Origin of the sequence: Acinetobacter sp. ANC5681 (assembly GCF_023488045.1) — a bacterium.
Taxonomy (GTDB): Bacteria; Pseudomonadota; Gammaproteobacteria; order Pseudomonadales; family Moraxellaceae; genus Acinetobacter.
Genome location: NZ_JAMFKZ010000003.1, coordinates 57,672 through 172,555, shown reverse-complemented (window position 1 = coordinate 172,555; position 114,884 = coordinate 57,672). Strand labels below are relative to the sequence as shown.

Here is a 114,884-nt window from a genome sequence, read left to right as displayed (position 1 = left end):
AATCGAAAGTTCTCTCTTGGTTTCTTGCGTACCATGCATAGACCCCATCATGAATCTGCTGTTTCAAGTAAGGCGTTTGGCGAATATGATCCCAAATTTCATGACCTAATCCCACAGTTTGAGGTAGGTCTTGGACTTCAAAATAATTTCGCAATACTGAAATCGGCATCAGTTTGATTTTATGCCAAAGATTTGCTTGGAAGTGATAGAGCTTGTCATCATTAAAATGTTGATTCAAAACTTTTTCGCTCATTTGGCTAATTTTTAAAATATTCTTTTGCAAATAATGACCAATTGTTTCATTCAGGTTGGAATCCGTAACGGTTTCTAAAACGGATTTTCCCATTTTCATGAAATGTCCTACGCCAGGAACGCGTTTAGACATGACCGAATTATCTAAGTAATCTTGGATGGAGTGTTGTATAAGCTGCGTAATCAAGGCTGAAAAGGCTGGATTATTGACGATAGTTTGAATTAAACGTTGCCGATGTCCAGCTTTTCCTGCGACGTATTGTGCAATTGAGTCGATGGTTAATACAGGCATAACCTCTTCAATTGTGGTGCTATCGTTCAGCGGATGAATCAATGCAAAACGAATATGCTCAGCAATTTGCTCAATGAGAAATGGACTTGCGGGCGTTGCAAGAATTTGCTTTTCGATCAGTTTAAAAATCTGTTCAAATGACCAAATATGTTGTAGCTGTTGCAACCGTAACCAATGATAGAATTGCTTAAACTCATATTGAATGGTTTCTGATTGTGAAAACTCTTGATCTAAAAAATCAAGTTGTGCATCAATTAGCTGTTCTATCATTGGATGTTTAGACATAAAACCTCAAATTCTTACTAAACTTATGGAGATGGTGCAGTTGCAGGCTTTTGTGTCTGGATTTTGCTCAAGAAAGGTAGATATTGTTGAACCACCAATTGATCTGCTTCCAAAATTGGCATATGTCCCACATTATCTAAAATCACAGGTGCTTGCGCATTTTTCAATAATGATTTTAACTCAGGTGCCACTTCGACATTAATAATTTTATCTTGCTTGCCCCATAAAATCAGGGTGGGCGCATCAATTGATTTTGCAAGCAGAGCAAAAGAATCAGGAGTAAACAGTTTATTGAGTGCGATCAATTGATCCACCATTTTTTGAGTTTGCTCAACTTGACCAATCATCATTTTTTCCTGTGCTTGAGCAATTTCTTTTGGAATAAATGGCGGAGCATACATCGCCTGTTGCATCAAGAAATTAAAGTCACCTTTTTTACTGACGATCATGTTTTTCAAATGTTTCGGATCTTTTAGGTAAGGCGTTGTTGCTGCTTTGTACACACCAGCAGCATCGACCAAGAACAGGCTTTTCGTTTCAAAAGGATATTGACCTGCATAAAGCATTGCAATCGATCCACCAAGTGAGTGACCTGCAATATGTGCTGGACCTGTCAAATTTGCGGCTTCGATAAAACGACGTAATTTTTCAGTCACATTCGGAACTGAATAATCAAAGTCTTTAGGAACTTGTGTTTCGCCACTCGCTGGTAAGTCAGGGATAATAACATGGTAATTTGCGGTTAATGCATGTGCGACACGATTCCAGTTATCACGACTACCTGCTAAACCATGAATTAAAATAACAATAGGTTTTCCTGCTTGACCACCTTCACTATATGACCAACTAATATCTCCTACTTTTAAAGGCTTGGTCTGTAAGCCAGCCCAAGCACGTTCTTGTTGTAATACATTTTGGAAACTCATTTCTATTTCAGCAGCTTGAGTAGAACTTACAGCAATTGTTGCTAAGCTGAATGAGAGCAAAGTGGCAGTGATCGTTTTTCGGAATGGTGTTGAAAACAGTGTTTTGGTCATGATTGTTCTATCCTTGATTCATTTTTAAACCAATTGATTATTGTAGAAGTTTGGAATGCAGTCATTTGCATAATCTACAGATGTATGGAAATTCTTGCCAATGAAATGATTATTTTTCCATTATTTTTCTTGATATCAGGACACTCAATTATCTAAGAGTTTTTATTTTTGTCAGTGACAATCTAGCATACCCACATTAAACTAGTTTTTCATGTCAATCATAGATGGATGTACGCATGCTCACCGCTCAAGAAGCCTTAGAACGTTTAAAATCTGGTAATGCTCGTTTTGTTAAAGGGGAAACGACCCAGCAAAAATTGCTCACTCACCAAGAGCGTGCTGAAATGGCAAGTGAACAAAATCCTTTTGCTATCGTCTTAGGATGTTCTGATTCTCGAGTGCCTGCGGAAATGGTATTTGATCAGGGGTTAGGTGACTTGTTTGTTATCCGAGTTGCTGGAAATATTGTTGCACCCTCTCAGGTTGGTAGTGTTGAATTTGCTGCTGAACGTTATGATTGTGCTGTGGTTGTTGTATTAGGACATAGTCATTGCGGTGCGATTCAAGCAACGATTGATACACTCAAACATCCGGATCAAGCACCATCTTCAAACTTGATGTCAATCGTAAATCGTGTACGCCCATCTGTTGAAATCTTAATGCAAACTGAGTTAAAGGATGATTTGAAAAAATTGTCTGCGCATGCAGTACGTTCAAATGTATTTGCTTCAGTGAATCAGCTACGTCATGGCTCAGCTGTATTAGAAGGTTTAATTGAAAAAGGCAAAATGATTGTTGTTGGCGCAGAATATTCGCTTGAGACAGGTGAAGTGACATTCTTTGATTTTTAATTAAAATCTCAAACTCTAAAAAATAAGAGGTGCCTAAAGGGCACCTTTTATGTATGGATAAGCTAAATTTAATAGAATAGGTTGGGCTTTAGCATTTGGGTGAATTTGATCGTTTTGAATTAAATTTTTATGTCCAGCGATCCCTTCTAAAAAGAAAGGCAATAACTTGACTTTATATTGCTGGCTTACAACTTTATAATTTTTTTCAAAAACGCTGCTATACGCCGTCCCATAATTGGGTGGTATTTTCATGCCAAATAGTAAAACAGAGGCTTTCTGCTTTTGGCTGAGTTGTACCAATTGTGCTAAATTTTTTTGAATCATTTGAGGGGGTTGACCTCGTAAGCCATCATTTCCACCTAACTCAATTACAACAATTTCAGGCTGATAAGTTTGTAATAATTTAGGCAATCTTGCCAAAGCACCACTTGTAGTTTCACCACTGACGCTTGCATTGACCACTTTATGCTGTTTCGGATACTGTTGGTCTAAACGCTGTTGTAATAGGTTTACCCAGCCTTGTTTGGCATCTATGCCATAACCTGCACTGAGACTGTCACCCAAAATTAAAATAGTCTTTGCTGATGCGAAAGCGGGTAATGAGCAAATCGTGATGATTCCAAATGTTTTGGATAGCGAAAATAAAACTTTAGATATTTGCATTGCACTTTAAATTTGTCCTAAAGGATACGTGACATGATGCCACAGCCGATTATTTCTGCCCAAAAAGTTACACAAAATATCCACATTAATCAGCAAACATTAACCATCTTAAAAAATATCGATTTAGATATTTATCAGGGGGAACAGATTGCGATTACAGGTCGTTCAGGTTCTGGAAAATCCACTCTATTAGGTATTCTAGCAACACTTGATCGACCAAGTATGGGGGAATTGTGGGTCTGTGGACAAGCGGTGCATACTTTAACTGAAGAGCAGCGTGCTCAGGTCCGTTTAGAAAATATCGGTTTCGTGTTTCAATCTTTTCAGCTTTTACCACAGCTCAGCGCACTCGAAAATGTGATGTTACCCTTACGTCTTCAGCCTGATTTTAATTTTAGGCAAGCTGAAAATAAGGCATTGCAATGGCTAGAGCGTGTTGGATTAGTTCGCCAAGCACAGCAAACGCCTAAAGTTTTATCGGGTGGTGAGCAACAACGTGTTGCGATTGCTCGAGCCTTAATTGCTGAGCCTAAGATTATTTTTGCAGATGAACCGACAGGTAATCTGGATGGGCAAACTGCAGCAGAAATTGAGCAACTGTTATTTGATTTAAACAAAGAACTCGGAACAACTTTAATCCTTGTAACGCATGATCAAAATTTGGCAGCCTTGTGTCAACGGCATGTCAAATTGCTTGATGGTCAAATCCAAGAAATTGTAAAAGTGCAGGAGGGTGTATGAGTTCAGTTTTCAAACCACTACTTTTGCAAAGTTTCCGCACAGGAGGGTTATATTTACTGATTATTGCCCTGTCTTTAGCTATAAGTGCCACCACCGCATTAAAATTTAGTAATACTCAAGTTCAAAATGCCGTTTCATTGCAAGCTGCCGAAATGCTGGGTGCAGATTTAGTTTTGTCTGATAATGACCCTATCCAATCAAAGTGGGTACAAAACGCCCAACAACTTCATCTAAAACAGACACCTGTCACTTTGTTTGGATCAATGGCACATACCCAAGACCAATTTGTGATGGTCAATGTCAAAGCTGTCGATGAACATTTTCCACTGCGTGGTAAATTAGAGATTCAACCGAGAGCGAAATCCATTCAACAAGGTGAAGTTTGGTTAAGTCCAAGAGCAATTGATCTGTTAAAAGTAAAAGTGGGGGATCAGGTTGCCATTGCTGATGGAAAATTTAAAGTAACAGGCATTATTGAGCATGACTCTAATCAGGAGTTGGGCTTTTCAGGTTTTTCACCAACCGTGATTATTCATCAAGCAGATATTGCGAAAACGAATGCTATTCAGGTTGGGAGTCGGATTGATTATCGATTATTAATGGCAGGTGAGCCAAAACAAGTTGAAACATTTAAGACCGTCTTTAAACAAGAAACTAAGCTTGAAGCTGATCCTCATAATCAACAAGCAGAGAATAGTGAACAAAGCACACTGAAACTACGTGATGCGAGTCAGTCCAATACCCGTTTGATGAAACCTATTGAAAATCTGGATACCTTTCTACAGCTTGCCAACCTCTTAACCATTCTACTGTGTGGGATTGCGATTGCTTTAACCAGCCAACGTTATGTGCAACAAAATCAGGATCATATTGCTTTGATGCGTTGTCTCGGTGCGAGTAAACGACAGATATTAGTCGCTTATATGATATTGCTTGCGATTGTCAGTGCCTTATCAATTGTGATTGGAAGCTTAATCGGAATCGCGTTGGGATACGGTTTGTTGCAATTGATGTTGCAACTGATTCCACAATTGCAACTCAGCTTTGCCATTGCTGATTTGCTTATGGCATTACCCATCGCAATTTTTACCAGTGTCATGGTGCTGATTGGTTTCATTTTGCCAAGTATTTGGGAATTATTGAATACGCCACCGATTCGTGTCATTCGTCAGCAAGAGCGTTCACGTAAGTCCTACATGATGATGTTTAGTGTCGGTATTGTGAGTTTGGTCATCTTTAGTTTGGTGCTGAGTGATAATTTAAAATTAAGTTTATTGGTCTTATCTGCCATATTAGTACTTTGTGTGACTCTATTTGCTGTGATTTGGTCATTACTGAGAGTAATTAAGCAGTTGAAACATCCCTTATCTGCTTATGTTCGAATCCCACATCAGACGGCTTTGCAAATCACAGCACTTGCTTTAGGTCTCAGCTTAATAACAGTTCTAAGTGTTTTAAGAACGGATTTATTAGAGCGTTGGCAGCAGCAATTGCCTGAAGGTACACCGAATCAGTTTGTCTACGGTCTGCCACCATTTGATATGCCACAGTTCAAACAACAGCTTGAGCAGAATAAGTGGCAATCAACACCTCTATATCCCAATATTCGGGGACGCTTGATTGCTAAAAATGGTCAGGCTTTCAGTACTGAACTGATTCAACAAAATAATTCCTTACGCCGTGAACTGAATCTGACTCAAGCGGAGCTTTATCCAAAAGATAATCTGATTACTCAAGGGAACCCAAAGTTCACCCAAGTTGGGCAAGTGTCGGTAGAAGAAAAATTGGCTACTGAATTAGGGATTAAAGTGGGGGATCAACTGAGTTTTAGTTTGCCTGAAGGATCATTGGATGCCAAAGTGATTAACCTACGTTCAGTTGAGTGGGAGAGTTTTAGCCCTAATTTTTTCTTTATTTTTTCGCCCAAAACCATGGATGAAAATGCAGGAAGTTATTTAGGCAGTTTTTATGTCCCTACTGCGGATCAGCCAAAAATGGTGCGATTGATTGAACAATTTACCAATACTGTATTTATTGATGTTGGGCGTGTTTTAGATGAAGTGAAACGTTTAATGAATATATTGGTTCAGGTAGTGACAGTACTGGCAATATTGGTTGGTTTGTCAGGTATCTTGGTTTTAATTGCATGTTTGAATGTTTTAATGGATGAGCGCCGTAAAGAAGTGGCTTTATTACGATCTTTTGGTGTCGCAAAAAATAAATTAAAACAGATGCTCAGTTTAGAAATTGGTTTTATTGGCTTGGTGGCAGGAATTGTAGCATGTCTTTTTGCTGAAGTGATTAGTGCGATTGCCAGTTACAAGATGCAAATGGCAATCCAATTTCATCCTGAAATTTGGTTAATTTTACCGCTCAGTATGATGCTGGTATGTATGTTGATTGGTCGATATCGACTCAGTTATTTATGTGATATTCCACCGTTACAAAGTCTGAGAGAGATCAATCAATCTTAAAAGCTTAACTGGTTTTGGCGCAGGATTTCATTCCATAGAGAATTAAGTCCTGTGCTTAACTCATTACAGTAAACATAAAATCCGAGCGTTAATAAACTAGCTAAAACCAGTGCAATGATTTGTAAGATAACTGGATGTTGAGTTTTATGACTGAAATACCAAGAGCCTGCAAGTAAAGCACCCATGATCATTCCACCGATATGTGCTGCATTATTAATACCTGAGACAGTAAAACCAAAGGCAAGGTTGATGCCCATAATTAATAATAATGACTTTTTATCCAACCAAAAACGTTGTTGGGGCAAAGGTGGAAATAAAGAAACAGTTGTGAGCGCAGCACCTAAACCCATCACTGCGCCAGATGCACCAGCACTGATATGTGGCAGTAATTTGGGATCAAAATGTTGTAATAATTCATAGCCGTCACGAATACTGAGATAACTGGAAAGAACGCTACCCATTAAACCCGCGAGAAAATACAGCAAAATATAATAACGACGACCAAAAAGCGGTTCAGCAACACTTCCAAAAATATACAGTGCCCACATATTCAGCATTAAATGGATCAGACCGAAATGGAAAAACATACTGCTAAACAGACGTTCGGGCTGTCCAGAGAAGGTGAGTGGTGTAAAATCTGCTCCCCAAGTAATTGCATCCATAGGGGAAGGGTCGGTAATATTCACACCTGAAAGAATTTGCCAGCCAAATAAACCAACATTGATGGCAATGAATAATGCTGTAAACCACCATATCTGTATTTGCAACTTTTGAGTAATTTGTGGTGGAGTGGTTTCAGTCATATGTTTATGCAAGTTATTACGATATAAAAATAGCTTAGCATGAATTTGTTGCCCAAGGAGAGATGCGCTTTAATGAAAGCCTTTTTAGCACGTGCAGTGATGTTGATTATCGGTATCATTCTTCTCATTCAGCTTTGGATTTTTAGTAGCTTGGTATGGTGGAGAACGCAGCCCGTTGAAACAACGATGTTTATGCGTTGGGATTACCTGACTGACTTTAAGCCAATTCAACAAGACTGGCGTGATTATGATGACATTAGTGATAACTTTAAGCATGCAATTTTAGCTGCTGAAGATGCTAAATTTATTCATCATCATGGTTTCGATTGGGCTGGGATTCAGTTTGCATTAGAGCGTAATAATGAAAAAGGAGAAGTCGTTGCAGGCGGTTCCACGATTTCTCAACAGCTAGCAAAAAACTTATTCCTTTATAATCAGCGTTCATTTATTCGTAAGGGGCAGGAAGCTGTTGCTACATGGATGATGGAACGTATGTGGTCAAAACGTCGAATTTTAGAGGTTTATATGAATTCGGTCGAGTTTGGTCAAAACATCTATGGTGTTGAAGCTGCCGCACAATTTTATTATGGTAAGAGCTCGAAAAGTTTAACGCGTGAACAAGCTGCTTTTTTAGCTGCTTTACTACCAAATCCTAAGTATTATCAAGATCATCGCAATGATCATAAGTTACAGTTTCGTAAGCGTGTGATTTTAAGGTATATGAATAGTACACAAATTCCACAATAATTCAGATAAATTAAAAAAAGCTCAATATTTTTGGGCTTTTTTACCAAATTGACATAATTTTGCAGCATACTTAAACCGTGTTTTGATGAATGATAAAGCGACAAGGTTCAGTATGAATACTGCAGTGACGACAACAACGCCAACAGAATATACTTATAATGATCGATATATAAATCGTGAACTTTCTATTCTCGATTTTCATTTACGCGTACTTGAGCAAGCAGTTGATCCTCTCCACCCATTGTTAGAAAGAATGAATTTCCTGCTTATTTTTTCAAGAAATTTAGATGAATTTTTTGAAATTCGTGTTGCAGGAATGATGGAGCAATTAACTTTAGGCAATGAAAGTCGTACACCAGATGGTTTGACCCCTAAGCAAGTGCTCGATCAAATTTCTAAAACAGCACATGCTGCGATTGAACGACAATATCGTATTTTAAATGAACAAATTTTACCAAAATTGCGTGAGGAAGATATTTGCTTCTTACGCCGTGGCGAATTGACCCCAGCACAATCTGCATGGATTAAAAAATACTTCCAAGAACAAGTTGCGCCCGTTTTAACACCGATTAGTCTTGATCCAGCACATCCATTTCCACGTTTAGTCAATAAAAGTTTGAACTTTATTGTCACGCTGGAAGGTAAAGATGCTTTTGGTCGTCAGATTGATCTTGCTGTAGTGCCCGCGCCTCGCTCTTTACCTCGTGTGGTTCGTTTACCCGATGAGCTTACGGATGGTAAAGAACATCATGTCATGTTATCTGCGATTATCCATGAACATGTTTCAGATCTATTCCCAGGTATGACGGCAACAGGTTGTTATCAATTCCGTGTGACGCGTAATGCAGATTTAGCCTTAAATGAAGATGTTGAAGATTTAGCAAAAGCTTTAAAAGGTGAGTTAAGTTCACGTCGTTTTGGACGTGCCGTTCGTTTAGAAGTTACGCATAATTGTCCAAAGCATATTTATGAATATTTATTGGATGAATTTGATTTAGAAGAAGAACAGCTTTATCGCGTAGACGGTCCTGTAAATTTGGCTCGATTACTTTCTAATTTTAAACGTCCACATTTACGCTATGACTCGCATACGCCAGTGGTTCCAAAAGTATTCAAGAAGACTGAAAGTATTTTTGCCGCGATGCAAAAGCAAGACATTTTATTGCATCATCCATTTGAATCATTTGCGCCTGTAATTCAATTATTGCGTGAAGCAGCACGTGATCCGCAAGTTTTGGCAATTAAACAAACACTTTATCGTAGTGGTGCAGACTCAGAAATTGTTCAAGTTCTTGCCGAAGCGGCGCGCAATGGTAAAGAAGTCACTGCTGTGATTGAGTTACGTGCTCGTTTTGATGAAGAATCAAATATTGAAGTTGCAAATGTATTGCAAGAAGCGGGTGCCGTAGTTGTTTATGGGATCGTTGGTTATAAAACACATGCCAAAATGATTTTAGTGGTACGCCGTGAGAATAATAAATTAGTACGTTATGTACATTTGGGTACAGGGAACTACCATGCCACGAATGCACGTATTTACACCGATTATGGTCTAATGACTACAGATAAAGATTTGTGTGAAGATGTACATCGGATTTTCCAAGAGCTTACGGGCATGGGGAAAATGGCAAAACCGAAAAAGTTATTGCATGCACCATTTACATTACATGCTCAACTAATCAACTATATTGATGAAGAAATTGCGAATGCCAAAGAGGGTAAATCGGCACAGATTATTGTAAAAGTGAATGCGTTAACCGAAGTCCAACTGATCAATAAGTTATATGAAGCATCGCAAGCAGGCGTACAAATTGACTTAATTATTCGTTCAATTTGTTGCTTACGTCCGGGTCTCCCGAACTTGTCAGAGAATATTCGTGTTCGCTCAATCGTGGGAAGATTCTTGGAACATACACGAGTTTATTATTTTAGTAATAATGGTAATCCTCGTATTTATTGTTCAAGTGCAGATTGGATGGATCGTAATTTATTTAATCGTGTAGAAGCATGTTTCCCGATTGAAGATCCTGCATTGAAAAAGCGTATTTATCAATTAGGTTTAATGAATTACTTAAAAGACAATCAGCAAGCTTGGTTATTACAAGGTGATGGTGTCTGGGATCGCGCTAAACCCGCTCAGGGTGAGGAACCGCACAACGCGCAACACAAATTACTTGATGCGATTAAATAAATCTAAAAAACCGACCTTAGGGTCGGTTTTTTGTAGATATGGATTAGTTGGTTTTAATTTCTAAGACCAACTGATTGACTAAATCGGCAGCTTCCAACTCTCTAATTTGTGCCACATTGCTCCCTGCCCAAAATGCACTATAACTAAAATCTCGGTGGGTATTTGCAATACTCATGAGTTGTTTAGCTAGATCATAAGTATAAGGATATGCTGGCGTTTGAGGTCGATTTGGTGAGTCAATCAGTGTGTGCCAAGTCCCCACTAAACCACGTGCTGGACGACCTGATAAGCTTGAACTGATCTGTGTAATAGATTGACTGAATAAAGCTTTTCGATAGGCTGCATTCGCATTCGAACTTTTACATTGCACAAATGCCGTACCCAATTGAACAGCAGCAGCACCTAATTTCAACATCGATTTTGCTTGATCACCATTCATAATACCGCCAGCAGCTACGACAGGTAATTTACAATGTGTTGAGATCAGTTGCACAAGATCACTGGTTTTAATGGCTGCATCAAAAGTTTGATTAAAAATACCTCGGTGTCCTCCAGCTTCAATGCCTTGAGCAATAATAATATCAATACCTGCCGCTTCGATTGCCTGAGCCTCAATGAGATTGGTTGCAGAAACCATGGTGATAATTCCAGCTTGTTTTAAGGCTTCAATTTGATGAGGATGTGGAATTCCAAAATGAAAACTCACAGCTTTGGGGCGAGTTTCAAGTACAACGTTCAGGAAATCATCATTATCTAAAAAGCTTGGGTAGATACAATCCAATTCAGTCGGAGGTTCTGCTCCGAATTTTTCAAATTCAGGACGAATATAATTAATCCACTGTTGAGCAACTTCTGGATCGAGTTGTTCTGATTGATGGCAGAAAAAATTAACTTGAAAAGGGTGGTCAGTCAGTTCTTGAGTTTTAATAATTTGTTGTTTTGCTGTCTCTGCTGAATTTGCCCCGAGTCCCAAAGAACCTAAAGCACCTTGATTAGAAACTTCAGCAGCAAGCTCTGGTGTTGATACACCAGCCATTGGAGCAATGAAAATAGGATGTTTTATTTCTAATAATTCTAAAATTGACATGATTTATATACTCTTTAGCTTTTCTATCACCATAACGTAAAAACAAAAAGCCCTGCAAATAATAATCAGTATTTAATTATTGAATACTAATCTTTTAAAATACCGAGTCACACAGAAATTAAATGCCAGTCACATGGAACAATGAGCCGACCCAACTCGAAAATGCCATGGCTAAAATGCCCCATAAGGTAATACGTAGACTACCTTTTAGCATTGATGTTCGAGCAAAATAACTGGATAACGCTCCCAATAATGCGAGTGAAACGATACCTGTAATTAAAACTGAGCGAGCGACCCATGAACTTGGGCTGAGTAAAATGGCAAGCATAGGAAGTACGGCACCACATGAAAAGGAAGCAGCAGAAGAGAGCGCTGCTTGAATCGGATTCGCAGCAGTATTTTCATGTATGCCAATTTCATCACGGGCATGTGCCCCAAGTGCATCATGTTCTGTGAGTTGTGTGGCAACTTCATGTGCCAATTCAGGTTTTAGACCTCTCGAAATATAAATTTCAGTCAGTTCTTTCAATTCTGCATGCGGATTTTTTTCAAGTTCAGTTGCTTCAAATTTTAAGTCTGATTTTTCAATATCTTCTTGAGATTTTACCGAAATATATTCTCCAGCCGCCATCGAGGTTGCACCTGAGATCAGTCCAGCAATACAGGTGACCAAGAGTGTTTGCGAACTCGCACCACTGGCTGCCATCCCCATAATTAAACTTGTGACAGAAATAATGCCATCATTTGCGCCAAGCACGGCAGCACGCAGCCATCCTGAGCGTTGTATGACATGAAGTTCTTGATGGTATGACAAAGACATAATGGCTCTCTTTTTATATATGTAAACGTAATTATAGGGGCAAATAGATGAATCATTTTTATTTTAACGAATTCTTTTCTGATTAACTTAACACCATATTAATCTGGTTTTTGATTGTTTTATGTTGTTGGTTTGATGAACTGTTTATTTGTGCGATTAAAAAATGATTACTCAGCAAATTTATAGCCTTGGTGAAGGCTATAAATATGATTTGAAAGCTTCGATCGCGCGTGCTCGGCTAGTTTTAAGATCAACAATTGGTTTCGGATAATTGAGATTTTTTGATACATCTTTTGCATAAGGTTCATGTATGATTTGTGCATCCAAATGCGCGAGTTCTGGTACCCAACGTCGAATATAAACGCCATTTTCATCGAACTTTTGTGATTGGCTAATTGGATTAAAAATTCGGAAATAGGGAGCTGCATCAGTTCCTGTGGATGCACACCATTGCCAACCACCATTATTTGCAGCTAGATCGCCATCAATCAGGTTTTGCATGAACCATTGTTCACCTTTGCGCCAATCAATTAATAGATTTTTAGTTAGGAACATGGCGCAAATCATGCGAACTCGGTTGTGCATCCAACCCGTGGAAAGAAGTTGACGCATACCCGCATCAACAATTGGAATACCTGTTTGTCCTCGTTTCCATTTTTCAAAACCATCGCTATCATCACGCCATTGAACATTCTGTGTTGCAGCTTTAAAAGGCAAGTGCTTAGAAACTTGTGGAAAATCAAATAATATATGTTGATAAAATTCACGCCATAATAATTCATTCAACCATGTTTGTTGTCCTTCGGACTGGATAACAAAATCACCTTGTTGATGTCTAAATGCTGCTTGAATGCACTGACGAATTGAAATAATTCCAATATTTAAATAAGCAGAAAGTTGACTAGTTCCTTTAACCGAAGGGTAGTCCCGTAAAGCGTTATATTGAATAATTCGTTTTTCAACAAACTGATTGAGTAGGTTTCTCGCATGTTTTTCACCCACTCGCCATTCACTCGTATTTTTGTCTTTAATTTTGTCAGCATAGTGGTTTTGGATGTGCTGTAAATCTGTTTGGTGTAGTTGACAAAAATCAAACTCTAAGGTTGCTTGGGTTTCTGGGATTGGATAACACTGAGGTAAACCGAGCTCTAAGCGCTGATAGCAACTTTTTTTGAAAGCACCAAAAACTTGATAGGGTAGATTCGATTGAGTTCGAATACTTGCAACTGGAAACAGCGTTCGATCTTGAAACAGTATAAGTTCTTTTTTTTGACGATTTAAACTTTGTTGTACTTCATTATCGCGTTTGAGTTCATTGAAGCCAAATTCAATATTGGCATACACATTTTCAAATGGTAATTTTTCTGCGAGATCAACAAAAAACTCCGCAATGTCATCCCAAAGAGACACAGTAAATATGAGTAAAGGGATCTGTAGTTTGGAAAGTTCTGTTTTTAGCTCTAAAAGTTGGCGCAAATAAAAATCAATTTTAATATCCGCATCATCATGACGTTGCCATTGTTCAGGTGACAGAATACAAATCGCTATACATGGACCATTCTGACGGGCATGCCATAAAGCAGCCTGATCACGGACGCGGAGGTCTTGGCGGAACCAGATTAATTGATAAGTATTTGACATAGCAATTCTATAAAGTTCTTTAAAAATTATTATTTATATTTTATAGGTGCTTATGTGAAGAAAAAGCAAAGCCGAAGCTTTGCTTTTTTATCTAATTCAAAAATGAATTAGTGGTGGTGACCACCTGCACCGTGAACATGACCGTGATCTAATTCTTCTTGACTAGCATCACGGATTTCTACGATTTCAACTTCGAAAGTTAAGTCTTGACCAGCAAGAGGGAAGTTTGCATCAACAATAACGTTGTCGCCTTCAACTGCTTTAACAGTTACGATTTGAACGCCATCATCAGTTTGAGCTTGGAATTGCATACCCGCTTGGATATTGTCTACACCTTGGAACATTTGAGCTGGAACTTCTTGTACGAGGTCTGGGTTATATTCGCCATAACCTTCAGCAGCTGGAACAGTTACAGTAAATTTTTCGCCTACTGTTTTACCAAGAAGTGCATTTTCTAAACCTGGAATGATGTTGCCCGCGCCGTGCAAATATGCAAGTGGTTCACCTTGAGATTGATCAAGTGTTTCACCCTCAGCGTTTGTTAAAGTGTAGTGGAATGAAACCACGTGGTTATTTGCAATAGCAGTCATGTTGTTTGATCCATTCAATCAATTTAGGTGTACATCATAAAGTGAAAAATAGATTTTGTTGACTATTTTCCACTTTTTGAAACTATTTCGTTATAAATGGGAACGAAATAGAAAATTTCAACTCAATAAAGTTTAATTTTTGGACGTACACGACGTGTCAGAAAATCTTTCATGGTGAGCATTCCTGCTTGGGTATAACCATGAATATTGGCTTGATGTAATCGATACAAAGACACATACATTGTTTTGGCAATAAAACCTTGTACGCTTACATCACCGAGTAATTCTCCAACAGCCTGATTACGGCTTAATGAAACCAAAGAGCCTTTATCACTGAAATTAAACATAGGTTGAGGTGAACCAGATAAACGAGCGGCCATGGCATCTACCAAGAATGTCGCTTGTTGGCTTGCGACCTGTGCACGTGGTCCTAATGGAGGTTGACGTGCATCAAGCTGACAATTTGCACAATCTCCAAAGGCAAATACATTTGGATCTGAATACGTTTGTAATGTCGCATAGACCATTAAACGATTAATTTTATCGCGTTTAAAATCTGTAAATGATTCTAAAACTTTAGGTGCTTTGACACCTGCCGCCCATACGGTAATGTCCGAATGCAAAACATGACCGTTGCTAAAATAGACATTTGATTCATCGACGTTTTGCACTTTATGTTGCGTCAGAATGTCGATGCCCATTTTTTGTAATTGTTTCGCGCTATGTGTAGCTGTTTTTTCATTGAGCGCAGGCAAGATACGATCTGAGGCTTCGATCAAAGTAATTTTAACTTGCTTTGGATTAATTTTCTTTAACCCATAACGATAAAAATTCTTCGTAGTTTCAATCAGTTCAGCCGCTAATTCAACACCTGTTGCACCCGCACCCACGATACCAATATTCAAGGCACGTTCAGTTGCTTGGTTTTGCGCTTCAATATAAAGATGGAATAAGTCCTGTTGGAAAATATCGGCTTGTTTGCGACTATCTAAGAAATGACAATTTTCACGTACACCTTCAGTTCCGAAGTCATTTGAAACTGAACCAACAGCTAATATCAACGTATCGTAGCTGAGACTTTGAATAACAGGAGTATGTTCTTTAGAAAGTTGAGGAGGTGAAATCGTAATTTGCTTTTGATCTTTCTTTACGTTGATTAAGGTTCCGAGGATGAACTCAAAATCATGTTTTTCTGCGTGAGCAAAATAATTGGTTTGTTCTTCGTGAGGATTTAGCGAGCCAGCGGCAATTTCGTGTAGGAGAGGCTTCCATATATGCGTGAGATTTTGGTCGATTAGGGTAATTTTGGCTTTCTTTTTCCTGCCAAAACGTTCACCTAATTGTGTTGCAAGCTCTAAACCACCTGCGCCACCACCCACAATCACGATATGATGTAAGGTTTTGCTCATGATTAACCTAATTATTTTTGTGAAAGGATGGTTGGATTATGCCATCCTTTTTTCAACATTGTATGGTTAATCTTGATAAAAATAGTAGGTTTTTTATCCTTGATTTAAAGGATAAAGTTTGGCAGCTTTGACATCATTTGTTGAAAAAAACGAGAATAAGTTTGCGAACCAAATCATAATTTTTTGAAAAATATTCGCTTCTTCAATTTCCACGTTATTTTCAATTTGTAGGCTACGAATTAACTGATTATTTTGATAAACCGTCACTGTGGCCAAATTCATGACTTGCGTCAATGGCGCTGTTAAATGCTGTTCATTGAGTTTGATATTGACGTGTGTTTTTGTCGTTTCAAGTGGTTCAATGGTTTTGATTTGCTGGTTTGTATCAAGCAAATGTATACGCTGTGTGAGTAAATCAAAACTATTTAAATCAATTGGTGTCGCTTGATCGTATAAAGATGTTGTTACGATAGTGGGTTGTTGAGTTTCAACTTTGAAAATTTTTAAAGTTGATTTGATTACAGGAAGTTCAGCAATTAGCTTTTGCTTTGGAATCACTTCTTCATCGCGTGTGTATGTATAAGCTAAATTCATTAATTTATGCGCGACTTCAGCACGTTTTACCGCACTTGGTGTTCCAAGTACCACTACAATCAAACGACGCTTATCAACATGTGGATTTAGAGTCGGGCGCTCAGCGGTTAAAGCCAAGTTGTAACCTGCCGCCTTGGTATAACCTGTTTTTAAACCATCTGCTGTTGGATCCATTTTTAATGCAAGATTCGTTGCACGGTGAAAGCGTTGGTTATAGCTAAAGCTTGGCATTTTTGAATAATGTAAATATTCAGGTGTTTCTTTTACGATAGCTTTTGCTAATAAACTCAAATCTGCTGAAGTTGAGTAATGATCTGTCATGGTGATACCAGCAGGATTACTGAAATGGGTATCTTTCATCCCTAAGGCTTGGGCTTCTTTATTCATTCGCGCAACGAACTGTGGAACACCACCTGAAATTTTTTCAGCAAGCGTAACTGCTGCATCATTCGCAGACATGACAATCAGTCCTGCTAAAAGTTGATCAACAGAAATTTGTTCACCAGCTTTTAAATACATTTGGGATTCATCCCACATGACCGTGCTCACCACAGGTGTTGCGGTTAATACCTCTTCCTTACGTAATTTACCTGCTTCGATTTCTTTCAAAGCAATATAAGCCACCATCATTTTGGTGAGTGATGCAGGCGAACGTTGAACATGACTATTATGTTCAGCAATGATTTGACCTGATTGAGCATCTACGATCGACCAAGCTTGCGCTTCAACCGTTTCAGGAGCGATATTGAGTAAATTAGCATGTACTAAATTGGCACATAACAGACTAAACAACGTAAAGAGCGAGAGGAGAAATTTCACGAGAACACCTAGTGCAGCCGATCCAATGGCATGGAAAGCGAAAAAAGCATGCTATGACTTTTTTGTTGCAGAATCCAGCAACTTTTGCCAACAATTAAGACATCTACGCATGACTTTGTAAAAAAATGCTAAGCTGTGTGAAACCGTTCCTATTTTTATGATCTAAAACTATGTTGCACTATCAAATTGAGTTTGACGATTATCGCCAACATCTTATTCATGTCACACTTCGTTTCCTTGCTAATCCGAACCAAGAACTTTGGTTACCGACATGGATTCCTGGCAGTTATTTGATTCGAGAGTTTTCAAAACATATTGAATCAGTAAAAGCATCTGATGAAGCAGGGCGGTTACTTAGTATTAAGAAAACGGAAAAGAACCGTTGGCGATTATTCAATACAGATCATGAATTGATTACGGTTGAATACGATGTGTATGCTTATGATTTATCGGTACGAGGTGCTTATGTTGATCAAACTCGTCTATATGTAAACCCTGCTTGTGTTTGTTTAGGCTTAATCGATCAAGAACAATCACCATGTGAAGTTGAAATTTTCTTACCGCATGAATTAAAACATTTTCAAATTGCAACAGGTTTAACTGCTAAGAGTTTGGTGAAAGGACGCTATACTTTAAAGGCAGATAACTACGATCAGTTGATTGATAGTCCATTTGAACTGGCAGAGCAAACCCGTTTTAGCTTCGAAGCAAACGGTATTCCGCATGAGTTTGTGATTTCAGGTAAACACAATACCAATCTAGAACGGTTACAAACTGATATTCAGCAAATCTGTCAGACTGAAATTAAGATGTTCGGTTCTGCACCGTTTCAAAACTATACCTTTATGACCATGGCAACGGGCAATAGTTATGGTGGTTTAGAGCATTGTAATAGCACCAGTTTGATCACACCACGTGATGATTTGCCGAAAGTAGATGAAGCTGAAGAACCGTCTAAAGATTATCAGCGTTTCTTAGGCTTATGTAGCCATGAATATTTTCATTCATGGTTAGTTAAATTTATCCGCCCTGAAAATTTTACGAATTATGATCTACACAAAGAAGGCTATACGAGCTTATTGTGGATTTTTGAAGGCTTTACTTCTTATTATGATGATTTAATTTTATTACGCAGCGGCGTTATTTCTCAAAAATCCTATCTGGATTTACTTAAAGCACAGATTGAGCGTTATTTGCAAAATCCAGGGCGCTTTATTCAGTCTGTGTCAGAATCGAGTTTTGATGCATGGATTAAATTCTATCGTCAGGATGAAAACTCAAATAATGCAGGAACAAGTTATTACAACAAAGGTAGCTTAGTTGCGCTTTGCTTAGACTTGGGCTTGCGTTTACGTGGTTCAAACTTAGATGCCTTGATGCGCCGTTTGTATGAAAATACCCAAAAAGGCATTCAGGTCAATGAACGCACGATTTTTGAATTGTGTAATGAATTGACTGGGGATAACTGGATTGAACAAATTAATCATTTGATCAATACCACTGATGAATTGCCATTGGATCAACTATTCCCAGAGTTTGGTTTGAGCTATATCGTTAAAAATAACAAAGCATTACCTTTTGGCTTAAAAGTGCTAGATAAAGCTGACGGTGTTATCGTGCAAAATGTTCGCCGTGATAGTGCTGCTGCGCAAGCAGGTTTGTCTGCTAACGATGTCATTATTGCGATTGATGGTATCAAAGCATCAGAAAAGTTGTTGGCGAAGTATGCAAAACAAAAAGGCTCATTTATAGTTTATGCATTCCGTCGCGATGAGCTCCTACAGTTTGAACTTCATGCTGGAGAGAATCCTCTGAATTCGGTTGAGTTAAAAGTTGAAGATCAAACCAAATTAGAGGTTTGGTTGAAAGGTTGATGCAATTGATAGCGTTGTACGCACCGTTAGCATAAATTATTGTGTGAATGAGGGAACAGATTCAGTTTCCCTCATTTGTATATCAAAATTTTAATTAAGATTTTTGAAAATAATTAGTTACCACGATAAGTTGAGTATCTATAAGGATTTATCAAAAGTGGAATATGATAATGTTCAAGATTGCCATCCACAGAGAAAATTACAGCAACTTCTGGGAAAAATGAGCTTTGCTTATTCTTTTGGAAGCATTCATCTGTTTTAAAAGTGTAAATGAAACTTGAGTCGAATATTCGTACGGACTTAAACAATTTATTATGGTTAAGCATTTTATAAAATATTTGGCAGAAATGAATCTGCAAATAAAATTTTAAAAAATGTAGGTTTAATCGTACGGAAGTACTCAAGCATTGGTATTTCGTAGCGAAATGTCAATATCACGATATATTACATTGACTGAGAAGTAATCAACGCTGATACTCTCATGTTTTATTTAAGCTAACCGGTTCCTTGGTCACAAAGCGTAAGCTTTATACCATTATTTCGTAGCGAAATGTCAATATCACAAGATATTGCGTTGACTGAGATACGTTGAGGACTGATACTCTCAGACCTTAATCAAGCAAACCGGTTTTAATGGACTGGGCCAAAAGCTCGTTCATGAAAAACTCAACCAAACACAAGGGGCTATATATGGCTGGTGGAAAGTCAAAAATCATTTATACACTGACTGATGAGGCGCCATTGTTGGCGACCTATTCGCTACTGCCGATCATTGAGACCTTTACTAAGCCAGCTGGCATAGAAATTGTCAAGAGTGACATTTCTGTTGCAGCACGTGTGCTTGCGGAATTTTCGGAATACTTAAGCGATGAGCAGAAGGTAAGCAATAACCTTGCTGAGCTTGGTCGCCTTACTCAAGATCCAGACACAAATATCATTAAACTGCCAAATATCAGTGCTTCAGTTGCTCAGTTAACAGCATGTATCAAAGAATTGCAGTCTAAAGGATATGCAATTCCTGATTATCCAGAAAATCCAACAACGGATGAAGAGAAAGAACTTAAGACACGTTACGGTAAATGTCTTGGTTCTGCTGTAAACCCTGTATTACGTGAAGGTAACTCAGATCGTCGTGCGCCTGCTGCTGTAAAAAATTATGCGAAAAAGCATCCTCATTCAATGAGTGAGTGGAAACAGTGGTCACAAACGCACGTTTCTCATATGGAAGAAGGTGACTTCTACCATGGCGAGAAATCAATGACACTTGATCGTGCACGTAATGTGAAGATGGAGTTAATCACGAAGAGCGGTGAGACAATCGTTCTCAAGTCTAAAGTTGAGCTTCAAGATGGTGAAGTGATTGACTCAATGTTCATGAGCAAAAAAGCATTGTGTGACTTCTATGAGAAGCAACTTGATGACTGCCGTGAAGCTGGTATTTTATTTTCATTACACGTAAAAGCGACCATGATGAAAGTTTCACACCCGATCGTTTTCGGTCACTGTGTGAAAATTTACTATAAGGATGCTTTTGAAAAACACAGTAAGTTATTTGATCAGTTAGGTATTAATGTCAACAATGGTATGGCAGGTCTTTATGAAAAGATCGCAACTTTACCAACTTCACTCCGTGAAGAAATCATTGAAGATTTACATGCTTGCCAAGAACATCGCCCAGCATTAGCCATGGTTGATTCAGCGAAAGGGATTGATAACTTCCATTCTCCAAACGACGTGATTGTAGATGCATCTATGCCAGCAATGATTCGTGGTGGTGGTAAAATGTGGGGTGCCGATGGTAAACCTTACGATTGTAAAGCTGTTATGCCTGAATCAACTTTTGCACGTATCTACCAAGAAATGATCAATTTCTGTAAGTGGAATGGTAATTTTGACCCACGTACGATGGGTACAGTACCGAACGTTGGTTTGATGGCGCAAAAAGCTGAAGAATACGGTTCACACGACAAAACTTTTGAAATTCCTGAAGCGGGTATTGCGAACATTACCGATTTAGACACTGGTGAAGTGTTGATGTCTCAGAATGTAGAAGAAGGCGATATCTGGCGTATGTGTCAGGTGAAAGATGCACCAATTCGTGACTGGGTAAAACTTGCGGTAAGTCGTGCTCGTAACTCTGGTATGCCTGCGATTTTCTGGCTTGACCCATATCGTCCACACGAAAATGAGTTGATCAAGAAAGTTGAAAAGTATCTAGAAGAACATGATACAGAGGGGCTTGATATCCAAATCATGTCACAAGTGCGTGCAATGCGTTACACGCTTGAACGTGTAGCACGTGGTTTAGACACAATCTCTGTGACTGGTAACATCTTACGTGATTATTTAACTGACTTGTTCCCGATCATGGAATTGGGTACTTCAGCGAAAATGTTATCAATCGTTCCGTTAATGGCGGGCGGTGGTATGTATGAAACAGGTGCAGGTGGTTCAGCGCCGAAGCATGTTCAGCAGTTAGTTGAAGAAAACCACTTACGTTGGGATTCGCTTGGTGAGTTTCTTGCGCTTGCAGTTTCTTTAGAGGAGCTTGGTCTTAAAGAAGATAATGCACGTGCGAAGTTACTTGCAGAAACTCTTGATCAAGCAACGGGTAAATTGCTAGATAACGATAAGTCTCCATCTCGTCGTACGGGTGAGCTAGATAACCGCGGTAGCCACTTCTATTTAGCAATGTATTGGGCTGAAGCGCTTGCTGCTCAAAACGAAGATGCTGAATTGAAAGCGAAGTTTGCTCCTCTTGCAAAAGCCTTAGTTGAAAATGAACAAAAAATTCTTGCTGAATTAAGTGAAGTACAGGGTAAAGCAGCTGATATTGGTGGTTACTACGCTGTCGATCCAGTGAAAGTAAATGCAGTGATGCGTCCTAGTCCAACGCTTAATGCTACGCTTGAAACTATTTAAGTTTTAATGCAGAACTAACAAACCTGTTGGTAATGTAAAATACCGATGTGAAAGCATCGGTTTTTTTGTATTAAATATAAAATTAATGTAAAGATACTGGATATAGATTGAAATTAGAAAGAGTATATGAAAGTTTATAAATATAGGTATGGCTCGAAACGTGATTTAGAATCATTAAAACAAGATTATTTTTATGCCCCGCATCCATCTAAATTGAATGATCCATGTGAAAATTTATTTGATGCAGCAAATGTCGAAAATACTTTAGTTCAGTTATCAAATATGAGTAGTATTTCTACAAAAATCCTTTCTGAAAGTTTGTCCGCTTTATTAGTAGGAATACAAAACAATGTAGGGATTTACTCTCTAAGTAAGACTGTTTTAGATGAACTTCTTTGGGCATATTATGCAAATTCTCATACAGGTTTTTGTATAGAGTATGATTTAGAAAAATTAGGTGAGTTAACGAAAATTGCAGGTTCATTTGAAGTTTCGTATGAGAATAATATTCCTCAAATTAGCTTAGAAGAGTTGGTCAGCACTAAGAATAATGTCACTAAAATCTTAAAACTCACTTCTGGAACTAAATCAAAAAAATGGCAGCATGAAGATGAAATAAGAATAATCATGGATTATTTTGGTAAAGTTGAGTATGACTTTCGGGCAGTAAAATCTATTTATTTCGGTCTTAGAATGCCAAAAACGAAACAAGATTTAGATAAAAATAATGAAAACTTACCCGATTATTTATCTCAAGTATGTCAAGAGCAAATCATGCAGATTTTAAGGGGGAGAGGTATTAAATATTATCAAATGATGTTAAAGCCAATGTCTTATGAGTTCGAATTTATAGAAGTTAATGATTTGTATAAAGATGCTGATAAATATAAGGAAATAGTAAAACCTTTAGATAGGTCATTTATTAATTACAATGGTTATGGTTGGGAAATAGACACAACTTATTTTGATAAGGTTGCTGAAATTACTTGTAGAGAGCCTTATTTCTATAAATTAAACTCAATTAATGTTTCTAAAGAAAAATCTATTGAAAGAAATGAACCAATTATCTTTTCCGGATTTTTTAAAGCTGAGGATGATTGGGTGCAGATTAAAAGATATTTTTCACTTGATGAGATAGATAAGATTTATAATGATTTGGGTATATAAAAGCCCATCTTCATGGGCTTTTATAAGTATCTAAACTTTAACGACCATTACGGCTACGCCCACGTGGTGCTTTAGTATTTGGACGAGTTGTACCATTGGTCTTGCGACGTGGTTTCTCACTTTCATCCATTTGCCAAATACGCTTTGTACCTGACTTTTTCTTGTTCGGATCTTTTTTATCACCTTCTTTCTTCTTCTGGTGCATGGGTTTACCGCCCGTGCCGCCTGGTTTTTTCACATATGAGCGAGAACGATACGGTTGATCTTCAGGTAAATCTTTAAAATCAGGATAAAGCAAAGGCTCGATTTCAGTTTGCTCACCTGGTTGTAAACCTAAACGAACCAAATCAATTGCACCAATTTTAGTACGAATTAAGCGTAAAGTTGGAAAGCCAACCGCCGCTGTCATACGACGCACTTGGCGATTACGACCTTCACAAATTTGTAGCTCAATCCAACTTGTTGGGATGTTAGCGCGATAACGTACAGGTGGATCTCGATCCCATAACCATTCTGGTGCATGTACTTTAATTGCGTTAGCAGGTAACGTCATGCCATCAGCGAGTTCAACGCCTTTACGCAATTGTTCTAAAGCCTCCTCAGTTACATCACCATCGACTTGAGCAAGGTAGGTTTTAAATTTTTTATTTGCAGGATTCGTAATGTATTGATTCAGACCACCATGATCGGTAAGGAACATAAGTCCTTCTGAATCAAGATCAAGTCTGCCTGCCAGACGTAAATCTGGATCATGAATAAAGTGAGAAAGTGTAAGGTGAGCTTCATCCTCACGGAACTGTGACAAAACGTCGAAAGGTTTGTTGAATACAACTATTTTCATATGAGTATACTGCTTTGGCTATGGGCGGCATCATAACAATAAAGGTTTCTATTTAATGGGAAAATGTTGTTATTTCCCGTATAAATCTCAAAAAAACCTGTTTTGGACTAAACTGTTTCATGCAATAAAAACGAAAGTATGCCATAGAAGGCATAGTGATAATCGCTAAATACATGAGGGAGAACCTGCAAAATGGGTTATCAGAAGATCGTGGTTCCTGCTGATGGTGACAAAATCACAGTAAACGCAGACCTGTCACTGAATGTTCCAAATCATCCAATCATCCCTTTTATTGAAGGTGATGGTATTGGTGTGGATATTACACCAGCTATGAAAGCAGTAGTAGATGCTGCGGTGTTAAAAGCTTACGGTGGCAAACGTTCGATCGAATGGATGGAAGTCTATTGCGGTGAAAAAGCAGATAAAATTTATGGCACTTATATGCCTGAAGAAACCTTCGAAGCTTTACGAGAATTTATTGTTTCGATTAAAGGCCCTTTAACCACACCTGTGGGTGGTGGTATTCGTTCACTGAACGTTGCTTTGCGTCAAGAGCTTGATTTATATGTTTGCGTGCGGCCAGTCCGTTGGTTTGAGGGGGTTCCTTCACCTGTTCAACATCCTGAACTTACGGATATGGTGATTTTCCGCGAAAACTCTGAAGATATTTATGCAGGGATTGAGTGGAAAGCAGATTCAGAAGAAGCTAAAAAAGTTATTAAATTTCTAAAAGAAGAAATGGGCGTAACAAAAATCCGTTTTGATGAAGGCTGTGGAATTGGGATCAAACCTGTTTCTAAAGAAGGGACACAACGTTTAGTACGTAAAGCCATTCAGTTTGCGATAGATAATGATAAACCTTCTGTGACGTTGGTCCACAAAGGTAATATTATGAAATACACCGAAGGTGCATTCAAAGAGTGGGGCTATGAACTTGCAATAGAGCGCTTTGGTGGTCAACTACTTGATGGTGGGCCGTGGGTTAAAATCAAGAATCCTAAAAATGGTAAAGACATCATTATTAAAGATGTGATTGCCGATGCATTCTTACAGCAAATTTTAATGCGTCCAGCGGACTATTCTGTTATTGCGACGCTTAATTTGAATGGTGACTATATTTCTGATGCGCTGGCAGCAGAAGTTGGGGGAATTGGCATTGCACCGGGCGCCAATATTGGCGGTGCGATAGCAGTTTACGAGGCAACACATGGAACAGCACCAAAGTATGCGGGGCAGGATAAGGTTAATCCTGGTTCAATTATTCTTTCTGCTGAAATGATGTTACGTGACATGGGGTGGGGCGAAGCTGCTGATTTGATTATCAAAGGTGTTTCTGGTGCAATTGAAGCGAAGACAGTAACGTATGACTTTGAACGATTAATGCCAAATGCAACCCTATTACGCTGTTCTGAATTTGGTCAAGCCATTATTCAACACATGGAAGATTAGAGAAAAGTCATCATAGGAAAAGGGCAGTCAAGTACTGCTCTTTTTTGTTGATAGAATCAATGTTTTCGCTACAATACATAAGTCAAGTAATGACAACCAATCATCAAGTCAAGCAAACAATATTATGTACAAGTATGTGTACATATTTTTGGTTATTTGTCTTAAATACTGGATTATGTACAAATGCCAATTACAGAAACATGGCTCAAAGCTAACCATGGTAAGCCTAGAGAAAAAGTAGAAGAAAAATCTGATAGAGATTCTTTAAGTGCAAGAGTTTCGGCAAAAGGGAAAATAACCTTTCAAATCCGATTTAGATTTGATGGCAAAGGCGCTCGTATTGATTTGGGTAGCTATCCTTTAATCTCATTAAAAGAAGCTAGAGAAAAAGCTTTAGAAGTTAGATCGCTCATTGAAAAAGGCATAGACCCAAGAATAGAGCGTAAATTAGAAAAAATTAACCAGGATAGTGAAAGCATTACTTTTAAAAATATATTTGATGAGTGGCACGAAAAATACCTTTTTAAAAACAAGAAAAGTGCGAATGACATTTATCGCTCATTTGAATTGTATGTGTTCAAAGAGTTTGGGGATTTACCAGCCAGTAGGATTTCAGTAAGAAATTGGCTTAATCTACTTGAACCATTAGCTGAACAAAAACCATCAATCACAGAGCGCATTCTCTCTAATACAAAGCAGATGTATAACTGGGCCATAAAACGAGAGTTATGTGTTTTAAATCCGCTTGCAAACATTGATGCTAAAGAAGATCTTCACATTGAATACATTCCAAAAGATAGAACGCTAAGCGACCAAGAAATTGCATATATATGGCAAGGCTTGATGCGCAGTCGAATGTACATAAGAAATAGAATATTTGTGCAATTATGCTTTATTTATGGATGCCGTTCAGGTGAATTAAGAACTGCTAAAAAGGAGCACATAGACAGGGATTTAATGACATGGATTATTCCACCTGAAAATCACAAAAATGGTGAAAAAACTAGAAAGCCATTGATTAGGCCGTTAATACCTGAAACTTTGCAGCTATTTGATTTGGCAGCAACTCTTAATGATTCTGAGTATTTATTTGTCACAACAAAAAACAAGTATCAGCCAGTGAGTAGGGGTGCTCTATTGAGCCTTCCTTATGACTTAACAGAATATCTTTTTAGAGAAGAACAGGTCACTTTGGACCATTGGTCACTTCACGATTTACGAAGAACTTTTAGAACAAATATGTCCACAATTACTGAGCCACATATAGCAGAAATCATGCTTGGTCATGTGCTCCCTGTAATTTGGAGAACGTACGATAAGCATGATTATCTTGATGAGCAGAAAGAAGCGCTAACAAAGTGGGTAGAAAGGCTACGGCACATTGTCATGCCGTACCCTCTGATATAGCTTGAGATTCTTCCCATTTTTCTAGGTCTGAGATTTTCCAAAGATTTGAACCACCTCGATAGCTAATAGCGGGCTTCGGGAAGTTTCTGGTCTCTTGCCAGCGGTGAATAGTGCGAGCACTAACACCGCCATAGCGTTGACCTACTTCTGAAGTTTTTAAGTAAGGTCCTTGCATCATCACCCCTCCGTATCCGCTTTTGCTTCTAATTCTGCAATTCTAGCTTTCAGTTCGAAAAATTCATCACGGCACCAAGCTACTGCACCAGTCCAAGCAATCCAGCCCGCATTAAACTCGTTTGATTTTGTTGTGCACCGAAAGCCGTTTTTCTTAGCATTAAGATCAATAAAGCCGTATTCTTCAGCAAGATTACAATAGTGCTCATACTGACGTTCAACATCGCCCATAAAGTCAATCATTTCCCACCACCAAATACTTGACGCAAAGCTGCCACAACTTGCTTGATTTCTTCTTCTGTGCGCCACTTCCCAATACTGCTATTTATTCCAGTGCCTTCCTGAGTGCAGCCATACCCTGATGATATGTAGTCAGCAATAAACCAGTATTCTTCACCAACTTTCGGCTCAAAAGGTGCAGGAACTTCAATACCGTTTAATGATATTGTTTTAGGTTTTATGCGAAACTCAAAGCGCGGCTTATTCTCTAAAAAATAACTTAATCTATACTCATTAAGCGCCTTAATTGGTGTCCATCTTTTCTGAATGCTTGGATCAGTCTCACACCAATATTCAACCTCATCACCATTCGCCAGCGCAATTAACGCTTCTTTACCACTGATTAGATTAGTCATTGGCTTGCTCCTGTGCTTCGATCATGGCTTTGTAGGCAAAATAAAGAGATCGACCACCCGTCTGACCGCCTTCATTGAAGTGACCAAGAAATACTTGATGTCCGTGATTTACTAAATCCGCACTAGGCTCTTTCGGCACCAAAACAAAACCATCAGGCACCGCTTGGGCTTTGGCTGCTTGCCATGATTGCCAAGCAAAATTCATTGTCTCTGGAGCAGATTCTGGGCAAAAATCCTCGTTTGGATAATATGTATTGGTATCTTCGGAGTATCTAACCCAATCCTGATCTAAAGCAAGCTTAGCAAGCGGCAAAGCCTCAAAAGCCTCTCTCTCAATATCTTTAGTCATTTACGCCACCTTCAAACTTTCTAAAAATTCTTTGCCATTGTTTAGATACTGCTTTAAAAATGCTTCGTATCGTTGCTTCATTGGCTTGTTCATTCGACCTGTATAGTCCATTTCTAAGCGTTGCTTTGCATTGAAATACTGGACTGATGTTTGCGTTCGTTTACCTTTGAATCCGCCTTTAATCAGCCAAATTTCAAAGCATGCGAGGATGTTTTGATTCACCATGTCGCCACCACTCCCAATCCAAATAAAATCAAAAACATTAATCCAAGTTTGAGTTCGATCATGACAAACCTCACGCATTTCCCTGAGTGCCGACAAGCGACTGTTTTCTGCTTCCGCAAGCGCAGATAATTTCAGCTTCACAATCAGTGCCTTTGAACTGCGAATAAATGATTCCAAGTTCTGCTACATCATTTGTAGAATTGATCCGTTGAATTGCCTCATCAAACGCAGCTTGTAATGCTTCCTCCTGGCTGCGACCATCGTTAAGCCAAGCTAAGAGCTTTTCACCAGTTTCGCGGCTTATGTACTCACCATTGGGATTGAAAAGTTTTGTTCGATCTTTTGTTGGAACAGCGATGTGATTCTCATGAATCATTTCGAGCGAAACGGTCAACTCATACTCATACCCATCACGTTGTTCACATTTCATTCCTAATTTAATGACTTTGCCTTTTTCACCCTGAGTAGTTTCTGTTTTGGCGCGCGTTGTTGTGATGATGTGCATATCTGTTTGCAGCATTGCATCAATAAATTTGCGGTGACGCGGTGTAGTTTCAGACCAAGCTGACCAAGTATTTCCTTTGAAACGCTTAGCAGCTTCGTCATTCATCTCAAGACAACCACCTGAACCGATCCATTCATGTGAAGCACTGTCGATAATCAAAACCTCATAACCCATCTGGTATGCTGTTGTGATAGCTGCCGCAAAACGTTCAGGCGTGTAGGGTGGTCGCATAGGCAAGGTGTCAAAAGCGAACTCATTTGCATACAGAGAAGCTGATTCATTTTCTGTATCAATCAATGCAACCTTTTTACCTAATCCAGTTGAAATCAATAATGCTGAATAAGTCTTTCCGCTACCTGATGGGCCATTTAGATTTAATTTAAGCTTTGCTTTTTTTCTTTCTGCTTTAGTGAAAGAGAACTGTTCTTTAGTTTGTGCATTCATGATTAATCGCCTTTATATTTAGCATCTGTATAAATAGGGGAGTCTTTCAAAACTCGCTCTACCACTAGAATTTGTTTAGGTGCTATTGGACCGCACTTATAGTTCGGCTCACTCTCGCCAATTGGTGTGCAGTGCTGAATCGTTAAAGGCCATTTGCGCCAAGCCTTGCCTAATTCATACCAATAAAAAATCTGATTTTTTGAAACTTTTAACGTCCAATCAGAACCGCCAAATGTGCTGTAATGTGTTGCTTCTTCTTTCTCGCCAATTGAGTATCCAAATTGCTCAAAGAAGCTTTGCGGTAAAATAGAACCCATAAACACCTCACGCTACGGAACAGGTCCATATGTTTTGAGACCAACCACATGAACAGATCCACGAGTAGCCTTTGTTATTCTGAAAGGGCAATTTACGTTGAACTGATCGACCGCAACTTTTGCATGTGGTGTAATCCACGCTATAAATCGGTTGTTTTGAACTAATCATGGTGACCACCCACACGCGCTGTCATTTCAATGACTTCGCCTTTTTCGAGTTGCTGAATGAGTGCTTCAGTTTCGAGTTGTTGTTTTGATTTGTGAAAGCTAGCGAAATGAAGAGCCAAGCCAATGAATGAAATGCAAAAGGCTAAGACTGCAATTAAAGCTATCACCCACAACACAACCGATTTAAATGAGGTGAAACGCTTATTGTTTTGGCGGTTGATGCATTTAGCTATGAACTGACGTTCTGCTAAAATCCCAACAGGTTTGACCAAATTGTTTTTTATGTTCATGATCACGCCTCCACTTCGATAAATTCGCCATTTTCATCAAGCCGATACCAAGTGTTAGCTTTGATACCGTTCTCACCAACCTAGACCGCATGCAACAGAATGCTTTCCTGTTGCCGAAGCTGCACCTTGATAGCCAGTAGCCGAAGCTGCACCGCGATTGCCAGTAGCCGAAGCTGCACCGTATTCGCCAGTAGCCGAAGCTGCACCTTGATAGCCAGTAGCCGAAGCTGCACCTTGATAGCCAGTAGCCGAAGCTGGTGATTCAGGATCAATAGGAGTGCATTTGCTAAATGTGTAATCGATAGCAAACTTAACTAGATCGGCAATACCAATTTCAAATTTGATAGAAATTTCACGGCTAGCAACTTTGGTGTCACCGCCATCTTCACGGCTTAAATCACCTGATTGTTCAACAACCGCATAGCGACTTTGTGAAGGAGGGTAGTAACCCAATACATCTAAAGGGTGTTCACATGCATGAAAACCTGAACCGCAAGCTTTAACTTCGCCATCGTGCTTATAAGTCTTTCCAATTTCGTATTGGAAGCCACGACATTTAAGGTCTTTATCAAACCCCTTGTACGTGGTGATTGTTTCTTGATTTTGTGTCATACTCATCTCACTCTTTGAGTAAAAGTCCCGCGTCGCCAAACTGTCGGGGCTTTTTTGTTGTCTTGATGAGATTATTAAACCAAAGGTATAAAATTAAATCAAGTAAAATTTAAACCATAGGTGAAAATAATTTATACCTAGGTTTAATGTTTTCTGATAGACAAAAGAAAACCCACAGTAGGTGGGTTGGTAATTAGATTGTAAGGTTTATTTTTTCTTATCTAATTTTTTCATTTGACGATTTGCTCCTTTAAGACGCTTTTTTACATCTGAAACATCATCTTCAATCGCTAAGTCTTCAGGCAGAACACCACTATTTTTATACATCATAGTTCTAACCTCACTTCCAACTTGATGTGCTGTATTCATAGCGGCTTGAATACCATGACTAGTAGACGATCTTAAACGTTCTGTTGTTTGAGTAACTCTAAATAAATTACCAGCAAGTTCAGTCAAACCCATAAAATCATAAGCAGTTGCGTTTGGATCAATATTTTTATACTTCCTCAATTGTTCAAGAGACATATCATACATCCCTCTAAATCCAGCATCTTGAAATAGACCGTATTGATGGCTTTGCACACCACTAGCTTTAGCTGTGCCGCTTAAAATCTTGTTAGCGGCTGTAAGGTCCTTTCTTGCCTCTAGTCGAGCAATATCATTATTCCCGATCTGCGAATCAATTAATTGAGCAGCAATAGCTGAAAGAACAACCTTGGCATGTTGAACTTCAGGCTTCTTGTCATCAGCTTGCATAGTTATTAGGAAGCAAGCAAAACGGCTTAATCTGTAGGTTTTGAAAGGTCGACCTGATGCATCAGTTATATTTTCAGGTATGAAACACTCATCCGAGTCAACACCAAGACTTGAACAAGACGCCATTGCTTTGCTAATTACACTTTTAAATGTTAGCCAGTTCTCATAACCCAATTTAACCATGAATTCATGAGCGAACCAGTACCGTATACCATTTTGATATGAGTCTTTTTCAAAGTCATCAATGTTAATCGGATTCATAAAATTTCCCTTAATTAGCCCTTTTATTTTTGCATAAAAAGAGCATTTTTCCCATAAAAAATACTATCAAAAATATTTATATTTAACTATCCAGCACGCCAAAATTGACGCCCCATTACTTTAAAGTTCAAACCGTTTTGTTCTGTAACTTCACGATCACGATATTTGGGATTTAGGCTATGTAAAATCAGCTTTCCACCTTCTTCCTTGAATATCTGCTTAATCATGCCTTCACCTTCAAAGTACACAGCATAGATTTCACCATCAATGATTTCGGTTTGAGATATGTCAATCCCAACAAGATCTTGGTCATGAATAAAATCAGACATACTATCGCCCTTAGCTTTGATAATTCTCATGCATTTTGGGTCAACATGCTTTCTTTGAAAAAAAGAAGGTGGGAAGGGAAACTTTCCATTAATAACATCAAAATGAAACTCGATTGATTCACCAGCGCCACAAGAAAAATTAGCTTCCACCACGTCAATCCAAATAAATCCGTTTTCAGTTTCGTAATCAACAACAGTAGGCTCATGAATATCATCTACATCAAAAGAAGAATCGTCTTTCTTTGTTAAGCCATGCTTATCCATGAACTGCTGCATGTTGAAGTTAGTTAAATTCTCACTTTTCTTGCCATTTAAAAGCCATCCAGCATCAACTTCCAGCAATTCAGCCAACTTATCTAGAGTCTCTTTGCTAATTTGTCCCTTTTTCCATTTAGAGGGAGCTTGAGGCGACAAACCTATCATTGTGGCAGCTTTTGCCCAAGATAATTTCTTAGCGTTCAGAGATTCTTGAATGCGCTCAACCATTGTGCTCATAACTGTCATCACTTGAAACCTTTGGTTAAATTTTCGTATAAAAAGAATAAAAATGAAAGCAACCATAGGTTGAAATAAATTTTAACTCATGGTTTAATAAAAATATCGAAGTGGTATAAATAAGGTTTAAATATGAATCCTATTCAACTAGCTATTGATGCTGTTGGTGGGCGAACCTCAGCAGCAGCATTGCTCGGGATTTCCTATGTAGCTGTGCGGAAAATGGCAGAGAAAGGTGTTTTACCAAGAACTGACTACACAGGCGAAACGAATTACGCACAGATTTTTGCAGAGCATAGCAATGGAAAATTAACCAAAGAGTGGTTGCTTGATAAAGCGAATCCAAAACATTTAGCAGCTTAAGGACAAATGTATGAGTCTCGAAAAAAAATCTACGCATGTGCGTTTGTCTCCTGAAAACCATGAGCGAGCAAAAGTTCTCGCTGAAATCAAAGGTAAAGACCTTGCTCAATACCTTGCATATTTACTTGAGAAGGAAATAGCAGGTGAGTGGCATGTACTTAATTTACAAGCAAAATCATTTGAGCGCTTGGGATTAGGAGCTTTGATGCGGGATCTCTCTACAGAAGTAATTTTCGGTGAGGGATTGGAAGGGATTAACGGGAATCAAGGGCAATAAAAAACCGCTTTCCTGCTGTAACAGGTTTAGCGGTCGCGTTCAATTGGAGATAAATCTTATGAACTATCAAATATTAGCAGACATTGAACTAAATCGAAAGATTAGTTTGTTTCAGAAAGCGGTTGAGGCTTACACGCTTGATCGGACACTCGAAAATTCAGTTGCTTTGGCAAAAGCTAAGGCTGAGCTGGCTAGTTATGCGTGGGGTGGCTGATGAGTGCGTTAAAACAAGCTGAGATCATCCCAATCTCAAAAGGTAAGAGCAATATGACAGATAAGTTTGAGGAAGGTCATGTCCGCTCAAGTTGGCAGTACAGACGTGATGTATATCCATTCTTATCTGATGCAGCTCGACATGTCTATTTCATGCTTGAGGGCTATATCAATGGGTTTAATAAAGAATCTGACTATGTTAGCTACTCACAGCTTCAAGAAGAAAAGCGTCATAAAGATAATCCAAAAGCAAGAAAATCAAGCTCAAAAACAGTTGGCAAAGGGCTTGAGGAATTAATTTCATTAGGTGTTATCAGTGTTATTTCTACACATCCGAAATTAGGAAATCAGTACAAAATTAATGAAGTTTCACTAGCTGACCACTTTACTAAGGAAAGTACTTCACCTAGTACAGCACTTTACCTAGTAAAGCACGACCACTTTACTAAGGAAAGTACTAGCACTTTACCTAGTAAAGACACAATAGATAATACTTATAGAAATATTTATAGAGAGAGTGACGCTCAACAAAATCCAGTCGATGAAGTTTTAAAAATTTGGCAACCAGATTTGCATCAACTCAATTCTTGGATGCAAAGATCGGGCTTACCGAAAATCAATCAAGCTCAAGTTGAAGAATTACTACTTGAAATCAATCCTCACTACGAGAGCAAAATTCACACTGGTGCAGTAACTACCACTCAGATGTATTCAAACTTCGTGAAGTGGGTAAAACGTGATTTCAAACTTGTTGAAAAACTTTTCAAACAAGCAGAACAAAACAACACTCAAGCAATCAATCCTGAAAATCTCAAAACAGAAATGGGGGATTGGTAATGAGTCATATCCACAATATTCCGATGGAACAAGCTGTTTTGACAGCATTGATGACTGTTGCTAACTCGTTTGACGTGGTGAGCAATGATCTTGATGAGGACTGCTTCTTTCCTGAAAGACATAAGCAAATCTTCACAGCTATTGCAGAACTGGCAAATGACAACAAGCCTTATGATTTCGTAATGGTTGAGCAGCAACTCAAACAGAAAAACGTAATCCATTTGATGGGTGGTTCTGAGTACCTACTGCAAATGAGCAGTGAAGCGCCTTCGAGTTTTTATAATCTTGAGTCATACACTGCTGAACTAAACAAATTCAAAGCTCATCGTGAAGTTGAAAAGATGGGTGAAAGTATTGCTCAACTCTCACAGGACCTAACCATTCCTGATATTCACATTGCTGCTGAAGCTGTGCTTGATGGAAAGAAAACTGGAATTGATGCAGAAAAATCTAGCTTTACTTTTGAGGAAGCGATCAAGCGTTCTGTAGATCGGTTGATTCAAAAAGCAGAAGCTAAAGCGAATAAGCAATACACGGGCGTTAAATTTAATCTAACCCACTTGGATAACTTGGTTGGATTAATTCAGAAAGGTCATTTTTGTGTGATTGGTGGTAGACCAGGTTCAGGTAAATCAACACTGGCTCAAATGGTCGCTATTCAAACCGCTGTCCAGTTTCGTGAAGCTGTCTTGGTTGTATCGGCTGAAATGGATGTTGAGACGTTCACTAACCGTTGTATATCAGCTTTAACACATATTCCTTACGACAATATCCACAATGCTGAATTGTATGACGGCATGTTGGGACAGTTTGCAGAAGCTCAAAGCCGATTCAATAAATTACCAATTCACATCGAAGATAAGCAAAAACCAACGATTGCGGAAATCCACTCATACGCTCGTAAAGCGAAGCGCAAATATAAGCAGCTTGGTTGCATCATCATTGATTACTTGCAGCTTGTGCGAGATCCAAGCAAGAAAGACCGCTACCAAGAAGTCAGTTCAATCAGCCGTGATTTAAAGGCATTGGCTAAAGAGTTTAATTGCCCAGTGATTGCATTGGCTCAGTTAAACCGTGAATCAGAGAAAGGTAAGCGTCCTAAAGCCTCTGATCTCAAAGAATCAGGTCAGATTGAACAAGATGCAGATCAAATCATTTTAGCTCATCCAGTTCTTAACTCGGAAGATGAGTTACCAAGTGGCATTACAGAAATCATCGTCGCTAAAAATCGACACGGGAAACGAGGCGTAGTTCGAGTTATGGACCGTTTAGATATTTGTCGCTTTGTGGGTATTAGCGAAGAAGTGGGAGGTGCAGCGTGAGAGCTTTAACAGAGTATTCAGATTCAAGTCATTGTTCAGTTATTCCAGGACCATTAACTGATCATAAGTTTTTGGGTTTGTCCAAGTTTGAAAACGAAGATTTTAAAATTTGGTTGGCTTTAATTTGTGTAGATGAAATTGAGGTTTCACAAGATCGGCAATTAGAAATTTCATTAATCCAATCATTTAAAGAGCAACTTTCCCCAAGCAAGACAACAACACCTGCTCAAAGAGCAAAAGCTATGAGTTTCTGGGTTTATCAAGCGGATGCAGACAAGGCTTGGGCGGGTCTGGCGTATGGCTGCGAGTTTTGGCAATTAGTGCAGCATGTACCAACTTTGGATGAATTTAACAGTGCATATCCTGAGCTTGTTTTGGATTTTGATCCACCAATGCAGCCAATTATTAAAACTAAATCAACAAAATCAAAAGTAATTCAAGTCCAAGATGCATACACGATTGATCTATTCGGAGAAATCGCATGAGTACACGTACCGAAATATTCGACAACATGATCTATGTATTGAGTCAGTTTGCTCAAAGCGATAAAGCTCTTAATACGGAAGAGATTGCATACCAGTTGAGCATGAGTAAAAGAACAGCGCAACGGATTACCAAGTCTTTAACTGAGTCAGGTTGGTTGGGATTTAAAAAAGTTGGTTGCAGCAAATTGTATTTTGCAAATGACAAAACCAAGAAATTGTTTGGAGGTGCTAAATGACTCCGACAACAAATCAAATCAAAGAAGCATTGCGCATTTTAGCTCAAAGAAAAGGTCGTCCTGATTATGAGCTTTGCACAGCTAAGCAAGTGAAGTACGCAATGGATAACGGGTTAGAGCATCACTTAATCGCTGAATTGCCTTTTTTTGAGATCAAGAAGCCAGAAGTAAAGGAAGAACCGTTAAGGGATGTTGTTCCAAGAAGATACCCAACGGAGGCTCAGGCTTTTGAAATAGTGACTTGGCTTAAGAACTTCAACGGCTTGTACAAAGACTTAGCAAAGATGGTTGGTTGCAATAGTTCAATGTTAATTCATCTTAAAACCCGTAGAAGTAGATGCACTTTGGATATGTACAACAGAATCATGAAAGCAAGAAAAAAATTAGAGGGAGTGGCGGCGTGAGCTTCAAACTAATGATGACTTTGAGAAGCAAATACAATCAAGGTCTCAGAACTAAAGAAACACTCGAAGCAAATCGTATGTACTTGAAATTGCGATTAAACGGTTTGTTAAAAGAAGCAAAGGCAAACATTACAAATCGTGACAAGGAGCAAAGCCAATGAATGCGATCCAATTCATAAAAGAACACGGTGTTGAGAAAGCGAGGAAAGTTATTGAGGGTGCGCTGGAAGAGCACAACAAGTTTGATATTGATCAGAACAAGACAGTAGATGTGTACAAAACCAAAGCCAATCTTGTTGATCTTAGACACATCAAGCGCATCGTTGAGAGCGTGGATTTAGTCAAGAGATATGGCGGTATAGCTGAAGCAAAGACAATACACAATGATGAGTTTTGGTGTGAAATAGCATTCGAGCGACTAGAACAAGCCATCGCAGACTACGAATTGATTTATGGAGGTGAGCATGTTTAAGGTCGGTGAAGCTGTAGTTTTAAAGAACAGTAGTCAAAACAAGGTTATGAAGATTCAAGCCCACAACGATGAGTTTATTAGGGCTTATTACAGTGATCAGGATTACTCGTTTGCGCATGAGTCAAACTTTAGACACGCAACATCCGAAGAAATTACAACAGGGTTCCGAAATGATAAGCCACCGCTAATGCAACACTTGGGCAAATGTGAATTAGAAACCCTACGCGACTGTGACACCAGTCCTAATTGCAAGAAGTTTAATGAGAGGGTGAAGTGATGAGAAGTTTTGATGAATGGTTCGATGAAAATTGCGATGGTAGCGATCTAGCAAAAGATGCTTGCCGTAAATTGTGGGATGAATTTTCAGATCAGATCAATATTATCTGTAGAAAATCATATGAAAAACAACAATCCAAAGTAGATGAATTAAAGCTTCAAGTCGCTGAAATGAAGTCGAGACTGAATGATGCGTACACCGCTGGGCAAAGCGCAATGTATGCAGCTAGACAATCCAAAGTGGATGAGATTACACAACTTTATGCTAAGGAGCTGTTCAATAAAAAGGTTGTTGCTAAGAAAGCGTCAGAGAAGTTGGCAGGATTACAACTTCAAAATGATGAGCTGCAAAAGCGGGTGGATCAACAGGGGTTAATCATAGCAAAGGTTATGTCTATTGCATCAGAACTTCAAAAGAGTTGGGCAATGTTTGAGATTGGTAAGAAGTTAGAGCAAGCACTCAAGGGTGGTGAAGGATGAGATTAAACAGGTTGTCACTGGCAATGTTAATTGCAAAACCTTTACCACCAATCAAAGGGTTTTATCTACCTGATGCGAGGTTGAACCAATGACCACATTCAAAGAGGCTCAAAGAAGTAGATCAAAACCTGTGGCTAGGTCAAAACGCGCTCACAAGGTGCCAACAGAAGATCAAGAGCAAATCGCCCTAATGTCATGGGCGCATCGTGTGAAGTTTGGGAATGGTCGTCTTTCTGATTATTTGATTCATATCCCGAATGGTGGTTCAAGAAACATCATTGAAGCTGCCAAGTTTAAAAAGATGGGAGTTAAGGCTGGTGTGCCTGATCTGCAATTGTTAGTACCGAATGGTCTGATTCACGGCTTATGGATTGAACTTAAATCAAAGGCAGGTAAGTTGCAGCCAAGCCAAAGATTGATGATTCAGCGTTTAGAAGAACAGGGCTATTTGTGCAAAGTCTGTTTTGGTGCAGATGAAGCGATAAACGAAATTAAAAAGTATTTGTGTATTTAAGGTGACGGTATGAATGCAGTAGCAACTAAGTTTGAACAGTTTGAATGGTTGGCTCATGGCTTAACAGCGAGTTCACCAAGTTTAGAGCCATGTGTTCGTAGCACAGGAGAGAAACCATTGGATTATCAAGATCGCTTGGGTGCTATTGCTTCAATGGATACTCAGTTAGCAAAGTCAGTAACAGCTTTGATTGTGTTTGAGGGTAAATCTCAAAGTGATTATGAGTTTGTTCGCCAACATTTGGCAAATATCTTAATTAAGAATGCGGTAAATGATAAGAAGCGAGAGCCTGAGGGCATTGCAATGTATCACCTCGGTTGGTTGGTAGCCAAGATGGTATTGGATTTCGCATTAGACCCTGATTTAGAGGATAACTACACCGCTAAAGGGCGTTTGGCTTATGCTGGCATTAGATCAAATCAAATGAGTGTGGACTGCTATAGAAAGACATGGAAGGGCTATGAAAACCTTATGACAATGTCAATTGAATCCGCAATTGATGAAGCAGCTAAAGCTGTGGAAAAGTACAGAAAAAATACTTACAAAGATATGAAAGTATAGGGATTCCATTATTTCGGAAACTAGAGTATAGTTTTTCTATACTGGTCGTATTACGGTTATCCGAGACCAAAGCATTTAGCTCATCGAAAGGTGGGCTTTTTTGTTGTCTGGAGAAAAGCCATGAAAGAACGTTAGTCAAATTTCGGCAACTTGGATTTGTGACGCTTTCCCAAAATGGGTGAGCTAGAAGCGCAAACGGTGGGATGCAGAAACCAGCCGTATAAATCGGTTTGAATCCAATGTGATTTCGTCACACATTGAGTTAGCCTCAGAGCCCTAAGTTGTGGGTGACACCCCGACCAATGAATTTGAAAGACACAGAACAAATCAGTAGCTAACTTTGAAATGTTTGTAGTGTTGAGTAGCGGTAGATCAGTTGCCGAGCTGATCAATGTCGTAATCTAAGGCAAGGGTGTGGCAGTTTGCCACTCCCTTTTTAATTCATGCGCCATTCGTCTAATTGGATAAGACATCATAATTCTAGTGTGATTGATACAGGTTCGAATCCTGTATGGCGTGCCAATTAATTTAGAGAAGTGTGCAACGGTGATTTGACCTCTTGGCACAGGAGTGCACTCAAAGTTGATGAGATGCTCACTTCATCTAAGTTAATAATAATAAAGGTTCGGCTATGGACGAAGAAGAACTTAAGCAAATTGAAGAAGATTGTCAGCGGTTTAGAAACACGGTTAGCACAGTGCTGTATTTAGTGCCGATATTCTTCATGGCGTATGTGATTTGGTGTAATTGGTAAATATTGGAGTTTAATTATGCGTATGAGTCGAGTAATGATGGCGATTGCTACTGGAATGATGACATCAAGTTTTGGATCTGCGATTGAAGCTGCACCATCATTAGGTGGAACAGTTTCGCCATTTGCTTTTAAATCAAAACCAGTGGGCAATAAGCCGAATAAAATTAGTCAAAAGAAGAAACGTTTAAATGCACGTCGATTGAATAAGTACAAGTGAGTTGCCTATGGACACAATCGAAGCAAAGAAGAATCTTGAAGCATTGCATCAAGACAAAGAAAAACTGAAAAGTCTCAATCATCTCAATTCAACGTTTCAGTTCAAACAAGCATGTCAGCAGCGCATTCACGATATAGATAAGAATATCAACAATATTCAACACAGTATTAAGCGATATGCGAGACTATAAAGGAAATCAAAATGGATAATGAAGAGTTATTGGAGGCACTTGAGTCAGTTGCCAACTTTATGCGTGGTATGCAGTTTGATCAACGTATTCCAAGTGATGCAAGAGAAGCGTTGCGTGAACGTGCAATGGATTTAGATGACTTGGTTGAAAAGTATCAGGATGCGTGATGCAAAGCGACTAGCAGCGATTAGAAAGCTGCCGTGTGTGAAGTGTGGTGGTGGTCCAAGTCAGGCGGCACACAGTAATTTTGGCGAACATGGCAAAGGTAAGGGAATCAAAGCAGATGATAAATACACTATTCCTTTATGCCATGCTTGCCATGTGGTTTTCGATCAGTATCGAGATATGGGACGTGAAGAGTCGCGGGTATGGTTCGCAAAGATGCTAGAAAAGACGGAGCGGATGTTGAATCTTAAAGATGATGAGGTGTTTTAAAGGGGTATACATTTCATGTACACCCCTTTGAACTATTCGGAATTTCCTAATAACTGAGGTGTTTAATTTATGCTTATCAAAATGAATACAGGTCACTTGCGAATGACCGTGCTAAAGCAGATCGTTGATAATGCAGGCAAGGCAATGGCGATTGATAAGAAAAGAAACATAATCGATTGGTTATTTCCATTTACACCAAAAAACTTACAGCTTAAACGAATGCGAAAACGTGGTGATAAGTTGCAACAATTTGAAGTGGCATTAAGTAAAAATAAGGATGAGTTTTCTCATATTGATTTTCATGATGTGGATTTTATATATAAAGGTCTACATTGGTAAGAACTGAGGTGAGCATGAAGACAGCAGTGTTCACAATCAAAGATCACTCGGACATCGGTAAAACGATTAACTATCTGCATAACAACTACACTCAAGCTAATTTTGAGAATAAGCCGCTTGTAGTTGAGATTAAGCCATTTGAGAAAGATCGATCTAAGGCTCAGAATCGGCTTTATTGGAAGTTCTTAACTCAATGGGCAAAGCATCAGGGCACAGATAAAGATGCAGAGCACCTTTTCTTTAAGAAAAAGTTTCTGTCTGTCATCTACTATCGTGATGATGTTGGTCAGTATAGAAATACATTCGATGCAGTAAAGGTGTTAAAGAAACAGAATCATCCGATGTATCAATATGTCGCTGATGGACTTAACGAGCTAATTAGCACAACGGATGCAAGCGTTGCTCAATTCACTGAATACTTAAATGACATACATGCATTTTGTTTGAAACAAGGGTGTTATTTGGAGACGCCTGATGATTTGAAGTGGGTAATGGCTTGATATATATTTGAGTTTAATATGCACAAGGAACTATCATGTCAATTGAATTTAAAACTGAGTATTCTGACTTCTATATTAATCCGCAAAAAATCCAATATCTAAATGTAATTAAGGAAGAGAAAGCGATTTTCGTTCACTTTACACAGAATGATTATTTGCGATTGTCATTTGAAGATGATGTGAAGTTTAATGAAATGCTGCATGAGCTAAAATCGAAAATTTAAATAAGACCCTCTTCGGAGGGTTTTTTAATGGGTGAAGATATGACTTATATCATTGTCGCAATATTAATGTTTTTTGTTGGTTATGCAGTGTGTTTTCGATTCTTCCAGAAAGATATTGAATCAGGCAAGCCTATCGCGTTTAAAAGCGGTATCTATGTTGCGGTAAAGCGAAGCTTGAAGTGAGGTGAGTATGGCCTGCAAATCATGTGAAGAACGTCGTGAATGGATGAGAGTTCAATATGAGCGAGCAAAAGAAAGAACAACCAAAGCAATCAACCGCATTAGAGGAATTGCTGACAAAGATAGTGGAACAGAACACAACACTGATTCAGCAGATAGCAAACAAGGATCAGATAATTCTGGCAGCACTGGAACAGAACAACGAACTCCTGTTGCAACTAAGCGAGCAGGAAGAGGAAAGACCAAGGTCGAGAACGCTGGATTAAGTAATGAAACTTCAAACACTCAAGCCGAGACTACAGGCACAGAGAGCGACACAAAAGATTGATAGCTCATGGCGTTATGTGAGATAGGGTGAAATTATGAATACTCCTACATGGCGAAGTGACAAAAGAACATCGAGTGAACGTGGATACAATTCAAAGTGGCGAAAGGCCAGAGAAACATATCTGCGGTCAAATCCACTTTGTGTAATGTGCAAAGAGCAGGGCAAGGTTGAAGTTGCAAATGTGGTCAATCACATTGTTCCGCACAAAGGTGATCAAGCATTATTTTGGGATAGAAGCAATTGGCAAGCAGTTTGTAAGTTCCATCATGATTCAACGATTCAAAGACAGGAAAAATTAGAAGTTGTTATAGGTTGTGATGAGCGTGGCATTCCACTCGATCCAAATCACCATTGGAATAAAAAATAAACAAATCAATGAGGTAGGGGGGAGGGAAAAATTTAAAAATTATTTTATTTTGAGACCGCCCACGAAATCACATTTTAATTCTATTGGGATTTTAAGGGCTAAAACACATGGCAGGAAGAAAACGATCTGACAGCACTCACGTCAAAACACAATTAGTTGATGATCTTGATATTGCTCCACCAGAGCATGTGCAATTGAGAGATATTGATATGCCATTTTGGTATGCTCTCGTGCGCGCGCGCGTAAAGGAAAGTTGGAATACGGTAGACCTGCAACATGCAGCAAACTTAGCTCGTTGTCAGGCAGACATTGAGCGAATTCAGCAAGAGATTTTGATTGAAGGTGACACGCTGACGAATGATCGAGGAACGGTTGTCCTCAATCCTAAGCATTCACTACTGGAAACACTCAGCAGAAGATCAATTGCACTGTCAAAACATATCCAGGTGCATGCTGTGGCAACGGTTGGGGATTCAGATAAACAAAGAGGTAAAAATTCAGCCGCTGCAAAAGGAAGACATACAGCAGAAAAGACAAAGGGATCAGATGATTTATTAGCCAGACCAAGCTAAATTTGGTATAATAATCAAGCAAAAAGCCTAGTTGCTGGAAACAACTAAGCTTTTCTAATCAATCTGTTAATTCGAGTAACATGATGACTGAATTTAATTTTAAAGACATAGCTGACGCTATGCAAATAAAAAAGAAATCTACCAAGAGATTGACTACAGGATCCTTTAAGGAAAGAGCCAGAACTATTCATGGCGACCGTTATGATTACTCATTGGTAAACTATAAAAACCTTAAAACACCTGTGATAATTCAATGCAAAGTACATGGCTGTTTTGAGATGTCACCATTGGTTCATTTATTTCAAGAAAGCAACTGTCAAAAATGTTCAATTGAAAAAAGAACAAATGAGCGGAAGCTCACTTTAGAAGAATTTAAAGTCAAAGCTTTTGAAATACATGGTACTAAATACAATTACTCATCTGTTGACTTGGTTAATGTAGATACCAAGGTGAGTATTACATGTTCTAAACATGGTGTGTTTGAGCAAACACCATACTGCCATTTGAATAGAAAACAAGGTTGCCCATTGTGTGCTGATAAAGGATTAGCTCATAAGGGTAGCTTGGAGAAGTTTATTTTAAAGGCAGCACAAACTCATAAAAACGAATACTCATATGATAATGCTGTCTATATTAATTCAAAAACAAAACTCGCTATTTCTTGTAAATTACATGGCGAATTCTGGCAAGCTCCTGCTGACCACATAAATTCTATGCAGGGATGCCCAACATGTGGTGCAGAAAATACCAGAGGCTGGTCAAGAGGTGATTACATTGAATTCTTGGAAACAAAGGGTGTATGCCAAGCAAGTTTGTATGTAATCAAGTGCTCAAAAGCATCTGAGATTTTTTATAAAGTTGGGATAACACATCAAAGTTTAAAAAATCGTTTTAAGAACAAAACATTGATGCCTTATTTTTTTGAGGAACTATCACTCATCAGTGGTGAAGCAGGTTATATATGGGACCTAGAGAAAAGAATTCACCAGTTGTTAGTCAGGTATCCTTATCAACCTAAGATAGGATTTGGTGGGCAAACAGAATGTTTCACTGAAATACCAAAAGAAGTTTACAAGTTGCTAGAAGAAATAAATCAATCTGACCAGATTCAACTAATTGCATAAGCACCTTCGGGTGCTTTTTTATTACCTATCGTCTTATAGGTGAGTTATGACACGTGGTGAGCGAGTAATCGCATTTATTGAAAGATATTGCAAGGCTCCAGAAGGAGCACATGTTGGGCAGCCAATTATTCTTGAGGACTTCCAGAAAAAGTTCATCTTAGATGTTTATGACAATCCGCATGGAACACATACAGCAATTCTGAGTATCGCACGAAAGAATGGAAAGACCGCTTTAATCGCGGGCATCCTTTTAGCTCACTTGATTGGCCCAGAAGCAAAGCAAAACAGCCAGATTGTTAGTGGTGCATTATCAAGGGATCAGGCTGCCATTGTATTTAAACTGGCTGTAAAGATGATCAACTTGAATGAGGAACTTCAAGACCTAGTTCATATCATCCCATCGACAAAAACTCTAATAGGATTAGCGAAAAACGTTGAGTTTAGAGCCTTATCTGCTGAGGGAAAGACGACCCATGGTTTATCACCTATTCTGGCGATACTTGATGAGACAGGTCAGGTAAAAGGGCCGCAAGATGAGTTTGTGGACGCAGTGGTAACAGCACAGGGTGCACACGAAGCGCCACTCTTGATGGTGATTAGTACGCAGGCTGCTACTGATGCAGACCTATTAAGCATCTGGATTGATGACGCTTTAAAAGGCGAAGACCCAAAAACAGTGTGTCACCTATACACCACACCAATGGATAGCGATATTTTAGATAAGAACTCATGGAAGCTATCCAATCCAGCATTGGGCAAGTTTAGATCGGAGCCTGATATGCAGAAGTTAGCAGAAAAGGCTAGTCGGATGCCGAGTGCTGAAAACACTTTCAGGAACCTAAACTTGAATCAGCGTGTTTCTACTGTTTCACCGTTTATTGCAAAACAGACTTGGGATACTTGCCTTGGTGAATTGCCGCCAATTTATGAGTGTGATGAAGTATGGGCAGGACTGGATTTATCAGCTCGAACAGACTTAACAGCATGCGTATTTTTAGGGAAAAAAGACAACAAGCTTCATGTTTATCCGTATATTTGGACACCAAGTATTGGACTTGATGACCGATCTAAGCGCGACAGAGTGCCATACGACTTATTTGTTAAACAAGGTCACATGTTCACAACTCCTGGTGCAACAGTGGATTATGGTTTTGTTGCTCAAATGATTGGCGAAATTGCATCTGATTTAAAAATACTTCATGCAATTGCTTTTGATAGATGGCGTATCGATGTATTCAAAAAGGAATGCGACTTGATTGGCTTGGAATTACCACTAGTTCCTTTTGGGCAAGGTTTTAAAGATATGTCCCCAGCTTTGGATACATTAGAGGCTGAGCTTCTCAATGCACGAATTATCCATAGCGATAACCCAGTTCTGGAACTTGCAGCAGCAAATGCGGTAGTGGTTAAGGACCCTGCTGGGGGTAGGAAGCTAGATAAATCCAAAGCAACAAACCGCATTGATCCAATCGTAGCATTGGCTATGGCTTGTGGTGTGTCTAATTTCGAGGAAATTAGGCAAGCAGAATACAACGTCTTTTTCGTTTAATTAAATTCAACTAATGACCGCCTTAATTGGCGGTTTTTGCATTTTGGAGGGGCTATGACTGCTCTGCACAAATCATTCGGCTCGTTCGAAATCAAAGCCGTTGATGAAGAAAAGCGAACATTTACAGGGGTGGCTAGTACACCTAATCAAGATCGTTCAAAAGACATCATGATTCCGAAAGGCGCGAAGTTTCAACTGCCAATGCCGTTGTTATTTCATCATGACATGCGTCAGCCAATTGGTCATGTAACCGAAGCAAAGGTCACAGAAAAGGGAATTGAGGTAACGCTACATATTCCAGAGATCAAAGAAGATGGTCGCTTAAAAGAGCGAGTCAATGAAGCTTATCAGTCTCTTAAGTACGACCTAGTAAAAGGTTTGTCAGTTGGTTTTATTCCGAATTGGGATCAAGCAGAAATGATTAAGGGTGGCGGCATTCAGTTTGCCGAGTGGGAATGGTACGAACTCTCCCTTGTAACAATCCCTGATAACCGTGACAGCGGAACAGATTTCAAAAAAGCATTTGAGGAACACAAAGCCGCGTTGGGCAAAAAACCTCAGAACGTTCCAGGTGGCGATTCATCTGAGAAAAAACACGTAATCGTAAAACTTAATAGCCCAACAAAGGGTGGAGTATCTCTATGAATAAATATTTAAAACAGCTTCTTGATGCACTTGCAGCGAAAAACAAAGAATTAGAAGGTCATATGACTAAATCTTTGGATGCTGGTCAAACACCTGATGAAGAGACTGAAAAGGCAATTCAAGCTGTAGAAGCCGATATTGCTGCAATCGAAAAGAACATTGAGCGTGTTAAAAAGCAAATTGCCGCTGCTGCTGAGGCAGCTAAAACTGCAACTCCTGTTGCTGGTGAAGACCCTAAACAAGCTAAGAAGTCTGCTGAAGGTAACCCTAATCCAGAAGACAAGCAGTCAAAAATTGAAGTGGTAAAACTAGCTAAAGGTATTGGTTTTGCACAGTACGCACGTGCAAAGCTATGCTCACAATTGGCTGCTAAAAATGGCAACTTCATTTCACCAGTAGACATGGCTAAACAAATGGGCTTTGGTGATGAGGTTCAGGACTTAGTTACAAAAGCCACACTAGGAACCACAACTGACGTTGGTTTTGCATCTGCATTAGTGCAAGAAAACCGCTTGGTCGGTGAATTCGTTGAAATGCTTCGTGCAGCAACGGTATTTGAACAATTGAATGGATTCCGTGCGGTACCGTTTAACTCAAAAATCCCAAGCCAATTAACAGGTGGCACTGCTGCTTGGGTGGGTGAAGGTGCAGCCAAACCATTAACCAATCCGACCTATGGCGAAGTGGAAATTAAAGAACACAAGCTCGCAGCGATTACTGTTTATACGCAGGAATTAATGCGACGTTCTGATCCAGCGGTAGACGTTTTGGTGCGTGATGATCTTATCGAAGCATCAAAAACGCTTATTGATAATACTTTCCTTGATGCGGCGGCTGCATCAACTACACGCCCAGCAGGTGTTTTAAATGTGGTGACAGCAACCCCGAGCACAGGTACAACCGCAGCAGCGTACGAAACCGATCTACTTACTTTGATCAATACGTTTGTTGCAGCAAATTTATCGCTTGATGGTGCCTACTTCTTAATGTCCGAAACACGCGCTGCACAAATTAGCTTGCTACGCGATGCGCTAGGCAATAGTTATTTCGCTGGCATGGCACTTCGCGGCACCCGTACATTAATGGGTATCCCAGTCATCACATCGCAGGCAGTAGGCAACAAGATCATCCTTGTGAAAACAAGCGAAATTCTGCTTGCTCAAGATGGTGGTGTGGATGTTTCTTACAGTGATCAAGCGACTCTTGTTGATGGCGCAACCACTCACCACTTATGGCAAGAAAACAAATTTGCTGTACGTGTTGAGAAATTCATCACTTGGGCAAAACGTCGTCCTATTGCTGCTAGTTTTATCCAATACACCTAATTTAATTTAGGTCAAAAACAGCTCCTTAATTGGAGCTGTTTTCATATCTGAACAATGAAAACTCACTGTTGAGCTATGGGAACAGCTATGAAAATTGAATATTTAAAGGTTATGCACAATGCCAATGTTGGTGATGTGCTTGAAGTAACCAATTTTGAAGCAAATATCTTGATTAAAACGGGTGTTGCGAAGCCTTATGAAGAACCGAAAAAGGCCGCAACTAAACCTAAAAAAGATGTAAAAACCAACGAATAAGGCGGTAGAAATGGGCATTTTTGACTGGTTTAGAGGTAAAAAGAGCTTTCAAAGTGTCCATAATGCTGGGCAGACTTGGAATAGCCTATTTGTGCAAGAGCCATACTCAGGTGCTTGGCAGAAAAACGATGAATTAACTAGGGATGACCTTGTAGCTTCTTATGCTGTGTTTGCTTGTGTAAGCCTTATCTCTAAAGACATTGGTAAACTACCAATTCTATTGAAGCGCAAAGAAAAAGGGGTGTTAGTTAATGTAGATACCCCCGATAAATTGCGAGTTTTAAAGAAACCGAACAATTATCAAACTTGGCAACAGTTCCAAGAGCAGTGGACTTCAGGCCTGTTGCTGCGTGGCAACACTTACGTGTGGAAACTTCGAGATGTCTTTGGTGAGGTCTACCGAATGGTAGTGCTTAACCCTGATCTGGTTACGCCACTTGTTGCTGAGAACGGCAATGTGTTTTATCAGCTTAATACTGACCGCTTAACACAAACTGAATCTGTGATTGTTCCTGCGTCTGAAATCATCCATGACCGCATTAATGCTTTTTACCATCCTTTAGTTGGTTTATCACCAATCATGGCGTGTGGTGTTGCTGCTGGAATGGGTGTAAAGATCATTAAAAACGCAGCCAACTTCTTTGGAAATGGAAGTCGACCAGGTGGAATCTTGGTTGCTCCTGGGTCAATAACTAAAGAGAAGGCAGAAGAAATTCAAGCACGCTGGAATACAAACTATTCAGGTGCAAACTTTGGTAAGACAGCAGTTATTGGCGATGGTATGACTTATACCGCATTAGGTATGAGCGCTGCTGATTCACAAATGCTTGAGCTTCTTGAAATGTCTGGCCGTGTTGTATGTAGCGTATTCAATGTACCGCCTTTCAAGATTGGAATTGGCACCATCCCAAACGATTCAGAGCAAGCGAACGGAATTTATTACTCTGATTGCTTACAAGCCATGATTGAAGCGCGAGAGAATTTAATTGATGAAGGGTTAGACCTGCCAACTTATAAAGTTGAATGCTACTTAGACATCGACATGCTTATCCGTATGGATTCAGAACGTTTCCACACCATGGTGCGTGAAGATGTTAAGGGTTCATTGCTTACACCGAATGAAGGACGGGCCAAAGTTGGTAAATTGCCTCTGAATGGTGGCGATACCGTCTACATGCAGCAGCAAAACTACTCGCTTGAGGCTCTAGCCAAACGTGATTCTAAAGAAGATCCATTTGGTAAGTCTGAATCTACTTCAAGTCAGGCTGATAACTCTCTTAAATCGCTCTATAAGGGTGTATTTAAGGATGATGTTAAGTATGAGAAAGGTCAGTTCATCACTAAAAATGGCTCATTGTGGCATGTTGAAAACGATCATTTGGGCGAGTTTGATCATAAGAACTTTAAGTTATGTGCGAAGGAGTGGGCAGAATGAGCATAGTTACTCTTGAAGAAGTCAAAGAGCACCTTCGTTATGACGATGATTCCAATGACACTAGCTTGGAAATCTATAGAAAAGCGGCTGAATCAGCCGTTTTACGCTATACAGACGAAGCGCATCATGAATTGCCATATCCTGAAGAATTTCGCTTAGCAGTGCTTGTTTATGTCGGATATTACGACAAGCACCGTAACGCTGAATCTGACGCACCTGTGAATGGTAATTTCATGCCGCAACCTGTTCAAGCACTTCTATTCCCTTATCGAACTCCAACCGCTGTGTGAGGTATTTATGGTTGATTTGAAAGTTAGAGCAAGTAAAAGAAAGCCAAAAGGAGCTACGCATTTTCATTACATTGACAAGTTTATCTACTATGCAATTAAAGGTGACCAAGTTTGGCAATATGGTGAAGATGGTATATGGCGCATTCGCACAGTAATAATTAAATCTCCAATGATGGAACTATATTGAGGTAGTTGTCATGGGACAGAACGCAGGTGAATTACGACACCGCATCACCATCCAGCATTATGTCGCTGGTGGTCGAGATGAAGATGGTTTTGAAGTCGAAGGCTCTTGGCAGGAATACAAACAACTTTGGGCCAAAATATCTCCATTGTCAGCAAAGGATTTAATTTCGGCACAAACTGATCAATCCCAAGTGGTTGCTCGTATGAAAATCCGCTATCGAGAAGACATCAACACGACGATGCAAGTCATTTGGAAGGGTCGTATGTTCTCAATCCAAAGCCAAGCCCTTGATGATAATGAAACAGGCAATATTTATTGCACTTTCTTACTTGGGCAAGGTCTTGAAAAACCAAAGTAGAGGTATTTATGGCAGGAGTAGAAGTTGAGATTACAGGTCTTGATGATGTTGTAAACCGACTTCAAAGACTTGCCGATCCACGCAAGACAAAAAGTATTGCTCGAAAAGCCGCACGACAAGCAATGAATATTGTGCGTGATGCCGCTCGTAACAATGCAAAAGCTATTGATGACCCTGAAACAAGCGAGAAGATCTTCAAAAACATTAAAGTTTCAGCTGGCAAAACACGCAATCCGAATGAAATAAAAATGCGTGTTGGTGTAGACGGTGGAGCATCTTTTTCAAATCCCAATCCAAAGCCAACAAGCGGTGGTGATACTCGCCATTGGAGATGGGTCGAGTACGGAAGATCAGGCGTTCCCGCTGTTCCATTCATGCGTCCTGCACTGGAAAGCAACATTCAGCAAGTCACAAACAAGTTCTCAGAAGTATTTAATGCTGAACTAGATAAGGAATTGGTGAACCTATGATGTTTCTACCTATATTCAAAACATTAAATGCTGATGCAGCAGTCAAAGCCATCTTTGGTGACAACCTTCGCATCTATGAAGACATTGCGCCTATAGGAACATCAACACCATATGCAGTATGGCAAGAGGTCGGCGGCAATGCTGAAAATAGCCTTGATTGCCCTGCAAAGACCGATCACATCATGTACCAAGTTATGGTCTATGACACTAATCAAAAACGTGCTTATGAAGGTCGTGAAGCAATCCGAAAAGCTCTAGAAAACCAAAGCTATATATTAAATCCACGAATCAGCGGATATGAAACCGAAACAAAGCTATTTAGCCGTGGATTTGATGCTAATTGGTTTTTGACTCGATAAAACACACAACCAACCTGTTCCACTTTTAACCGAACCTGTCAGCAATGGCAGGTTTTTTTATGCCTGTAAAAAGGCAACCACTGGCTAGGCTGATCCCCGAAAGGAAGATGGTCGTTTCGACTATTCATTGCATCTTCTTGCCAGTGTTTCTTTTTTTAATGAGTAGTCGGAGCAGATCAATGAATGCAATTATAAAAATTGAAAACCAAACTCCATTCGTCGAAGTTGAATTAAATGGAAAAGTCCAGTTGGGTGTAAATGCCCGTGACCTGCACAAAATGCTAGAGAGCAAGCAGGACTTTTCAACATGGATTAAGCGCAGAATCTCCCAGTGTGGATTTGAAGAGGGTTTTGATTACGTTCGCCTCCACCAAAAAATGGAAGCCAATAACGCTACCCTAATTGAATACATTATTTCTGTAGATATGACTAAGCATCTAGGAATGATGGAGCGCAATGGGAGAGGTCATGAGATACGAAAATACTATATTGAGCAAGAGGAATTAGCTCGTCAGATGCAAAGCGGCTTGCAAGTACAAATTGCCAAGCTTTGGCTTGAAATAGAACAAATGACAAATGCCTTATCAGCATGTGGTCGCTTTTTAAGTGTTAATGGCAAACAAACAAAACCAGCAATGATTCGAGAATTGGATGGCTTAGTCAAACAAGCGCAGCACAAATTAGATTTTAAAGACGATTAATTCAATTAAATCACAACCAACGCACCCAATCGGGTGCTTTTTTTATGCCAAAAATAAGAGGAGTAGCTACTCATGGCAGAAGTCCGCGTACAAGGTACGAATGTTTACGCATTCGACGGAACAACCATTACACAACTTGCATGTCTAACTGCAATTGACCTAGGAGGTGATTCAACCACTCGAATTGAAAAGACATGCTTAGACGAAACACAAAGCAAATCTTATCTCACTGGCTTGGCTGATCCAGCTCAAGGTTCTTTAGGTTTCAATTTAGACACCGAAAATGAATCACATCTGCAAATGATTGATTGGGCAGAAACTAAAAAAGATGGCTTAGAGTTCTATCTAGGTTCATCTGAGGGTACAGCAGCACCAACAGCAACAGGTGGAGTAGTTACATTGCCTGCTACACGTTCATGGTGGTCTTTTAAAGGCGGTATCTCTACACCAGTTCCATCTTTTGAAGCAGATGCTTTAGTGGGTTACACAGTAACTTTAGAGCGTGAAACAACAGTTGCATTCACCCCTAAAACCTAATATCTAGCCCCGAAAGGGGCTTTTACTTTTGAGAATTAAAATGGCTAAAGTAGATTTTAAGAAGGCGAAAAATATTACTAAGGCTGGTGCGCCAGTTGAGCGTGATGTTAAGTGGTCTGTAGAAGTTACCCAAGAAAATATAGAACAGTTAAAAGCTGTCTCTGAAAACCCAAAATTGACTATTGGTGATGTTGTAGAGCTTGAAGGTCAAGTCTTTGTAAAACGTATGAGCTTTAAAGCAAGTCGTGAAGCATCAAAAGCGATTGAATGGGATTTTGATGTTCAGGACATTGAAAAATCAAAAGTAAAATCAGTTGATTCTGACCATCTGCAAGCATCACAGATTTTAGGAACGATTTGCGAAGATAGTAAGGGAACCCCTTTCTTTTCTTCAATTCAAGACGTTTATGATTCAGATCCAAGCTTCATTAATGCTCTCTACAAAATTGCTGATGATGTGAACAACTTCATGGGAAAGTTAGTGAAGAAGAACTCGGAAGAAACGAACTCCTCTGTGAACTCGTCCTCAACGGAATCGGTGGCAACACCATCGAAGAAGCAGAGCAAAAAATAAGTGTTTCTGAAATGTCTATTTGGGCTGCCTATAGATCTAAATACGGCTCTCTAAATATTGGGCGCAGAGTAGAACAGGCTGTGGGCAATATTTTATCTTTCTACGCGAACTCAAACAAAGGCAAAGGTGCTAAAGCATTCTCACCTTTTGACTTCATGCCACATGAGCAAAAGCCTAAACCTGTACAGATTGGTGTTGAAGATTATCTGATGAGTATGGTTGGGAGGTAGTACGATGGAATATTCGGCTATCTCTGAAGCTTTACGACTATTGAGTTGGCTATACCGACGACAATTAGTGGCGTGTAATGCGCATACAAATGCTAAAACTTACACACATAAGACTACAAAGTATTGACACGATCATCAAACTCGGCTATTGACGTGATGCTTAGACCGACGTATATTACCGAAGTAATAACCCTGTTATCCATGATAAGAGGGTATTTTTGTGTCATAAAATATTCGTGGGGTAGAATATGAGCCAAAAAGTAAGAGAAATACTCTCTCTATCTGATGATCAAGTTAAACAACAGTTTGCAGCGCATTGTGAAAAGATGGGCGAACAAGGGTTGGTTGATATTAAATTTTGTATTAAAGGCTATGATTCTGTTGAAGAGATTCAACGTCAATTTTTAGCAATCGAACAAATGCAATTAGAAGGTTTGACTAGTCAGGTGTCAGACTTTGAATTATTCAATATTGAATATTCTGCTTAATGTAAAGGAATCATATTTTAGACATGGATTCTATTTTTTGGGCAAGAAAGCTAACGCTAGAAAGAACAAATCAATTTGTACAAGATAATAAAGTTAGAAAATCGTGGATGGCTAACGATTTTCTAACTCAGGTTAATAAATGGGGAATAAACTACCCAGCTGAAATTGTTCCATTTAACTTAGCAAGTGTTACTAATCAAGCCATAAACCATATGATTATGTCCTATGTTAAGATTGGTCAAAATGGTAAAACACAAATCCTTGTAAATGATATTAATAATTTTTGCTGGAAAAGGTTCTATATTCTTAAAGAAATAGTTCATGTAGTTTCTTCTAATATAGAAAACACAACCATTGGGACGGATAGAATAGCTGAAGTTCTTACCAATCTGCATGACAAAAATTTTGATTTTTTAGCTCAGGATAAAGCTTTGCTTTCAGAAGTTGAGGCTGGTTGGGGAGCTATCGAACTTTTGTTAACTAAAGAGATTGTAGAGAAAGAGGAAGCAGCTGTTGGCGGGTACAAAAACTTAACAGATAAACATATTACAGATATTGCCCATAAATATAGAGTTCCAAAAGTTGTTGTAAGAGCAAGATTTACTAATGAAGCCTGTAGATCTATTTATGACACAGCTTATAAAAGTACCTTGTATCAAAATGCGCAGTTTATGCCAATTTATAAACGATAATATTGATCAAATCCATACTATAAATACCCTCACCCGAGGGTATTTATTATCAACAGTATAAAAAGCCAAACACATGAAAAAAATATTATTAATTTGCCTTGCAACGATGATTGTCGGTTGCCAAAAGCAACCTGAAAAAGTAAATGAATCTGTTGAAAAATCTTTTGAGGTATCTGACAAAAAGATCGGAAAGTTCTTAGATATTCTTGATGATCCACATGCTGATAAAGAATTACAACGCAAAGTCCTTTGCACTGACTATCCGAAATTGTACAAGCATGAGTATTTGCCAGCGCTACAAAAGCTTTCTCAGGCTGAGCCTAAGGATAAGTTGATGAATGACTTTAAAATTTCTAAAGACTACTACAGTGAAAAGTTAGGAATAACCTGTGATTAAAGACTTCACCCAACCTGAATATTCAAACCCAGTTATGGATATGTGGGAGTTCTTTAACGAAAACCCACAATTCAAGCTAATTGAGTATGAACCTGTGAAAGGTGGAGTTAGGGTGTTTTATCATGTGGTGAGTTGATTATCAGTCGTTATCCACACTGATATCATCTACATCATCTAAACGCTTAATTTTCCTTTTTTCTTCTAATTTTTTGGCTTTCTCCCAATCTACTGTGTTAGAAAATTTGCTGTAATCTTCTTCAAATTTATCAACATCAATATTTGAAAAAATTTTCTCAATGCGATTGAGCTTTTCTGCAAGCTCCTCATCAGAAAATCGCAATGGCGAGTATTCCGATTCATTATCAAAGCTTTGCTCTAATCTCGCAACCATATCGGCATTCATTGATCTATTGTAAGCCTTGGCTGATATAGCAATCTTTTGCTTCAACTCAGGACTTACTCGTAACTTAACTGTAATAACGTGGCTGTTGTTTTCTGAGTCCATCATAGAAAAATCGAGAAAATAGTTAACTGAATTATCACCCCCATATTGGGGGTTGACAATAACCCCACACTAGGGGCATGATAACCCCACACCCCCACAATGGGTGATTTAGGAGGCGTAATGAAAACAACTCGATCAAAAACAATAGATGTACGAGTACGTGTAAAACCCAATTTGCATGAGAAGTTAAAAGCTTATGCGGATAAAGAAGAGCGTTCAATGAATTATTTAATTAATAAGGCTGTTGAATTTTATTTAAACAAAAGTGAGAGTGCGAAAGCATGAAATCAATAGACAACAAAAAAGCCCCTGAGTCTTGGCGGAATCGGAGCTTGATTGAAGTCATAACAGTGAGATATGAACAAGATGAATATACCATTTACGATTGAATCTGACAAGATTCTAGACCTTGAAGACCTACTACCTAGGATTCCAAGTGATTTTATTTTAAAAAGCATAAATAAAAAGGAGCTGGAAGATGCTGAAGTTGATCTAGTTTCTAAGATTAATAATGCAGTCGATAACGCAATAACCCCTCTACCATTAGGTATTAGTGCAATTGGAGAGCTTCTCGCGCATAGTTCAGACCAAGTTGATTCAGACACTATTCAAAATATTGGGTGGTTGATAGAGGCTCTTGGGCGCCAAATGTTTGCTTTATCTAATCTTCAAGAAGTTAGCAAAAGTATTTTAACTTCTAACAAAGGGTTAAAGGGTGACAATGGAGGGTTGATGTCATGAATGCACTTGTAAACACTAGTATTCAGTCTATGACCAGTTTAGAAATCTCTGAACTTGTAGAAAAGCGTCATGACAATGTAAAACGTACTATCGAAAGCCTTGTAAATACTGGAGTAATTGTCCAACCTCAAATTGAGGATGAACAATCTAAAGATGCTATGGGCAGAACTCGTACAACCCAAGTTTATATATTCACAGGTGAGCAAGGAAAACGAGACAGCATTATTGTAGTCGCTCAACTTTGTCCTGAATTCACAGCTCGTTTAGTTGATCGTTGGCAGGAGTTGGAAAGTCAAGTATCAAAGAAACTGGTTGCTTTACCAGAGAATTACTTGGATGCACTAAAGGCATTAGTTCAAAGTGAAGAACAAAAGGAACTAATTGCTAAAGAACGTGACTTTGCCATTGAAACCAAAGCCCACATCAGTGACAAGAAAACTGCAACAGCTATGGCGACTGCTTCAGTTAAGTCTAAAGAAGCAGAAAAGTTAAAAGAACAGTTGGGTGAATCCAAAAACTATGCTTCGGTTAAAGCTGTTGAAAGCAAGGTTGGTGGTAAATATAACTGGCGTGAATTAAAAAAATGGTGTGTCGCTAATGGCAAGAAGATTAAAGACATTGCAGACGCTAATTACGGAACAGTAAAGATTTATCATAAAGATGCATGGAATGCGGTTTATGGAATAAAGCTAACGGATTTATTTAGCTCTTAACGATAACTAGCATTTCCCTCTAAAACAAAATATCCTCGTAGTAAATAACGGGGATTTTTTATGAAAAAAATATTAATCGGAACATTTTTAACTTTTTCTTTAACTAGTACTTTTGCTAATGAGCCTTTAAAAGAAGTTTCAGAGGTTGTTGAATTTCCAAACATGGCTCAAAAACAAATCTATGATGCATCAAAAATTTGGATGGCTAAGGTATTTAAATCCTCAAATGCAGTTATTCAATATGAAGATACTGGTACTGGAACAATTATTGGCAAGGGTAATATGCAATACCCATGTTCAGGAACATGGAACTGCTTGGCGCATAAAGATTATTTAGTACTTTTCACGGTAAAAGTAGATACTAAAGATAATAAGGCAAGAGTTACATTTAATGATTTGTTACTGAAAACACAAACAACAATAAATGCAGGAATTGTATCTAAAGGTTTTGAGGTTGGTATTTATGTACCTAAAGATAAGGAATTGGTAGAGGCTGGTCTTAAACAGGTAATAGCTACATATAAGCAAGACCTACAAAATCAAAAGAATGATAATTGGTAGAATTATGAAAAATATTATTTTAATGAGCTTAATGTTTGTATTGGTAGGATGCTCAAAAAATCAGAATCCTGTTGATCAGGCTTCTGGGAAAAAATATTGTGAGTCTCTTGATTCACTCTCAACGTCCGCAATGACAGCTAGACAAAAGGGTGTTGCATTAATTGAAGTTCTAAAGATGGCAGATACTGTTGAGGGAGCAGAGGATCAAAAGAAATATGTACAGATTATTATAAAGCAGGCATTTGCAGAAACGAGATACTCATCACCTGAATATCAAGCAAAAGCTATAACAGATTTTAGAAACAAAATTTATTTAGACTGTATCAATAAATACGTCTAGAACCCAATAAATCATCAACCTCGCACTTGCGAGGTTTTTTTACACTCGGAGAAAGCTATGTCGGTGAAACTTGGTACATTAACACTAGATTTAGTCACGAAGATTGGAAATTTTGTTGGTCCGATTAATGAGGCTGAAAGCAAACTAACCAAAAGCTTCTCTAAAATGCGTGACTCTGTAAATAATTATGGGCTTATTGCTGTTTCATCAGGGGCAGCGGCAGGGGCCGCAATTATTGCTATGGCAGATAACATGGCAAAACATAATGCCGAACTTGAGCGTTTTGCTTATCTAGCACAAACATCTGTAGCTGAATTTCAGAAAATGTCTGTTGGCGCAAAAATGATGGGTATTGAGGCAGATAAGTTAAGCGACATTATGAAAGATTGGAATGAGCGTTTTGGCGATTTCTTGACTGCTGGTTCAGGACCACTTGTTGATTTTATGGAGCAAGTTGCAGTTAAGACAGAGAAAGGTGCTAATGGAGCAATGAAACTTGCAAAAGAGTTATCAAAGCTTTCAGGACCTGAATCTATGGGATTATTTGTCAAGAAAATGGAAGATGCAAATCTATCACAAGATCAAATGTCCTTTTTGATGGAAAGTATGGCATCTGACTCAACACTTCTATTACCACTCCTTAAGAACAATGCAGAAGGAATGCGCTTGTGGGGTGAGGCTGCTGAACGTGCTGGCATTATAATGGATGAAAAGACGCTTAAAGCCTCCAGAGAGCTACAAGTTCAAACCCAAATGTTAGATATGCAATATGAAGGGCTTAAGAAACAATTATTAAGTGCTGTTATTCCTGCATTAGTTGATGTATCGGAGGCTTTATCTAGTGGCAATAAAGAAGCACATGGAATGGCCGATGCGGGAGAGATTCTAGCTAATTCTTTACGTGGGGTGGCTGCAGTAGGAATTGGTGTTTATGCAACTTTGAACTTAATTGCTAATGCCATGGCAGGAATATCAAAAAGTGCTTTAGATTCTTATCAGCTTACACAGAAAGCTGCTGAAAGCGGATCGTGGTATGACAAATTGCCTGGAATAAAATTACTAAAAGGGGGGCTAACCTTTGGGGTCACAGCAAGTGCTGAAAACTCTGGTATTGGTATGGCGCTTGCAGACAATGCGAAGGTTTTAGAAGAATCGGCAAATCGTATAAACGGGCTGGTTGATACAACTGTATCAAACGCCACTTCTAAACTCGGCTCGCTAATGGAACAGGCTAATAAAACAAATACGGCTGCAACCAAAGGTGCCCAGGATTGGCTTGATAAACAAAATAAGGTATCTGATGCAACTAAAGCAGCGACTAAAGCACAGAGCGAATTAAATCAAAAACTAGCAGAACAAGCTAGAATTCGAGAAGCATTAATTTATGAGTTTTCTGACAAACCAAACCAGATGCGTTTAGAGTTAGAAAAGAAATTAAGTGAAATCTCTAAAGCTGGGTTTGATGCAAAAGACACATCTGACTTCACAACCATGGCGAAGGAGCGCTTTAATGCAGAAAGGGCGCTATATTTGGCTGAACAGGAATTCGAAATTAATCAGCACAAATATAGCGAACAAAAGAAACTTGAAGAGGAATTTAAGTTAAATAACCTTAGACTTAATGCAAATACTCAAATGTTAGATAAGCAGTATCAAGCAAATTTAAAAGGTTTAAAGGATAAATATATTCAGGAGAAGGCATGGCTAGACCTCGAAAAACGCCAACGCATAAGTGATGCTTCAGAAGCATTTCGTACTGATATGGATAACATCGAAGCTCGTTATGCATTTCAGCGAGAGCAGATTCTTCTTAATAAAAGTATTGAAGATGATGAGCGTAAGGCTCTTCTAAATGCTTCTGTTTATTCGCAAAACAAAGATGAGTCACAGATCAGAGATAATGCGATAAGTAATTATCGTGATGTAATGGGGTTTGATGAGTCACCACTTGTCAGGCAATTTGAAGCTCTACAAAAAATGCGTGATCTGGATTTACTTAGCGAGGAAGCTTATCAGAAATCTAAGCTTGATTTGACCTTAAAATATGGAGCTTCTTATGTGCAGTCTATGCTTGGTGGTTTCGCCTCTTTAGTAGATGAAAATTCAAAAACCTATGCGGTTTTGTTTGCAGCACAGAAAGCATTTGCAGTAGCACAGGCAATGCTAAACATTCCTCAAGCATATTCAAAAGCATACGATGCTGTAGTGGGAACCCCGTTTATTGGACCATATATCGCTCCAGCAATTGGTGCAGCCGCTGCAGCTCTTCAAGTTGCACAAGCCGCTCAGATTAAGGGAGTGCAAATGCAAGGCTTCGCAAACGGTGGTTACACAGGCGCTGGCGGTAAATATGATCCAGCAGGCATCGTCCACAAAGGAGAGGTAGTTTTCTCCCAAGCAGATGTAGCACGTTTGGGCGGTGTAGGTAATGTTGAAGCTATGCGAACTGGTAAAGGCTTTGCGGATGGTGGGGTTGTAGATACTAAAGTTTTGGATATGTCAGGAAATCAGGCTTTGAGCAACTATCTATCTGATCGTCAGGCAGCGAACGAACGCAGTTCTAGCCAAACTGTTGTGGACAACAATACTAAAGTTTTAATTTTCGATGATAGACAAGCTATGGAACAAGAGATGCTAGGCGCAGCGGGTGAGAAAGCATTCTTGTATCACTGGAAGAGAAATCAAAGCAAATTAAGAAATTAGTTTAAGTATTGAATAAACCGACCTTAATGGGTCGGTTTTTTTATGTGAGCAATTTATGAAAGTGACTATAAATGAGCGTGATTATATCTTGCTCACAAAATGCCCATTGCTTGAAACAACTGAACGTTATGAGTTTAAGACTGACGTTCATCAAAGTTTTGACGCAACGGGAGAGGAAAGGATTCCTTTGCTAGATGCTGCAAGACAATCCTTTAACTGGTCAATAATCGCATTCAGAAATGAAGTGCCTGAAATGTTCAATGATTTGTATTCTTGGATGCGGAAAGAATATTTAGTGCCTCAGCCTTTAGAGTCTCAATTGGTTGGAAATCTTAGCGATGATTTTATTGAAGCTGATACAAGCAAACTTGGAATTAATGTTGGTACCTTGATCCTTGTACAGGCTGTTGGGGTATTAACAGTCTTTGAAGTCACTGAAATTGGGCGCTATGAGGTGGTTGAAGATGTGCCTGTATATATCGATGGTTATCGACTAAATGAGGCTGTAACAGCTTCTGATGCGAAGATAATCCCATTACGAAAAGTCATTATTTCTGGAAATCTCACGACTCAAGCAAATGGCTTAATGTTCAAGCCGACACTTAATTTAAGAGTGTTAGATAGTGTCGAATATCCAATTGCAGCAGATCCTCAGCAGTATAAAGGTGATGACATTTACTTCACTCCATTGCTACTTGATGGTGACTTTCTTGATCTGAATTTTGAACAACATCAGTCGATAGCGGATGGTGAAATAGGGCAATTTTGGCAGTTCACGCACTGGCTGAATCCGCTGATCAACAAGAACTTTCGTGTAATCATGAAGTCAAGACAAGACTATATTGATTATAAAAAGTGGTTTTATCGTAGACGTGGGCGATTAAATCAATTTTGGATGCCAAGCTATCAAAATAATTTCAATGTTGTCAGTGCAATTGGTGAAAGCTTAGTCGTAAAAAATGAAGGCTATTTATTTAGCAAAAAAAACATAGCAATCAAATCAAATGGTATTTGGACAGCTCATTCAGTTATTTCAGCAAACGTAAGCGATCAGAACATTGTGATGAGCCTAATACCAAACCCGCCAATCAATATCGAACGAGTTTCTTATCTTGGTCTGTATCGCTTGAATAGTGATGCAGTAGAGTTTTATTTCAAAGGTGCGGACATTGTAGAAGCAACAGTCCCAATTGTTGAGTTATCGCCATGATGAATTTATTTAAGTCTAAAAAAGACCTGTTTGAGTTCAAGTATGGAGACATTACTTGGCTTTTTACCAGTGCATCAAAGCCTGTCACTCATAAAGATAAAACGTATTTACCATTTGTTGTAAGTCGCGGGAATATTGAAGTTGAAGATATAGACAAGTGTGAAACCGACGTCGTATTTCCATATCCGCAAGTGATAGCGAATGAAAATGGCGATGATATTCAAAAGTTATTCTCAAACAAAATCTACTTCGGTGGCGTAACAGTCACAATATTTGAGCTTTATAATGATGAAAGCTTAGTAATTTATAAGGGGCGAGTCACACAGCCAAAATTCGATGACGATGCAAATACAATGACATTAGTCTGCTCAACATCTGAGACTTATCAAAACCGCAATATTCTTACTCGTAAGTTTCAAAAGTCATGTGCTAATAAAATTTATGATCGTTTTTGTGGTTTAAATTTTGATGACTGGGCTGTTGAAGTTACTTTGACATCAGTTAATGCTTTAAGCATTTCGTTCACGGTTAATCCGACTCCAGTACTTGATGAAAATGGAGATCCTGTTTTAGATGAAAATGGCGATCCAGTCACAGAAGTTAAAACGTATGAAAGCGGATATTTTAATCGAGGATTGATTTTTAAGAATGGTGTGTATACATCAATTCTAAGTTCAACTTCAATTAGTGCTTCGCTCTATAGACAGCACTTTGGTTTACAAGTAGGTGATGTTGTAAAAATTGCTCCAGCGTGCGACCAAACAAGACAGGTCTGTCACGACAAGTTTGATAACCATCTTCGGTTTATGGGTTTTCCGAATGTTCCTGCTGTAAATCCTACGAATGATCAGATTATAAAGTGAGTATTGTATGTTAGCGCTTATTATCATTGTTATTTGCTTTATTCCATCTTTATGTTCTGCTAGTAATGTGGATGTGCCAAAAGGAATTGAAGCTGAAAAAGCAATAGCATGGCTTCCTATTGTGGCTATAATTATTGGTCTTTTTAGCGCTGTATATTCGTATTCCACAATGCGTAAGATGCAGAAGAAAAACCGCCCTGAACCATCTCAGTTAGATGGGTCACTTGCTGATGAGGGTGTTTCATTTTCAGATATTGCGGGAACACCAGATTTGCATGGAAATATTGTTTGGAAAGGAAATGAAAGTGCAGAAGCGATAGAAGCAAAAGGTGGGAAAAAATGAAAATCTATATGCATCATATTCGTCAAGCAAAAATGTGTGCAAAGGGGACTCGTGCTTTTTTTGATAAACAAGGATGGGATTTCCAAGAATTTCTTAAAAATGGCTTAGATGCTGAATTATTTCTTAAAACTGGTGACGCTATGGCGCTACAAGTAGTCGAGGTTGCAAAAAATGGGCGGAAGTAGCAAGCAAGTTGTCGGTTACAAATATTTTACTGGTCTAATGGTTGTAATTGGGAATACGATTGAGCAAGTGATCAATGTTAATCCAGATAATCGAGGGTGGATTTTTACAGACCCAGCAGATATAAAGCTTTTAAAAAATGGCGATGTAACGATGAATGTCGATAAGCCAAACTTATTTGGAGGAGATAAACAAGAGGGCGGATGGGTTGGTAAGATGGATATTTATACTGGAAAATCACCAAATCCGCAGCAAAATCAGTATTTAGCAAAACACGATAGCGAACTAGTTTCTGCTTTTCCAAATTTATCATATTTAGTATATCGAGACGTAACTAATGATAAAGGATTTCATATCGTTTCAATGTCAGGAATGATGAAAGAAGTTCTTTATCGTGTAAAGCGCACAAGAATTAAAAATGATGGTTCTGAGCAGTGGTATGCATTCAGAGACGATGGCGCTGTTGTATGTGAAATTGGAGCATACGAAGATAAAACAGAAAGAGATGGCCCTGATCTGTTTCCACTTCAAACTTTTATCAATGCATTTGGTTACATCAACACACGAGTAATATCGCAAATGGGTGATGGAAATGGCTCTTATGTTGATCTTCCCGCTACCCCGTTTTCTGATTTAACTTTTGATAACACAGGATTGACTAATGAAAGCGTACTTAAAGTGGAAACATTTGTTGAATTTACTAATTTCGGATTTATCACGTTAATTCAAGAGGTTGAATCTTATGGAGAAAATTTAGATTTTAAAGAAAAATTTATAGGTAACTATAAGGTATTAAGTAAGGAAGTAACCAAGATTCCTTATGAACCAGACATAAATTATGGTAAAACTGAAAAGTTCAAAATAACAAGAAGAATGGTAGTTTATGCTGGAGCTAGAATTGAAACCACAGCAAAAGCAATAGGGGCTGTTACAAGCGACAATCTAGAAGCTGGTTACAAAACCCTTAGATGCTATCTTGGCACAACAGTCACTAATTCGATCGGCAAAGTACCAGGATATATAACAGACCTTTTAGACATTAATCCAATTCATAAAATACGTGAAATCTTGACTGATGACACTGCAATGAATAAGCCAGAATCAGATGTTAATGATGAAAATTTTAAGTTTGCAGCAAGCCGAATTTGGGATGAAGGTCTTGGGGTAAGTTGGGCAATTCAAGAGAAGTCATGCAAAGAAGCGATAGACGAGTTGCTTTATCACATTGAAGCTGGAATACGAGTTAATCGTCAAACAGGTCAATATGAGATTGTTTTATTTCGAGATGATTTAATCGAACGTGATTATGCAATGCATTTTAATGAAAGCAACATTAAAAACTTTAGTCGAGAAGTTGCGAATCAAGATGATTTAATTAATGTTCTCAACGTCAAATATTATGATAGAGATAATATTAAAGAATCATCATTCAATGTGTACGAAAATGGAAATTTAATGAGCAACGGTAATCAAGAAATTACTCAAGCTGTAAATTTTCCGTATTTCATGAATAGACGAAATGCTGAATTAGTCGCAAATTGGAAGCTTAAACAGTTATCTACACCAGCTTGGAAAGGTAGTTTTACAACAGGCAAGTATGAAGCACGTGAGCTGAATAAATACGATGTAATCAAACTGTCTTGGATTAATGCTGGATTTGTTGAAATGCCAGTTCGTATCATGAAAATCGGTATTGGTGATGGTCGTGATAATACGGTATCAATTGATTGGGTTGAAGTTATTCCTTATTCAGCATTAGATTATCAGCCAATCAATGTTGATTCGCCAACATCTGTTGTTTTTCCTGCTCAGCTAAATACAAGTAAAGTATTTGAAATGCCGTATTTTGAAGCTGTTCAAAACTTCGGGCAGAGGCAAGTTGATGAAGAATTAGCAAATAATCCTGATCTTGGCTATTTAATGATTGCGAGTAAAAAGCCGCAAAATAACTCATTGAATGCGTTGTTGTATGCAGCTTCTAGTGCAAATTATGCTCAAAAAAATATAATTAACTACTGCCCAACTCTAACTTTAGATCAAAACATTGACTATCTTGACACTTCATTTGCTGTAAAAAATGTTGATTCAATTAGCAATGCAGAAATTGGCAGTTGTTTAATTGTTGATGATGAAATTATGGTTTATCAATCATTTAATGCTACAACAAAAGTCATTACTGTTAAACGTGGCGCATTAGATACGATTCCAGCGAAGCATAATTTAAATGCAAATGCTTTCTTTTATGACAAGTATCCGTCTTATGACACAACACAGTATGTTTATGGTGAATTTGTTAGTGCCAAGTCATTGACTACAACACCGAGCAGCGCATTAACTATAGATGATGTACCACCATTATCACTTGAAATTAATGCCCGTGCGATACGCCCGTATCCGCCTGCAAACATCAAGATTAACAATAGTTATTATCTTGCTGAATCTCCGATTGCGAATGATTTGGTTGTTTCATGGGTGCATAGAAATCGTTTGCAACAAACTGGTGGCTCAATTTTGGGTTGGACAGATGCAACCGTAACGAAAGAAACGGGGGTTACTTATTCAATTCAGCTTTTAGAGAGTGGCGTTATTTTATTAAGTCAAACAGGAATTACTGCAAATACTTACACGATCAGCAAGTCAGTTTTATTGCCGAACAAAACTCATAAATTGAAGATTTGGGCTGTGCGTGATGGATATGATTCATTTCAAATTTTTGAGCATGACATATTCATTAAAGCACCAGTTATTACACTTTCAGCAACAGCTTACAAAGATAAAGTCACTGGTTCTACAGTTCCAGCGGCAACAGTTACAGCAGTTGTAGATGAGACATTATCAGCAAATATGCGATTTGATGGAACGAGTATTAGCGGTAAAGCACCAGCAGGCGCAATAATCACAATCGAGGTAATCGAATAATGGCAATATATACAGGTACAGCAGATGCAAGCGGTAATTTTGATATTAGCTTCGGTGGCAATAACTATACAGCAGCGCAAAAAGTCACTGTAACATCTACAAAAGACGGCGGTTCAAAAACGGTTGAGCTATATGCGCCAAGCGGCGTAACGGGTGGAGGTATTATCACTTGGACAGGAACAACGGTTAATTTTCCTCGAAACATAGGTGTAGTGACAATCGGTAGCGATGTAAACAATGCAATCGCTCCTTATGCTTTCTATGTTTATTCAGATTCAAATCCATCTTTTGGTTATCATGCAACTGGGCTTGTGATTAGCGCAGCAAAAACTATCGGTACTGCTGCCTTTTATCAATGGTCAAACTGTAGAACACTTTCATTACCAAGCGGTCTTAAAAGTATAGGTAGTTTAGCTTTTGCATATTTTTATGAATTAAATACTCAGCTTACCATTCCAGATGGTGTGACAACAATTGGTGCTGCCGCATTCTCTAGTGCCAATAAGTGCCCGAAAGTTGTGCTACCGTCAACTTTAACGAGCATCGGAGATCAGGCGTTTTTGGGGTTAGGTGCATGCACTGAAATATCAATAACAGCAAGCACACCCCCAACAATTGATGCAAATACATTCTTGTCTTTAAATGCTTCATGCGTAATTAAAGTTCCATCTGCATCTTTAACAGCATATCAAACAGCAACATACTGGTCTGATCATGCTAGTAAAATGGTTGGTGTATAAAAAACTTAAATTTTATAAACAATTATGACCGCCTTTTTGGCGGTTTTTTATTATCTGGAGAAAAGTGAATGCATGATCAAGCAGCAAGCAGTGTCGCTGAAGTAGCAGCTTCAGTGGCTACAAAAGCAACATATGCAGGAAGTACAGCAACAGTTTTTGGGGCATTGGCAAGTATAGATTGGGTGGCAGTTACAGGTTTATTAATTGCAATTTTGGGTTTTGCATTGAATGCATATTTTCAGATCAGAAAGAACAAGAGAGAAGAACTTGAGTCAATGATTCGGATTCAGCGTGAGCAAGATAAGCATGAAATTGAAATGCAAAAATTAAAGGGTGGTGAACAATGAGTAAATCAATAAGTAAAACGGGAATCGATCTGATCTCTAGTTTTGAGGGTATTCGATTAAATGCTTATGACGATGGGGTGGGTGTTTGGACCATTGGCATTGGCACCACAATTTACCCGAATGGCGTGAAAGTAAAGAAAGGCGATAAGTGTACTTTAGAACAAGCCAAGTCTTATTTTGCTCACGATTTAAAGCGATTTGAGGCTTCAGTGAATAATCTGGTGAAGGCGCCACTTTCTCAAAACCAGTTTGATGCTCTTGTTAGTCTGACTTATAACATTGGTTCAGGCAATTTTGCATCGTCAACTCTTTTGAAGAAACTGAATGCCAAAGACTATCAAGGTGCCGCAGATCAGTTTCCGCGATGGAATAAAGCCAAGGGCAAGGTTTTGAATGGCTTAACGCGAAGACGTGCTGCTGAACGAGCGCTATTTCTAAAGAAGTAACTGTGACTTGCAAGCGCTCACTTTCATCTAAGATCGTGAGCGTCATTAGTTATTTACTGTCTTGCATCTCTTTAATAGCCTTTAATATTTGCTGTAATGCTTCATCATTTGTTTTTAGATTATTACTTTGTTTAAAGCTTTCAATAATCTTAAACTCATCTTCTGAAAGCCAAAACGACTTTCGTCTCAATCCCATTTCAGCTTTTCGTTGCGTTTCTGCTGCTTTGCGTTCTGCTGCTGTACTTGCCATTTTGAAATCTCACTGATATATTAATCAGACTTAGCTTGCTAAGTAATGTTTACTGCCGAATAGGCAGCTTAAAAAACCCCACTCTAGTCAGTGGGGTTTTTCTATCAATTCATTTTTTCGCCATACTGTTCTAAGTAATACATATTGTTTTCAATGATTTTATCTTCTGATTCTAAGATGTGCAGAAACTCAGCAGCAGTAAATTCAGATTCAATGTAAAGCTGAAATTCCTTATCTTCCTCAGACCAAATCATGTCTTGAGGCCATTCTGCACGAGCTTCATTTTCATCGCCAGACAAACAAAGAAGAACAACACCTGAGTCGCCACATTTAACAGCCACATTCGCAGAGTAGCCGTATTCAAATTGCCAAAATTGGATTGCTTCGATTTCAGTAGTAAAGCCATCGTATGCATTAATGTTTAAAGTTTTCATAATTTTATCTCACTAAGTAATGTTTAAGTTATCAAGACTTTCGATCTAGCCATCTCGTCTTGATGAGTTCATTATTGCATTGTGAGTTCTCACAGTCAAGCATTATTTATAATTATTTTTATTCTGCCGATGAACGGTAATTATCTGTTTGGGGGTGGGGTTATTTCTAGCTATAACTAGCTATAACTAGCTAAGTTAGCTCTTTCTTTATGTAGAAGTGGTGCATTTTTATTCTTGTTCAGTGCTAAGATAATTTTTATAATGTACCCAGTTTAAATAGATGTAAATAATGTTGGTTTTTAATGACTTGTACATCAGTGTGTACATAAAAATATATTAGAATAGAATTATTTTTATTAAATTGTTGAAATATATAAATTAAATTTAAAATTTAGTCATTCAACACATGGAAGATTAAACAAAGCTAAGCTAAAGAGAAGGGTGTTTAAGTAACGCCCTTCTTTGTCGGCCTTTTTCTAGTTCGATTGTATTGTTTGTTAATATCGTTCATTCATTGTGTGTTTCACATGATTTTTAACCATATAAATATGCACTGTATCGTTAATTTAGAAAAATCTGTATCTACCATTGATAGACCAAAAGTCCAAAATGGCTGAAAAATGTTTAGAGTCTCATGTCATGAAGATGTATCAAGTTGATGCTTTTACCCAAGTCTTATTTAAAGGCAATCCAGCGGCAGTCATTGTCTTAGATGAATGGTTGGATGAAAACTTAATGCAAAATATCGCATTAGAGAATAATCTTTCTGAAACGGCTTTTGTTAAAAAGATTGATGAGACAAATTATGAAATTCGTTGGTTTTCGCCAAAGGACGAGGTGGCTTTTTGTGGACATGCGACACTGGCAAGTGCATTCGTATTATTTAAAGATTTTACAAGAATAAAAACCATTCAATTTCATGTGCGTGAGTTGGGAGTCTTTATCGTTAGCCAAGCAGCAGACGGCAAGATTAAAATGAATTTCCCTATTCGAAAAGCTAAACTTGTATCTGAATATCCTCAAGAACTTCGAGATGGTTTAACCAAGCCATTTAAAGCGGTTTATCTGAATGGTCAGGCGTATATTGTTGAATATGAAACAGTCGCTGATGTATTAAACGAGCAGCCCGACTTTGAAAAATTAAAACAATTAGGCGCATTACGTACAGCAATTACTGCGTCTCAACCTGATGTTGCTATTACAGCGAGAGGCGAAGGTCAGTTTGATTGTGTATCTCGCTATTTCGCCCCTGCGATTGGGATTAATGAAGATCCTGTTACGGGTTCGATTCATACTGCAATTGCGCCCTTATGGGCTGAAAAACTTGATCAAACTCAGCTTATCGCATATCAGGCATCAGTTCGAGGTGGGATTTTAGAGTGTGTGATTGAGTCTGAGGATCGTATTGAAATTTCAGGTTATGCAAAACTGTATATCCAGGCTGAACTGACGATCTAAATTTTAACTAAACCGCTATAAAAACATAGAAAAAAGCTGTTTAAATACACAGCTTTTTTCAAAACATAACTATTAAAAATTTAAACCATTATCTAGTATAGCTTGTTGTTTTTATTTAAATCACCAAAAAAACTCGGATAATCTATGTTAATGCGGTTTAAGCAGCTTACTCTCTCACTTTGTTTGATCGGGTTGAGTGCAACGTCTTGGTCTCAGACAGTACTCGTAAAAAGTCAAAAAAATATTGAAGAATACAAATTAGATAATGGTTTCAGAGTTATTCTTGCGCCAAATGATAAAGAAAATAAAGTCTATGTAAATACCGTGTATTTAACAGGCTCTCTTAACGATCCTAAAGGGAAAAGTGGTCTTGCTCATTTGCTTGAACATTTGGCATTTAAAGGCACACAAAATGTAAAAGGTGAGGAGTTTCAGCGTCGTTTGGATCAATTCACTTTAATGACCAATGCCAGTACCGATTATTATTCGACTAAATATTTAAATATTGTTCGTCCTGAAAAAAATGCACTGAATGAAATTCTATACCTCGAGTCTGAGCGTATGGATAAATTAGTGCTACAAGAAAAATTTGTTCCATCTGAAATCGAAATCGTAAAACGTGAACGTGAAATTCGTATGGATCAACCGTTTGCAGTATTGATGGATCAGATGTGGAAAGCGGCTTATGGCAATCAATATTTAGGTCGATTGCCGATTGGTGATTTGCCTGAATTAAAATCTATAAAAACGAATGAACTAAATCAGTTTTATAGAACATGGTATGCACCAAATAATGCTGTAATGGTCATTTCTGGAAAATTTGATAAATCAGAAGTATTAAATAAAATTGATCAATATTTTAGTCCGATTCCTGCACGTACTGTGCCTGTACCTGTTCAAGTTCCGGTCTTAGATTCTAGTAAGATTGAGCAGCGAAAATTCACGGTTCAAAAGGGTAGTGATCTTGCTAAATTCCACATTTATATGAATGGAAAAAATACGCAACTACAACCAGCATTAGCACTTGCACCAGCACTTTATACCATGCAGCCTAGTGGTACGTTGTATAAGAGCATGGTAGAAACAGGAGTGAGTACAGCTGTTCAATCAACGACATGGTTGGACCAAGATTTTAATATGGTCTTTATGGGTGCGGTGTATGCGCCGAATCATGATGCAAAGAAAGTTGATGATGCGTTGATTGATGGTGTTGAGAATAGTCAATCATTTACCGACGCAGAATTACAACGTATCAAAACTATTACTCAAAATACCGCTGATACGATTGCAAATGATGCCGTTGCTTTGGGTTCTCGCCTTAGTGATTATGCAGTGTCTTCACACGGACAATGGGATCAATACTTCAAAGATTTACAAGCTATTCAAGATTTAAAATTAAATGATGCCAATCAAACATTAAAACAGTTTTTAGTATCATCGCATCGTATTTCGGGAGATATTCAGCCTACGCCTGAAGATCAAAAGAAAGCGATGACACTCAAGGCACAAGATAAACCTAAAACCTTAGACCAAAGTGCCGAAAAGCCTGAACCTTTGAAAGATGTTGCCATTTATCGACAAGAAGTCACTCAATTTGTCGCACAGTCTGCGCAGCAATTGCAAAAAAATGAGCAAAAAATTCAACGTAGTGAATTAAAGAATGGTATTCGCTATGCTTTATTCCCAACCACAACACGTGATGACAAAACCTATGCCACGATTAGCTTAGATTTTGGTACAGAAAAATCACTGTTTGGTAAAGGAGTGACCTTAGATTTAACCAGTTATTTGATGTTGCGTGGTTCTGAAAAACATACACTGCAAGAAATTACAGATAAAGCGATTGCAGCAAGTGGTGGAGCATCTATCACTTCAAATGGTAATGGTTTAACAATTGGGATTCAGGCAAAAAAAGATAAGTTTGAAGATTTTTTAAACTTTATTGTCGATGTGATGAAGCAACCTAAATTTGCACAATCGGAATTTGATTTAGCAAAAAATCAGAGTTTATCTGCATTAGATCGACCTTATACTGAACCTGCTGTAGTCGCATCTATGACTTTGGCAAGATTACTCGAAACCTATCAACCAGGTGATTTGCGTTATCACTTTGAACCAGAGTTTGCGAAGCAGCAGTTAAATGCGGCTACGCAAGCACAGGTGAAGCAATTCTATGATCAATTCTTTGTGACAGATCATGGTCAAATTGCTGTGACAGGTGATTTCGATCCGAAAAAAATGCAAAGCATGCTACAGAAAGCATTTGGACAGTGGAAAACGAAACAGCCGTACCAAAAAATTACTTCTCCTTATGTTGCTTTCAAAGCTGAAAAAGTCCATGCACTATCCGAGCAACGTGAGTTTGGTAGCTATCAAAGTATCCTGACGATTCCAGTAGGGGCTTATCATCAAGATGCTCCCGCACTCATTATCCTTAGCCATATTATGGGTAACTCGCAATTGTCTTCTCGCTTGGCGCAGGAATTACGTGAGAAAAATGCACTTGTTTATGGATTTGGAAGCAATCTTGATCTAGATTCCGACACAGATAGTGGATCAATTAGTATTACTGCGAATTATACAGCGGGTCGTTCTGATCAAGTTTCCCAATCTGTTCATAAAGTATTAACTGATTTGCTAAGCAAAGGTGTGACTGAACAAGAGGTTGAGGCAGCCAAAGCCGATATTATGAAGAAGCGTGTGACTTCATTAGAAGATGAACGAAATATTCATAGTATGCTTACGGGTCAATTAGAGCGAAATAAAACATTGTTGGATCGTGCTGAACGAGATCAAGCACTTGCAAAGTTGAGTAAGGCAGATGTTGATGCTGTAATTAAAAAATACATCAAATTGGATCAGTTTGTGGAAGTGATGGCTGATCAATATGGTAAAGCCCAAGACTTAAAATAACAGACCAAAAGAAAGCCACCATTAGGTGGCTTTCTTTTTACGTTTAGATTATTCGTGATCGTGTTTATGCGTATGAAAATCTTCATTTTTACGGAAGCGTAAGTAATTTTCAAACTGCTCACAATATTCGTCAAAGTTGTCTTCAAGCATCATTTGAAACTGTTGCAATAAATAAGACATCACCTGTTCTTTGGCATCACGCATTTCATTGCCATCTTTAAAATTATTTGCTGCAACCCACGTATTAAAGCGAGCTGTTGCAAATAACATGGCAGCGCTGACTTGTCCACGTAACTCTTCTGGTTTGGGTTGCTGTCCTTTTGGTGGGCGACAAAACTCATTGGCTTGTTTGATAAATTCATCTGCTCGCTCAAAAAATATCGCATTTAAAGCTTCTTCTTCTGTCACATCAGTGGCATTAATTTTTTGAGACATGATTTTTCCCAACAACAAATAAGACACGATATTATAGACAAAGCCTTGCGGAAACTAAACCTTTGGCTTAATCTAAAATAGCCTAAGTAATTAGAATAATCACTATGCAAGATGCGATTGCAATTCAAAGCCTTAAAACGGATATCGCTTTACTACGTCAACATATACATCCACCCCAATATTTAGAGCATGTCGAAGGTTTGCCGATTTATTATGGTTTAAAGGACGAGGTCGATGAATACTACCAACAATGGCAACCTTTGATTGAAAGGGCGCAGCAACTCTGTCAGCCTTTTATGGAGGATGATGTCGTTGATGCAATTCATTTACCGAGCCATCTAAATTTGCCACTGTTTTTCTTTCATGTAGATCGTATTCGAATTAATAAAACACGGGCTAAAGAATCTAAGACTTTTCGTGGCGTAGCGGCTTTGCTCGAAAAATGTGGAAAATTTGAGACCGATCAAATTTTTGCGATGCAGGAATGGTTGGGGAGTGATGATAGTGCGGCTTTGGTGGCACATCGTGAGTTTATTGATTTACGAACTTATGTCTTTCAACATGGACAAAGTGAATATACGCGTACCCGTTTTTATATGAATGGCGTGATTTTAAGTGTTGAGCCGCATTTTAAATTGGTAGATGCGCGAGATAAGCCACGTAAGCAGCGTAATGATAGTTATAGTGATCCGATTGCCGATAATGGGACATGGAAGATTTTTGGGAAATATCGATAGAATTTGATAATTTCTTATCCAGTCAAGCTTTTCATCCCCCTCTTTTCAAAGAGGGGTTAGGGGCGATTTACACTGATCAGTATGTGGGTTTGAGTAGAGATTGCTATTTCCAGAAAATATCTTGAGCCGATAAATGCTGTAACTTTTTATCTGCTTTCTTTGCGACATGAGGTTGTTGTGCTTTTACCCAACCGAGTGCAAATAAAAATTGTGGTTGTTCTGCTGCCTGTTGTTCAAAGACCTGTTCTGCCACAAAGAGATCATTATAAAAACCTAAATACTCCTGAATTGGCTCAAGTTTATTTAGAAATTGCTGAACCTCTTTTTCAGGATAAAGCCTAGAAATAAAATCGATGCAATAACGCAATTGCTTAATACGCTTACGAGTACGATGTTGTTTTTCAACTGTAAGTGTAGAAAACTGAGTCGCGTCCATTAAAATTTTATGAAAAAGCTTGCTCAAAATTTTAGCCACTTGTTTAGATAATTTTGATTTCGATTCATCACCACAATATATAAAACTAAATAATGATAAGAATAGTTGTGTTGTTTTAGCTCCGCTGAAAAGCTTGGCGATATTGGAATCTATTTCAGCATCAATAGGAAATTCAAAATCACAGCTTTGTTTTATAAGCGGAATCACAGAATCCTGAATTGCATCGTGATCACGTAATTGCCCCAAAGCCTTAAAAAGTTCTGCTAATTCATTTTCCCAAGTTGGATCAATCTGTGCTGACCAATTTGAAAAATGTTTTAAAGCAGAACGTAAGCGACGCAAACCGACACGTGCTTGATGAATATGATCGGCTTCAGCAACACCATCGGCAATTGCGGCAGCATTCGGCAATATGTGGTTTAAGGTATTTTCGACGATCAGTTTAAGCGACTGTTCCGCGCTAAGTTCAGATTTTAAATTGAGCTGTTTGGCTTTGGTCGCAGGAGAAACACGTTTGCCAACTGCGAGTAAATTACCTCGTTCCGCTTTACTACGCACATCAAGCCATAATTGATATTTATCTACCCATGTCTTGGTAAAATCAATTAAGTCCTGTGCTGTACCTTGTTTGAGTTCAAATTCGACTTCACAAATTTTGGCTTGATCGGTTGGAGTACGAATTTCACCATCATCTAAGCAAACTTCAATCTGTGAATCTTGAAACTCAAACACATGGAAACTTCGTTGTACGTCTGTTTGAAACTGTAATTCTAGCTTAGCAGGAGCATCACCTAAAATCTCACGTAGCACCGTTTGAACGGTTCGATTGTGCTGATAAAGTGATAGATCAAGTTCGGGTTCTTGTTCACATTTACCCAGATAAATATCTTCTTCAATGCGCTGTAGATAATTTTTACTGGCGGCTTTAAAGGTTTGTACCCAATGCTCACCTTCTTGGCGTAAACGGATAGCGACATAGTTTTTGGCAAGTAAGCGGTCAGCGGTATCATAATATTTGGCTTGGAGCTGAATTTTTTGTGCTTTTTGCTTATTCAATATTTGTAAAACACTTTTTTTCTTAGATTCAGGAAGTTGAAATTTAAGCTCTATTTCCATGATGTTATGACTCCTGAGCGCAAAGAATGATAAATATAAAATGAGTATAACGGGTTGACCTCAAGAATGATTGTAAAGTTGTTTTAAGTCTGGATACGATGACACCTAATGACTTTATTTTGTGCAAAAAATGAATTAACGTGTGAACAATCTTGCACGATTAGGATGATCAAGAAATGAATGCACCAGCCAAGATAAATAAGCCAGTGGAATTTTCATTACCGATTAAAAATTATAATGAATTCTATTATTTCTACCTGACAGAGCATCGGAGTATCACGAGCCGCCGTTTACACGTGATCGGTAGTTCAATTGGCTTATATTTCTTTAGTAAAGCAATCCGTCAGCGTAAAGCAAAATACTTCGCTTATGGCTTAGTCTCAGGCTATGCCTGCGCTTGGGTGGGGCATTTTTTATTTGAACACAATAAACCTGCTAGCTTTAAACAACCATTTTATAGCTTTATTTCGGATTGGAAGATGCTATCAGACGTTGCACGTGGGCGTTTGAGTTTGGTTGATCGTCAGTTTGATAAAATTGATTCTTAAAAAATATTTTTCTTTAATACGATAAACGACATCTACTGTCGCAAAGCTGCTTCTGCAGCTTTTTTATTACCAATCGTTCAAGTATTATAAGGAAAAAATAAGAGAAATCATAATAATGGAACAGCTCAATCCTTCCGATTTAAAAGCAATTTTACATTCTAAACGTGCCAATCTTTACTACCTTGAACATGCACGTGTCATGCAAAAAGATGATTGAGTTTTATATCTCAAAGAAGCCAAAAATGAAAACCCATATTGGAACATTCCAATCGCCAATACCACGGTCATTTTATTGGGTACAGGCACATCCATTACCCAAGCGGCAATGCGGATACTCGCCAGTGCAGGGGGCGGTTTTACAGGTGGCGGCGGAACGCCTTTATTTATGGGCAGCGAAATTGAATGGATGATGCCACAAAGTGAATATCGCCTCACGGAGTACATGCAGGGGTGGATGAGCTTTTGGTTTGATGAGGCGAAACGTTTAGAGGTCGCAAAGCAATTTCAGTTCGCGCGTATCGAATTTATCCGTAAAGTTTGGGCTAAAGATCGGGATTTACAAGCCGAAGGATTTTATCTGGATGACCGAGATATCACCCAGATGTTAACAGGATTTGAAAAGAAAATTCCGCATCAAAGCAAAGTTGGCGATTTGTTGCTTGCTGAAGCACAAATTATCAAGCAGCTTTATAAGATTGCGGCAACACGTTGCAAACTCAGTTTTGAACGCAATCCTGAGCAGGGGGATTTAGCCAATCACTTTTTGAATCATGGTAACTATCTCGCCTACGGTTTCACTGCTATGTAGGCAGCTTATAAAGTTTAAATTAAATAGATTTTTATTTCCTAGTCATATTTTATTAGTTAAAATGAAAAAATAAAAAGAGTTTATGCTTTATTATTTAATGCGTCATTCAATATTATTTTTTGGACTTATATTTGTGAAAAAATATCCTATTATTCTAAGTATTCTATTATTTAGTTTTATACAAAGCATATGGGCGAATATGAGTCCGCAAGCTCGAATTATCAATGGTAATACGACTACAGAAGCACAAATTCCTTGGCAAGTTGCACTCATAACTAGTCCCTTAGACCCTTATTAATCCTACATTTGCTCGGGAAGCTTAGTTGCAGATCGTTGGGTGGTGACAGCAGCACATTGTATTGAACCACTCGAAAAACAAAACAGTGATTATTATATTTTGATTGGCGCACAAAATTTACAAAATATTCAATTAGGACAAATTATTAAAGTTAAAAAGGGGCATATACATGAGAAATATAATAATCGTATTTATGATAACGATCTTGCACTATTAGAATTGGAAAGTGCTGTCGATTTTATAAAATGTGGTAAAAATTGCCAAACAATCGATATTATTAATCCAACTTTAGAAAAACAAAATGCATTGATTGCGAGTATGACGCACATTGCAGGGTGGGGCGTATTAGAGGATTGTGACAATAGTTAATCTCTAGTTTGTCAGCATTACGCAGGGCAAATGATGAGAAATCCTGCGCTGTATCCAACCACTTTAAGATATACCACGCTAAAATTAGCCAATTGTCTATCTTCATCATCATTATATAGCGCGCAACAAATCACTCAGAATATGCTTTGTGCAGAATCACCGATGCAAGACAGTCTTACAGATGCTTGTTATGGTGATAGCGGTGCAGGTTTAACGATAAACAATTTAGAAAAGCCATATCTGCTTGGGATTGCAAATTGGGGTGTCGGTTGTGCCAAGGTGGGTTATCCTGGTGTTTATACGCGAGTTACAAATTACTCTGATTGGATAAATAACTATCTGCATCCAAGTACTATTCCAGAACAAAAAACTAGCCCAACAAATCAATCAGGTGGTGGAAGTGTTGGTATTTTCATGATTTTATTATTCGTATATTAGCAATTACACGTGAGCGCTTTATTAAAAGTGCGTAATATTTTTGCTTTATACTTTAATACATGAAATTGATGAGTTTGAACTATGCGCGGTCTTTATCTGATTACCAATGATGATCCCCTCCAATTATTATTAGAAAAATTAGATGTGGCTTTGGCAACAGGGCATATTGCCATTTTGCAATACCGTCGAAAAAAAGTTGCAAAAGCCGATCAACAGCTAGAAGTGGAACAGATCAAAGCACTTTGTGAAAAATACCAAGTTCCATTTGTAATTAATGATGATTTAGCTTTGGCAGAACAATTTGGTTTAGGCGTACATCTTGGACAATCTGATGGCGAAATTATCGATGCGACTGCACGTCTACCAGAGGGTGTGATTATTGGGCGCACTTGCTTAAACTCCTTAGAACTGGCTGAAAAGGCAATTGCTGAAGGTGCAACTTATGTGGCCTTTGGCGCAGTCTATGCCACTTCAACTAAACCTGAAGCAGGTAATGTTGGAATTGCAGTCATTCAACAAGCAAAGCAGAAGTTTGAAGTACCAATATGTGCCATTGGTGGTTTAACCGTTGAAAATTCCCAAGTGGTCATCGAGGCAGGAGCAAGCCTTTGTGCGGTAATTAGTGATATATTAGGGCGATCAACAGCCGAAATTCCTGCTCGTGTAAATGCATGGGCAAAGTTATTTGCATAATTTTTTGCATCGTTTCGACATTTTATTCTTCGATTCTAGGTTGAGTCTTTTATGAGTTTATCTCCAAAGCAAGAACAGTTATTTAAACAAGCAAATAAACATATTCCAGGTGGTGTCAATTCACCTGTACGTGCATTTAACGGTGTGGGTGGTACGCCTGTCTTTATTGAAAAGGCAAAAGGTGCGTACTTGTGGGATGTTGATGGGAAGCGTTATGTGGATTATGTTGGTTCATGGGGACCAATGATTTTAGGTCATGCGCATCCCGATATTATCCAAGCGGTACAAACCGCAGCTGAAGATGGCCTAAGTTTTGGTGCACCAACGGTATATGAAACCACTTTGGCAGACACCATTTGCGAGATTATGCCTTCAATTGAATTGGTACGAATGACCAGTTCAGGAACTGAAGCGACTATGACCGCGATTCGTTTAGCGCGTGGTTATACTGGACGTGACAAAATCGTAAAATTTGAAGGCTGTTACCATGGCCATTCAGATTCGTTATTGGTGAAAGCAGGCTCAGGTTTACTCACTTTAGGTGAAGGTGAGCCAACTTCAAAAGGTGTACCTGCTGATTTTGCAAAACATACCTTAACGTTGCCATATAACAATATTGAAGCTTTAAAAGAATGCTTTAGTAAGTTTGGTCATGAAATTGCAGGGGTCATCATTGAGCCTGTGGCAGGCAATATGAACTTAGTGACGCCAATCGACGGCTTCTTACAAGCGATTCGTGATGTTTGCGATGAGTACAAATCGGTATTTATTATTGATGAAGTGATGACAGGTTTCCGTGTTGCTTTAGGTGGTGCACAATCGGTTTATAAGGTAAAACCTGATTTAACCACTTTAGGGAAAATTATTGGTGCAGGTTTACCTGTCGGTGCTTTCGGTGGTAAACGTGAAATCATGGAATGCATCGCACCTTTAGGCGGTGTTTATCAAGCAGGTACATTGTCAGGGAATCCATTGGCAATGCGTGCTGGTATCGCGATGTTCAAGCATCTCCGTGAACCTGAATTTTATGACAAGCTCGCTGCACAGCTCGCAAAATTACTTGCAGGGTTACAAGCTGCGGCAGATGAAGCAGGTATTCCATTTAAAACTCAGCAAGTCGGTGGTATGTTCGGTTTGTATTTCACCGATCAAGAGGACATTACCAGCTTTGATTCGATGTTAGCTTGTGATGTTGAAGCATTTAAGAAGTTCTTCCACGGAATGTTAAAGCGTGGTGTCTATCTTGCACCATCTGCATTTGAAGCAGGATTTATTTCTTCTACGCATTCAGATCAAGATATTGCAGAGACCATTCAAGCAGCAAAAGAAACTTTTGCAGAGATGAAAGGCTAAAATATAAAAAGCAAGCACACTACTGAGTGTGCTTGCTTTACAAAAATTACCAATCTCGTGTTGCTATAAGCTCTTCTATATCTGCATCAGTAAACCCATAAGCGCCAGCAATCACATCAAAACCATGCGCAATTGCTTCTCGTGCTGCCGTTTCGATTTCACTTTCTTTTTCCCAAAACTCTTCTTGCAACTCATTAAATTGCTCAGTTGTTGCATGAGTCAAAACATAGAGTTCTGCCAAAGTTTTGGGCTGGGTTAAGTTACTTTATTTTTTGTAATTTCGATATTGATATCAAATCAAATTTAAAAAACTTTATTTAAAACTATTGAGTTCGTGGTGGCATACACCATTTAGAGAAAACGATCAGTATTATTTGGGACTTAAATGTGAGTCATGCTAAAAAATAACTGAGTTAGCTAAAATTTGATTGTAATTTCTCTTCAAGCTTTTTATGATTGCCCGCTTGTTTTCATCCAGTCGTTGGAAGGCTACCTTGAGTGATTTTCTAAGTGAACATTTGATTCATCGTGATGAAGATTTTATGGTGATCCATAAACCTGCTGGGCTTCTGACAGTGCCAGGAAAAACACCCGATTTACAAGACTGTCTGATCAATCGTTTATTAAAATTAGAACCGAAAACTTTACTCATTCATCGTTTAGATCGAGATACCTCAGGCATTTTGGTGTTTGGTTTATCCAAATTTGGACAGAGCAATATTTCACGTCAATTCCAAGACCGGCAAACCTCAAAAATTTATCAAGCTTTGGTTGCTGGTCATTTAGAGGGTCAGGGCACAGTTGATATTCCTGTGATTTATGATCCAAGTCGTCCGCCATTACATATCGCTGATGCAGCACATCACAAACCTGCATTAACCGAATGGCAAGCCATTGAGCATTTCGAAATTCAAGGACAAGCAGTAACCCGAGTTAAATTGATTCCGATTACAGGCCGTTCACACCAACTTCGTGTGCATATGCAATATCTAGGTCATCCAATACTAGGAGATACCTTATATGCAACTCCTGAACAACAACAGCTTTATGATCGTTTGTGTTTACATGCGACAGAACTAAGCTTCACTCATCCTAAAACAGCTCAGCAGTTGACATTTAATAGTCCTGTACCGTTTTAGCCCAAAACTTTTTTATGAAACATGATGTGATGCGCGCTATTTGAACGCGCTTTGTGTCAAAATACATATCGTTGAAAACTACATAAAATGCATTAATTCTTCGTTGAATTAGGCACTACAATATGTAGGCTAACTTGAGATAAAGGTGGAAAAATTGCAGCAGTTTGCTATTGGTCAACGTTGGTTATCAGATACAGAAACTGAACTAGGTTTAGGCGTTCTTATTGATGTGGATGAACGTTCTATCAGCATTTTATTCCCCAAAAGTGATGAAACACGTGTGTATGCACGTAACAATGCACCTTTATCTCGTATCATTTTCAATGTAAACGATGAAGTGCAAGATCAAGAAGGCACAAAATGGATTGTTGAAGCAATCGAAGATCGTCATGGAGTGCTTCGCTACGACGTTGTTCGTACTTTAGAAAATGGCGAGCAAGAACGTAAGTCGTTGAATGAAACACGTATTGGTGCGCAAATTCAGCTTTCAAAACCTTTAGAGCGTTTGCTTGCTAGTCAAATTGATTACAAAGAATGGTATGACCTTCGGATCGAAGCGATGCTATTACAAGCGCAAATGCATACTAGTCCTTTACGTGGTTTCCTTGGCGCTCGTGTTGGATTGATTCCACATCAACTTTATATCGCTCACGAAGTCGGTAAGCGTTTTGCCCCACGTGTTTTGTTAGCAGATGAAGTGGGGCTAGGTAAAACCATTGAAGCTGGTTTAATCATCCATCAACAACTAAAAACGGGTCGCTCAGAACGTATTTTGATTTTGGTTCCTGATTCATTGCAGTATCAATGGATGATTGAAATGCGTCGTCGTTTCAATTTGCAATTTTCTCTTTTCGACTTAACACGTACTGCTTCAATCAAAGAACACGATCCAGATCTCAATCCATTTTTAACTGAGCAATGTATTATTGCCAGTGTTGATTTGATGGTTGACCATGATGATTTGCGTGAGCAAGCGGTTGAGGCTGGTTTTGATTTGCTCGTAGTCGATGAAGCACACCATTTAATGTGGAGTGAAGAAGAAGGCGGTAATGATCGTTATGATCTTGTCGAAGAGTTGGCTGAACAAACAGCGGGGGTCTTACTTCTCACTGCAACGCCTGAACAACTCGGTGTTGAAAGTCATTTTGCACGTTTACGTTTACTTGATCCGCAACGTTTTAGTCGCTTAGATCGTTTCCTTGACGAAGAAGAACAATATCAGCAAACAGCTAAAGTTGCTGAAGTCTTAATGTCAGATGAAGCACTGACTGAAGAACATCTTGCTGCTCTGGATGGCTTATTGGGTCATCGTATTGATGATCAGCCTGAACAACGTATGCGTGCGATTCACGAACTGTTGGATCGTCATGGTACAGGTCGTATCCTGTTCCGTAACACCCGTGAGGCGATTCAGGGCTTCCCAGGCCGTGACTGTCAACCTGCACCATTGCCTGCACCAGAAGACTGGTCTTTTGACGGCAAAATGCGAGAGCAAATGTGGCCTGAAGAGGGACAGCTTGATGGTGCATGGATGGAAACCGATCCGCGTGTGCCTTGGTTGATGGAAGTACTGCGTAAAGATCTCAAGCACAAAAAAGTATTGTTGATCGCACGTAGTGGACCTGTAGTTGAAGCTTTAGAAAATGCCCTACGTTTACATGCGGGCATTCGTACAGCAATGTTCCATGAGGGTATGAGCCTGCTTGAACGTGATCAGGCGGCGGCATACTTTGCCGAAGACAGTTATGGCGCTCAGATTCTTCTCTGTTCGGAAATTGGTTCAGAAGGACGTAACTTCCAGTTTGCCAGTGACTTGATCTTATTTGATTTACCTGCAAACCCTGACGTACTGGAACAACGTATTGGCCGTCTGGACCGTATTGGCCAGGAAAACCGTATCCAGATTCATGTGCCATATTTGATCGGTACAGCGCAAGAGCGTATGTTCCGTTGGTATAATGAAGCATTGAATATTTTCAGCAATATTTCTCCAACGGCGCAAACGCTGCAAGAGAACTTTATTGTTGAATTGAAAGACTGTTTATTGGCTGATCAAGGTCAGACGTTTGAGGATTTACTTGAAGAAGTGAATGTACAACGTCAAGCTTTGGAAGCTGAGCTACAAGCTGGCCGTGACCGTTTGCTTGAGTACAACTCTTGTCGCCCAGTCGTTGCACAGGGCATTGTACAAGCACTTGAAGACTATGATGACAACACGACTTTGCCAATGTTTGTGAAGCGTTTCATGTCATCGACCAATATTGACTTTGATGAGCAAAGCAATGGTACGGTGATCATCAAGCCAACCGACCAGATGCAGGTGCAGGGTTTAACTCTAGACGAAGAGGGCATGACCGCGACATTCTACCGTGATCAGGCTCAGATCCGTGAAGATGCACAATATTTGACCTTGGAACACCCATTTATTGAAAGTGTGATGGAAATGATCCGCACACAATCATTTGGTAGTACTAACGTTGCATTACTTAAATCGAATGCATTGAAACAAGGCTCGGTGTTACTGGAAGTGTGGTTTAAGGTGGATGTGATTGCACCAAAAGCCTTGAATCTGCCATCCAGCTTGCCAAAACAGTTGATTCGTGTGTTGCTCAGTGAAAATGGTCAGGACCTGTCTGCCAAAATTGACCCAGGCATTTTACGCCCATACCTGCATCATCTGGATGGTAATAGCTGCCGTCAAGTTGTGAAAGCACGCCGTGATGTAATTGAACAGCGTTACGCACAAGCTTTAGATATTGCCAAAATCTCTTTGCCTGAATTGATGCAACAAGCCAAAGAGCATTATGGCAGCAAATGGCAATATGAAATTGACCGTTTAACTTATCTTAAGCAATTTAACCCAAGTATTCGTCAAGATGAAATCGAACGTTTACAGAAGTTCCAAAAGGAAGGTTTAGGATTGCTGGATGGTCTTTCTGTGACACCAGAAGCAATTCAGGTGTTGGTGGTGGTCAAACCTTAAATCATCAGCATGCAATAAAAAACGAGGATCATTTGACCCTCGTTTTTTATTGCTGAAAAGAAATTACTTTTGTTCGATATTGGCTTCAAGGAACCATAGATATTGATCCAGATCTTCCAGAGCGGCATGGATAATATCTTCAGAAATTGGGTCCTGAATCTCATCAATCGTGTCACGCAAATGGTTTGCCACTACGGCATAACGATCGGCAAGTTCTTTTAAATGATCCTGTACCGCATGAATTTCCACAGGATACGGTTTTAAATGTGATGTTTGCGCTACGGTCTGGGTTGTGCCCAAGGCTGTACCACCGATTTGTACAGCACGTTCAGCTACATTGTCCAGATGGGTGATCAACGAAGTACGGAACATATCCAGCATTTCATGTACGGCAATAAAGTTGCTACCGCGCATATTCCAGTGCGCCTGCTTGGTGAGCAAGGATAAATCAATAAGATTTGCAAGTATTTGATTTAATATTTTGACTGTTGCTTCTTTAATGGAGTCATCTAAGTTATTACGTGTATAAACTTTTAAAGCCGCTGCTGAAGAATTCATAGTTACCTCATTCAATTATAATGTAATGAAAACATCGTGAATAAAAACCATTCTGTTCTAGCTTAAGCGCAGAATGCCTGAATGAATGTTTTAATTCGCAAGGCTTTTGTAATTTTCCTTATCATCATTTTTCTTTTTATTACTTTGCTAAATCAGTCGCAATGATAGATTGATCTATCGAATCTGAATAGCCCGAATATAGTTTAGATCAAACCAGCATCTTTGCATTCTAATTTAATGTAAGCGTAAAAAATCGGTGCAACGATTAAGCCACTCAAACCGAAAATCGATTCAAAGATTAGCATAGCCAAAAGTACTTCCCATGCACTTGCATTAATTTTTGTACCAATGATTTTTGCATTTACGAAATATTCAAGTTTATGAATGATGACTAAATATGCTAAAGCGATGGCTGCTACTGAGAGTGAAATGGTTAAGCCAGCCATGATAATCAAAGTATTGGAAATTAAGTTACCAATAATAGGTAAAAGACCAAAAATGAAGGTCAGAATAGTCAGTGTTTTAGCAAAAGGTAAATGGATATGGAATAAAGGCAAAACGATAAAAACAAAAATGATGAATAGTGCTGTATTGATTAAAGAGATTTTCACTTGAGCAAATACAACATTTTTAAATGAAATCGAAAGCTTCTGAATACGATGCAAAATAGCAGCTTTAAAGACAGGTTGTGGTGCATGCTGCTTAAAGTTCTGAATAGAAACCAAGATACCTACAATCAAACCGATCAGCATAGTCGCTAAGTTATGCAGAATATCGGTACCTGTATTTTTAACAATCGAAATATTATTCTTGATGAAGGACAAAATCTGATTCTTGATATCTGCAACACTATGAGGAAGATAACCAGGGACATATTGACTCATTTCAGCTTGGAATTTAATGAGAGTTTGATCAATCTTAAAGTTAAACGAGTTAAGACCTGTTCCTTTTAAATCATAGATCACAAAGCTAATTAAACTAGTAATAAAAAATCCAATCAAAAATGTGGTCAAAATTCCAAGAATAATACTGAAAAAGATACGCGCACGTTGTCCATCAATATGTTTTTCAACAATTGAGCTTAGACTGTTAATAATTTCGAAAATCAAGAAACCTGCAAAAAAACTAGGCAACAAATGCAGGGGAATGACCATCATTAAAAATAAAAACATCAGAATAAAACTGGCGATGATACTTTGACGGTCATTGAGAAGGGTCATGATCTGTATGCCTAAATTTGCTTGTAGTTATGATAAATGACAAAGATATATACCAAATGAAGATAGTCTATGCTGATGAAATTGCTTAATCAATTTCCATTTTATCGAAATGACGGGCACCTTCTAAAATCATACGAATCATTACCATGGTTTGCTCTGCAACGTCAGTTCGTTGTTCAGCAGGTAAATCAATCACTTTTGCACCCATATTGAATACCAATTGGGTAATAGCTTTAGCTGCAATGTCAGCATGACTGATTTTACTATTATTCATTTGTTCTAGGCGAATCAGGTCTTCTTGTAATTCTTGCTGAAAGAAATTTAGCTGACGGTCTACAGCGAGTTTATATGAGGTTGAGCCCGTATATCCTTCGCGTAATAATAAGCTGAGATAACCTTCATCGGCATCTAACTGTTGAATGAAAACTTCAACTGAACTTCGAATAATGCTTTGCTGCATAGATGCCTGTAAACGCGCTTCGCGAATGATTTTACGTAATACCAAACCTGCACGATCGATGAGAGCGATAGCCAGTTCATCAATATCTTTAAAATGTCGATAAAAACTATTTGGTGCAATGCCTGCTTCACGCGCTACTTCACGTAAGCTCAAAGATGCAATACTTTTTTGTGGACCAATTAAATTCAGTGTCGCCTGAAAAAGTTCTTCTTTGGTAATGGTTGCTTTTCTTCCAACCAAACGTACAGGAGATTTCATAGCAATGGCATCTTGTTCATTTAGTGAGTCATGACCGAGCGGTAAAAAAGTAGAAGACTGAACCATTATTTTCAAAATATAAGTAAGCTACTCGGGATTATAGCGATTGTCTGACTACTTGGGAAATGTAAATTTTTATACGAATATATATACAAATATATATACATATGTATAATAATTAAAAAATGATCAGAGTTCCCGCTCATGCAAGCAGTCGAAAAGAGAATTTCTCTATTCAATTCAATAGCCCAAAGCGTAATTACGAACCATGATGCCAATTTTTGGCTACAAAAAATCAATCCACTGTGGTCTTTGAATCAATCACTCGCCAAAGTTGTAAAAAAACAAACGGTAGCTAAAGATACAGTTAGCCTTATTTTAGAATGTAATCGTCATGTAGCACGTGGACTCGCAGGGCAACACCATCCTGTAACGGTTGAAATTGCAGGTCGTCATTACGAACGAACATATAGTCTGATGCAGTTAGATGCTGATCATCTGTGCTTAACAGTCAAAAAAGTTGATCAAGGTTTGGTCAGCTCATGGTTGGTCGAAAAAAGCCAAGTTGGAGATATCCTTCGTTTGGGACAACCATATGGTGATATGCAACAGAGTATTCTGACACCAAAGTTACTTTTACTTGCTGCGGGCAGTGGTATTACACCGATGTTGAGCTTGATCGAAAGTTTGAGTCAGACCAAGCAATTGAACAAAACTTCTGTACAACTTATGTACTGGGTCAAAACTCATCAGGACGCTGCATACACAGATTATTTAAAAGAGATCGCAGAAAACTTTCCAAATTTCAGTTATCAGATTTTCTATACCCAAGAACAAGATCAACGCTTGAACCAGAGTTATGTTGATCAAATTTCAGCTTTAAATGAAACCACTGTATATGCCTGTGGTCCATCGGGTTTTGTAAGTACAGCAGAAAAATTATTTTCTTGTGCTGCTTTGCTTCAAACCGAAGCTTTTAGTTTAAGCCAATTTGATGTGGATGCTTCGGAAACTGGTTTTATAAATGTGAGATTGACTCAATCCAACAAAACAGTTGCGATACCTAAAGGGCAATCCATTCTTTCTAGTTTGGAACATCAAGGGATTAAACCTAATCATGGTTGTCGTATGGGCATTTGTAATAAATGCGCCTGCACTAAAGCGCAAGGCTCAACGAAGAATTTGTTGAATGGTTCAGCGAATCATGAACCAGCTCAACTATTAAAAATTTGTGTAAATTCCGCTCAGTCTGATCTAGTGATTGATCTGTAAATGAGAAATTAATTATGAATATGCCTGTTAAAATTGAATATTTTAAAAATCCTAAAAATCGTGATTTAACTGCTTCAGAATTAGAAGCTTTTGCTCGAGAATTAGATCAGATCAAGCAAGAAGTATTAGATGACTTAGGCGAAAAAGATGCGAAGTATATTCGCCGTGTTTATTCCTCAATCCGTTATAGCAGCTTACTCGGACGAGCTTTGTTGTTTGCAGGATGGTTTCCACCAGCATGGTTGTTAGGAACGGGGCTATTGGGTTTTGCCAAAATTATGGAAAACATGGAGTTAGGTCATAATGTGATGCATGGACAATATGACTGGATGAATGATCCAAAATTTAATGGTCAGACTTACGAATGGGATACCGTTGGAACCTCAGATAATTGGCGTCAAACGCATAACTACAAACATCATACTTATACCAATGTGAAAGGTATGGATGATGATGTGGGTTATGGTGTATTTCGTTTATTTCCCGAACAACGTTGGACAAAGTTTACTTTAATTCAACCGATTTATATTGTGCCATTCAGCTTATTATTCCAGTGGGGAGTTGCGATTCAAAATCTTGAACTCGGCAAAGTGATTTATAAGCGTAAATCAATGACGCAATTTAAACGAGAATGGCAACCAGCACAGAAAAAAATAGCGAAGCAACTTTTTAAAGATTATGTGTTTTTCCCATTGATTGCAGGGCCATCGGCAATCCCTGTTTTTACTGGAAATCTGGTTGCCAATGGTATTCGGAATATCTGGACATTCAGTATTATTTTCTGTGGTCACTTTACCAAAGATGCAGAAGTGTTTCCTAAAACAGTGCTGCAAGATGAAAGCCGTGGGCATTGGTATATGCGCCAGATTCGTGGTTCATCCAATTTGACTGGCTCGGAAGCATTTCATATTTTGACGGGACATTTGAGCCATCAAATTGAACATCATTTGTTCCCAGATATTCCTGCACGCCGTTATCGCCAAATTGCACCGAAAGTTGAAGGGGTTTGTAAAAAATATGGTTTGAATTACAACAATGCCAGCTTTGTAAAGCAATTTGGTGAAGTTGTCGGACGTATTTTTAAATATGCCTTGCCGTTAAAAAAATAAATGTTAGGAGAGCGTATGCGATACGCTCCTACGATTTTATTTAAACTGAATCGACCCATTGGCACTGACAGTAATTTTCGATTCACCAGCCGCCATGTCTTGTGCTGGAGCTGCCTCAGCCATTGCAAATTTTGCAACGCCACCACGCATCATGGGTTGAGGGAAGTAATTGCTGGTATTTAAATTTAAACTGACAAGATTATATTGTGCTTTGTTCCACGCTTGCGTGATTGATTGAGCACGCTGTTGGAAGTTTTTAGAAGCCTCAATCATTAACTCATTTTCAACTTTCTTTCGTTGCTCATCAGATACGGTAAAGTTAATAGATTGAGTTTGAAAATTTTGTTGTAGTTCACTGATTAGCTGACTTGCCGCCTTGAAGTCCTTACTTTCTAACTGGATTTCTGCACGGGCACGCCATTCTTTTAATTTATTGTTGTCATTGTCATAAACAGGATAAGTGCTTTGAGCACCCGTTTCGACTTTGACTTGAGAATATTTCCGAGAAAGAGCTTGAGCTTGATTCATCAGTTGATTGATTTGATTTGAGAGTTCTGCAGGTTGCTTATGACTCTTTTCGATGTACAGAACTGCCTGCATTTGATCATTGGCAACTTGGCGTGATGCATCAGCTTGGATATTGACGATATTATAGTTTAATTGGTTGGAATCTTGGGCAAATGCGCTTGAACTGAGAGCTGCACCTAACATCATCGAAGCGAGTGCTAAAGTACGCATAAATTTTTCCTTAAAGTGACGATTAACAAATTATTTTTACAACTTTCATATTAAAAAGAACTGATGTTGAACTTCTGCAGATTTTGTGGTGTCTTTGTAATAAATTTGAGATGTTTTGCAATGAGAAAATAAAATAAAAATATTTAAATAATAAATAGTTATGATGATGGTTTTGACCATTTATCTAAAAATTAATATGTAGATAAAAAAAGCATACTTTCTTTCGCTTGTCACATAGTATGATGATAATTCATCATAGTTAATTGAAAGAAACATTTTTTCAATAATATTAGATGAATGTCAGGCATAAAAAGAGTTTATTTTATTTCAAAATTAGGTATCATCTCGCACCTAGTTGAAAGATATAAAACATTTTGTCTGCACTAGATTCTAAAAAGCACCGAGTCAAACGACCGCAAGTCACCAGACTTATTTCTTTTACCCATATCAGAGATGGTAATTCGATATGAGCGTTACTTCCGTAAACCCTGCCGCTAATGCATCCAACGAATATTATTTGACTCGCCAAAGTCAGATGGAATCAAATGTTCGTAGTTATCCACGTAAATTACCGTTAGCGATAGCGAAAGCACAGGGCTGCTGGGTTACAGATGTTGAGGGTACTCAATACCTCGACTGTTTAGCTGGGGCAGGAACATTGGCTTTAGGTCATAATCATCCTGCGGTGATTCAAAGTATTCAAGATACATTGGCAAGTGGCTTGCCTTTGCATACTTTAGACTTAACGACTCCTTTAAAAGATGCTTTTACTGAAGCACTTTTGGCTTACTTGCCAGGCGGTAAAGAAGAATATTGCTTACAGTTCTGTGGACCATCTGGTGCAGATGCTACAGAAGCGGCGATTAAACTTGCTAAAACATATACTGGTCGTAGTTCTGTGATCAGTTTTTCAGGTGGATACCACGGTATGACTCATGGTTCACTGTCGATGACAGGTAACTTGAGTGCTAAAAATGCCGTGAATGGTCTTATGCCTGGCGTTCAGTTTATGCCATATCCACATGAATATCGTTGCCCACTTGGTTTAGGTGGTGAAGCGGGTGTTGATGCTTTGACTTACTTCTTTGAAAATTTCATCGAAGACGTTGAAAGTGGTGTAACGAAACCTGCTGCTGTGATTCTTGAAGCAATTCAAGGTGAAGGCGGTGTCGTAACTGCACCTGTTAAGTGGTTACAAAAAATTCGTGAAGTGACTGAAAAGCACAACATCGTTTTAATTTTGGACGAAGTTCAAGCTGGTTTTGCACGTTCAGGTAAAATGTTTGCCTTTGAACATGCAGGTATCGAGCCTGATGTTGTGGTGATGTCAAAAGCTGTAGGCGGTGGTTTACCATTAGCCGTGCTTGGTATTAAGCGTAAGTTTGATGCTTGGCAGCCAGCAGGTCACACGGGTACTTTCCGTGGCAACCAGTTGGCAATGGGTACAGGTTTAATGGTTCTAAAAACTATTTCTGAACAAAACCTAGCTCAAAATGCGCAAGAGCGTGGTGATTTCTTACAAGCTGAATTCAAAAAGTTAGCTCAAGAATTCCCATGTATCGGTAATGTCCGTGGTCGTGGTTTGATGATCGGCGTTGAAATCGTTGATGAGCGTAAACCAGCTGACCATATGGGTTCACTTCCTGCTGATGCACAATTGGCTGCGGCAATTCAAACCGCGTGTTTCAACAACAAGTTATTGCTTGAGAAAGGTGGTCGTAACGGTACTGTAATTCGTTTACTTTGCCCACTTATCATCAATCAAGACGAATGTGTTGAAGTGGTTGCACGCTTCAAAAAAGCGATTGCTGAAGCATTAAAAGCAGTACGAGGCTAATCCATGGTTGATTTTGCAGAACATCGTAAAGCGTTACTCTGCAATGATGCACAATCCATTGCTGACTATCAGTCAGCAATGGGCGAAGCGGTTAAAGCCGTTTCAGCATGGTTGCAAAATGATAAAATGTACACAGGTGGAAGTATTAAAGATTTGCGTGCAGCAATTTCTTTTCATCCATCAAAAGAAGGTTTAGGTGTACAACAATCATTACAACGTATGGTTGAGCTTTTCCTCAACAAAAGTTTAAAAGTACATCATCCACACTCACTTGCACATTTGCATTGCCCAACGATGGTGATGAGCCAAATTGCGGAAGTGTTAATCAATGCAACGAACCAATCTATGGATTCATGGGATCAAAGCCCAGCGGGTTCATTGATGGAAGTTCAGCTTATTGATTGGTTACGCCAAAAAGTGGGCTATGGCGCAGGTCAAGCAGGTGTATTCACCTCTGGTGGTACACAATCAAACCTGATGGGTGTGTTACTGGCGCGTGACTGGTGCATCTCGAAAAACTGGCAAGATGAAAACGGCAAGCCGTGGTCAGTTCAGCGTGATGGTATTCCAGCAGAAGCAATGAAGAACGTCAAAGTCATCTGTTCTGAAAATGCACATTTCTCTGTGCAAAAGAACATGGCAATGATGGGTATGGGTTTCCAGTCTGTTGTCACTGTTCCTGTGAACGAAAATGCACAGATGGATGTGGATGCACTGGAAAAAACTATGGCGCATCTTCAGGCTGAAGGCAAAATCGTAGCATGTGTGGTAGCGACAGCAGGTACAACCGATGCGGGTGCGATTGATCCGCTCAAGAAAATCCGTGAAATTACCACCAAGTATGGTTCATGGATGCATATTGATGCGGCTTGGGGTGGTGCACTGATTCTTTCCAATGACCATCGTGCAATGTTAGATGGTATTGAATTATCCGACTCAATCACACTTGATTTCCATAAACATTATTTCCAAAGCATTAGCTGTGGCGCTTTCTTGTTGAAAGACGAAGCAAACTATCGCTTTATGCATTATGAAGCAGAATATTTAAACTCTGCTTATGATGAAGAACATGGTGTACCTAACCTTGTGTCTAAATCATTACAAACGACACGTCGTTTTGATGCATTGAAATTATGGATGACGGTTGAAGCATTAGGCGAAGAGCTTTATGGTTCAATGATTGATCATGGTGTGAAATTAACACGTGAAGTTGCAGATTATATTAAAGCAACAGCGGGTCTTGAATTGTTGGTTGAACCACAATTCGCTTCAGTCCTGTTCCGTGTCGTACCAGAAGCTTATCCTGCTGAATTTATCGATAGCTTAAACCAAAACGTGGCAGATGAATTGTTTGCTCGTGGTGAGGCGAATATTGGTGTAACCAAAGTGGGTAATGTTCAATCATTGAAGATGACCACTTTAAGCCCAGTTGCAACGCTTGAAAACGTTCAAAACTTGCTTGCACTTGTGTTGGCAGAAGCTGATCGTATTAAAGATGCAATTGTCGCAGGAACTTATGTTCCAGCGATTGACTAATCGATTTGCTTTCTAAGAGAAAGGCACATTCATGTGCCTTTTTTATTTTTTAGTCTGTGAGATTGAGCTTGGAAAGATTTAGCTTATCTGAATATACCTTTAATTTAATCTCAAGTAATTTTCGGAATAGCTTAAGATAGACGTGTAAATGGCTATTGGAAACCTGATTTTATTTCATTTAGAACCAAGTCGACGGATTAAAACTAATATTACATAGACATTTGTCATATAGTTTTCATTACTAAGGTCGTCAAATTTGTATTTCTAGTTTGATTTCTTATATGTCGTGTTTTAAGTAAAAAATTATAAATTACAATCATTAAGATAATTTTCTTTTGCTATTTTTATCAAAAAATTCTTTTCTTTATGACTGAAAATTTTCAAATAAAAAATGATCATCATAAAAGCGTCATAAAGTTGTCACTTAATTGTCATATTATCTCCTCAAAATGCAGTTAACTAAAGTACAACACTTGAATTAAAAAGAGTTGTAAATCAAATTGTATAAATGAGAGAAAACAGAATGCGCTTAAATCCACGTCATATCGCAATTGCATTAGCTGTATCTGGAGTAGCCGTAGCAACAACTGCGAATGCAGCTCGTGATACGATTCAAATCGCTGGTTCTTCAACTGTATTGCCATATGCAAGTATTGTTGCTGAAGACTTTGGGAATACCTTCCCGCAATTTAAAGCACCCGTTGTTGGTTCAGGTGGTACTTCAGGTGGTTTAAAGCAATTCTGTCAAGGTGTTGGCGATAATACCATCGATATTGCAAACGCTTCACGTAAAATTAAAGATTCTGAGCTTGCTGCATGTAAAAAAGCAGGCGTAAATCAAGTTCAAGAAATCAAAATTGGTTATGACGGTATTGTATTTGCGTCTAACTCAAGAAAGGGTGCTTATAACTTAGATCCAGTACATGTGTTTACTGCATTGGCTGCACAGCTTCCTTCAGGTGGTAAATTGGTTCCAAACCCATATACACGATGGAACCAAATTGATGATGACTTACCAAATGAACCGATTACTTTAGTTATTCCAGCAACAAACCATGGTACGCGTGAAGTGTTCCAAGAAAAAATGGTTGAAGCGGGTTGTGAATCATTTGCTTATTTCAAAAACTTAGATAAAGAAGCTCAGAAAAAAGCGTGCTCTACATTCCGTAAAGATGGTCGCGTAATCGAAATCGCTGGTGACTATACAGAAACTCTTGCTCGTTTAAAAACTTCTCCTAATGCAGTGGGCGTATTTGGTTTAGGTTTCTATGACCAAAACCGCGATAAATTACGTGTTGCGACAGTAAATGGTGTATTACCTTCTGAGAAAACAGTTTTAAGTGGTCAATACCCAGTATCTCGTGCACTTTACTTCTATGTGAAAGGCGAGCATTTAAAATCAATTAAAGGTTTACCACAATACGTAGAATATTTCTTAAATAAGAAAGCTTCTGGTAAAGGTTCTAAATTAGAAAAAGCTGGCTTGATCAGTATGAGCGATAAAGAACGTGCAAAAGTTCTAGCTGATTTCAAAGCGGGTAAAACAGTTAAGTAATATTGTTAAAAGGGAGGCTGGTGCGACTTAGGTTCATCAGCCTTTTTGTCTAACTAAGTTTTTTCAAATGATGAAAATTGAGAAAACAGTGGAGATTACATGAATCTGCTACTTATCGGTGTGTTATTAGCCCTTGTGGCAATTGCATATCAAATCGGGCTGAGCAAAAGCCGTAACCTAGCAGGTAAGGGAAACAACTCAGCAACTTTGCATTCACGTCCAGGTTATTATGGTGCGTTGGTCGCTTTGTGGTGTGGTGTTCCTGCTTTTTTAATTTTGATCATTTGGAACTTGGTCGAACCAAGTGTCCTTCAACATATTATTTTTAACAATATTCCAGCATCGGTCAGTGCAACTTTAGATGAAGCAAGCCGTGAGGTTTTAATCGATCGTGTTCAAGCGATTGCCTCTGGTTTTGGGGTTACAGATCATCCAGCAGCTTATGAGCTAGCAGCTGCACAACAACTTGCTAAATTTGAAACCATAGGTTCTTTTGCAAAATTGGCAATCGTAATTAGTGCTGGTTTAGCAGGTTTAGTTTGGGCAAAGCGTCATGTGAGTCAGCAATTTCGTGCTCGTAATCAGGTTGAAAAAGCCATTAATGTTGGTTTGATCCTATGTTCTGGTGTAGCGATTCTCACAACGATTGGTATTGTACTGTCAATGTTGAGTGAAGCATTACATTTCTTCCGTTTTGTTAGTCCAGCAGATTTTTTCTTTGGCACAGAATGGAATCCAGGTTTTAGCACGTCAGGTAATGCAGAGGGAAGTTACGGTATCTTGCCATTAATTTGGGGTACTTTAATGGTCAGTGGTATTGCATTATTAGTTGCAGTACCAGTGGGATTGATGATTGCGATTTATCTAGCTGAATATGCATCTCCAAACTTACGCTCTTGGGCAAAGCCAACAATTGAAGTATTAGCGGGTATTCCAACCATCGTTTATGGTGTATTTGCTTTAATGGTCATTGGTCCATTCTTCAAAATGATTGGTGAAATTGTTGGTATTGATATTAATGCAACAAGTGCACTGACTGCGGGTTTTGTCATGGGGATTATGATCATCCCATTTGTTTCATCGCTTTCAGATGACATTATTACTCAAGTTCCTCGCGCGTTACGTGATGGTTCATTGGGTTTAGGTGCAACCAAATCAGAAACGATTCGCCAAGTTGTATTACCAGCAGCATTACCGGGTATTACAGGGGCATTTCTACTTGCAGTGTCTCGTGCTGTAGGTGAAACCATGATTGTGGTACTTGCAGCAGGGAATAGTCCATTATTGCATGCAAATCCATTTGAAGCGGTTTCAACAGTGACCGTAACCATTGTTAAACAGTTAACTGGTGATACAGATTTTGCGAGTCCACAAGCATTGGTGGCATTTGCACTTGGTTTAACTTTGTTTGTGATTACTTTGGGTTTAAACATTATTGCACTATATATCGTGCGCAAATATCGTGAGCAATACGAATGAGTTCAAATACATCTCCTCTGGATCAGAACGTATTTGATCCACAAGTAGCTGCTGAACAACGTAAGCAGCGTAAAGCAATCATTCAAAGCTCTCTAGCAAAGCGTCATCGTAAAGAAAAGGCATTTCGCTTTGCAGGTTTCTCTGCGGTGATGATTGGTCTTGCATTTGTTGCTTTATTGTTCGTTAGCATTTTAGCAAAAGGTTTGCCTTCATTTTGGCAAAGTAGTATGACCGTTCCTGTGTATTTTGATCCTGCAATTATTAATGTAGGAGCAAAGCCAAAGCAGACTGCTGGTGAGACACCTGCTCATTTTGAAGAGCGCTTTGTGGCTTGGCAAACTGAAATGGGCATGGTGGATTGGGATGCACTTATTGTTAATGGTATTGTGGCTAAAGATCCAGCACTTGAGTCACAACGTGATTATTTGAATAGTTTGTACACGAGTTCAGAAGCCTATCGTTTACGTGACATGGTGCTTGAGAATCCAGCATTAATTGGTACTAAAGAAGAGATTAAATTCTTAGCGGACGCCAATGTGGATGTGTGGTTAGCAGGTAATATTGATCGTTCTTTACCAGATGACCAACAGCAGCTTGATCCAGAAGTTCGTCAACTTGCAGATAAACTAAAAGCAAATGGTATTATTGAAAATACATTTAATACGAATTTATTTATCAGTCCAGATTCTCGTAGCTCACCAGCAACAAGTGGTTTAGCGGGCGCGTTTATGGGTTCGTTATTCATGATGTTGATTGTAATCTTGATTTCAATTCCAATCGGGGTTGCAAGTGCGATTTATCTTGAAGAATTTGCACCTAAAAACATCATGACTGACATCATTGAAGTCAATATCAACAATTTGGCTGCTGTACCTTCGATTGTATTTGGTCTACTCGGCGCGGCGATTTTTATTGGTTGGATGCATTTACCATTGTCTGCACCGTTGGTTGGTGGTCTGGTACTCAGTCTCATGACTTTACCAACCGTGATTATTACCACACGTGCTTCATTAAAAGCTGTGCCACCTTCAATTCGTCAGGCAGCGCTTGGCTTAGGTGCATCAAAAGTTCAAACAGTGTTCCATCACGTATTACCATTGGCATTACCGGGTATCATGACAGGATCAATTATTGGTGTTGCACATGCTTTGGGTGAAACCGCACCATTACTATTAATTGGTATGAGTGCTTTCGTTGCGAGTGTTCCAGCTACGCCACTGGATCAGGCAACAGCCTTACCTGTACAAGTTTATTTATGGCAGGGAAATGAGTTACGTAACTTCTTTGAAGGACGTACTGCTGCTGCGATTATTGTGTTACTTGCATTAATGATTGGTTTAAATAGCCTTGCAATTTGGCTTCGTAAGAAATTTGAAGTGCGTTGGTAGTTGAGGAGAGTACAATGAATACGATTGAAATTATGAACGCATTAGAAAAGGATAAGTCAGTGAATCCACAGCAAACAGAATCGAATTCATCTGAAGCACAAGTTCAGCAATCTAATACTGCTTTTGTTTCTCAGTTTGAAACGGCTTCATCAAATAAAAAGCCTAAAAGCAATGAAGTAAAAATCACGACCAAAGATGTTCATGTTTACTATGGTGAAACTGAAGCGATTAAAGGTATTGATCTTGATATCTATCAAAATGAAGTGATTGCTTTTATTGGTCCATCAGGGTGTGGTAAATCGACTTTCTTGCGTACTTTGAATCGCATGAATGATACGATTGATACTTGTCGCGTAACAGGTAAAGTCACTCTAGATAATCAAGATATTTATGATCCAAATCTTGATGTGGTTCTACTACGTGCGCAAGTTGGTATGGTATTCCAAAAACCGAATCCATTTCCTAAATCAATTTTCGATAACGTAGCTTATGGTCCTAAGCTACATGGCTTAGCTCGCGATAAATACGATTTGGAAGAAATCGTTGAAAACAGTTTACGTAAAGCTGGTCTGTGGGAAGAAGTGAAAGATCGTCTCAGCCAACCAGGTACTGGTTTATCAGGTGGTCAGCAACAACGTTTATGTATCGCGCGTACTATTGCTGTAAGTCCAGAAGTCATCTTAATGGATGAACCATGTTCAGCACTGGATCCAATTGCGACCGCAAAAATTGAAGAGTTGATTTCAGAACTTTCTGAACAGTATACCATTGCGATCGTAACTCACTCGATGCAACAAGCTGCACGTGTTTCTGATCGTACTGCTTACTTCCATTTAGGTGATTTGATCGAAGTCAATTCAACTGAAAAAGTCTTTACTCAGCCTGATCATCAATTGACTGAAGCTTATATTACGGGTCGTTTTGGTTGATTCTTGCTTAATAAATTAAAGAGCCTTCGGGCTCTTTTTTTATGAGATAGATGAAAATGAATCTATTTTGCAAAATCACTATTGAATTTTTATTCAACAGGCCACATCTTAGTCGAATAAAGCCGAACTTATAGAGCACTTACTTTATGTTATTCCATTTACCTAAATTTCCTGCTGAAATTCGTATTAGTCATTTAAATGCGCGTGTGAATGAACAAAGAAAAAGAATTGCACAAACAACAGCATCTCGTTTGGAATTACTACAACTCGTTCAACAACTTGCTAAAGAAGCAAAGATTCGAAAAAAGAATGATCAAAAAATTTATGTGCTTGACTTTAAAGGTGATGTGCAAGCATCTGGGGTAGATACTATTCGTGAAGAAATTACTTTAATTTTAGCAACTGCAAAAGCAGGACATGACCGTGTCGTTGTACGTTTAGAAAGCCCTGGTGGTATGGTTCATGGTTATGGTCTAGCTGCTGCTCAATTGGTTCGTTTACGTGATGCCGGTTTTAATGTCACGATTTGTGTGGATAAAGTCGCTGCAAGTGGCGGTTATATGATGGCATGTATTGCCAATGAAATTATTTCTGCTCCTTTTGCGGTTGTAGGTTCGATAGGAGTGGTTGCTCAAGTTCCAAACTTCAATCGTTTATTGAAACAACACAATGTTGATTTCGAGCTGTATACTGCGGGTGAATACAAACGTACTGTGACGATGTTTGGTGAGAATACGCCAGAAGGTAAAGCGAAATTTGAAGAAGAGTTACAACAAACACATTCTTTATTTAAGCACTTTGTTGAGAAGTATCGTCCACAATTAGATGTTGCTAAGGTTGCAACAGGTGAGCACTGGTATGGTGAAGATGCACGTGAATTGAACTTGGTTGATAAATTACAAACTTCTGATGAATATTTGTTAAGTCTATTACCAAAACATGATGTCTATATGATCAATACCCGCAAACGTCCTACATTTGGTGAAAAACTGGGTTTGCAGGCGGCACAAATGGCTGAGACTCTGATTCCAACGGTGATGGGTAAAATCGCTGATAGCCTCGCCAAGGCAAACAGCACGTTGGTTCAGATGCGTGACCCTAAGTTTTAATCAATTTGTCCTGATCAAAGAAAAGCACCTGTTTAAGGTGCTTTTCTTTTGCTTTTGCCTAAATAGAGCAGCCCTGTAAAGATTGATCCGATTGTGGCCAGAAACATATCCTTGTGTGCATCCCACATATCTCCCTGCTGTCCATTATAGTTTTCTGCATCTTCAGGCGATAAACCAATGGATAGTCCCCATTCGAGCAACTCATAGAGCATACTGGAAGCCATCACAAACTGGATCACCAGCAGGAACAAAGTCAATGGTTTTGCGGTAGGAAACCAGACCTGAAAACAACGGAGAAAAAATGGGTAAAGCAATAATCCATAAGCAAAATGCACCAGTCGATCATACATGTTGCGAGACCAGCCCATCACCTGATTCAGGTCAAAATGAAATAGAGACTTTAACCATTCATTGTAAGGCACATAGGAGTACAAATAATGTGCCGCAACAATATGGATGAAAAGGAAAAGCAGGTACAAGCAAAAACTGGAAAAATTGATGCCTATTTTTTTCATGCTGATGATCAGCACAACCAGCATAAACACGGTGCCCACCTGATGCAGGAGATAGGACTCAAGCTCAAGCGGCTGTATGCTGGCAATTGCCACGGCAAGGGCGATGACCCCAAGCGCAATATAATGTTTTAAACCAAGTTGTTTTTTAATCATGCTGCATCCGAGAAGAAATAATCATCAGGCAGGTTGATTTATCATTGTTCGGTTGAAACTGGTATTAAAGGTGACGCTGCAACCCCACCAAGCGCCTGACAAGCCTGTAGATAGAGCTGGTACTTTTGTTGTACAACTTCATCGAGTGGAATGTCAAACAGGTCTTCACCATTTTTATACTGTTCAATATAGGTGCTGGCTTTGTCCTTGTTTGCGGCAAGGGTCTGTTGATAAAAATTGGTAATGGAAGAGGTGGCAAGCTGGCTGGTCTCCACGTTGCTACATTGGAAACGCTGTAAAATTTTTTCAGCACGTTTGACTTCACTTGATTGTCCAAATACACATCCTGTTAATTGGGCAATCACAATCAGCACGCATAAGATCTTCATGATATTTAGAATAAAAATTTTTAAAGATTGTTATTGTATATAGAATTTATTCTGTAAATAAATTAATTATGTCTAATATAAGCAATTAAATGAATTAAATAGTTTGGCATAAAATCCAGTTTTGAGATGAAGCGCATATTTTTTTCTATATATTTGATTTTAATCATGTAATATAATTGGGAAAACAAAAATGAAAAATTTATCCTATTTTATCTTATTTTTCTCCTGTGCCTGTCATGCAGGGGATTATAATTTTTTTACAGAGGTCAATGATGATACTGAAGAAACGTTTGACTCTGCCTATCCACAGCAAGAGAAAACAGATTATTCAATCTTGCATAATCTGTTTTTCCAAGATGATCGTTGGCGTGCTTATAACTATACCGCTTACCAAACCAATTAATTTAATCAAAAGATGTTAACAGGAGATACGAGCAATCTCTCTTTAGATGATTTTTCGATTTCACTTGGATACGGTATGGTGTATCAATTGAATAAAAATAATCGGATTGGTTATGAATATCTTTCCAGTTTTCCATTTGATCGGGGCCAATTAATTCGATTATTTTGGTTGCGCATTTTTTAAGATTTTTTCTGGTACAAACCCGCTCTGACAATTCCTGCTTTGGTTTCTTTAATTTTTTGCCAACTAGATGGAAGTTTTAATTGAGATAATTCTCGATCTGCCTCTACATAAATAAAGGCATTTTCCGTAATAATAGGATCAGCTAATTTAGCAAGTTCTTCCCATAATTCTAGGTCGTAGGGGGGGTCTAAAAAAACAACCTCAAAATGAGTATTTAATTGCTTTAATGCTTGCTGTGCAGTGAGTGTTAGTAGCTGACAATTTTCTGCTTTTAGCAATTGAATGTTTTCTTTTAAAAAGCGAGCTTGAATCGGGTTGGGTTCGATCATGACGACTTTTGCAGCGCCCCGTGATAAAGCTTCAAATGCTAGCGCACCAGAGCCGCTACATAAATCTAAAACTTGTGAATTTTGTATATCCCACATGAGCCAATTAAATAATGTTTCTCTTACTCGATCTGGTGTAGGACGTAAACCTTCAATGCTAGCGAATGGTAGCGTTCTACGTTTCCAATCACCACCGATGATACGTAATTGATTTTTCATTACTCAGTGACTCCATCATTAGAATGAGAAGCAGCAGTAGTTGTAACTGAACTTGCTGCTGGTGTCGATGCAGGTGAATCAGAACTACTTGGTAGTTCACCGGGCTTAATACCAGCAGTCATTAAACCGCCACTCACTTGATGGTTGGCTGGACGAATAGGATTATTTTTACGAGTGACTAGCCAGTAATCAAAGACTGGACGTGCAAGTTGAGCTGCCGATCCGCCATGTTTACCATTTTCCCAAACGACAGCAATTGCGATTTGAGGATTATCCGCTGGTGCAAAGCCAACAAATAAACCGTGATCCCATTGTCGAGAGGAAAGAGCGGCTTCATTATAACGTTTGCCCTGAGCAATACTTTTGACCTGAGCTGTACCTGTTTTACCCGCAATAGAATATTGTAATCCGCCCTTAATGCCACGCCCCGTTCCAGATTGAATCACATCTATCATGGCTGCATGCATGTTAAGCCAATCTTGCTCTGTACCATTAAATTGAATTTTACCGTCAGGAGCATTGTGCACAGAATATTTTTTTGCGCCTTTATTATCACGTAAAACGTGAGGTGTAACGTGAGAGCCTTTGTTCGCAGTAATTGCTACAGCCATCGCAAGTTGTAATGGGGTAGCAGTAAATGCGCCTTGTCCAATACTGACCGAAATGGTTTCACCTTTTAACCATTTCGATTTGCGTGTACGCATTTTCCAGTCTGGACTTGGATATAAACCAGTGCTTTCACTTGGTAAATCTACACCTGTTTTTGCGCCAAAGCCAAATTGTCGCATCCAGTCATTCATTTTTTCGATACCCATACGATAAGACAGGATATAAAAATAGGTATCACAGGATACAACTTCAGCTTTGTGTAAATTTACAGCACCATGACCTGTCTTTTTATGATCACGGAAGCGGTGGCTATCTCCTGGTAAATTAAAATAACCAGGATCAGAAATTGCTGTGCCCCAATCGACAAGTCCGTAATGAATTCCGCCAAGTCCGAACATCGGTTTAATTGTCGAACCCGGTGGATAAACGCCTTGTACGGCACGGTTATAAAGTGGTTGGTCTAAGTTATCACGTAAACCACTATAATCTTTTGAACTGATGCCTGTAACAAATAAATTTGGATTAAAACTTGGGCTAGATACCAGTGCTAAAATTTCTCCAGTTCGAGGATCCATGGCTACAATTGCACCACGACGATCTGCCAACTGTTGAGCTGCAATGGTTTGAAGACCATAATCTATCGATAAATAAAGGTCATTTCCGCGCGTTGGGTTTTGACGACCTAAATGACGGAGTACATTACCATGTGCATCGGCTTCAACGGATTCATAACCTGGTGTTCCATGTAATAACTCTTCATAGCTTTTTTCTGCACCAATTTTTCCAATCAGGTTGGTACCTGCATATAAATCTTTATCAATAGATTTTAATTCTTTGTCATTAATTCGCCCCACATAACCGATCACATGGGCAAACAATTCGCCATGAGGATAGTAACGTGTCATTTGTGTTTCAATTTTCACACCCGGGAAGTCGTATTTAACTTCGCTGAATTTCGCAATATCTGCCTCAGTCAGATTTAACTTGATGGTAATTCTTTCCGTTTTACGTGCAGTTTTTACGCGACTTTTAAAACGATCGACATCTTCTTGGGTTAAGCTCAGTACTGGAATTAAACGTGCAATGGTTCCATCAATATCTGTGACATCTGTACGACTGAGTGTTGCTGTAAAAACAGGATAATTATCCGCTAAGAGTACGCCATTGCGATCATAAATATAACCACGTGCGGGTGGAAGAGGCTGTAAACGAATTCGGTTTTTATCAGAGGCTGTTGTAAAGTCGTCGTAATGAATAATCTGTAAATATGCATAACGGCAAATTAATAAAAGTAGAAAAGTAGCGACGATAAATATAGCAAAGAAGATTCGACCCTTGTAAATGCGCTTTTCTTGTTGCATGTTTTTTAAAGGAAAGTGCTGTTTCATAGGGTGTCGACTTAAATTACAAGGGAGAAAATATAAAAGGCGGGCTATTTTAACGTAAGTTGCATGATCATACTGTAGTATTTTCAGTACATCATCTGAATGATGATGCGACAGTTTTTGACTTTGCAGACATTAAAATTGTAGGGACTTGTATATTAGATGCAAAATAATTCTGTTAAAGTCTGAAGCTGTTTGAAATAGGATTGTCCAAGATACACTCTTAGGGAAAATGGAGAAAATAATGAAAAAATCTTACCTTTTACTAGCGGTTTTAGCATTCAACGGCGTTGTCCATGCTGAAGAAAATCCATATATGCCTGAAGCAAAATTAAAAGGGGCAAAAGACGTAGCAACTTGGAATATTGGTGCTGGTTTTACTAAAAAATTACTACATGCCAATCTTGAATGGGTAAATCCATACGGAATTGCTTATGCAAAAGTAGGCGCTTTTTTAAATGATGATAATGAACCTGGTGCGCAAATTGGCTTTCGTTATCCATATTATTTAACAGGTACAGATAAAAATGGTTATTACCTTGGTCTTTATGCTGGTCATTTAGATAGTAAAAACTATGGCGGTAAACAAAAAGGGAATTTAGGTGTTGGTACTGATTTAGCATTTGTTTGGTTGAATAGTGATCGAATTAGTACGTTTAGTGTGGGAGCGGGACTGCGTGACAAGATAGAAGATGGAAATGGGAATACTGTTAAAAAAGTAGAGCCCCTTTTTCAGATTTCTTACACGTTAAGTTTTGGCTTATAGGGGCGTGACTGATTGTTCATTCTTTTATAAGTCTAAATGTATCAATAATTCTGAGAGTCATGCATGTTTGATTACGTCAATGAATTGTGGCAGATTTTTTTAAATCGGCCTGACCATCTGGCGGTCCTAAGTATTATTCCAGTGACAGCCCTAGTAACATGGGCTCATGTATGGATGGCTTTAAAAATGGTGTTTTACCCAATTAATTTTTGGGGATTCCATTTAGGACCATTACCTGTAGGTTGGCAGGGGATTGTGCCGCGTAAAGCAGGGCGTATTTCGGGCATCATTACCGATAATACATTATCTAAGTTGGGTTCATTGCGTGAGTTTTTAGAGGCAATGGATCCAGAAGATATGGCAATGATCATTGGTGAGCAAGTTGGTTTTGAGCTTGAACACTTAATTGATGAAGTCATGGTTGATCGTAATGCTGTGTTGTGGGAGAACTTACCATACTCGATTAAACGTCGAATTTATGCGCAAGCCCATAAACAGTTGCCAAATACATTAAAAGAACTTGTGACTGAGCTGACCATGAACGTTGAGTCACTTGTGGACATGCGGGAAATGGTGGTCAGCCAAATGGAAGGTGATCGCCGTTTAATGGTACGTATGTTCCTTAAAGTTGGTCAGAAAGAAATTAATTTTATTTGGCATATCAGTGCGTTAATTGGAATGTTCTTTGGGATTTTCCAAATGATCGTTTGGTTTGTGGTACCGTGGCATTGGACCGTTCCTTTTTGGGCATCAATCTGGGGCTTTTTAACAAACTGGATTGCGATTTGGATGGTATTTAACCCAATTGAACCGCATTATATCCGTTACCCACAGATTTTTCGTTTGACCAAAGACCGTAAGTTTCCATGGGTCGTTCCTGTGCTAAGGATTGGTACATATAACGTTCAAGGTGCATTTATGAAACGCCAAGAGGAAGTTTCAGATGTATTTGCAAGCGTGGTAACTGAAGATTTAATTACTCTGAAATCCATCATGACTGAAATGATGTATGGTAGTAAAAAAGATAAAACTCGTCGGATTGTCAAGCGCCATATTAATGAAATTATGGAAACTCCATTGGTCAGAACTTCACTGCAGCTTTCATTAGGGCCAAGAGAATATGCTAGACTCAAGACCGACTTGATTGATCGCTCAATTGAAATTACTATGGGTCCAGTATGTGACCCAGCTCTGAATGCAAGTCGTGCGCAGAAGATCTTTCAAATGTTTAGAGACCGCATCCGTGAACTAACACCGAAAGAGTTCCAGAATTTATTGCGACCTGCGTTCCAAGAAGATGAGTGGATCCTAATTGTATTGGGTGGTGTGACTGGTTTTTTTGCAGGTTTAATCCACTTATTTGTTGCTTTCTTATAATTAATTTGATGTTGGTTGAGCAATAAATCTGTATCATATTGCTCAATTTAAGATTTATTGTTTTTAAATGAGGATGTTCTTTTATGCGCATTATTTTACTCGGACCACCTGGGGCAGGTAAAGGTACTCAAGCTCAGTTGATCTGTAAGCGCTACAATATCCCACAAATTTCAACCGGTGATATGCTCCGTGCTGCAATTCGTGAAGGAACTGAACTAGGTCTTAAAGCGAAAAGTGTTATGGAGTCTGGTGGTTTAGTATCAGACGAACTCATTATTGGTTTGGTTCAAGAGCGTATTGCTCAACCAGATTGTGTGAACGGTTGTATTTTTGACGGTTTCCCACGTACGATTCCACAAGCTGAAGCTTTGGAAACGGCGGGTATTTCAATTGATCATGTGATTGAAATTGATGTTCCAGATGAAGAGATTGTTCAACGTCTTTCAGGTCGTCGTCAGCACCCAGCTTCTGGTCGTGTTTATCACCTTGTTTATAATCCACCTAAAGTAGAAGGTAAGGATGATGAAACTGGTGAAGACTTGGTACAACGTCCAGATGATCAAGAAGAAACGATTCGTAAGCGTTTAGGTTCATATCATAGTGAAACTGAACAATTAGTAGGTTTTTATCAAGGTCGTGCTGCTTCAGGTGAAGATGCGCCAACTTATAATAAATTGAATGGCTTACGTGCAATCGAAGAAGTTCAAAAAGAATTATTTGCTATTTTAGATAAATAATTTAGTTTTGATAGAACTGTCTTATGTAGCCATAAGACAGTTTTTTTATACCTATAATTATCTACGACATAAAATGTCGCTATGTCAGATTAAATGATATAAAAACTAAACAAAAAACGTTATATTCCATTCAAGCGTACAATTTAAAAATACTGAAACTTAGAATTATTTTAAAGGGTTAACTATGTTGCTGACGATTCAATCTGATCAAGTCGAGCAAATTATTCCAGATGCAAGTTCGGCAAAATCAGCCAAGAAACTCGCAAAATTTGAAGCATGGAACAATATCTCGGGTTCGACTGATCAGTGGATTTGGGGAGAAATTCAGGGTAGTGCGATTTATCAAAGCGCAGTTTTTTTACCTGAACTTAAATGCGAATGTAGTTGTCCAAGTTTTAAACGACCTTGTAAACATGCTTTAGCATTATTGTTTGTCTATACCGAGTATCAAGATAAATTTACTGTGCAATCAGATGGACAAAGCATACCTGATCGAGTACAAAAATGGCGAGATAAAAAAACTAAAACACTTGAGAAGAAAGAAAACAAGATTGATAAACCGATTGATGAAGAAGCACGTGCGAAACGCCAATTGGCACGTGAGAAAAAAATGGATGCAGGCATTGAGGCATTACAAACATGGTTGAATGATGTTGTTACAATGGGACTTGGGAGATTACGTCAGCAACAACATGAAAAGTTCCGCGATATTCAAAGTCGTTTGGTCGATGCTCAAGTTGCAGGTTTAGTTAGTTATTTAGATGAGTTTTCGAGTGCGCTATATCAAAGTAATTGGCAAATGCAGAGTTCATTTTGGTTAGCTAAATTACAAACAGCCGTTCATTTATGGCAAAACCGTCAACAGCTCAAACCAGAACTATATGAAGAACTAACACAGCTTTTTGGTGTGAATTTACCAACTGATACGTGGGATAACATATCCGCTCAGATACTTCATATTTATGCCTTAGGACAAGTAACTCAGGAGTTGGTCAATACCCGTGGACGTTATCGTCGTCAATGGCTGTGGGATAGTCAAAATTTACGCGACTATTTGCTATTAGATTTTGAAATTCCACCTTATTCGAACTTTGGCTTAACGTTGCCTTTCCAGAAACAACTGGCTCTAAATGCCAAACTTTATCCAGTGGTAAGCCAACAACGTCTTCGTTTAGAAGATAATTTAATGTCATTCAATGATTTGAGCCTAACGCTGGTTGCGCCAAAAGGCTTTGAAAATTTTGATCAAGCATTTACTCAATATGCGAATGGATTAAAACAATATCCTTTGCAGCTAGTACGATTTTTCTGGCTAGAGCAATTGCGTTTGGTCAAGCAGGATAAAGTAATTTATTTGGTCGATCAGGATCAAAAAATGTGTGAAATTGAGATTAAACAATTTGTTGAGTTATGGTTTTTAGTGGGGAATGAGCCATTTAGTGCAGGTGTTGAATGGAATGGATTGCAACTTAAACTGGTGAGTATTTGGCAAGGAGGGCACTTTGAATGTCTTTAAGCACATCATACAGTGAGTTTAATCAGCAGTTATTACTCAAACTGACGCTAGGGCAGCAGTTTAAACAGACTGTAAAAGTACCGAATGAATTGCAAGTCTATGCACCTAAACAGATTGATTCAGCTCAAGATTTATTAGTCTTGAATCAATATTGGGTGCTCATGCAACAAGCAGGTTATCAAGCACAAGGTGTACCTGAAACCTTACAAAAGAATATTGCTGAGATTGATCAGATAGAAAATGAAAAGCAATTGGATAATCAACTTGTGCAAATTTTGAAATGGGTTGTTGCACAAGAGTCGCCATTTTTATATCAAGATTGGGTTATTCAAATTTTCAAACTTGCTCAACTACAGCAGCGAGTGATTCCTCGTTATTTGGTGTTGAAAGTTCTACCACTGTGTCGAAACCCAGTGTTATTGGCATCAGTCTTACCTGAGTTTGCATTTCAGGGCGATGTAACAACGCGTTTGGATGATGCAAAAAGGGTGTGGAAATATGTGAAACAACAAGACGCAGCACCATTGATCCGTCAATTACAGAAATCAAAAAGTAGCGAATGGTCTTTATTGATGAGCCAGTTATGTGGTCAATTGCCAAACTTTATTCATCAACATATAGCAGAGTTTTGGTCACAATCGATTCAGAGAAATCATTTGCAAAGTCATGCTGAAAGTCTTGTGATGTATAACATGCCAGTGACTCAATTTGAAGCTTTATACCAGCATGTAAAAACATTAGAACCACAGAATGCAGCGACAGTAAGTAGTAATGCTGCATTAGCTTTCTATTTATATTATCAAGATAATGCACTGTACAACGAAGTTATGGCGTTAATGCGTGTATGTTTGAGCTACGATGCCCAAGCTGAAAAAGTTAAATTCAACATTAACTTAGATCAAGATGATGCACTCAATGATTATGGCTTTTTTGATCGAGAAGCTAATTTGGTTGAAAGTCGTAAAAGTTTAAAAACAGCTTACCAAAGTGCTCAAGTCGAGCAAGCTTATCAGGCATTTTGTGCAAGTTCACAGGGCGTACTTTATCTCAAAAGAATTTTAATCCAATTGCCACTTGCGTATTGGTTAGAATTATTTGGTACTTGGGATCATTTACTTTCATTGCATTCACAGCAAAAAGATTCACTTTGGAGTGCGTTTATTGTGTGTTGTTATCGAGAGCAACGACATGATTTAGCTTTATGGTTTTACCAACATCAAGTCAAATGGTGTGAAGCTGTAACGGCATCAAGTGGGAACATGTTTGAACGTGAGTTATTCTTTACTTTGCTAGACCAAGAACCAGCAACTGGATTGTTATTAAAGCAACTTGAATCCCATTACCAAAATCAAGATTTAGAACATTTTTGGTTGTTGTTTCAGCGTGCTAAGGCGCTGCATGATGTTCAAAATATCTCAGAAATGGCAGTCGTATTATTACAACATGCATATGCGAACTTAGATTTGCAGCAGGATCAGAAGAAATTTGCATCATTAAAAGAGCAGGCTCAATGGTTGATTTTGCAAGCTTATCCAATCGATATCAGTAGTTTACAAGCTCTTTTTTCTATTTCTGAATGGAAACAGCTCATTCAATTGAATCAGTACAAACAAAAATTTATTGCTTAATGATCAAGAAATCATAAATTAGGATAATCAACATGTCTCAACAAGTTTTACGTGCGCGTGCAGAACAACAGTTTTCTCATGAATTAGATGCATTAAAAGCACATGACAGTTTAGTAAAACCTCCACAATGGCAACTTTCACCTAAAGCAGTCGTAGATTACTTATTGGGTACAACACTGCCAGATGGAACAGAAATTTCACCAAAATATATTGGTAATCGCCGTTTGATGGAAATTGCTGTTGCGACATTGGCGACTGATCGTGCCTTGTTGTTATTAGGCGTACCAGGCACAGCAAAATCATGGGTATCAGAACATTTAGCAGCGGCGATTTCAGGTAATAGTGCTTTATTGATTCAAGGTACGGCAGGTACGAGCGAAGATACTCTACGTTATAGTTGGAATTATGCCCAACTTTTATCCAAAGGTCCGAGTGAGGATGCTTTGGTGAAAAGCCCGATGTTACGTGCGATGCAAGAAGGCAAGATCGCACGTGTGGAGGAACTGACTCGTATTCCTGCCGATGTACAAGATACGTTGATTACTTTACTTTCAGAGAAAAATTTACCTGTTCCTGAGTTAGGAATTGAGTATCAAGCGGTACAAGGTTTTAGTGTGATTGCCACCGCCAATAATCGTGATAAAGGGGTGAATGAACTCTCCTCTGCGTTAAAGCGTCGTTTTAATACGGTAATTTTACCGCCGCCTGCTACGATTGCTGAGGAAATAGAAATCGTACAAAAACGCGTTCAATCTTTGGGCAAGAGTTTACAACTACCTGAGATTCAGCCTTTGGATGCTCAAATTCAAAAACTGGTGACGATTTTTAGAGAGCTGCGTCATGGGCAAACCTTAGATGGCAAGCAAAAACTCAAAACCACCACGGGAACTTTATCAACGGCTGAAGCCATTTCAGTGATGAGTCATGGTTGGGTGATGGCAGGGCATTTTGGTTCGGGCAATCTCACTGATCATGAGTTGGCGGCAGGTCTGCAAGGTGCGGTATTAAAAGATCCTGTGCAAGATATCGTACCTTGGAAAGAATATGTTGAAACGGTGATTAAACAACGTGAGGGTTGGCAAGACCTGTATCGTGCTTGTCGTGATTTAGAATAAAACCAAATAATAAAAACCTCATCCCAATCTTCTCCTTGAAAGGGAGAAGCTGTGATCGGAATAAAGGATAAAAAATGCTGCATATTCTCGGTATTCGTCATCATGGGCCTGGTTCGGCGCGTAGTGTCTGTAATGCTTTGGCTTCGATTCAACCTGATTGTATTTTGATTGAAGGACCACCTGATGCCAATGCAATCATTGCTCAATTGCAACATGCAGATTTTAAGCCGCCTGTGGCGTTGTTGTTGAATACCCCTGTACAAAAAGAAGTGCGATCACAGGCAGTGTTCTATCCTTTTGCTGAATTTTCGCCTGAGTGGCAAGCTTTGCAATATGCGTTGCGTCAGCAAATTGCAGTAGAGTTTATGGATCTGCCTTTGCAACATCGTTTTGCGTTGGAAAAACAATGGGCAGAGCAACGTTTACAGCAAGCTTCAGCAGACGATCAAGAGATTGAGTCTAATCAGCAAGGTGATGTTGAGCCAGAACAGAATTTGGAACAGCATTATCTTTCGATTCGCCGAGATCCAATTCAATTGCTGGCAGAGCAGGCAGGCTATCAAGACAGCGAACGTTTTTGGGAGCATTTGGTCGAGCAGCAGCCACACGCTGGACAAATGTTTGCCGCAATTAGCGATGCCATGTCAGCTTTACGTGATTATTTGATAAGCCAGCAATCTGAAAATTATAGTAGTGAAGACCAACTGCTAGAGCAGTATCGCGAAGCCTACATGCGCAAAGTGATCAAGCAGGCACAAAAGCAAGGCTACCAAAATATTGTGGTGATTTGTGGTGCATGGCATGCACCTGTATTGGCGGATTTAAAAGCGCAAAATAAAGAAGATACCGCCTTGCTCAAAGGCTTACCTAAAGTCAAAGTTGATGCTGCATGGATTGCATGGACACATGGGCGTTTGAGCAGGGACAATGGCTATGGTGCAGGTGTACAAGCGGTTGGATGGTATACCCATCTTTGGAAGCATTACCAACAAGCCTTAGATGCAGAGGCAGATGGCGAAAAAATTACGATTGATTGGTTAAGTAAATTTGCTCAAGCTTTACGCCAAGCAGGTCATGATGCCTCTAGTGCTCAGATTATTGATGCGGTACAACTGATTCAATCTTTATTGCAATTACGTGGACGACGTATTCCTGATTTGGAAGATTTATTTGAGGCAATTCGTTCGGTCTTAAATCACGGCTTAGATATTCCACAACCGATTTTAGCTAAATTGCTTGAAGACGAGCAATTGGGGCAAGTGCCTGATGAGTTGATTGAGTTGCCCATTCAAAAAGACTTTTTACAGCAAGTGAAGCATTTTCGCCTGAAACTCGAAGCACCGCATCGTGACATTAGTCTGGATTTACGTGAAACCTTCGACTTGGCAAAAAGTCAATTTTTACATTGCGTGAAATTACTGGGTCTCGCTTGGGCAGAGTTAGCTGGTGCAGGCTCAAAGCAAGGTAACTTTAAAGAAGTTTGGCAGTTGTCTTGGCAGCCTGAAACTAGTTTATATCTGAATGAAATGTCGTTGTGGGGAAATAGCATTCAGCTTGCCACACAAAGTTATGTCGAACATCAGATTAGACAATGTGAAGATGTGGCGCAAATTGCGCAACTGATCGAGAGCATTTTATTGTCTGGTTTGGATCAAAGCCTAAATTTGGCTTTGGATAAATTGAATGAGCTCACCACTCAGCATCAAGACCCAAGCATTATTTTGGCAACATTAAAGCCGCTTATTACGGCAATTTGTTATGGCAGTGTGCGCCAATTTTCAATGCAACATTTACATCAAGTGGTAGAACATTTAGCGATTCGTTTGATGTTGAGTTTGCCAAGTTATTGTGTACAACTGAATGCCGAAATGGCTCAGCAATTTGCCCAACAACTACAAAATTTATATGAGCTTTTAGAACAATTACAACAAGATGAATTGTTACGGCTCTGGCAAGAGACCTTACATCAGTTATTGCAGTTGGAACATATGCAAGGTTATTTGCATGGTTGTTGTGTGCGTTTAGCTCGAGAACAGCAGTTGATTGATGTAGAGCAAACACAGGGATTTCTATCTCGTGCTTTATCGCTTGGGCAGACGGCGGATTATAGTGCAGCTTGGTTTGAAGGTTTCTTGACCCATCAAGCTTTGTTATTGATTCATGAGCAAAGTCTTTGGGACACCGTGAGCCAATGGATCAATCAATTACAAGAGCAGCAATTCATTGAGTTATTGCCAATTTTGGCCAGAACAGCTTCAAGTTTTAGCCCTGCTGAAGCACAGCAATTAATTCAGAAAGTGACACAGAAAGCGACCGCAGTCAAACAGGAGGTCGGTACTTTAGATATTGCACGTGCTCAAACGGTATTAGATGAAATTTACGTATACTTACAGCCTGTTGCTGTCGAGGTTTAAGTGATGAATATGAATGAAGAACTGATCACTTTAGAGCAACCTGATCTTGCGGAACAAGAACGACGTTGGCGATTAATTTTAGGGCAAGTCCCCAATTCGACCTCGCATTTACCGAATTGGTCGGTGCAAGATACCAAAATGCAAGAATGTTTGAATGAGCTTTATCAGGCACAACAGCCTAATCGCCGTGGTGGTTTGGGGCATTCTAGTCCTAGAGTGGCACAATGGTTAGGGGATATTCGCCAGTATTTCCCATCTTCTGTGGTAAAAGTTATTCAAAAAGATGCTTTAGAGCGTTTGAATTTACAACAAATGTTGTTAGAGCCTGAATTGTTGGCAAGTGTAGAAGTCGATATTCATTTAGTTTCTACCTTAATTTCACTCAATCATTTGATGCCTGAAAAAACCAAAGAAACCGCGCGCATCGTGGTACGTCAGTTGGTAGAGCAGCTTGAAAACCGCCTAAAACAACCATTACAGCAAGCGATTCGAGGCAGTATTAATCGCTCAGCGCATACACGCCGTCCTAAACGCACGCAAGACATTAACTGGAAGCGCACCATTCAGTCCAATTTGAAACATTGGCAGGAAGATTTTAAAACGATTATTCCACATGAGTTACATGGGCATCCACGTCAACAAACGGCTTTAAAAGACATTGTACTCTGTGTTGATCAGAGTGGATCGATGGCACCTTCCGTGATTTATTCCAGTGTTTTTGCGGCAGTGATGGCAAGTATTCGTGCAGTCAGTACACAAATGATCGTGTTTGATACGGAGCTAGCCGATTTAACCCCTTTGCTCGAAGATCCTGTGGATGTGTTGTTCGGCACACAGTTGGGTGGGGGAACCGATATTGCTAAAGCAATTAAATACTGTCGTAGTAAAATCACTCGCCCAGAAGATACCATTTTTATTCTTATCAGTGATTTGTGTGAAGGTGGAGATGCTAAGCAAATGCTCAAGCAAGTGGCTGAAATGCTAGATAGTGGGGTGCAAGTCATTACGCTACTGGCATTGTCTGATGACGGTGTACCTTGGTACGATACTCAACATGCACAGATCTTTGCGGATATGGGGATTCCAACGTTTGCTTGCACACCTGATCAGTTCCCAGAGTTGATGGCAACTGCAATTGAAAAACGAGATATTCATGCATGGTATGCAACCCAGCAAAATCTGACATAATAGAACATGAAGATGAAGTTTCGGTATGCAAGTCGAAACGTGTGAGCTGATTGAGGATACTTCGTTGCTGAAAATTATTTTGATTGTGGTGGTAATTTTAAGTTTAGCTTTACTGTTGTTTTTATTGTATCAAAGTCAAAAAATGCTGCGTCATGTGCAGAAACAACAGGCTTTGGAAAATAAGAAAAATGGTCGAGAACGTCAGCTACATCCCAAATTACAGCAGCGTAAAAAACCTCAGGATTAACTGAGGTTTTTTGTTGGAATTGTTTTTACTGCTCCAAATTCAAAACGATCAGGCCAGTTGCAGACATCGGATACGATACATTCAGCACATTTAGGTTTACGTGCTATACAACAATAACGTCCATGCAAGATCAGCCAATGATGAGCATCGATAATAAATTCTTTAGGAATAACCTTAATTAATCGATCTTCGACTTCTAAAACATTTTTACCTACTGCCAAACCAGTACGATTGCCAACACGGAAAATATGGGTATCGACTGCCATGGTAGGGTGGCCAAAGGCAGTATTGAGCACAACGTTTGCCGTTTTACGCCCTACACCGGGTAAAGCTTCCAGTTCTTTTCGCGTTTCTGGAATTTGTCCTTGATATTGATCAACTAAAATCTGACAAGTTTTGATCACATTTTCAGCTTTAGCGTTATATAAGCCAATCGTCTTAATATATTCTTTTAAGCCATCAACCCCAAGATTTAAAATAGCTTGTGCAGTATTGGCAACGGCATAGAGTTTATCAGTGGCTTTGTTGACACTGACATCGGTTGCTTGCGCTGAAAGCAAAACAGC

Annotated in this window: 126 protein-coding genes, 1 tRNA gene and 5 pseudogenes (2 of these 132 cut by a window edge); 94 read left to right on the top strand and 38 right to left on the bottom strand. The window is 38.9% G+C overall.

Going from position 1 to position 114,884, the window contains the following annotated elements:
* Both M5121_RS03520 and M5121_RS03515 read right to left on the bottom strand, forming a co-directional pair.
* Positions 1-829 carry the 5' portion of a hypothetical protein gene (locus M5121_RS03520; protein WP_005158053.1) on the bottom strand. 182 nt of this gene lie to the left of the window's left edge, so only the first 829 of its 1,011 coding nucleotides appear in the window; the start codon lies at positions 827-829; the stop codon falls past the left edge of the window.
* Between the two features lie 23 nt (positions 830-852).
* Positions 853-1,866 (bottom strand): alpha/beta fold hydrolase, encoded by a 1,014-nt coding sequence (locus tag M5121_RS03515; RefSeq protein WP_249570361.1) that lies wholly within the window; start codon positions 1,864-1,866, stop codon positions 853-855.
* 236 nt (positions 1,867-2,102) lie between these two features.
* Between M5121_RS03515 and M5121_RS03510 the strand changes: the two genes are divergently transcribed.
* The gene (locus tag M5121_RS03510; RefSeq protein WP_046739769.1) at positions 2,103-2,717 is read left to right on the top strand and encodes a carbonic anhydrase; all 615 of its coding nucleotides are present in this window, start codon (positions 2,103-2,105) and stop codon (positions 2,715-2,717) included.
* A gap of 33 nt (positions 2,718-2,750) precedes the next feature.
* Here M5121_RS03510 and M5121_RS03505 read toward each other — a convergent pair whose 3' ends face one another.
* Positions 2,751-3,380, bottom strand: a complete 630-nt coding sequence (locus M5121_RS03505; protein WP_249570360.1) for an arylesterase — start codon at positions 3,378-3,380, stop codon at positions 2,751-2,753.
* Between the two features lie 36 nt (positions 3,381-3,416).
* Between M5121_RS03505 and M5121_RS03500 the strand changes: the two genes are divergently transcribed.
* Positions 3,417-4,121, top strand: coding sequence for an ABC transporter ATP-binding protein (locus tag M5121_RS03500; protein WP_087537016.1), 705 nt, complete (start codon positions 3,417-3,419; stop codon positions 4,119-4,121).
* Entirely contained in the window at positions 4,118-6,595 is a 2,478-nt protein-coding gene (locus tag M5121_RS03495) for an ABC transporter permease (RefSeq protein WP_249570359.1), read from the top strand. The genes M5121_RS03500 and M5121_RS03495 overlap by 4 nt, the downstream gene beginning before the upstream one ends.
* Here M5121_RS03495 and M5121_RS03490 read toward each other — a convergent pair.
* On the bottom strand, positions 6,592-7,398 hold the full coding sequence (locus M5121_RS03490; protein ID WP_249570358.1) for a rhomboid family intramembrane serine protease: 807 nt from the start codon (positions 7,396-7,398) through the stop codon (positions 6,592-6,594). The genes M5121_RS03495 and M5121_RS03490 overlap by 4 nt on opposite strands.
* Before the next feature lie 72 nt (positions 7,399-7,470).
* Between M5121_RS03490 and mtgA the strand changes: the two genes are divergently transcribed.
* Together mtgA and ppk1 are read left to right on the top strand one after the other, a co-directional pair.
* Positions 7,471-8,145 (top strand): monofunctional biosynthetic peptidoglycan transglycosylase, encoded by a 675-nt coding sequence (gene mtgA, locus M5121_RS03485; RefSeq protein ID WP_004663315.1) that lies wholly within the window; start codon positions 7,471-7,473, stop codon positions 8,143-8,145.
* 112 nt (positions 8,146-8,257) lie between these two features.
* The gene (ppk1, locus tag M5121_RS03480; RefSeq protein WP_087545502.1) at positions 8,258-10,336 is read left to right on the top strand and encodes a polyphosphate kinase 1; all 2,079 of its coding nucleotides are present in this window, start codon (positions 8,258-8,260) and stop codon (positions 10,334-10,336) included.
* A 43-nt stretch (positions 10,337-10,379) separates the two neighbouring features.
* Here ppk1 and M5121_RS03475 read toward each other — a convergent pair whose 3' ends face one another.
* The 6 genes from M5121_RS03475 to M5121_RS03450 form a co-directional block, all read right to left on the bottom strand.
* Positions 10,380-11,423 (bottom strand): NAD(P)H-dependent flavin oxidoreductase, encoded by a 1,044-nt coding sequence (locus tag M5121_RS03475; protein WP_249570357.1) that lies wholly within the window; start codon positions 11,421-11,423, stop codon positions 10,380-10,382.
* Positions 11,424-11,541: 118 nt separating this feature from the next.
* On the bottom strand, positions 11,542-12,243 hold the full coding sequence (locus tag M5121_RS03470) for a VIT1/CCC1 transporter family protein (protein ID WP_208727938.1): 702 nt from the start codon (positions 12,241-12,243) through the stop codon (positions 11,542-11,544).
* A 198-nt stretch (positions 12,244-12,441) separates the two neighbouring features.
* A complete protein-coding gene (locus M5121_RS03465) occupies positions 12,442-13,884 on the bottom strand; it encodes a cryptochrome/photolyase family protein (RefSeq protein WP_249570356.1) in 1,443 nt (480 codons plus the stop codon).
* 107 nt (positions 13,885-13,991) lie between these two features.
* Positions 13,992-14,474 (bottom strand): FKBP-type peptidyl-prolyl cis-trans isomerase, encoded by a 483-nt coding sequence (locus tag M5121_RS03460; protein WP_005217679.1) that lies wholly within the window; start codon positions 14,472-14,474, stop codon positions 13,992-13,994.
* A 122-nt stretch (positions 14,475-14,596) separates the two neighbouring features.
* A complete protein-coding gene (locus M5121_RS03455; RefSeq protein ID WP_249570355.1) occupies positions 14,597-15,883 on the bottom strand; it encodes an NAD(P)/FAD-dependent oxidoreductase in 1,287 nt (428 codons plus the stop codon).
* 93 nt (positions 15,884-15,976) lie between these two features.
* A complete protein-coding gene (locus M5121_RS03450; RefSeq protein WP_241281727.1) occupies positions 15,977-17,296 on the bottom strand; it encodes a D-alanyl-D-alanine carboxypeptidase PBP6B in 1,320 nt (439 codons plus the stop codon).
* A gap of 170 nt (positions 17,297-17,466) precedes the next feature.
* On the opposite strand from M5121_RS03450, the gene M5121_RS03445 reads away from it, so the two are divergent.
* The gene (locus M5121_RS03445) at positions 17,467-19,170 is read left to right on the top strand and encodes a M61 family metallopeptidase (protein WP_249570354.1); all 1,704 of its coding nucleotides are present in this window, start codon (positions 17,467-17,469) and stop codon (positions 19,168-19,170) included.
* A 113-nt stretch (positions 19,171-19,283) separates the two neighbouring features.
* Here the strand turns inward: M5121_RS03445 and M5121_RS03440 are convergent, their stop codons facing one another.
* Positions 19,284-19,496 carry a hydroxyisourate hydrolase gene (locus tag M5121_RS03440; protein ID WP_372616325.1) on the bottom strand — a complete coding sequence of 71 codons (213 nt, stop codon included), beginning with the start codon at positions 19,494-19,496 and terminating at the stop codon, positions 19,284-19,286.
* Positions 19,497-19,860: 364 nt separating this feature from the next.
* Here M5121_RS03440 and M5121_RS03435 point away from each other — a divergent pair, with 364 nt between their 5' ends.
* Entirely contained in the window at positions 19,861-22,092 is a 2,232-nt protein-coding gene (locus M5121_RS03435) for an NADP-dependent isocitrate dehydrogenase (RefSeq protein WP_249570353.1), read from the top strand.
* Between the two features lie 126 nt (positions 22,093-22,218).
* Positions 22,219-23,259, top strand: coding sequence for a DUF2971 domain-containing protein (locus M5121_RS03430; protein WP_249570352.1), 1,041 nt, complete (start codon positions 22,219-22,221; stop codon positions 23,257-23,259).
* A gap of 37 nt (positions 23,260-23,296) precedes the next feature.
* Here M5121_RS03430 and M5121_RS03425 read toward each other — a convergent pair whose 3' ends face one another.
* Positions 23,297-24,100 (bottom strand): pseudouridine synthase, encoded by an 804-nt coding sequence (locus tag M5121_RS03425; RefSeq protein ID WP_249570351.1) that lies wholly within the window; start codon positions 24,098-24,100, stop codon positions 23,297-23,299.
* A 192-nt stretch (positions 24,101-24,292) separates the two neighbouring features.
* On the opposite strand from M5121_RS03425, the gene icd reads away from it, so the two are divergent.
* Together icd and M5121_RS03415 are read left to right on the top strand one after the other, a co-directional pair.
* Positions 24,293-25,549 carry an NADP-dependent isocitrate dehydrogenase gene (icd, locus tag M5121_RS03420; protein ID WP_087545515.1) on the top strand — a complete coding sequence of 419 codons (1,257 nt, stop codon included), beginning with the start codon at positions 24,293-24,295 and terminating at the stop codon, positions 25,547-25,549.
* Positions 25,550-25,732: 183 nt separating this feature from the next.
* The gene (locus tag M5121_RS03415; RefSeq protein WP_249570350.1) at positions 25,733-26,956 is read left to right on the top strand and encodes a tyrosine-type recombinase/integrase; all 1,224 of its coding nucleotides are present in this window, start codon (positions 25,733-25,735) and stop codon (positions 26,954-26,956) included.
* On the opposite strand, the gene M5121_RS03410 is transcribed toward M5121_RS03415, so the two are convergent.
* From M5121_RS03410 to M5121_RS03360, 11 genes are all read right to left on the bottom strand, one after another.
* Complete coding sequence (locus tag M5121_RS03410; protein ID WP_249570349.1) at positions 26,934-27,134, bottom strand: helix-turn-helix transcriptional regulator; 201 nt, start codon at positions 27,132-27,134, stop codon at positions 26,934-26,936. The genes M5121_RS03415 and M5121_RS03410 overlap by 23 nt on opposite strands.
* Positions 27,134-27,373, bottom strand: a complete 240-nt coding sequence (locus M5121_RS03405; protein ID WP_249570348.1) for a hypothetical protein — start codon at positions 27,371-27,373, stop codon at positions 27,134-27,136. Before M5121_RS03405 ends, M5121_RS03410 begins: the two co-directional genes overlap by 1 nt.
* Positions 27,370-27,765: a hypothetical protein gene (locus M5121_RS03400; protein WP_249570347.1), complete on the bottom strand. Its 396-nt coding sequence runs from the start codon at positions 27,763-27,765 to the stop codon at positions 27,370-27,372. The genes M5121_RS03405 and M5121_RS03400 overlap by 4 nt, the downstream gene beginning before the upstream one ends.
* Positions 27,758-28,114 carry a hypothetical protein gene (locus M5121_RS03395; RefSeq protein WP_249570346.1) on the bottom strand — a complete coding sequence of 119 codons (357 nt, stop codon included), beginning with the start codon at positions 28,112-28,114 and terminating at the stop codon, positions 27,758-27,760. The genes M5121_RS03400 and M5121_RS03395 overlap by 8 nt, the downstream gene beginning before the upstream one ends.
* A complete protein-coding gene (locus M5121_RS03390) occupies positions 28,115-28,480 on the bottom strand; it encodes a hypothetical protein (protein ID WP_249570345.1) in 366 nt (121 codons plus the stop codon).
* Positions 28,410-29,288: an AAA family ATPase gene (locus tag M5121_RS03385; protein ID WP_249570344.1), complete on the bottom strand. Its 879-nt coding sequence runs from the start codon at positions 29,286-29,288 to the stop codon at positions 28,410-28,412. The genes M5121_RS03390 and M5121_RS03385 overlap by 71 nt, the downstream gene beginning before the upstream one ends.
* A 2-nt stretch (positions 29,289-29,290) precedes the next feature.
* Positions 29,291-29,605 (bottom strand): hypothetical protein, encoded by a 315-nt coding sequence (locus M5121_RS03380; RefSeq protein WP_249570343.1) that lies wholly within the window; start codon positions 29,603-29,605, stop codon positions 29,291-29,293.
* Between the two features lie 161 nt (positions 29,606-29,766).
* Positions 29,767-30,063, bottom strand: a complete 297-nt coding sequence (locus M5121_RS03375) for a hypothetical protein (RefSeq protein WP_249570342.1) — start codon at positions 30,061-30,063, stop codon at positions 29,767-29,769.
* Between the two features lie 72 nt (positions 30,064-30,135).
* Positions 30,136-30,675: a DUF7666 domain-containing protein gene (locus M5121_RS03370; RefSeq protein ID WP_249570341.1), complete on the bottom strand. Its 540-nt coding sequence runs from the start codon at positions 30,673-30,675 to the stop codon at positions 30,136-30,138.
* A 207-nt stretch (positions 30,676-30,882) separates the two neighbouring features.
* A complete protein-coding gene (locus tag M5121_RS03365; protein ID WP_249570340.1) occupies positions 30,883-31,692 on the bottom strand; it encodes a damage-inducible protein D in 810 nt (269 codons plus the stop codon).
* Positions 31,693-31,778: 86 nt separating this feature from the next.
* Entirely contained in the window at positions 31,779-32,525 is a 747-nt protein-coding gene (locus M5121_RS03360; protein WP_112986276.1) for an XRE family transcriptional regulator, read from the bottom strand.
* A gap of 123 nt (positions 32,526-32,648) precedes the next feature.
* On the opposite strand from M5121_RS03360, the gene M5121_RS03355 reads away from it, so the two are divergent.
* The 41 genes from M5121_RS03355 to M5121_RS03155 all read left to right on the top strand — a co-directional run bounded on the left by M5121_RS03355 (position 32,649) and on the right by M5121_RS03155 (position 54,678).
* On the top strand, positions 32,649-32,879 hold the full coding sequence (locus M5121_RS03355) for a helix-turn-helix domain-containing protein (protein ID WP_112986275.1): 231 nt from the start codon (positions 32,649-32,651) through the stop codon (positions 32,877-32,879).
* Positions 32,880-32,889: 10 nt separating this feature from the next.
* Positions 32,890-33,156 carry a hypothetical protein gene (locus M5121_RS03350; protein ID WP_061519342.1) on the top strand — a complete coding sequence of 89 codons (267 nt, stop codon included), beginning with the start codon at positions 32,890-32,892 and terminating at the stop codon, positions 33,154-33,156.
* A gap of 58 nt (positions 33,157-33,214) precedes the next feature.
* A complete protein-coding gene (locus M5121_RS03345; RefSeq protein WP_249570339.1) occupies positions 33,215-33,370 on the top strand; it encodes a hypothetical protein in 156 nt (51 codons plus the stop codon).
* Positions 33,370-34,206: a hypothetical protein gene (locus M5121_RS03340; protein ID WP_249570338.1), complete on the top strand. Its 837-nt coding sequence runs from the start codon at positions 33,370-33,372 to the stop codon at positions 34,204-34,206. Before M5121_RS03345 ends, M5121_RS03340 begins: the two co-directional genes overlap by 1 nt.
* On the top strand, positions 34,206-35,528 hold the full coding sequence (locus M5121_RS03335; RefSeq protein ID WP_249570337.1) for a replicative DNA helicase: 1,323 nt from the start codon (positions 34,206-34,208) through the stop codon (positions 35,526-35,528). Before M5121_RS03340 ends, M5121_RS03335 begins: the two co-directional genes overlap by 1 nt.
* Complete coding sequence (locus tag M5121_RS03330; RefSeq protein ID WP_249570336.1) at positions 35,525-36,013, top strand: hypothetical protein; 489 nt, start codon at positions 35,525-35,527, stop codon at positions 36,011-36,013. The genes M5121_RS03335 and M5121_RS03330 overlap by 4 nt, the downstream gene beginning before the upstream one ends.
* Positions 36,010-36,249 (top strand): helix-turn-helix domain-containing protein, encoded by a 240-nt coding sequence (locus M5121_RS03325; protein WP_249570335.1) that lies wholly within the window; start codon positions 36,010-36,012, stop codon positions 36,247-36,249. The genes M5121_RS03330 and M5121_RS03325 overlap by 4 nt, the downstream gene beginning before the upstream one ends.
* Complete coding sequence (locus tag M5121_RS03320) at positions 36,246-36,653, top strand: hypothetical protein (RefSeq protein ID WP_249570334.1); 408 nt, start codon at positions 36,246-36,248, stop codon at positions 36,651-36,653. Before M5121_RS03325 ends, M5121_RS03320 begins: the two co-directional genes overlap by 4 nt.
* A gap of 157 nt (positions 36,654-36,810) precedes the next feature.
* Positions 36,811-37,125, top strand: a complete 315-nt coding sequence (locus M5121_RS03315) for a hypothetical protein (protein ID WP_249570333.1) — start codon at positions 36,811-36,813, stop codon at positions 37,123-37,125.
* 447 nt (positions 37,126-37,572) lie between these two features.
* Positions 37,573-37,881: a hypothetical protein gene (locus tag M5121_RS15965; RefSeq protein WP_502798265.1), complete on the top strand. Its 309-nt coding sequence runs from the start codon at positions 37,573-37,575 to the stop codon at positions 37,879-37,881.
* A gap of 88 nt (positions 37,882-37,969) precedes the next feature.
* The gene (locus tag M5121_RS03305; protein ID WP_249570331.1) at positions 37,970-38,395 is read left to right on the top strand and encodes a VRR-NUC domain-containing protein; all 426 of its coding nucleotides are present in this window, start codon (positions 37,970-37,972) and stop codon (positions 38,393-38,395) included.
* A 9-nt stretch (positions 38,396-38,404) separates the two neighbouring features.
* Complete coding sequence (locus M5121_RS03300) at positions 38,405-38,956, top strand: hypothetical protein (RefSeq protein WP_249570330.1); 552 nt, start codon at positions 38,405-38,407, stop codon at positions 38,954-38,956.
* A gap of 445 nt (positions 38,957-39,401) precedes the next feature.
* Positions 39,402-39,478: transfer RNA gene (locus tag M5121_RS03295), tRNA-Arg, on the top strand.
* A gap of 248 nt (positions 39,479-39,726) precedes the next feature.
* On the top strand, positions 39,727-39,927 hold the full coding sequence (locus tag M5121_RS03290; RefSeq protein WP_241286641.1) for a hypothetical protein: 201 nt from the start codon (positions 39,727-39,729) through the stop codon (positions 39,925-39,927).
* A 7-nt stretch (positions 39,928-39,934) separates the two neighbouring features.
* Positions 39,935-40,117 carry a hypothetical protein gene (locus tag M5121_RS03285; protein WP_249570329.1) on the top strand — a complete coding sequence of 61 codons (183 nt, stop codon included), beginning with the start codon at positions 39,935-39,937 and terminating at the stop codon, positions 40,115-40,117.
* A gap of 11 nt (positions 40,118-40,128) precedes the next feature.
* Positions 40,129-40,284: a hypothetical protein gene (locus M5121_RS03280; RefSeq protein WP_249570328.1), complete on the top strand. Its 156-nt coding sequence runs from the start codon at positions 40,129-40,131 to the stop codon at positions 40,282-40,284.
* On the top strand, positions 40,277-40,552 hold the full coding sequence (locus M5121_RS03275) for a DUF968 domain-containing protein (RefSeq protein ID WP_249570327.1): 276 nt from the start codon (positions 40,277-40,279) through the stop codon (positions 40,550-40,552). Before M5121_RS03280 ends, M5121_RS03275 begins: the two co-directional genes overlap by 8 nt.
* A gap of 69 nt (positions 40,553-40,621) precedes the next feature.
* Positions 40,622-40,891, top strand: coding sequence for a hypothetical protein (locus tag M5121_RS03270; RefSeq protein ID WP_249570326.1), 270 nt, complete (start codon positions 40,622-40,624; stop codon positions 40,889-40,891).
* A 14-nt stretch (positions 40,892-40,905) separates the two neighbouring features.
* Entirely contained in the window at positions 40,906-41,391 is a 486-nt protein-coding gene (locus M5121_RS03265; protein ID WP_241286636.1) for a NinB/YbcN family protein, read from the top strand.
* Positions 41,392-41,426: 35 nt separating this feature from the next.
* Positions 41,427-41,615 carry a hypothetical protein gene (locus M5121_RS03260; RefSeq protein ID WP_241286634.1) on the top strand — a complete coding sequence of 63 codons (189 nt, stop codon included), beginning with the start codon at positions 41,427-41,429 and terminating at the stop codon, positions 41,613-41,615.
* 190 nt (positions 41,616-41,805) lie between these two features.
* A complete protein-coding gene (locus tag M5121_RS03255) occupies positions 41,806-42,123 on the top strand; it encodes a hypothetical protein (RefSeq protein ID WP_249570325.1) in 318 nt (105 codons plus the stop codon).
* A 34-nt stretch (positions 42,124-42,157) separates the two neighbouring features.
* Positions 42,158-42,490 (top strand): HNH endonuclease signature motif containing protein, encoded by a 333-nt coding sequence (locus M5121_RS03250; protein ID WP_249570324.1) that lies wholly within the window; start codon positions 42,158-42,160, stop codon positions 42,488-42,490.
* A gap of 107 nt (positions 42,491-42,597) precedes the next feature.
* On the top strand, positions 42,598-43,062 hold the full coding sequence (locus M5121_RS03245) for a phage terminase small subunit, hendrixvirinae-type (protein WP_249570323.1): 465 nt from the start codon (positions 42,598-42,600) through the stop codon (positions 43,060-43,062).
* Between the two features lie 80 nt (positions 43,063-43,142).
* Positions 43,143-44,186, top strand: a complete 1,044-nt coding sequence (locus M5121_RS03240) for a DUF723 domain-containing protein (protein ID WP_249570322.1) — start codon at positions 43,143-43,145, stop codon at positions 44,184-44,186.
* A 46-nt stretch (positions 44,187-44,232) separates the two neighbouring features.
* Positions 44,233-45,735: a terminase large subunit gene (locus tag M5121_RS03235; RefSeq protein WP_249570321.1), complete on the top strand. Its 1,503-nt coding sequence runs from the start codon at positions 44,233-44,235 to the stop codon at positions 45,733-45,735.
* Positions 45,736-45,789: 54 nt separating this feature from the next.
* Positions 45,790-46,380 (top strand): HK97 family phage prohead protease, encoded by a 591-nt coding sequence (locus M5121_RS03230; RefSeq protein ID WP_249570320.1) that lies wholly within the window; start codon positions 45,790-45,792, stop codon positions 46,378-46,380.
* On the top strand, positions 46,377-47,705 hold the full coding sequence (locus M5121_RS03225; protein ID WP_249570319.1) for a phage major capsid protein: 1,329 nt from the start codon (positions 46,377-46,379) through the stop codon (positions 47,703-47,705). The genes M5121_RS03230 and M5121_RS03225 overlap by 4 nt, the downstream gene beginning before the upstream one ends.
* Positions 47,706-47,792: 87 nt before the next feature.
* Positions 47,793-47,960, top strand: a complete 168-nt coding sequence (locus M5121_RS03220) for a hypothetical protein (RefSeq protein WP_249570318.1) — start codon at positions 47,793-47,795, stop codon at positions 47,958-47,960.
* Between the two features lie 10 nt (positions 47,961-47,970).
* Entirely contained in the window at positions 47,971-49,395 is a 1,425-nt protein-coding gene (locus M5121_RS03215) for a phage portal protein (RefSeq protein WP_249570317.1), read from the top strand.
* On the top strand, positions 49,392-49,685 hold the full coding sequence (locus tag M5121_RS03210; RefSeq protein WP_249570316.1) for a head-tail connector protein: 294 nt from the start codon (positions 49,392-49,394) through the stop codon (positions 49,683-49,685). Before M5121_RS03215 ends, M5121_RS03210 begins: the two co-directional genes overlap by 4 nt.
* Before the next feature lie 7 nt (positions 49,686-49,692).
* On the top strand, positions 49,693-49,872 hold the full coding sequence (locus tag M5121_RS03205; RefSeq protein ID WP_249570315.1) for a hypothetical protein: 180 nt from the start codon (positions 49,693-49,695) through the stop codon (positions 49,870-49,872).
* A gap of 10 nt (positions 49,873-49,882) precedes the next feature.
* Positions 49,883-50,230: a phage head closure protein gene (locus M5121_RS03200; protein WP_249570314.1), complete on the top strand. Its 348-nt coding sequence runs from the start codon at positions 49,883-49,885 to the stop codon at positions 50,228-50,230.
* A gap of 8 nt (positions 50,231-50,238) precedes the next feature.
* The gene (locus M5121_RS03195) at positions 50,239-50,700 is read left to right on the top strand and encodes an HK97-gp10 family putative phage morphogenesis protein (protein WP_249570313.1); all 462 of its coding nucleotides are present in this window, start codon (positions 50,239-50,241) and stop codon (positions 50,698-50,700) included.
* On the top strand, positions 50,697-51,059 hold the full coding sequence (locus M5121_RS03190; RefSeq protein WP_249570312.1) for a DUF3168 domain-containing protein: 363 nt from the start codon (positions 50,697-50,699) through the stop codon (positions 51,057-51,059). The genes M5121_RS03195 and M5121_RS03190 overlap by 4 nt, the downstream gene beginning before the upstream one ends.
* A 179-nt stretch (positions 51,060-51,238) precedes the next feature.
* Positions 51,239-51,760 (top strand): antA/AntB antirepressor family protein, encoded by a 522-nt coding sequence (locus M5121_RS03185; RefSeq protein ID WP_249570311.1) that lies wholly within the window; start codon positions 51,239-51,241, stop codon positions 51,758-51,760.
* 72 nt (positions 51,761-51,832) lie between these two features.
* Positions 51,833-52,297, top strand: coding sequence for a phage tail tube protein (locus M5121_RS03180; RefSeq protein WP_249570310.1), 465 nt, complete (start codon positions 51,833-51,835; stop codon positions 52,295-52,297).
* Between the two features lie 40 nt (positions 52,298-52,337).
* Positions 52,338-52,871 carry a phage tail assembly chaperone family protein, TAC gene (locus M5121_RS03175; RefSeq protein ID WP_249570309.1) on the top strand — a complete coding sequence of 178 codons (534 nt, stop codon included), beginning with the start codon at positions 52,338-52,340 and terminating at the stop codon, positions 52,869-52,871.
* An 11-nt stretch (positions 52,872-52,882) separates the two neighbouring features.
* A complete protein-coding gene (locus M5121_RS03170) occupies positions 52,883-53,101 on the top strand; it encodes a hypothetical protein (RefSeq protein ID WP_249570308.1) in 219 nt (72 codons plus the stop codon).
* Positions 53,102-53,349: 248 nt separating this feature from the next.
* The gene (locus tag M5121_RS03165; protein ID WP_249570307.1) at positions 53,350-53,589 is read left to right on the top strand and encodes a hypothetical protein; all 240 of its coding nucleotides are present in this window, start codon (positions 53,350-53,352) and stop codon (positions 53,587-53,589) included.
* 23 nt (positions 53,590-53,612) lie between these two features.
* Positions 53,613-54,281, top strand: coding sequence for an ImmA/IrrE family metallo-endopeptidase (locus M5121_RS03160; protein ID WP_249570306.1), 669 nt, complete (start codon positions 53,613-53,615; stop codon positions 54,279-54,281).
* Positions 54,282-54,354: 73 nt separating this feature from the next.
* A complete protein-coding gene (locus tag M5121_RS03155) occupies positions 54,355-54,678 on the top strand; it encodes a hypothetical protein (protein WP_249570305.1) in 324 nt (107 codons plus the stop codon).
* Between the two features lie 139 nt (positions 54,679-54,817).
* Here M5121_RS03155 and M5121_RS03150 read toward each other — a convergent pair whose 3' ends face one another.
* Entirely contained in the window at positions 54,818-55,186 is a 369-nt protein-coding gene (locus tag M5121_RS03150; RefSeq protein WP_249570304.1) for an Arc family DNA-binding protein, read from the bottom strand.
* A gap of 117 nt (positions 55,187-55,303) precedes the next feature.
* Between M5121_RS03150 and M5121_RS03145 the strand changes: the two genes are divergently transcribed.
* The 14 genes and pseudogenes from M5121_RS03145 to M5121_RS03080 all read left to right on the top strand — a co-directional run.
* Positions 55,304-55,468: a toxin-antitoxin system HicB family antitoxin gene (locus tag M5121_RS03145; RefSeq protein ID WP_249570303.1), complete on the top strand. Its 165-nt coding sequence runs from the start codon at positions 55,304-55,306 to the stop codon at positions 55,466-55,468.
* 81 nt (positions 55,469-55,549) lie between these two features.
* Positions 55,550-55,924 (top strand): hypothetical protein, encoded by a 375-nt coding sequence (locus M5121_RS03140; RefSeq protein ID WP_249570302.1) that lies wholly within the window; start codon positions 55,550-55,552, stop codon positions 55,922-55,924.
* A complete protein-coding gene (locus M5121_RS03135; protein ID WP_249570301.1) occupies positions 55,921-56,637 on the top strand; it encodes a Rha family transcriptional regulator in 717 nt (238 codons plus the stop codon). The genes M5121_RS03140 and M5121_RS03135 overlap by 4 nt, the downstream gene beginning before the upstream one ends.
* Positions 56,638-56,697: 60 nt before the next feature.
* A complete protein-coding gene (locus M5121_RS03130) occupies positions 56,698-57,198 on the top strand; it encodes a DUF4468 domain-containing protein (protein ID WP_249570300.1) in 501 nt (166 codons plus the stop codon).
* Positions 57,199-57,202: 4 nt separating this feature from the next.
* A complete protein-coding gene (locus M5121_RS03125; RefSeq protein WP_249570299.1) occupies positions 57,203-57,538 on the top strand; it encodes a hypothetical protein in 336 nt (111 codons plus the stop codon).
* 57 nt (positions 57,539-57,595) lie between these two features.
* Positions 57,596-60,241 (top strand): hypothetical protein, encoded by a 2,646-nt coding sequence (locus M5121_RS03120; RefSeq protein ID WP_249570298.1) that lies wholly within the window; start codon positions 57,596-57,598, stop codon positions 60,239-60,241.
* A 55-nt stretch (positions 60,242-60,296) separates the two neighbouring features.
* Positions 60,297-61,451 (top strand): hypothetical protein, encoded by a 1,155-nt coding sequence (locus M5121_RS03115; protein ID WP_249570297.1) that lies wholly within the window; start codon positions 60,297-60,299, stop codon positions 61,449-61,451.
* A complete protein-coding gene (locus M5121_RS03110) occupies positions 61,448-62,314 on the top strand; it encodes a phage BR0599 family protein (RefSeq protein ID WP_249570296.1) in 867 nt (288 codons plus the stop codon). The genes M5121_RS03115 and M5121_RS03110 overlap by 4 nt, the downstream gene beginning before the upstream one ends.
* A gap of 7 nt (positions 62,315-62,321) precedes the next feature.
* The gene (locus M5121_RS03105; protein ID WP_249570295.1) at positions 62,322-62,657 is read left to right on the top strand and encodes a hypothetical protein; all 336 of its coding nucleotides are present in this window, start codon (positions 62,322-62,324) and stop codon (positions 62,655-62,657) included.
* On the top strand, positions 62,654-62,842 hold the full coding sequence (locus M5121_RS03100) for a hypothetical protein (protein WP_249570294.1): 189 nt from the start codon (positions 62,654-62,656) through the stop codon (positions 62,840-62,842). Before M5121_RS03105 ends, M5121_RS03100 begins: the two co-directional genes overlap by 4 nt.
* Positions 62,829-65,759 (top strand): phage tail protein, encoded by a 2,931-nt coding sequence (locus tag M5121_RS03095; protein WP_249570293.1) that lies wholly within the window; start codon positions 62,829-62,831, stop codon positions 65,757-65,759. Before M5121_RS03100 ends, M5121_RS03095 begins: the two co-directional genes overlap by 14 nt.
* Positions 65,759-66,499 carry a leucine-rich repeat domain-containing protein gene (locus tag M5121_RS03090; protein WP_249570292.1) on the top strand — a complete coding sequence of 247 codons (741 nt, stop codon included), beginning with the start codon at positions 65,759-65,761 and terminating at the stop codon, positions 66,497-66,499. Before M5121_RS03095 ends, M5121_RS03090 begins: the two co-directional genes overlap by 1 nt.
* Before the next feature lie 68 nt (positions 66,500-66,567).
* Complete coding sequence (locus tag M5121_RS03085) at positions 66,568-66,846, top strand: holin (protein WP_249570291.1); 279 nt, start codon at positions 66,568-66,570, stop codon at positions 66,844-66,846.
* 11 nt (positions 66,847-66,857) lie between these two features.
* A pseudogene (locus M5121_RS03080) lies at positions 66,858-67,292 on the top strand (lysozyme); the annotation flags it as partial.
* Positions 67,293-67,341: 49 nt separating this feature from the next.
* Here the strand turns inward: M5121_RS03080 and M5121_RS03075 are convergent.
* Both M5121_RS03075 and M5121_RS03070 read right to left on the bottom strand, forming a co-directional pair.
* Positions 67,342-67,542: a hypothetical protein gene (locus tag M5121_RS03075; RefSeq protein ID WP_249570289.1), complete on the bottom strand. Its 201-nt coding sequence runs from the start codon at positions 67,540-67,542 to the stop codon at positions 67,342-67,344.
* 104 nt (positions 67,543-67,646) lie between these two features.
* The gene (locus tag M5121_RS03070) at positions 67,647-67,976 is read right to left on the bottom strand and encodes a hypothetical protein (RefSeq protein WP_249570288.1); all 330 of its coding nucleotides are present in this window, start codon (positions 67,974-67,976) and stop codon (positions 67,647-67,649) included.
* Between the two features lie 639 nt (positions 67,977-68,615).
* Between M5121_RS03070 and M5121_RS03065 the strand changes: the two genes are divergently transcribed.
* Entirely contained in the window at positions 68,616-69,434 is an 819-nt protein-coding gene (locus tag M5121_RS03065; protein ID WP_249570287.1) for a PhzF family phenazine biosynthesis protein, read from the top strand.
* Between the two features lie 144 nt (positions 69,435-69,578).
* Entirely contained in the window at positions 69,579-72,347 is a 2,769-nt protein-coding gene (locus M5121_RS03060; protein WP_249570286.1) for a M16 family metallopeptidase, read from the top strand.
* Positions 72,348-72,395: 48 nt separating this feature from the next.
* On the opposite strand, the gene M5121_RS03055 is transcribed toward M5121_RS03060, so the two are convergent.
* Positions 72,396-72,782 carry a DUF3144 domain-containing protein gene (locus M5121_RS03055; RefSeq protein WP_005157976.1) on the bottom strand — a complete coding sequence of 129 codons (387 nt, stop codon included), beginning with the start codon at positions 72,780-72,782 and terminating at the stop codon, positions 72,396-72,398.
* Positions 72,783-72,886: 104 nt separating this feature from the next.
* Here M5121_RS03055 and M5121_RS03050 point away from each other — a divergent pair, with 104 nt between their 5' ends.
* Entirely contained in the window at positions 72,887-73,519 is a 633-nt protein-coding gene (locus M5121_RS03050; RefSeq protein WP_249570285.1) for a hypothetical protein, read from the top strand.
* 103 nt (positions 73,520-73,622) lie between these two features.
* On the opposite strand, the gene M5121_RS03045 is transcribed toward M5121_RS03050, so the two are convergent.
* Positions 73,623-75,071 (bottom strand): CYTH and CHAD domain-containing protein, encoded by a 1,449-nt coding sequence (locus M5121_RS03045; RefSeq protein ID WP_249570284.1) that lies wholly within the window; start codon positions 75,069-75,071, stop codon positions 73,623-73,625.
* Positions 75,072-75,247: 176 nt separating this feature from the next.
* On the opposite strand from M5121_RS03045, the gene M5121_RS03040 reads away from it, so the two are divergent.
* From M5121_RS03040 to hemL, 5 genes and pseudogenes are all read left to right on the top strand, one after another.
* The gene (locus M5121_RS03040) at positions 75,248-75,619 is read left to right on the top strand and encodes an Mpo1-like protein (protein ID WP_249570283.1); all 372 of its coding nucleotides are present in this window, start codon (positions 75,248-75,250) and stop codon (positions 75,617-75,619) included.
* 115 nt (positions 75,620-75,734) lie between these two features.
* A pseudogene (gene cas1f / locus M5121_RS03035) lies at positions 75,735-76,421 on the top strand (type I-F CRISPR-associated endonuclease Cas1f); the annotation flags it as partial.
* A 343-nt stretch (positions 76,422-76,764) separates the two neighbouring features.
* Positions 76,765-77,532 (top strand): annotated as a pseudogene (locus tag M5121_RS03030) (S1 family serine peptidase).
* An 81-nt stretch (positions 77,533-77,613) separates the two neighbouring features.
* A complete protein-coding gene (gene thiE, locus M5121_RS03025) occupies positions 77,614-78,225 on the top strand; it encodes a thiamine phosphate synthase (RefSeq protein ID WP_249570282.1) in 612 nt (203 codons plus the stop codon).
* Positions 78,226-78,276: 51 nt separating this feature from the next.
* On the top strand, positions 78,277-79,578 hold the full coding sequence (hemL, locus tag M5121_RS03020) for a glutamate-1-semialdehyde 2,1-aminomutase (RefSeq protein ID WP_249570281.1): 1,302 nt from the start codon (positions 78,277-78,279) through the stop codon (positions 79,576-79,578).
* Positions 79,579-79,624: 46 nt separating this feature from the next.
* On the opposite strand, the pseudogene M5121_RS03015 reads toward hemL, so the two are convergent.
* Positions 79,625-79,822, bottom strand: a pseudogene (locus M5121_RS03015) (DUF5713 family protein); the annotation flags it as partial.
* Between the two features lie 250 nt (positions 79,823-80,072).
* Here M5121_RS03015 and M5121_RS03010 point away from each other — a divergent pair.
* Both M5121_RS03010 and rapA read left to right on the top strand, forming a co-directional pair.
* Positions 80,073-80,717 carry an RluA family pseudouridine synthase gene (locus M5121_RS03010; RefSeq protein ID WP_249570279.1) on the top strand — a complete coding sequence of 215 codons (645 nt, stop codon included), beginning with the start codon at positions 80,073-80,075 and terminating at the stop codon, positions 80,715-80,717.
* A 145-nt stretch (positions 80,718-80,862) separates the two neighbouring features.
* Entirely contained in the window at positions 80,863-83,700 is a 2,838-nt protein-coding gene (rapA, locus tag M5121_RS03005; protein ID WP_249570278.1) for an RNA polymerase-associated protein RapA, read from the top strand.
* 63 nt (positions 83,701-83,763) lie between these two features.
* On the opposite strand, the gene dps is transcribed toward rapA, so the two are convergent.
* The 3 genes from dps to fabR all read right to left on the bottom strand — a co-directional run bounded on the left by dps (position 83,764) and on the right by fabR (position 86,262).
* Positions 83,764-84,258, bottom strand: coding sequence for a DNA starvation/stationary phase protection protein Dps (gene dps / locus M5121_RS03000; RefSeq protein ID WP_249570277.1), 495 nt, complete (start codon positions 84,256-84,258; stop codon positions 83,764-83,766).
* A gap of 203 nt (positions 84,259-84,461) precedes the next feature.
* Entirely contained in the window at positions 84,462-85,478 is a 1,017-nt protein-coding gene (locus M5121_RS02995; protein ID WP_249570276.1) for an AI-2E family transporter, read from the bottom strand.
* 85 nt (positions 85,479-85,563) lie between these two features.
* Entirely contained in the window at positions 85,564-86,262 is a 699-nt protein-coding gene (fabR, locus tag M5121_RS02990; RefSeq protein ID WP_249570275.1) for an HTH-type transcriptional repressor FabR, read from the bottom strand.
* Between the two features lie 138 nt (positions 86,263-86,400).
* On the opposite strand from fabR, the gene M5121_RS02985 reads away from it, so the two are divergent.
* On the top strand, positions 86,401-87,468 hold the full coding sequence (locus tag M5121_RS02985) for a ferredoxin reductase (protein ID WP_249570274.1): 1,068 nt from the start codon (positions 86,401-86,403) through the stop codon (positions 87,466-87,468).
* 14 nt (positions 87,469-87,482) lie between these two features.
* A complete protein-coding gene (locus M5121_RS02980) occupies positions 87,483-88,577 on the top strand; it encodes a fatty acid desaturase family protein (RefSeq protein WP_249570273.1) in 1,095 nt (364 codons plus the stop codon).
* Between the two features lie 36 nt (positions 88,578-88,613).
* On the opposite strand, the gene M5121_RS02975 is transcribed toward M5121_RS02980, so the two are convergent.
* On the bottom strand, positions 88,614-89,315 hold the full coding sequence (locus tag M5121_RS02975) for an SIMPL domain-containing protein (protein ID WP_249570272.1): 702 nt from the start codon (positions 89,313-89,315) through the stop codon (positions 88,614-88,616).
* 466 nt (positions 89,316-89,781) lie between these two features.
* Here M5121_RS02975 and M5121_RS02970 point away from each other — a divergent pair, with 466 nt between their 5' ends.
* From M5121_RS02970 to sohB, 7 genes are all read left to right on the top strand, one after another.
* A complete protein-coding gene (locus M5121_RS02970) occupies positions 89,782-91,152 on the top strand; it encodes a diaminobutyrate--2-oxoglutarate transaminase (protein ID WP_004755817.1) in 1,371 nt (456 codons plus the stop codon).
* A 3-nt stretch (positions 91,153-91,155) separates the two neighbouring features.
* A complete protein-coding gene (locus M5121_RS02965; RefSeq protein WP_249570271.1) occupies positions 91,156-92,688 on the top strand; it encodes a pyridoxal phosphate-dependent decarboxylase family protein in 1,533 nt (510 codons plus the stop codon).
* 523 nt (positions 92,689-93,211) lie between these two features.
* Entirely contained in the window at positions 93,212-94,243 is a 1,032-nt protein-coding gene (locus M5121_RS02960; protein WP_005157915.1) for a substrate-binding domain-containing protein, read from the top strand.
* A gap of 99 nt (positions 94,244-94,342) precedes the next feature.
* Positions 94,343-95,722, top strand: a complete 1,380-nt coding sequence (pstC, locus tag M5121_RS02955) for a phosphate ABC transporter permease subunit PstC (protein WP_087546644.1) — start codon at positions 94,343-94,345, stop codon at positions 95,720-95,722.
* The gene (gene pstA, locus M5121_RS02950) at positions 95,719-97,110 is read left to right on the top strand and encodes a phosphate ABC transporter permease PstA (protein WP_283772252.1); all 1,392 of its coding nucleotides are present in this window, start codon (positions 95,719-95,721) and stop codon (positions 97,108-97,110) included. Before pstC ends, pstA begins: the two co-directional genes overlap by 4 nt.
* 14 nt (positions 97,111-97,124) lie before the next feature.
* Positions 97,125-98,039, top strand: coding sequence for a phosphate ABC transporter ATP-binding protein PstB (pstB, locus tag M5121_RS02945; protein WP_112987192.1), 915 nt, complete (start codon positions 97,125-97,127; stop codon positions 98,037-98,039).
* A gap of 146 nt (positions 98,040-98,185) precedes the next feature.
* Positions 98,186-99,148: a protease SohB gene (gene sohB, locus M5121_RS02940; protein ID WP_249570270.1), complete on the top strand. Its 963-nt coding sequence runs from the start codon at positions 98,186-98,188 to the stop codon at positions 99,146-99,148.
* A 32-nt stretch (positions 99,149-99,180) separates the two neighbouring features.
* On the opposite strand, the gene M5121_RS02935 is transcribed toward sohB, so the two are convergent.
* Complete coding sequence (locus M5121_RS02935) at positions 99,181-99,816, bottom strand: DUF2238 domain-containing protein (RefSeq protein WP_249570269.1); 636 nt, start codon at positions 99,814-99,816, stop codon at positions 99,181-99,183.
* Positions 99,817-99,857: 41 nt separating this feature from the next.
* Positions 99,858-100,205: a hypothetical protein gene (locus M5121_RS02930; protein WP_005157904.1), complete on the bottom strand. Its 348-nt coding sequence runs from the start codon at positions 100,203-100,205 to the stop codon at positions 99,858-99,860.
* A gap of 190 nt (positions 100,206-100,395) precedes the next feature.
* Here M5121_RS02930 and M5121_RS02925 point away from each other — a divergent pair.
* Positions 100,396-100,791: pseudogene (locus M5121_RS02925) on the top strand (hypothetical protein).
* Here the strand turns inward: M5121_RS02925 and rsmD are convergent.
* Entirely contained in the window at positions 100,788-101,336 is a 549-nt protein-coding gene (gene rsmD, locus M5121_RS02920) for a 16S rRNA (guanine(966)-N(2))-methyltransferase RsmD (protein WP_249570268.1), read from the bottom strand. The pseudogene M5121_RS02925 and the gene rsmD sit on opposite strands and share 4 nt — an antisense overlap.
* Positions 101,336-103,333, bottom strand: a complete 1,998-nt coding sequence (gene mrdA / locus M5121_RS02915; protein ID WP_249570267.1) for a penicillin-binding protein 2 — start codon at positions 103,331-103,333, stop codon at positions 101,336-101,338. Before mrdA ends, rsmD begins: the two co-directional genes overlap by 1 nt.
* Positions 103,334-103,574: 241 nt before the next feature.
* Here mrdA and M5121_RS02910 point away from each other — a divergent pair, with 241 nt between their 5' ends.
* The 9 genes from M5121_RS02910 (at position 103,575) to M5121_RS02870 (ending at position 114,318) form a co-directional block, all read left to right on the top strand.
* The gene (locus M5121_RS02910) at positions 103,575-104,096 is read left to right on the top strand and encodes a hypothetical protein (RefSeq protein WP_087543773.1); all 522 of its coding nucleotides are present in this window, start codon (positions 103,575-103,577) and stop codon (positions 104,094-104,096) included.
* 63 nt (positions 104,097-104,159) lie between these two features.
* Positions 104,160-105,473, top strand: a complete 1,314-nt coding sequence (locus M5121_RS02905; protein ID WP_249570266.1) for a DUF445 domain-containing protein — start codon at positions 104,160-104,162, stop codon at positions 105,471-105,473.
* An 83-nt stretch (positions 105,474-105,556) separates the two neighbouring features.
* On the top strand, positions 105,557-106,210 hold the full coding sequence (gene adk / locus M5121_RS02900; RefSeq protein WP_087536237.1) for an adenylate kinase: 654 nt from the start codon (positions 105,557-105,559) through the stop codon (positions 106,208-106,210).
* A 184-nt stretch (positions 106,211-106,394) separates the two neighbouring features.
* Positions 106,395-107,726, top strand: coding sequence for an SWIM zinc finger family protein (locus tag M5121_RS02895; protein WP_249570265.1), 1,332 nt, complete (start codon positions 106,395-106,397; stop codon positions 107,724-107,726).
* The gene (locus M5121_RS02890) at positions 107,717-109,354 is read left to right on the top strand and encodes a hypothetical protein (RefSeq protein WP_249570264.1); all 1,638 of its coding nucleotides are present in this window, start codon (positions 107,717-107,719) and stop codon (positions 109,352-109,354) included. The genes M5121_RS02895 and M5121_RS02890 overlap by 10 nt, the downstream gene beginning before the upstream one ends.
* A 32-nt stretch (positions 109,355-109,386) precedes the next feature.
* A complete protein-coding gene (locus M5121_RS02885) occupies positions 109,387-110,469 on the top strand; it encodes an ATP-binding protein (RefSeq protein WP_178882568.1) in 1,083 nt (360 codons plus the stop codon).
* Positions 110,470-110,543: 74 nt separating this feature from the next.
* Positions 110,544-112,883: a DUF5682 family protein gene (locus M5121_RS02880; RefSeq protein WP_249570263.1), complete on the top strand. Its 2,340-nt coding sequence runs from the start codon at positions 110,544-110,546 to the stop codon at positions 112,881-112,883.
* Between the two features lie 3 nt (positions 112,884-112,886).
* A complete protein-coding gene (locus M5121_RS02875) occupies positions 112,887-114,071 on the top strand; it encodes a VWA domain-containing protein (RefSeq protein WP_249570262.1) in 1,185 nt (394 codons plus the stop codon).
* Between the two features lie 64 nt (positions 114,072-114,135).
* Complete coding sequence (locus M5121_RS02870; RefSeq protein WP_034602651.1) at positions 114,136-114,318, top strand: hypothetical protein; 183 nt, start codon at positions 114,136-114,138, stop codon at positions 114,316-114,318.
* Here the strand turns inward: M5121_RS02870 and nth are convergent.
* On the bottom strand, positions 114,315-114,884 hold the 3' portion of the coding sequence (nth, locus tag M5121_RS02865; protein ID WP_005157880.1) for an endonuclease III. Its footprint extends 117 nt past the window's final position; 570 of the gene's 687 nt are visible here — the last part of the coding sequence; the start codon falls outside the window, past its right edge; its stop codon occupies positions 114,315-114,317. The genes M5121_RS02870 and nth overlap by 4 nt on opposite strands.

Bases quoted from the DNA above. Each gene is read 5' to 3' on its own strand.
- M5121_RS03040 (WP_249570283.1), top strand. From the start codon at position 75,248: ATGAATGCACCAGCCAAGATAAATAAGCCAGTGGAATTTTCATTACCG.
- M5121_RS03135 (WP_249570301.1), top strand. From the start codon at position 55,921: ATGAATGCACTTGTAAACACTAGTATTCAGTCTATGACCAGTTTAGAA.
- M5121_RS03195 (WP_249570313.1), top strand. From the start codon at position 50,239: ATGGCAGGAGTAGAAGTTGAGATTACAGGTCTTGATGATGTTGTAAAC.
- M5121_RS15965 (WP_502798265.1), top strand. From the start codon at position 37,573: ATGAAGTCGAGACTGAATGATGCGTACACCGCTGGGCAAAGCGCAATG.
- M5121_RS03505 (WP_249570360.1), bottom strand. From the start codon at position 3,380: ATGCAAATATCTAAAGTTTTATTTTCGCTATCCAAAACATTTGGAATC.
- M5121_RS03260 (WP_241286634.1), top strand. From the start codon at position 41,427: ATGTCAATTGAATTTAAAACTGAGTATTCTGACTTCTATATTAATCCG.
- M5121_RS03410 (WP_249570349.1), bottom strand. From the start codon at position 27,134: ATGATGCAAGGACCTTACTTAAAAACTTCAGAAGTAGGTCAACGCTAT.
- M5121_RS03240 (WP_249570322.1), top strand. From the start codon at position 43,143: ATGATGACTGAATTTAATTTTAAAGACATAGCTGACGCTATGCAAATA.
- M5121_RS02995 (WP_249570276.1), bottom strand. From the start codon at position 85,478: ATGACCCTTCTCAATGACCGTCAAAGTATCATCGCCAGTTTTATTCTG.
- M5121_RS03200 (WP_249570314.1), top strand. From the start codon at position 49,883: ATGGGACAGAACGCAGGTGAATTACGACACCGCATCACCATCCAGCAT.
- M5121_RS03270 (WP_249570326.1), top strand. From the start codon at position 40,622: ATGCTTATCAAAATGAATACAGGTCACTTGCGAATGACCGTGCTAAAG.
- M5121_RS02960 (WP_005157915.1), top strand. From the start codon at position 93,212: ATGCGCTTAAATCCACGTCATATCGCAATTGCATTAGCTGTATCTGGA.
- M5121_RS03100 (WP_249570294.1), top strand. From the start codon at position 62,654: ATGAAAATCTATATGCATCATATTCGTCAAGCAAAAATGTGTGCAAAG.
- M5121_RS03140 (WP_249570302.1), top strand. From the start codon at position 55,550: ATGAATATACCATTTACGATTGAATCTGACAAGATTCTAGACCTTGAA.
- pstA (WP_283772252.1), top strand. From the start codon at position 95,719: ATGAGTTCAAATACATCTCCTCTGGATCAGAACGTATTTGATCCACAA.
- M5121_RS03360 (WP_112986276.1), bottom strand. From the start codon at position 32,525: ATGACAGTTATGAGCACAATGGTTGAGCGCATTCAAGAATCTCTGAAC.
- M5121_RS03075 (WP_249570289.1), bottom strand. From the start codon at position 67,542: ATGGCAAGTACAGCAGCAGAACGCAAAGCAGCAGAAACGCAACGAAAA.
- M5121_RS03380 (WP_249570343.1), bottom strand. From the start codon at position 29,605: ATGGGTTCTATTTTACCGCAAAGCTTCTTTGAGCAATTTGGATACTCA.
- M5121_RS03275 (WP_249570327.1), top strand. From the start codon at position 40,277: ATGCGTGATGCAAAGCGACTAGCAGCGATTAGAAAGCTGCCGTGTGTG.
- M5121_RS03130 (WP_249570300.1), top strand. From the start codon at position 56,698: ATGAAAAAAATATTAATCGGAACATTTTTAACTTTTTCTTTAACTAGT.
- M5121_RS02880 (WP_249570263.1), top strand. From the start codon at position 110,544: ATGCTGCATATTCTCGGTATTCGTCATCATGGGCCTGGTTCGGCGCGT.
- hemL (WP_249570281.1), top strand. From the start codon at position 78,277: ATGAGTTTATCTCCAAAGCAAGAACAGTTATTTAAACAAGCAAATAAA.
- M5121_RS03160 (WP_249570306.1), top strand. From the start codon at position 53,613: ATGGATTCTATTTTTTGGGCAAGAAAGCTAACGCTAGAAAGAACAAAT.
- M5121_RS02895 (WP_249570265.1), top strand. From the start codon at position 106,395: ATGTTGCTGACGATTCAATCTGATCAAGTCGAGCAAATTATTCCAGAT.
- M5121_RS03500 (WP_087537016.1), top strand. From the start codon at position 3,417: ATGCCACAGCCGATTATTTCTGCCCAAAAAGTTACACAAAATATCCAC.
- M5121_RS03105 (WP_249570295.1), top strand. From the start codon at position 62,322: ATGTTAGCGCTTATTATCATTGTTATTTGCTTTATTCCATCTTTATGT.
- M5121_RS03120 (WP_249570298.1), top strand. From the start codon at position 57,596: ATGTCGGTGAAACTTGGTACATTAACACTAGATTTAGTCACGAAGATT.
- M5121_RS02975 (WP_249570272.1), bottom strand. From the start codon at position 89,315: ATGCGTACTTTAGCACTCGCTTCGATGATGTTAGGTGCAGCTCTCAGT.
- M5121_RS03190 (WP_249570312.1), top strand. From the start codon at position 50,697: ATGATGTTTCTACCTATATTCAAAACATTAAATGCTGATGCAGCAGTC.
- M5121_RS03215 (WP_249570317.1), top strand. From the start codon at position 47,971: ATGGGCATTTTTGACTGGTTTAGAGGTAAAAAGAGCTTTCAAAGTGTC.
- M5121_RS02905 (WP_249570266.1), top strand. From the start codon at position 104,160: ATGTTTGATTACGTCAATGAATTGTGGCAGATTTTTTTAAATCGGCCT.
- M5121_RS03070 (WP_249570288.1), bottom strand. From the start codon at position 67,976: ATGAAAACTTTAAACATTAATGCATACGATGGCTTTACTACTGAAATC.
- M5121_RS03355 (WP_112986275.1), top strand. From the start codon at position 32,649: ATGAATCCTATTCAACTAGCTATTGATGCTGTTGGTGGGCGAACCTCA.
- M5121_RS03340 (WP_249570338.1), top strand. From the start codon at position 33,370: ATGAGTGCGTTAAAACAAGCTGAGATCATCCCAATCTCAAAAGGTAAG.
- M5121_RS03305 (WP_249570331.1), top strand. From the start codon at position 37,970: ATGACCACATTCAAAGAGGCTCAAAGAAGTAGATCAAAACCTGTGGCT.
- M5121_RS03300 (WP_249570330.1), top strand. From the start codon at position 38,405: ATGAATGCAGTAGCAACTAAGTTTGAACAGTTTGAATGGTTGGCTCAT.
- M5121_RS02935 (WP_249570269.1), bottom strand. From the start codon at position 99,816: ATGATTAAAAAACAACTTGGTTTAAAACATTATATTGCGCTTGGGGTC.
- adk (WP_087536237.1), top strand. From the start codon at position 105,557: ATGCGCATTATTTTACTCGGACCACCTGGGGCAGGTAAAGGTACTCAA.
- M5121_RS03225 (WP_249570319.1), top strand. From the start codon at position 46,377: ATGAATAAATATTTAAAACAGCTTCTTGATGCACTTGCAGCGAAAAAC.
- M5121_RS03385 (WP_249570344.1), bottom strand. From the start codon at position 29,288: ATGAATGCACAAACTAAAGAACAGTTCTCTTTCACTAAAGCAGAAAGA.
- M5121_RS03415 (WP_249570350.1), top strand. From the start codon at position 25,733: ATGCCAATTACAGAAACATGGCTCAAAGCTAACCATGGTAAGCCTAGA.
- M5121_RS03210 (WP_249570316.1), top strand. From the start codon at position 49,392: ATGAGCATAGTTACTCTTGAAGAAGTCAAAGAGCACCTTCGTTATGAC.
- M5121_RS02910 (WP_087543773.1), top strand. From the start codon at position 103,575: ATGAAAAAATCTTACCTTTTACTAGCGGTTTTAGCATTCAACGGCGTT.
- M5121_RS03265 (WP_241286636.1), top strand. From the start codon at position 40,906: ATGAAGACAGCAGTGTTCACAATCAAAGATCACTCGGACATCGGTAAA.
- M5121_RS03180 (WP_249570310.1), top strand. From the start codon at position 51,833: ATGGCAGAAGTCCGCGTACAAGGTACGAATGTTTACGCATTCGACGGA.
- M5121_RS03235 (WP_249570321.1), top strand. From the start codon at position 44,233: ATGACACGTGGTGAGCGAGTAATCGCATTTATTGAAAGATATTGCAAG.
- M5121_RS03315 (WP_249570333.1), top strand. From the start codon at position 36,811: ATGAATGCGATCCAATTCATAAAAGAACACGGTGTTGAGAAAGCGAGG.
- M5121_RS03455 (WP_249570355.1), bottom strand. From the start codon at position 15,883: ATGAGCAAAACCTTACATCATATCGTGATTGTGGGTGGTGGCGCAGGT.
- M5121_RS03375 (WP_249570342.1), bottom strand. From the start codon at position 30,063: ATGAACATAAAAAACAATTTGGTCAAACCTGTTGGGATTTTAGCAGAA.
- M5121_RS03245 (WP_249570323.1), top strand. From the start codon at position 42,598: ATGGCAGGAAGAAAACGATCTGACAGCACTCACGTCAAAACACAATTA.
- M5121_RS03250 (WP_249570324.1), top strand. From the start codon at position 42,158: ATGAATACTCCTACATGGCGAAGTGACAAAAGAACATCGAGTGAACGT.
- M5121_RS03145 (WP_249570303.1), top strand. From the start codon at position 55,304: ATGAAAACAACTCGATCAAAAACAATAGATGTACGAGTACGTGTAAAA.
- M5121_RS03060 (WP_249570286.1), top strand. From the start codon at position 69,579: ATGTTAATGCGGTTTAAGCAGCTTACTCTCTCACTTTGTTTGATCGGG.
- M5121_RS02970 (WP_004755817.1), top strand. From the start codon at position 89,782: ATGAGCGTTACTTCCGTAAACCCTGCCGCTAATGCATCCAACGAATAT.
- M5121_RS03515 (WP_249570361.1), bottom strand. From the start codon at position 1,866: ATGACCAAAACACTGTTTTCAACACCATTCCGAAAAACGATCACTGCC.
- mtgA (WP_004663315.1), top strand. From the start codon at position 7,471: ATGAAAGCCTTTTTAGCACGTGCAGTGATGTTGATTATCGGTATCATT.
- thiE (WP_249570282.1), top strand. From the start codon at position 77,614: ATGCGCGGTCTTTATCTGATTACCAATGATGATCCCCTCCAATTATTA.
- M5121_RS03175 (WP_249570309.1), top strand. From the start codon at position 52,338: ATGGCTAAAGTAGATTTTAAGAAGGCGAAAAATATTACTAAGGCTGGT.
- M5121_RS02965 (WP_249570271.1), top strand. From the start codon at position 91,156: ATGGTTGATTTTGCAGAACATCGTAAAGCGTTACTCTGCAATGATGCA.
- M5121_RS03290 (WP_241286641.1), top strand. From the start codon at position 39,727: ATGCGTATGAGTCGAGTAATGATGGCGATTGCTACTGGAATGATGACA.
- M5121_RS03280 (WP_249570328.1), top strand. From the start codon at position 40,129: ATGGATAATGAAGAGTTATTGGAGGCACTTGAGTCAGTTGCCAACTTT.
- M5121_RS03115 (WP_249570297.1), top strand. From the start codon at position 60,297: ATGAAAGTGACTATAAATGAGCGTGATTATATCTTGCTCACAAAATGC.
- rsmD (WP_249570268.1), bottom strand. From the start codon at position 101,336: ATGAAAAATCAATTACGTATCATCGGTGGTGATTGGAAACGTAGAACG.
- M5121_RS02875 (WP_249570262.1), top strand. From the start codon at position 112,887: ATGAATATGAATGAAGAACTGATCACTTTAGAGCAACCTGATCTTGCG.
- M5121_RS03220 (WP_249570318.1), top strand. From the start codon at position 47,793: ATGAAAATTGAATATTTAAAGGTTATGCACAATGCCAATGTTGGTGAT.
- M5121_RS03170 (WP_249570308.1), top strand. From the start codon at position 52,883: ATGTCTATTTGGGCTGCCTATAGATCTAAATACGGCTCTCTAAATATT.
- M5121_RS03465 (WP_249570356.1), bottom strand. From the start codon at position 13,884: ATGTCAAATACTTATCAATTAATCTGGTTCCGCCAAGACCTCCGCGTC.
- M5121_RS03495 (WP_249570359.1), top strand. From the start codon at position 4,118: ATGAGTTCAGTTTTCAAACCACTACTTTTGCAAAGTTTCCGCACAGGA.
- M5121_RS03345 (WP_249570339.1), top strand. From the start codon at position 33,215: ATGAACTATCAAATATTAGCAGACATTGAACTAAATCGAAAGATTAGT.
- M5121_RS03205 (WP_249570315.1), top strand. From the start codon at position 49,693: ATGGTTGATTTGAAAGTTAGAGCAAGTAAAAGAAAGCCAAAAGGAGCT.
- M5121_RS03230 (WP_249570320.1), top strand. From the start codon at position 45,790: ATGACTGCTCTGCACAAATCATTCGGCTCGTTCGAAATCAAAGCCGTT.
- pstB (WP_112987192.1), top strand. From the start codon at position 97,125: ATGAATACGATTGAAATTATGAACGCATTAGAAAAGGATAAGTCAGTG.
- dps (WP_249570277.1), bottom strand. From the start codon at position 84,258: ATGAATTCTTCAGCAGCGGCTTTAAAAGTTTATACACGTAATAACTTA.
- M5121_RS03320 (WP_249570334.1), top strand. From the start codon at position 36,246: ATGACTCCGACAACAAATCAAATCAAAGAAGCATTGCGCATTTTAGCT.
- M5121_RS03490 (WP_249570358.1), bottom strand. From the start codon at position 7,398: ATGACTGAAACCACTCCACCACAAATTACTCAAAAGTTGCAAATACAG.
- M5121_RS03470 (WP_208727938.1), bottom strand. From the start codon at position 12,243: ATGTCTTTGTCATACCATCAAGAACTTCATGTCATACAACGCTCAGGA.
- M5121_RS02930 (WP_005157904.1), bottom strand. From the start codon at position 100,205: ATGAAGATCTTATGCGTGCTGATTGTGATTGCCCAATTAACAGGATGT.
- M5121_RS03085 (WP_249570291.1), top strand. From the start codon at position 66,568: ATGCATGATCAAGCAGCAAGCAGTGTCGCTGAAGTAGCAGCTTCAGTG.
- M5121_RS03440 (WP_372616325.1), bottom strand. From the start codon at position 19,496: ATGCTTAACCATAATAAATTGTTTAAGTCCGTACGAATATTCGACTCA.
- M5121_RS03095 (WP_249570293.1), top strand. From the start codon at position 62,829: ATGGGCGGAAGTAGCAAGCAAGTTGTCGGTTACAAATATTTTACTGGT.
- M5121_RS03445 (WP_249570354.1), top strand. From the start codon at position 17,467: ATGTTGCACTATCAAATTGAGTTTGACGATTATCGCCAACATCTTATT.
- M5121_RS03110 (WP_249570296.1), top strand. From the start codon at position 61,448: ATGATGAATTTATTTAAGTCTAAAAAAGACCTGTTTGAGTTCAAGTAT.
- icd (WP_087545515.1), top strand. From the start codon at position 24,293: ATGGGTTATCAGAAGATCGTGGTTCCTGCTGATGGTGACAAAATCACA.
- fabR (WP_249570275.1), bottom strand. From the start codon at position 86,262: ATGGTTCAGTCTTCTACTTTTTTACCGCTCGGTCATGACTCACTAAAT.
- M5121_RS03435 (WP_249570353.1), top strand. From the start codon at position 19,861: ATGGCTGGTGGAAAGTCAAAAATCATTTATACACTGACTGATGAGGCG.
- M5121_RS03150 (WP_249570304.1), bottom strand. From the start codon at position 55,186: ATGATGGACTCAGAAAACAACAGCCACGTTATTACAGTTAAGTTACGA.
- M5121_RS03090 (WP_249570292.1), top strand. From the start codon at position 65,759: ATGGCAATATATACAGGTACAGCAGATGCAAGCGGTAATTTTGATATT.
- M5121_RS03475 (WP_249570357.1), bottom strand. From the start codon at position 11,423: ATGTCAATTTTAGAATTATTAGAAATAAAACATCCTATTTTCATTGCT.
- M5121_RS02885 (WP_178882568.1), top strand. From the start codon at position 109,387: ATGTCTCAACAAGTTTTACGTGCGCGTGCAGAACAACAGTTTTCTCAT.
- M5121_RS03125 (WP_249570299.1), top strand. From the start codon at position 57,203: ATGAAAAATATTATTTTAATGAGCTTAATGTTTGTATTGGTAGGATGC.
- pstC (WP_087546644.1), top strand. From the start codon at position 94,343: ATGAATCTGCTACTTATCGGTGTGTTATTAGCCCTTGTGGCAATTGCA.
- M5121_RS03425 (WP_249570351.1), bottom strand. From the start codon at position 24,100: ATGAAAATAGTTGTATTCAACAAACCTTTCGACGTTTTGTCACAGTTC.
- M5121_RS03055 (WP_005157976.1), bottom strand. From the start codon at position 72,782: ATGTCTCAAAAAATTAATGCCACTGATGTGACAGAAGAAGAAGCTTTA.
- M5121_RS03065 (WP_249570287.1), top strand. From the start codon at position 68,616: ATGAAGATGTATCAAGTTGATGCTTTTACCCAAGTCTTATTTAAAGGC.
- ppk1 (WP_087545502.1), top strand. From the start codon at position 8,258: ATGAATACTGCAGTGACGACAACAACGCCAACAGAATATACTTATAAT.
- M5121_RS03395 (WP_249570346.1), bottom strand. From the start codon at position 28,114: ATGACTAAAGATATTGAGAGAGAGGCTTTTGAGGCTTTGCCGCTTGCT.
- M5121_RS03285 (WP_249570329.1), top strand. From the start codon at position 39,935: ATGGACACAATCGAAGCAAAGAAGAATCTTGAAGCATTGCATCAAGAC.
- sohB (WP_249570270.1), top strand. From the start codon at position 98,186: ATGTTATTCCATTTACCTAAATTTCCTGCTGAAATTCGTATTAGTCAT.
- M5121_RS03045 (WP_249570284.1), bottom strand. From the start codon at position 75,071: ATGGAAATAGAGCTTAAATTTCAACTTCCTGAATCTAAGAAAAAAAGT.
- M5121_RS02890 (WP_249570264.1), top strand. From the start codon at position 107,717: ATGTCTTTAAGCACATCATACAGTGAGTTTAATCAGCAGTTATTACTC.
- M5121_RS03510 (WP_046739769.1), top strand. From the start codon at position 2,103: ATGCTCACCGCTCAAGAAGCCTTAGAACGTTTAAAATCTGGTAATGCT.
- M5121_RS03335 (WP_249570337.1), top strand. From the start codon at position 34,206: ATGAGTCATATCCACAATATTCCGATGGAACAAGCTGTTTTGACAGCA.
- M5121_RS03400 (WP_249570347.1), bottom strand. From the start codon at position 27,765: ATGACTAATCTAATCAGTGGTAAAGAAGCGTTAATTGCGCTGGCGAAT.
- M5121_RS03460 (WP_005217679.1), bottom strand. From the start codon at position 14,474: ATGACTGCTATTGCAAATAACCACGTGGTTTCATTCCACTACACTTTA.
- M5121_RS03050 (WP_249570285.1), top strand. From the start codon at position 72,887: ATGCAAGATGCGATTGCAATTCAAAGCCTTAAAACGGATATCGCTTTA.
- M5121_RS03370 (WP_249570341.1), bottom strand. From the start codon at position 30,675: ATGACACAAAATCAAGAAACAATCACCACGTACAAGGGGTTTGATAAA.
- M5121_RS03185 (WP_249570311.1), top strand. From the start codon at position 51,239: ATGAATGCAATTATAAAAATTGAAAACCAAACTCCATTCGTCGAAGTT.
- M5121_RS03155 (WP_249570305.1), top strand. From the start codon at position 54,355: ATGAAAAAAATATTATTAATTTGCCTTGCAACGATGATTGTCGGTTGC.
- M5121_RS03365 (WP_249570340.1), bottom strand. From the start codon at position 31,692: ATGAATCCGATTAACATTGATGACTTTGAAAAAGACTCATATCAAAAT.
- M5121_RS03165 (WP_249570307.1), top strand. From the start codon at position 53,350: ATGAGCCAAAAAGTAAGAGAAATACTCTCTCTATCTGATGATCAAGTT.
- mrdA (WP_249570267.1), bottom strand. From the start codon at position 103,333: ATGAAACAGCACTTTCCTTTAAAAAACATGCAACAAGAAAAGCGCATT.
- M5121_RS02985 (WP_249570274.1), top strand. From the start codon at position 86,401: ATGCAAGCAGTCGAAAAGAGAATTTCTCTATTCAATTCAATAGCCCAA.
- M5121_RS03325 (WP_249570335.1), top strand. From the start codon at position 36,010: ATGAGTACACGTACCGAAATATTCGACAACATGATCTATGTATTGAGT.
- M5121_RS02980 (WP_249570273.1), top strand. From the start codon at position 87,483: ATGAATATGCCTGTTAAAATTGAATATTTTAAAAATCCTAAAAATCGT.
- M5121_RS03255 (WP_249570325.1), top strand. From the start codon at position 41,806: ATGGCCTGCAAATCATGTGAAGAACGTCGTGAATGGATGAGAGTTCAA.
- M5121_RS03350 (WP_061519342.1), top strand. From the start codon at position 32,890: ATGAGTCTCGAAAAAAAATCTACGCATGTGCGTTTGTCTCCTGAAAAC.
- M5121_RS03430 (WP_249570352.1), top strand. From the start codon at position 22,219: ATGAAAGTTTATAAATATAGGTATGGCTCGAAACGTGATTTAGAATCA.
- M5121_RS03405 (WP_249570348.1), bottom strand. From the start codon at position 27,373: ATGATTGACTTTATGGGCGATGTTGAACGTCAGTATGAGCACTATTGT.